We start from the raw sequence: 110,514 nt of genomic DNA, 5'->3' as shown, positions 1-110,514 counted from the left end.
GAAGGTGAACAGCGGCGTGGACAGGGGCTGTTCGGTGAGGTCCCAGTCGAAGTCGCCGGCCTTTCCGGTCAGCCGTCCCGCGGCCGCGTCGACACCGGCGGCCGAGAATCCGTGGACGGGCCCGTGCCAGGGCGCGGGTCCGAAGCGCACATGGCGGACCTCCCCCTCCTGCGGGAAGACGGCGGCCCAGCCGTGGGCCACGGGGGCGGATCCGTCGCTGGGCGTGACCAGTTCGTGGTGCAGCCAGATGCCGGTGCGGGTCGCGGGGTCGGTGAGGGTCGTGTACCAGACCTCGGTGCGCCCGGGGGTGCCGTCCCAGCGCGGCACGGCGTACGCGGCGGGGTCCTCGCGGCGCGGAAAGCGGAAGCTGAGCAGGAAGGGTGCCAGGCCGGTCGTGACGGGGAAGCGGAGGGTGCCCTGTCCGGCCCGCGCGCCGTTCTCGCACAGCGTGAACGGCAGCACGGTCATCGACGTCACCGGATGGCGCGGGGTCACCGACTTCCAGCCGTCCAGGGTGAGGTGACGGCCGCCGGCGGTGAAGGCCAGCCGGTAGCGGATACGGCGGCGGGCGAGCGGTGAGATCTCCAGCTCGCCCGTGGCGCCCTGGTCGTCGGCGAGTCCGAGGAGACGGACCCGGCCGTCGATCCGGGCCCGGGTGGTGCGATGCGGCCGCAGCACCTCGTCGGAGCGCGCCCGCAGGTCGAGGCGGATCCGGCGGACCCGGTCGTCGCCGTCGAGCCGGACCGTACCGAGCATGGTCTCCGTGAACGCCGTGCCCCTCATGCCGGTCCCGCCAGCATGATCTTCTCGGTGTCGCGCAGATAGGCGTCGGCGGCGGCGTGCGCCCGGCGGCCGTCGCCGGACGTCACGGCCTCCACGACCGGCGCGAGCCGCCGGTGGGCGGCCTCGGCATCGGTGAACGGGCCGCGCAGGGCGGCCCGCACGGGGAGATAGGCGTTGAAGAGCGTGTTGGTCAGCAGCACGTAGACACGGTTGCCGGTCGCCCGGGCGAGGGCGCGGTGCACCTCGACGTCGGCGAGCTGCACGGCGTCCGCGCCGTCCGCCTCCCGTACGGCCCGCAGGAGGCGGCCCAGCTCGGCATGGTGCCCGGGGGTGGCCCGCACCGCGGCCCGCTCGGCCATCAACGCGCCGATGGAGCGCCGCACTTCGAAGATCTCCCGGACCCATGTCGCGTCGTGCCGGACGAGCATCGGCAGGAGGTCGGCGCCGCCCAGCCGGGCGTAGTCGCGCACCTTGGTGCCGACGCCGTGCCGGGTCTCCAGGAGGCCGGCCTGGACGAGGCGGCCGAAGGCGTGCTTGAGGGTGGTGCGGGTGACGCCGTATCCGTCGGCCAGCCGGCGTTCCGGGGGCAGGTAACTGCCCGCCGGATGGCGTCCGTCGAGGATGTCGTCGCGCAGCCTGGCTTCGAGGACGTCCACGATCGTCTCGCGGGGCAGTGCCTCCACGGATGCCTCCTGAGGGAGTGGATGAGTGGCTGAGCCACTGAACCAGCGGACCTCGCCGGCCGTCAACCCCCGTGCGATGGCGGACTGTTGGCACGGCAACGCCGCGGGGGCGGCCGGTGCGGTGTCCCGGCCGCCCCCGCGGCGTGCCCGGCCTGTGGGTCAGGCGGTCTGCCGTGCCGCCGCCCGGCCGGCCGCCCGGCCCGAGAAGAGGCAGCCGCCGAGGAAGGAGCCCTCCAGCGCGTTGTAGCCGTGGACACCGCCGCCGCCGAAGCCGGCGACCTCGCCCGCCGCGTAGAGCCCGTCGATCGGGTCGCCGTCGCCGCCCAGGGCGCGGGAGTCGAGGTCGGTCTGGATGCCGCCGAGGGTCTTGCGGGTGAGGATGTTGAGCTTGACGCCGATGAGGGGGCCCGCCGCCGGGTCGAGGATGCGGTGCGGGGCGGCGACGCGGCCGAGGCGGTCGCCGATGTAGCGGCGCGCGTTGCGGATGCCCTGGATCTGGGAGTCCTTGGAGTACGGGTTGGCCATCTGCAGGTCGCGGGCCTCGATCTGGCGGCGCAGGACGGCCGCGTCGAGGAGCGGTTTGTCCGTCAGCTCGTTCATCCGCGTGACCAGTTGCTCCAGGGTGGGCGCGGTCACGAAGTCGGCGCCCTTGCGCAGGAAGGCGTCGACCGGGCCCGGGGCGCCCTTGCCGAGGCGGTTCTTCAGCACCGCGGCCTTGTCCTTGGCGGTGATGTCCGGGTTCTGCTCGGAGCCCGACAGCGCGAACTCCTTCTCGACGATCTTCTGGGTGAGGATGAACCAGGAGTGGTCGTAGCCGGCGATGTCCTCGGTGGTCCGCAGGTACTTGAGGGTGTTGAGGGTGTCGTAGCCCGGCAGGCAGGGGTCGGGCAGCCGGCGGCCCAGGGCGTCGAACCACAGCGAGGACGGGCCGGGCAGGATGCGGATGCCGTGGCCCGGCCAGATCGGGTCCCAGTTGCGCAGGCCCTCGGTGTAGTGCCACATGCGGTCGCGGTTGACCAGCCGTACGCCCGCCTCGGCGCTGATGTCGAGCATGCGGCCGTCGACGTACGCGGGGACGCCGGTGACCATCTCGGTGGGCGCGGCGCCCAGGCGCTCGGGCCAGTAGCGGCGGACGATGTCGTGGTTGGCGCCGATGCCGCCGGTGGTGACGACGACGGCCTGGGCGGTGAGCTCGAACTCCCCCACGGCGTCACGGTTGGAGGCGACACCTCGGGCGGAGGTGTCGTCGGCGAGGAGCGTGCCGCGCACCCCGCGCGCGGCACCGCCCTCGATGACGAGTTCGTCGACCTGGTGGCGGTGGTGGAAGGTCAGCAGCCCGTCGCGGGCGGCCTTCCTGGCGTGGTCCACGAACGGCTCGACGACTCCGGTGCCGGTGCCCCAGGCGACGTGGAAGCGGGGCACCGAATTGCCGTGCCCGCCGGCCCTGAGGTCGCCGCGCTCGGCCCAGCCGACCGTCGGCAGCAGCTTGATGCCGTGCCCGTCCAGCCAGGACCGCTTCTCCCCCGTCGCCCACTCGACGTAGGCGCGCGCCCAGCGCACCGCCCAGGAGTCCTCGTCGTCCGTGCGGTCGAAGCGGGCGCTGCCCTGCCAGTCGTTCCAGGCCAGGTCGAAGGAGTCCTTGATGCCCAGGCGCCGCTGCTCCGGGGTGTCGACGAGGAAGAGGCCGCCGAAGGACCAGAACGCCTGGCCGCCGAGGTTGGCGGCGTTCTCCTGGTCGACGAGCGCGACCCGCCGGCCCCGGCTGGTGATCTCGTGCGCGGCGACCAGGCCCGCGAGGCCGGCTCCGACGACGATGACGTCCGCATCCATGGCGACCGTTCCTTCTCTCAGTGAGGGTCTGGTGGGGAGGAGCTGCCGTCGGTCAGCAGCGCCGTGAGCAGTTGTTTGAGCCAGGCACGGGCGCCGTCGACGTCCTTGTCCAGCAGCAGTTGGGTGGTGACGCCGTCGTAGGCGGCGACCACGGCGTGGGCCGCGCCGTCGACGTCCCCGAGCACGGCGGGCAGCGCGCCGAACCCGCGCGCCCGGCCCAGCCGCCGGGCGATCGCCGCACGCAGCCGCGCCCGGTGCTCCAGCAGTGTCGCGGCGACCCGCTCGTCGCGGGCGGCGTGCACCAGGAAGTCGGTCTTCACCAGGAGCCAGTCCAGGTCGAGGAGCAGCACCTCGGTGACGCGGTCGACGGCGGCGGGCACGTCGAGGTCGGGACCGTCCTGGGCGAGGGCGCCCGCGACCTGCTCCGCGATCAGATCGGCGCGCTGCCGGTAGAGGGCGAAGAACAGCTCGTCGAGGCTGTCGAAGTTCGAGTAGAAGGCGCCCCTGCTGTAGCCGGCGGCGACGCAGACCTCCTCGATCGAGACCCGCCCGAAGCCCTTGGCGGCGAACACGGCGAAGGCGGCGTCGAGCAGGTTGCCCCGGGTGCGGACCCGGCGTCGCGTCACACGCCGTTCCGTTCCTTCCTCCACCGCCACGGCCGCTCCTTCGTTCGATACACGAATGTATCCGATACGGCGATGTATCGACAGTGCCCGACGAACCCGTCGCACAGATGGGAACAGATTTTCGAATAGGGGAGTACGCTGGTCCCATGACCACGCACCTCCAGGGCTCGCTCTTCGACCAGACCGACCGGCTGCGGCTCGCCTCCCTCGGCGGGATCCGCCGGACGCGGCTCGGCCTCGGTGCCTGGATCGACGTCCTGCCCGGGTGGCTCGGCGGCTCGGACGGCCTGTTCGAGCAGTTGGCGGCCGAGGTGCCGTGGCGTGCGGAGCGGCGCACGATGTACGACCAGGTCGTCGACGTGCCCCGGCTGCTGGCGTTCTACGGGGCGGGTGACGTCCTGCCGCACCCCGTACTGGACGAGGCCCGCTCCGCGCTCAGCGCGCACTACGCCCGCGAACTGGGCGAACCTTTCACCACCGCCGGGCTCTGCTACTACCGCGACGGACGCGACAGCGTCGCCTGGCACGGTGACCGGATCGGGCGGGGCGCCCGCGAGGACACGATGGTCGCGATCGTCTCCGTGGGCACACCCCGCGATCTGCTGCTGCGCCCGGTACGGGGCGGCGGGAGCGTGCGGCGCCCGCTGGGGCACGGCGACCTGATCGTGATGGGCGGCTCCTGCCAGCGGACCTGGGAGCACTGCGTACCGAAGACCACGCGCGCCGCGGGACCACGCATCAGCGTCCAGTTCCGCCCGCACGGCGTGCAGTGAGGCGGAGAGGCGGCCGCTTCGGCTGCGCGCAGGGGGCTGCCTCCGGCGGACGGTGCCGGAGGCAGCCCTTCCCGCTGCCCGCCGTGCCGCGCGCCGGCCTGCCGTCCGAACGGCGCTCCTGAGCCCGCACATTGGCCCGGACCCGCCGCTTCCGGCGCGGCCCGGGTCTGCTTTGCTGGTGCCGTCGGGCAGGGACCACATCACCACGCGGGGACAACATGCGGGCAAACGTGCGGCAAGTCGCCGACAGCATCCACCTGGTGCACGGCAGCAACACCAACTGGGTGATCCTCACCGAGGGGAACGAGATCACCCTCATCGACACCGGCTACCCCGGCGACCGCGAGCAACTGCTGGCCTCCCTGGAGGCGGTGGGCGGTGCGCCGGAAGCGGTCGCGGCGGTGCTGATCACGCACGCGCACAACGACCACCTCGGCTCGGCCGAGTTCCTGCGCTGCACCTACGGCACGCCCGTCTACCTCCACCAGGCCGAAGTACCGCACGCGCGGCGGGAGTTCCTGCACCAGGTGACCGTCGGGCAGGTGCTGAGGAACAGCTGGCGGCCCGGTGTGCTGCCCTGGTCGGTGCACGCCCTGCGCTCCGGCGGCACCGCCCATGTCCCGGTCGCCGCGCCGGAGCCCTTCCTCACCACGGGCCCGCTCGACCTGCCGGGCAGGCCCGTGCCGGTGCACACCCCCGGCCACACCGACGGGCACGCGGCCTTCCATCTGCCGGACGCCGGGGTGCTGGTCTCGGGCGACGCCCTGGTCAGCGGCCACCCCACCTCACGGATCGAGGGACCGCAGCTGCTGCCCGACATGTTCCATCACGCACGCGCCCGCGCCGTGGCCTCGCTGGACGTCCTGGCCGCGCTGGACGGTGATCTCCTGCTGCCCGGGCACGGCCCGGCGTACCGCGGTCCGGTCGGTGAGGCGGCACTTCAGGCCAAGGAGCGTGCCCTTTAGGGTGAGGTGACGATCACCGCGAGGGCAAGGACACACGGGCCATGGCACTGCAGATCAGCGCGACGAACCCGGAGCATCCCGCGCTCCTGCTGGCCCTGCCGTGGCAGCTGCCCCTGGAGCAGTGGCCGGAGGAGTACCTGGTCCCGCTCCCGCGCGGCATATCCCGGCACGTGGTGCGCTACGCCCGTGCCGGCGAGGAGGTGATCGCCGTCAAGGAACTCGCCGAACGGCCCGCCCTGCGCGAGTACGAGCTGCTGCGCGACCTGGACCGGCTCGGCATCCCCGCGGTGGACCCGCTCGCCGTGGTCACGGGCCGCACGGACACCGCGGACCGGCCGCTGGAACCGGTGCTGGTCACCCGGCATCTGCGCGGCTCGCAGCCCTACCGCTCGATGTTCGAGACGACGATGCGGCCGGCCACCATGCACCGCCTCATGGACGCGCTGGCCGTGCTGCTCGTGCGACTGCACCTGGCCGGTTTCGCCTGGGGCGACTGCTCCCTGTCCAACACCCTCTTCCGGCGCGACGCGGGTGCCTACGCCGCCTACCTGGTGGATGCCGAGACCGGCGACCTGCACACCCAACTCAGCACCGGGCAGCGGGAGTACGACCTCGACCTGGCCCGGGTGAACATCAGCGGGGAGCTGCTGGACCTGGAGGCGTCCGGCGCCCTGCACCCGTCCGTGGACCCGATCGAGTTCGGCAGGGAGATCTGCGACCGCTACCGCGGCCTGTGGGAGGAGCTGACCCGGACCTCGGTGTACCCGGCGGGCAAGTACCAGTACATCGAACGCCGCATCCGCCGCCTGAACGACCTCGGCTTCGACGTGGCCGAGATGCAGATCGGGCACTCCTCCACCGGCGACACCGTCACCTTCGTGCCCAAGGTCGTCGACGCCGGCCACCACCAGCGCCAGCTCCTGCGGCTGACCGGGCTGGACGCCGAGGAGAACCAGGCCCGGCGGCTGCTCAACGACCTGGAGAGCTGGATGGCCACCCAGGACGACCACGCGCCCGGCGACCCGCCGGCCGCCCGCCCCGAGGTGCTCGCGCACCGGTGGGTCCGGGACGTCTTCCGGCCCACCGTGCGCGCCGTGCCCGTGCAGCTGCGCGGGTCGATGGACCCGGCGGAGATCTACCACGAGCTCCTGGAGCACCGCTGGTACCTCTCCGAGCGCGCCCAGCACGACATCGGGCTGGACACGGCGGTCGAGGACTACATCACCAACATCCTGCCCAAGGTCCGCGAGACGCTGCAGCCCACCTCCGCCGAGTGACTCAGGTGTGCGGGACCACGGCGACCGGGCAGGGAGCGTGGTGCAGCACGCCGTGCGCGACCGATCCGATGCGCGCCCCCACGGCCGTACGGCGGGCACGCCGGCCGACGACCATCAGCTGGGCCCGCGCGGCCACCGACAGCAGCACCTGGCCCGCACTGCCGATCTCCACGTGCTCGACGACGGGCACGTCGGGGAACCGCTCCCGCCACGGCTGCAGCGCGGCGGTGAGCGCCTTCCTCTCGAACGGCTCCAGACCGCCGGCCTCGTCGAGCAGGGCCATCGACCCCGGGCTGTAGGCGAACACGGGCGGCAGCGACCAGGCCCGCACCGCCCGCAGGCCGGCGCCGCGGGCGGCAGCCGTCTCGAACGCGAACCGCAGGGTCTCGGCGCTGTCCTCCGGCTCGCCCTGCTGGCCGACGACGATCTCGCGCCCGCCCGCCTCGCCCGTCGGTTGGTCGCCGGCGCGTACGAGCACCACCGGCCGCGTCGTCCCGGCGATCACCTGCTGGCCCACGGAACCGAGCAGGAAGCCCACGACGGGCCCGTGCCCACGCGAGCCGAGGACCAGCATCTGTGCCTCTTCGGCCGCCGCGACCAGCGCCTCGGCCGCGTCCCCCGGCACGATCTCGGTGACGACGTCGAGGTGCGGATGGCGCGCGGTGACGCCCCGGACCGCCTCGTCGAGCCCGTCGCGCACCCATCCCGCCTGGGTGTCCTGGTCCGCCGCCTCGATCGCCTCGTACGGCTGGAACCGCCAGGCCTGCACCACGCGCAGCGCGCACCCCCGGCGCACCGCCTCCCGGGCGGCCCAGTCCAGGGCGGCGAGGCTCTCCTCGGTTCCGTCGACTCCCGCGGTGATCGGGCGCGTCATGGTGGGTGCCTCCCCGTGTCGTGGTCACGTCGCTCGGGATCAGTCTTCACTACGCTGCCGACATGGCCTTGGAATGGGAACAACTCAACGTGGACGCCGGCGACCCCGTCGCCCTCGGGCGCTGGTGGTCCGAGGCGCTCGGCTGGGTCGTGGTCAACGACGACGCCGAGGAGTTCGAGATCCGGCCCGCGAAGGACCGGCTGCCGGGACTTCTCTTCGCCCCGGTGCCGGAGGGCAAGACGATCAAGAACCGCCTGCATCTGGACCTCCGCCCCGACGACCAGGAGGCGGAGGTCGCCCGGCTCCTCGCGCTCGGCGCCCGGCACGTGGACGTCGGACAGGGCGACGAGGTGACATGGGTGGTGCTCGCGGATCCCGAGGGGAACGAGTTCTGCGTGCTCTCCTCCCGCCGCCCCTGACCCGGCGCCTGCCGCATGGCGGAGCGAAGCGGGACGATCGAACATACGATGGGCGGGAGCCGGCGCGGCGACCGCCTCAGCGAGCGGGCTCGTCGTGCCGTCGGTCCGACCACTCGGGGTGGGAGACGTATGGCACAGACGTCCGACGCAGCGCGGACCGTCATCATGACCGTGGACGACGACCCGGGAGTGTCCCGAGCCGTCGCCCGTGACCTGCGGCGCCGCTACGGCGAGTCGTACCGGATCGTCCGCGCGGAGTCCGGGGAGTCGGCGCTGGAGGCACTGCGGGAGCTGAAGCTGCGCGGTGATCTCGTGGCGGTGATCCTGGCCGACTACCGCATGCCGCAGATGAACGGCATCGAGTTCCTGGAGCAGGCCCTCGACGTCCACCCGGGCGCGCGGCGGGTTCTGCTGACCGCGTACGCGGACACCAGCGCGGCGATCGACGCGATCAACGTCGTCGATCTCGACCACTACCTGCTCAAGCCCTGGGACCCGCCCGAGGAGAAGCTCTACCCGGTCCTGGACGACCTGCTGGAGGCGTGGCGGTGCAGCGACTTCCGGCCGGTGCCCAGCACCAAGGTGGTCGGGCACCGCTGGTCGGCGCGCTCCTCGGACGTGCGCGAGTTCCTGGCCCGCAACCAGGTGCCCTACCGCTGGTACTCCGCCGAGGAGCCCGAGGGGCAGCGGCTGCTGGCCGCGGCCGGGCAGGACGGGCAGCGGCTGCCGCTGGTGATCACGCCGGACGGGTCGCCGCTGGTCGAGCCGGAGGCACCCGAACTCGCCGCGCACGTGGGACTGGCGACGACACCCGCCGCGGACTTCTACGACCTCGTCGTGATCGGCGGCGGTCCGGCCGGGCTCGGCGCCGCGGTGTACGGGGCGTCGGAGGGGCTGCGGACGGTGCTCGTGGAGCGGTCCGCGACCGGCGGCCAGGCGGGCCAGAGCTCGCGGATCGAGAACTACCTCGGCTTCCCGGACGGCGTGTCCGGGGCGCAGCTCACCGACCGGGCCCGCCGCCAGGCGGCGAAGTTCGGCGCCGAGGTCCTCACCGCGCGCGAGGTGACCGGGCTGGAGGTCAACGGAGCGGCCCGGACGGTGCGGTTCTCCGACGGCTCCGCGGTCGCCGCGCACAGCGTGATCCTCGCGACCGGCGTCTCCTACCGGCAGCTGGAGGCACCGGGCTGCAACGACCTGACCGGGTGCGGGGTGTTCTACGGCTCGGCACTCACGGAGGCGTCCTCCTGCCAGGGCCAGGACGTCTACATCGTGGGCGGCGCCAACTCCGCGGGGCAGGCCGCCATGTACCTGTCCCGGGGCGCGAAGTCGGTGACCCTGCTGGTGCGCGCCTCCGACCTGTCCGCGTCGATGTCGTACTACCTGATCCAGCAGATCGCCGAGGCGCCCAACATCTCGGTCCGCACGCGCACCGTCGTCGAGTCCGCGCACGGCTCCGACCATCTGGAGCAGCTCACCCTGCGCGACATGGACACCGGGGCGACCGAACTCGTCGACGCGCAGTGGATGTTCGTGTTCATCGGCGCCGCCCCGCTGACCCACTGGCTGGACGGCACCGTGCGGCGCGACGAGCGCGGATTCATCCTGGCCGGACCCGACCTCACCGCGGACGGGCGGCCGCCCGCGGAATGGGAGCTGGACCGGCCGCCTTATCACCTGGAGACCAACATTCCCGGCGTGTTCGTGGCGGGCGACGCACGCGCCGAGTCCGCCAAGCGCGTCGCGTCCGCCGTCGGAGAGGGAGCCATGGCCGTGATGCTCGTCCACCGGTATCTGGAGCAGTCGTGAGCGGGCAGTTGATGCCCTGCAGCACGCAGGAGATCAGTTCGCTGTTCCTGTTCGAGAAGCTCACGCCCGAGCAGCTCGGACGGCTGTGCAGCGAGGGGCGGGTGGAGCAGTTCGAACCCGGGCCGGTGTACACGGAGGGCGAACCGGCCACCTGCTTCTACGTGATGGTCGAGGGCACGGTGGTGCTCTCCCGCCGGGTCGGCGGTGACGACGTCGAGGTGAACCGTACCTCCCAGCCCGGGGTCTACGCCGGTGCCATGCAGGCCTACATCGGGGACCGGGTCCGGCAGGTCTACAACAACTCGATGCGCGTCACGGAGCCGACGCGGTTCTTCGTGCTGCCCGCGGACACGTTCGCGGGGATCATGCAGGAGTGGTTCCCGATGGCGGTGCATCTGCTGGAGGGGCTGTTCTTCGGTTCGAAGAGCACCCAGCGGGCCATCGGGCAGCGTGAACGGCTGCTGGCGCTCGGCTCGTTGTCCGCCGGCCTCACGCACGAGCTCAACAACCCGGCGGCCGCCGCCGTGCGCGCCACGGCCACGCTGCGCGAGCGGGTCGCGAAGATGCGGCACAAGCTCGGCGTCATCTCCTCCGGCGCGTTCTCCCGCGAGGCCATCACCAAGCTGATCGAGATCCAGGAGCGCACCGCCGAACTCGTCGCCAAGGCGCCGACGTTGAGCCCGCTGGAGGCCTCGGACCGCGAGGACGCGGTCACCGACTGGCTCGAGGACCACGACATCCCCGACGGCTGGCGGCTCGCGCCCACGTTCGTGCAGGCGGGCCTGGACCTCGACTGGCTGGACCAGGTGGCGGCGGACGTCGACCCGGAGATCCTTCCCGGGGCGATCGGCTGGCTCAACTACACGGTCGAGACCGAGCTGCTGATGGACGAGATCGAGGACTCCACCATCCGCATCTCCAACCTGGTCGACGCCGCCAAGCAGTACTCGCAGCTCGACCGCGCCCCCTATCAGAACGCCGACGTCCACGAACTCCTCGACAGCACGCTGCTGATGCTGTCCGGCAAGATCGGCTCGCGCATCCAGGTCGTCAAGGACTACGACCGCACACTGCCGAGGATCCCGGGCTACCCGGCGGAGCTCAACCAGGTGTGGACCAACCTCATCGACAACGCGGTCGCTGCCGTCAACAGCATCGGCGGGGAGGGCACGTTGACGGTGCGCACCGCGCTGGAGCACGACATGCTGCTCGTCGAGTTCCGCGACACCGGACCGGGCGTGCCGAAGGAGATCCGCGGCCGTATCTTCGACCCGTTCTTCACCACCAAGCCGGTGGGCGAGGGCACCGGGCTCGGGCTGGACATCTCCTGGCGGATCGTCGTCAACAAGCACCACGGCACCCTCCAGGTCGAGTCCGAACCGGGCGACACCCGCTTCCAGGTCCTGCTCCCGCTGACCGCCCCGGCCGACGAGACCCCCGAGGAGCCCGCATGACCAGCGCCAACGGAATCGATCCCAGCGTCCCGCCGAGCGGCGCCGGCTGCGTCGAGTGCGACGAGGCCGGCGGCTGGTGGTTCCATCTGCGGCGGTGCGCCCAGTGCGGCCACGTCGGCTGCTGCGACGACTCCCCCGCCAAGCACGCCACCGCGCACTACCACGACACCGGCCACCCCGTGATCCAGAGCTACGAGCCGGGCGAGGGCTGGTTCTGGGACTTCGACCGCTCGCAGCTCTACGAGTCCGGCCCCGGCCTCGCGCCGCCGCAGAGCCATCCGGCGGACCAGCCCGCACCCGGCCCGGCCGGGCGGGTACCGGCGGACTGGACGAGGACGCTGCGGTCCTGAACGGCTGACCGGCAGGGCACGCGTCACCGGGCGGTGCGGGTTCCGCACCGCCCGGTGACGCGTGCCCGCGGTGCTGTCAGTGCTCCGTGGAAGGATGAATGCGTGTCCGAAACCCTCTTCACCAGCCCTCTGGTCGGCCGTCGCGAAGACCTCGCCCGCCTCGCCGACGTCCTGGAGCGTGCCCGCGGCGGCGACGCGGGAGCCGTCCTGGTCGCGGGGGACGCCGGGGTGGGCAAGACACGGCTGCTGGACGAGGTGGCCGTGCGGGCCGCGGGCGCCGGCATGACCGTGCTGACCGGGCACTGCGTCGACCTCGGTGACGTGGGCCTGCCGTATCTGCCGTTCACCGAGATCCTCGGTCTGCTGGCGGGCGACGAGCGGTTCGCCCCGGTCCTGGCCGCCCATCCCGTCGTGGACCGGCTGCTCGGCTCGGGGTCGGACGCGGCGCGCGACCCGGGCGGGCGGCTGCGGCTCTTCGAGGGCATGGCCGGGCTGCTGGCCGACGTGGCCGACGCCGCGCCGCTGCTGCTGGTCCTGGAGGACCTGCACTGGGCCGACCAGTCGTCCCGGGACCTGCTGCGGTTCCTGCTCAGCCGGGGCGTGCTCCAGCGGCCGGCGGGCGGGGCCCCCACGCACCGCCTGGCCGTCCTCGCCTCCTACCGCGCCGATGACCTGCACCGCCGCCATCCGCTGCGCCCGCTGCTGGCCGAGCTGGTGCGGCTGCCCGCCGTGGAGCGGCTCGACCTGCGGCCGCTGCCCGATCCGGAGGTCACCCGGCTGGTGCGGGCCCTCCAGGACCGCCCGCTGCCGGACGTCACGGTCCGGCGCATCGTCGAGCGCGCCGAGGGCAACGCCTTCTACGCGGAGGAGCTGCTCGCCGCGACCGACCCGGCGGCCGGCGGCGTGCCCAGCGGGCTGGCCGACGTGCTCCTGCTCCGCGTGGAGCAGCTCTCCGAGACCGCGCAGCAGGTGCTGCGCACGGCGGCGGTGGCCGGGCGCCGCGTGGAGCACGACCTGCTGCGGGACGCGGTCGGCCTGCCCGAGGACGAGCTGGAGTCGGCACTGCGCGAGGCGATCGGCCGCCAGCTCCTGGTCCCCGGGGGCGGGGACACGTACGCCTTCCGGCACGCGCTGGCCCGCGAGGCGGTGTACGCGGACCTGCTGCCGGGCGAGCGGGCCCGGCTGCACGGCGCGTTCGCCCGGCTGCTCACCGGGCGGGGCCACGCCGCCGAGACCGCGGCCGAGCGCGCCCACCACTACCGCGAGAGCCACGACCTGCCCGAGGCGCTCGCCGCCTCCCTGGAGGCCGCCGACCACGCCCAGCGGGTGGGCGCGCCCGCCGAGGAGCTGCGGCACCTCGAAGCCGCCCTCGACCTGTGGGCGTCGGTGGAGCCGGCGGCGCGCCCCGCGGGCGAGGGCGTCGACCGGGTGACGCTGACGCTGCGCGCGTCGGCGGCGGCCGCCCATGCCGGCGAGTCGCACCGGGCGGTGTCCCTGACCCGCTCGGCGCTCGCGAGCACCGGCCAGGACACCGACTCCGAGCTCGCGGCCCGCGTCCGGTACACACTGGCCGGCAATCTGATGAGCGTCGACAGCCTGACGGCCGCGTTCGCCTACAGCAGCGAGGCGCTCGCCATGATCCCCGCCGAGCCGCCGACCCGGACCTGGGTGTGGGCGGCGGCCACGCACGTCCTCGCGGCGCGCCACATCGGGGAGAACGACACGGCACGCCGGGTCGCCCACCAGGCGCTGCGCGTCGCCGAGCAGTTGCGGGTCACGGACGCACAGGCCGACCTCCTGATCTCCCTGGCCGTCCTGGACAGCGGCGGCCGGCGCGGCGCACGGGGCCAGGAGCGGCTGAAGCAGGCCCGGGAGCTGGCCAGGCAGGCGGCGAACGCACCGGTGGAGATGCGCGCCCTGTTCAACCTCGCCGTCGGCTCCTTCGAGGCCGGCGACCTCGAAGGCTGCCTGCCCTGGGTGACCGAGGGACTGGACCGCGCCCGCCGCGCCGGGCTGCTGTCGTCGCCGTATCCGCTGGAGATGCGCTATCTGCATCTGCTGGTGCTGTACACGCTGGGCCGCTGGGACACCTGCGCGCAGGCCGCCGCGGCCGACGAGGCCGTGCTGCCCGCCGCGGGCGGATACACCGTGGGGCCCGCGCTGTACGTGGCGCTGGCCCGCGGCGACCTGGGCGCCGTCGAGCGGGCCCGGCGTCTGCTGGAGGGCCCCTTCGACTGGATGGCCACGCTGGTCGCGGGGATCGCCCTGACCGAGGCCGCCGTGCTGCGCGGGGAGCCGGAGGCGGCCGTCGAGCGGACGCGTGCCACGATCGGCGCCCTGACCGACGACGCGGGCCACCGTCCCGACCTCACGGTCCGGCTGGCGGCGCTCGCCCTGACGGCGGTCGCCGACGCGGCCGTGGAGCTGCGGGCGGCCGGCGGCGAGGCCCACCGCTGGAAGGACACCGCGGACGAACTCGTCGAGCTGGCCCGGCAGACGGCGCGGCGCGACGACGACGGCACCCCGCAGGGTCCCGAGGGACTTGCCTGGCTGGCGCGGGCCGAGGCGGAGTGGCTGCGCGCGGTGTCCGGGCCGGACGCGGCGGCCTGGGAGAAGGCGGTGGCCGCGTTCGGCTACGGCGATGTCTACGAGCACGTGCGCAGCCAGGTCCGGTTCGCGGAGGCGTTGCTGGTGGCCGAGCGGCGCGAGGAGGCGGCCGTCCAGGCGCGCGAGGCGCGGGCGGTGGCCGAGCGGCTCGGCGCGGCTCCCCTGCTGGAGCGGATCGACGGCCTGATACGCCGCGGCCGCCTCGCCGACGCCCCGGCGGACCGGGAGCGCCCCTCGCCGCTGACCGCCCGCGAGCAGGACGTGCTGCGGCTGCTCGCGCGTGGCCGCAGCAACCGCCAGATCGGCGAGGAGCTGTTCATCTCGGGCAAGACGGCCAGCGTCCACGTCTCCAACATCCTGGCCAAGCTGGGCGCCGCCAGCCGCACGGAGGCGGTCGCGATCGCCTACCGGCAGGGGCTGATCGCCCCCGAGCCGACGGCGTCGGGCTGATCTCAGCGGCCGGCGCAGTCGAGACTCTTCAGGTCGACGGCGTCGGCCATGGCCTGCATGCCCTTGTCGGCGGGGTGCAGATGGTCGCCGCTGTCCAGGGCCGGCAGCATGCGCTCGGGGTCGTAGGGGCTGCGCAGGATGTGGTCGAAGTCGGCGACGGCGTCGAAGTCGCCGCTGGTGCGGATGAATCGGTTCACGCCCTGGCGTACCTTCTCGCCGTCCGTGTCCCATTCCGACCAGCCCTTGTACGGGCCGACGGTGGCGGCGACGACGCACTTGCCCGCCGCGTGGACCCGCGCGGCGATCTGCCGGTAGCCGGCGATCAGGTCCTGCGCGGTGACCCCGGTGTGGGCCTTGATGTCGTTGACCCCCTCGAAAAGAAGGACGGTCCGCACGCCCGGCTGGGAGAGCACGTCCCGCTGGAGGCGCTTCAGCGCGCCGGGGCCGCCGCCGTCCGCCAGGACCTTGTTGCCGGAGATCCCCTCGTTCGCCACGCCCTGCACGTCGCTGCCGGCCGCGTGCAGGCGGCGGGCGAGGTAGTCGGGCCAGCGGCGGTCGAGGTCGCTGGAGGACGCCCAGCCGTCGGTGATGGAGTCTCCGAGGGCGGCGACGGCTCCGCCGCCCGCGGGCGTGCGCACGGAGACGGAGTCCAGGTAGAACCAGGAGCCGAGCACCTGTGTCCAGGGGCCGGCGCCCTCCTCGGCGGTGTGGTCGCCCTGGGCGGCGTAGGACGTCTGCAGGGCCATCCAGTGTCCGGTCGCGGAACCTGCGGCGTCCGGTGAGTGGATGCTGACGACGAGGTCGGTCGCGGCCGGGAGCCGGCCGGGCAGGGGGTCGCTCAGGGTGGCTCCGCCCGCGGGGACGGTGACGGAGCGGGCGCCGGCGAAGGTCAGGGGGCGGTTGCTGCCGTGGACCAGTTCGGCGCCCTGCTTCCGGACGCCCGCGTAGACGCTGTCGAAGGTCACCGGCCGGTCCCCGAAGGCGTTGGAGAGCCGGATGCGCAGGTCCCTGCCCGCCGCGCTGGTGCGGACGACGAGACGGTAGGCGCGGTCGGCGACCGCCTCGCCCATGCGGTCGGCGCTCGCGGCCCAGGTGACGACGTCACGCCGGTCCACGGGCGCGCCCGTGACCACGAACCTGGGCTGCTCGGCGGACGCGTGCACCGGGGTGGCCTGGACCGCGCCGGCCAGCAGCAGGAGGGCGCCGAGGCGGCCCGCACGGGCGATGCGGGCCGTCACCGGGCGAAGTCCCGCAGGGTGACGCAGCCGCCCGGTTCCAGGGTGACGGACCTGGTGGTGCCGCCGTGGGCCACGGTGGTGGTGCGGCCGCCCACGCTGCGCACCCGCGCCTCGGTCGGCTTCCCGTCCCGCCAGCTCAGGTCGACGACGAAGCCGCCGCGGGCACCGACGCCCCGCACCGAGCCCGCGGCCGCCCAGGCCGCGGGCAGCGCCGGCAGGAGTTCGAGGTGGCCCGGGCGGGAGTACAGCAGCATCTCGGTCACGGCCGCCGGGGTGCCGAAGTTGGCGTCGATCTGGAAGACACCGTCGCCCGGTCCCAGTTCGTAGATGTCGAACAGGTTGGAAGCGGTGCCGTTGCTCCCGCCGGAGGAGGGGCGCAGGTTGTTCACGATGAGCTGGTACGCCTTGTCGGCGTCCTTCAGCCGGGCCCAGCACAGGCTGCGCCAGGCGTTGGCCCAGCCGAAGCTGTTCATGCCGCGCGCGGTGAGCAGGGCGGTGGCGCCGGCCACGATGTCGTCCGGGGTGGAGCCGTCGGGGCGGATCCGGTCGCCGGGGAAGAGCCCTACCAGGGGCGAGAGGTGACGGTGGGTGGTCTCACCGAGGTTGTCGGGGCTCATCCACTCCTCCAGCCAGCCGGTCCTGGGGCTCACCTGCGGCAGGTACAGCCGCTTGCGGAGGCCGGAAACCGTCGCCGCGTACCCAGTGTCACATTTCAGCTCCGCCGCCGCAGTGCAGAAGTGCCCGAACAGCGCCCACACGAGTTCCTGGGCGTAGGCGATGCCCTTGGCGTCGAGCGGGCCCTGGTCCGGCGACCAGTCGCTGTCGGCGATCAGGACCTCGCGCGGGCTGCCCGGCGGGGTGGTGGTGAGCAGCCGCGCCTCCCAGAACTCGCAGGCGCCCTTGAGGAGGGGGTAGATCCGCTTCAGGTGGGCCCGTGACCGCGTGTACTCGTAGTGCTCCCACAAGGTGTTGCACAGCCAGGCGTTGCCCGCGGGGTGCCACCACCAGCCGCCTCCGCCGAAGGGGTTGGTGGAGATGGCGAGGGTCCAGCCGGCGGTGTGGCCGCTGGCGTTGCGGTAGCGGTTGCGGGGGTCGCCGAACAGACGGCGGGTCAGGTCGGTCCAGGACGGAAGCTGGGCGACGCAGTAGTCGGTGAGCGCGTCGAAGCAGGAGGACAGGCCCGCCCGGTCGGCCATCCAGTAGTTCATCTGGAGGTTGATGTCGGTGTGGTAGTCGCCCATCCAGGCCGGGTCGTTGCCGTCGAGCCAGAGTCCCTGGAGGCCGAGCGGCAGGCTGCCGCGCGAGCCGGAGATCATCAGGTAGCGGCCGAACTGCACGTAGGCGGCCTCGAGTTCGGGGTCGGGCTCGCCGGTCTCCGTGCGGGCCTTGATGCGCTCCCAGGTGTCCAGAGCGCGCTGCCCGGCCGACGACGTGCCGAGCGCGATGTCGAACTGGCCGAACAGGGCGCGGTGATCGGCGACATGTGTGCGCAGCAGGGTGTCCGCCGAGTGGGCGGCGGCGTCGCGGACCTTCGTGCGGGCCAGCCGCCGGGGGTCGAGGGAGGGGTCGCGGAAGCCCTGGGCGGCGTCCGGCGCGTAGTCGGTGCCGCCGCCGACCACCACGGTGAGGTCTCTGCAGCCGGTGAAGCTGATCTGCGAGCCGGCCACCGTGACGCGGCCGCCGGTGCCGTGCGCGGTGACGGCGGCGCCGTACCTCAGGCCGTTGGGCAGCGCGGCACCGAAGGCGGTCGAGGCGCCCTCGCCGTGCGTGCCCTCCAGGGTGACGGTGCCGGTGTAGTGGCCGCCGCCGCTCTGTGTGAAGTGCAGGACGATCACGTCGTCGGGGCGGCTGGCGAAGATCCGCCGCTCGTAGGTCACGCGCGAGCGGACGTACGACGTGCTCACCACGCCCCGCGCGAGATCGAGCGTACGGCGGTAGCCGGAGACGGCCGCGAGGTCGTGGTCGGGAAGGTCGACGGTCAGCCGTCCGAGCAGGGTGAACGAGCCGAAGTCGTCGCGCCCGTAGGGGAACTGGCCGTCCGCGTCGAGCGTGTCGTTGCGGCCGCCGGTCCACAGGGTGGCGTCGGTGACGAGGAGCCGCTCGCGGCCCGGGTCGTTGCTCGCGAGGGCACCGAGGCGGCCGTTGCCGACCGGCAGTCCCTGTTCGATCATGGATTTGTCGTCGGCGGGCGCCTGCCACCGCAGCGTGTCGCGTGAACTGCGGTGGTACGTGGGCGAGTCGTCCGGGCGCTCCGGCGCGGCGTGGGCCGTGAAGGCGGGCAGGCCGGCGAGGGCGAGCAGGTCGCGTCTGGGCAGCGGGCGGGACGGACCGGTGTTCATGGCGGCTCCTACGAAGGGGGGTCAGGAGGACGTGGGTACGTCGATCCGGTCGATGTCCGGTGCGTAGCCGTCGCCGCTGTCGAAGGTGATCGTGTGGGAGCCGGCCATGAGGGTCGGCGGGATGCTCACCGTCTCGACCGTCCCCCAGTCGCCGGTCGAGGGGAACGTGTGGCTCACCGCGCCGCCGTCGGTGGAGACGGCCACGGAACGGGCGTCACCGCTGACGTAGGCGATCTTCACCCGGTAGGTGCCCGACGCGGGGACGGTGATGCCAGGGCCTCGACGCGCCCTCCTGCGGCACCAAGGCCGTCGTGCCGCAGGAGTCGGCCGCCGCTCGGTCAGTGGTGCGCGGCCGGGGTGTTGGCCGCGGTCACGTCGACCGCGGACCAGGACCTGTCGACCGTCCTGTACTCGGTGCTGTTCTGCCCGTAGAGGTCCTTGGCCGCCTTCAGCGTCGCGACGCGCGCGCCGTGGAAGTCGGTCGTGGAGACCATGTAGCGGGTCAGGGCGCGGTAGAAGATGGCGGTGGCCTTGGTGCGGCCGATGCCCTTCACCGTCGAGCCGTCGAACGTCGGCGAGTCGTACGCGACCCCGCCGATCGTCTTGCGGCCGCTGCCCTCGGCGAGCAGGTAGTACGCGTGCGAGGAGACACCGGAGCCGGCGTGCACCTCGGCGTCGTAGACCTGGGGCGACCAGTAGTCGATCGTGCCCTCGAGCTTGTCCAGCGAGGGGTGGTCGAGACGGCGCAGGAACTTCTGCTTGAGGCCGAGCTTCTCGCCGATGAGGTAGTCCGGCCTGTCCTTCGCGTTGTTGGTGAAGAACTCGACGTCGGAGCCGAAGATGTCCGCCAGCGACTCGTTGAGGGCGCCCGGTTCGCCGTACTGGTTGCCCTCCGAGTCCACGCGCGTGGGCTCCAGCTTGGCGGTGGCGTCCACCACACCGTGGGTCAGTTCGTGGCCGGTGACGTCGAGGACGACGAGCGGCTTCTTGAACATGTCCCCGTCACCGTCGCCGTAGAGCATGCAGCCGCAGGTGGAGTCCCAGAACGCGTTGGCCACCTTCTTGCCGAAGTGGACCATGGCGTGGGCGCCCTTGCCGTTGTTCCGGATGCCCTTGCGCCCGAAGGTCTTCTTGTAGAAGTCGAGGGTCTTGGTGATGCCGTACTGGGCGTCGGCGGCGGCGCTGTTCCGGCTGGTGGTGGCGCCGTTGCCGAAGACGTCGTTGCGGGTGGTGATCTTCTTGCCCCGGCCGAAGTTCTCCAGCTCCCGCCCCTTGGCGTCCCGGGTCTCGGTGCCCCAGTGGGTGGGGTCCTTGAGGAGGTAACTGGTGCGCGCCGTGCGGGTGGTGGTCAGCGGGATCCGGCCGACGAAGAGGGACTTGCCGGTGCCGTGGGCCGTCGACGGGCGGCGGGCTGCGGCGGACACCGACGACGAGGCGGCTCCCACGGCATGCGCGCCGGCGCCGATGGCGGGGCCGGGCTTCTCCCCGGCCCGACGCAGCGTGTCGAGCAGGCCGGGCGAGACGAAGGCGTCGCTGTCCGGTGTGCTGCTGCGCACCTTGCCGGTGACGGCGTCGACGACGACCGTGCTGGAGCCGCCGCCCCCGGCGGTGCCGCTGCCGCTCACGTGCACCTGGTAGGCGAGGGCGGCCCCGCCGTTCCGTGCGTCCACGACGAGTTCGGCGACGCCGGCGTCCCCCTTGGCGGCCGTGGCCGCCTTCTGCCGGGCCTGTCCGGCCGACAGCCTGGCGGAGGTGGCGGCGGGCCGCACGGTGTGGCCGGCGGCGCGGGTGACGCCCGCGTACGCCAGCCTTCCGGTCAGGTGGACGACGAGGTCGCCCCCGAGGACCGGCATGCCCTGGTGGGTGCGGGTGAACCGGACGTGCCGGGCGCCCTCCGGGTCGATCATGACGTCCTCGGCCCGCAGTGCGTCGCCCGGGGCGACACCGGTGGCCGAGGCGTGGGCGACGGCGGCGGCCTTCGCGGCGGACACCACGGACGCGGTCGAGGCGTCGGCGGTGGCGGCATGTCCCGCCCCCGTGGCGGGGCTCGCGAAGGCGGTGCCCGCGAGGCTCGTGGCGGCCGTCGTCACGGCGACGGCGACCGCCACGTTGCGTATGTGGGGTCTACGCACGGATGAGGGTCCTTCCTTGCAGGGCGGCCGGGTCCACCAACCGCCCCGACGCACGGCGCCGTTGGACGCCATGGGGGCTGGTCGGGCCCCGGTCGGAACCCTTTCGGACGCATCATGTCCATGTAAAGACTAAAAAGCCAGATTCCGTGCGATACATGGCAATACTTCGCATATTCATGCCGCTCGGTGATCAGTGAGTGACCAACCGTGCGTCGACTGTGGAGATGTGACGGGACGGAAGAAAGTTGCCTCGTGTGAATGTGACCCATCTCGCATCCAAGAGCGCGCTCGTCGGAACGGCCGTGCTCTGTCTCCTGGCCGCCCCCGCGCACGCCGCGCCGGCCGGGGCGCTGCCGAAGCCCGACCCCGACGGCCTCGAAGACGTGCTGCGTACCGCGCTCGAGCAGGGCGCACCCGGCGCGATGGCCCGGATCGACGACCACGGCTCGGTCACCCGGGCCGCCGTGGGCGTCGCCGACCGCGGGAGCGGACGGACCATCAGCAACGCCGACCGGTTCCGCATCGGCAGCGTCACCAAGACCTTCTCCGCGGTCGTGCTGATGCAGCTGGCCGACGAGGGCAGGCTGCGGCTCGACGCCTCGGTCGACCACTATCTGCCGGGCCTGCTGCCCGACCGCACGATCACCGTGCGCCAGGTGCTGGGCCACCGCAGCGGCCTGTACGACTACACCAACGACATGTTCGCGAACGCGGTCCCCGGGTTCGAGGCGGTCCGCTCCAGGGTCTTCACCTACCGCGGGCTGGTGGAGCGTTCGCTGCGGCACCGGCGCACCAATGCCCCGGGCACGGCGTACGCGTACTCCAACACCAACTTCGTCGTCGCCGGGATGCTCATCGAGAAGCTGACCGGTCACTCCGTGAGGACGGAGTACCGGACCCGCATCATCAAGCCGCTGAAGCTGCGCGACACCTTCTACGTCCACCCGGACAAGAAGATCCCCGGCCGCCACGCCGACGGTTATCTCACTCCGGACAAGGCGGGCGCCGCCCTCGTCGACGCGACCGACCAGACGATGTCATGGGCGCAGAGCGCGGGCGCGGTCATCTCCAGCACACGGGACCTCAACACCTTCCTCTCCGCCCTGCTCGGCGGCCGGCTGATGTCGCCCGCGCAGCTCGGGCGGATGGAACGCATGATGCCCGTCAACAGCACCCAGTCCTACGGGCTCGGACTGCGCAGCCGCCATCTGTCCTGCGGCGTCTCGGTCTACGGGCACACCGGCGCCGTCCAGGGCTACTACACGTACGCGTTCGCCACGAAGGACGGCAGACGCAGCCTGACGGCGCTGGCCAACGTGTCCAACAACGGCCGGGTGCTCCGCACGATGCTGGGCACGCTGGAGTCGGCGTTCTGCGGCAGGAAGACGAAGGAGGTGCGGCCCACGGCGGTACCGGGCACACGCCGGTAGCCGTCGCTCCGGCATCCCCCGCACCCGCCCCGCACCGGCGGGCCGGGTTCCCGGCCGTCCCCGCCCGCCGGGAACCGCGCCACCCTGGCAGACGTTGTCCGGACGAGCCCTCCGAGGCGACCGGACGACGACACCAGGGCGGTGCGATGAGCGAGTTGGTCCCCGGGGGCAACATGCCCCTCCCGGGCGGTGCCGTGACCGTCCGGGTGCCCGGCCCCTTCGACGTGTCCGCGCTCATCACGGACGACGGCGGCACGGTCGGGAGCGACGCCGACTTCGTGTTCTACAACCAGCCGTCGGCCCCGGGCGCCCGGCTGGACGGCGACACGCTCACCGTCGACCCGCGAAGGCTCCGGCCCGGAGCCACCAGGGTCACGGTCGTGGTCAGCCCGGCCGACCCCGCCACCTCCCTGGACCGGCTTCCCTCCCCCACCCTTCAGGTCTCGGCCGCGGGCGGCCGAGACCTGGCCCGGTTCGCCCCGCCGCGCCCGCAGCAGGAGACGGTGCTGCTGCTCGTGGAGATCTACCGGCGCGGCGGCGCCTGGAAGCTGCGGGCGCTCGGGCAGGGGTACGCCGACGGACTCGCCGGTCTGGCCAGGGACTTCGGGGTGGACGTCGTCGACGACGCGGCCGTGGCGGCGCCGCACGCGCACCTGCCCGGTGCGCAGCCGGCCCGCGCGCCCGCCTCGCCCGCTCCCCCGGCGCCCACGGGCCGGCCCGTCGTCGTCCCGACGCCGACGCTCGTCGACCTCCACCCCTCCGGGCCGGCACCGGCCGCCGACCCCGACGGCTTCCTCACTCTCGTCAACTCCGTGCGTGCCGGGGCCGGTGTGCCGCCGGTGTTCCTCGACACACGTCTGGTGTCCGCGGCCCGTGCGCACGCCTCGGCCATGGCCGCCGCGGGACGGCTCGGGGTGGAGGGCGCGGACGGCGTCTCCGTCTACCAGCGCCTGACGGCCACCGGATACGCGTATCTCACCGTCGGCGAGCACCTGGTCTCCGGACCGCGCACGCCCGCCGACTTCATCGACTACTGCCTGGGCGACGAGCAGGCGAGCCGTACGCTCTGCGACCCGGCCTACACGCACGCGGGTCTGGCACACGTGGGTGACGGCCGCCGCGGCGACCTGTACTGGACCGCGCTGTGGGCCAGGCCGTTCACACCGGGCGACCTGGCCCGGACGGCGGCCGAGGTCGTCGACCTCACCAACCGGGAGCGCGCCAGGGCAGGTCTGCCCCCGCTGACCGCCGACGCCGTGCTCACCACCGCTGCCCAGGCGCACAGCGCCGACATGGTGGCGCGCGCCTTCTACGCACACACCTCGCCGGACGGCAGCGAGCCCTGGGACCGGGCCGCGGCCGCGGGCGCCCGCCGGCGCTCGATCGGCGAGAACATCGCCTGCGGCCAGCGCTCGCCCGCCGAGGTCGTCGAGGGCTGGATGAACAGTCCCGGTCACCGGGCCAACATCCTCAAGCCCGACTTCACCCACATAGGGATCGGTCTCGCGGGCGGCGGCGCGGCGGGCACGTACTGGACCCAGCTGTTCGGCGCCTGACCGCCCGCTGCCGCGCGGCGTTCCGTCCGGCCCGCGATCTTGGCGGAACGCAATCTTCCGGGACAGGATGCCCGCATGAAGGGTTCCCTCTTTTCCAGCGACCACATGGTCCAGCCGGCCACCGAGGCGGGCATGGCCGTCGAGAACGCCAAATGCATCAAGTACGCGGTGAACGGCGAGATGCTCGCCCGCCAGGGCGCGATGGTCGCCTACCGCGGCAACCTCCAGTTCGAGCGCAAGGGTCAGGGCGTGGGCGGCATGCTCAAGCGCGCGATGACCGGCGAGGGACTGCCGCTGATGGCGGTGCGCGGTACGGGCGAGGCCTGGTTCGCGCACGAGGCGCAAAATTGTTTCATCGTCGAGGTCGATCCCGGTGACGAGTTCACCGTCAACGGCCGCAACGTCCTGTGTTTCGACGCCTCGTTGTCGTACCGGATCTCGACGGTGAAGGGCGCGGGCATCGCCGGTGGCGGCCTGTTCAACAGCGTCTTCACCGGACACGGCAGGCTGGGCCTGGCGTGCGAGGGCAACCCGCTGGTCATCCCCGTCTCGGCGCAGTACCCGGTGTACGTCGACACGGACGCGGTGGTGGGCTGGACCGCCGGTCTGCACACCTCCCTGCACCGTTCGCAGTCCATCGGCTCGATGCTGCGCGGCGGCTCCGGCGAGGCCGTGCAGCTGATGCTCCAGGGCGAGGGCTACGTCGTCGTACGCCCGAGCGAGGCGACGCCGCAGCGGGTCCAGCAGCACTGACGGCCGGGAGGTGATCTGCGCCTCAGGAGCAACCTCTCCGGCGGCCGCGACGTCTTGATCCGCAACAGGTGATGCCCTGGCCCTCCGGGCCGGGGCCCATTTTCGACGCACTATACACTCTATGTATACACAGAACGTATAATGTTCACGTATACATCGCGTGTATACATGGCGTGCATACGGACCGAAAGGGACCCATGTACGGCAAGGCATTCGCCCCGGAGTACCAGGGCGCGCTCACCACACTCTCCGTGAATTCCTCGCTGACGGACGTACTGGCCGCCGGCACGCGGGAGTTGAGAGCGGCGGAGCGGTCCGGGCAGCACGGGGAGGCGGCCCGTTCCGGGCTCGCGGTCGCCGAGGCGCACCGCAGGCTGGGACAGGTCGGGGAGGCCGAGCGGGCATGGAAGGCGAGCTACCGCGCGGCCCGGGCGGCCGGGGACACGGCGGCGATGGCGTGGGCGCTGTGGAGCGGCGGCACCCTGGCCCGGCAGCGGGGCGCCTTCCCGCTGGCCTGGCGGCTGCTGGGGCTCGCGGCCGACCTCGGCGAGCGGGGCGGCGACGTCGTCGTGCGCGGCTACGCACTCGCGGGACTCGCCGAGACCGGCCGGATCCAGGGCGACTACGAGGCCGTCCGCAGGCTGCACGAGCAGCTGCTGGCCGAGGCGCGGCGGCGCGGCGAGGCGCGGCACACGGTGTGGGCGCTGGAGGGCATCGCGCAGATCCATCGCAACACCGGCGCGTACGACACGGCGTTCGCCCTGTTCGAGGAGGCGGCCGGGATAGCCGCGCGGGCCGAGGACCGGCGGGGCCGTGCCTGGGCGCTGCGCGGCCTCGCCGACATCGTGTCCGTGCGCGACGGGGACGTCGAGCGGGCACTCGCGCTGCTGTCCGAGGCGGAGACGAGCTGCCGGGCGATGAAGCTGTCCAGCGCGCTGGCCTACAACCACAAGATGCGCGGCAACGTCCTGTACCGGGCGGGGCGTTACGCCGAAGCCCGCGGCCTGTACGAGCGGGCGCTCGCGGAGTTCCGGGCGATGAGCGAGCCGCGCGGGGAGGCGCTGGCCCGGCTCGGGCTGGCCAAGTCGCTGGCCCGGCTGGGCCGCGACCGCGCCGAGACCGCGGCCGAGTTCGCCGTGCTGGCCGACGAGTTGGAGCGGATCGGGCTGCGGCACGCCCGGGAGATGGTGGCCCGTGCCCAGGAGGAGTTCGGCCTGGTCGCGGAGGTGGCACGGTGACGGCGCAGCCCTCGGCGCTGCGGGCGCCGGTCGACGCCGCGCACGTCCTCGGCCGGTGCCGCGCGTTGGTGCGTCCCGCGCTGACGGAGGCCGTCGGGCGGATGCATCCGTGGGTGGGCGAGATGGCCGCCTACTCGTTCGGCTGGTGCGAGGTGGGCGGTACGCCGTCCGTCGCGCCGGGCGGCAAGGGCGTACGGCAGGCGCTGGCCGTGCTCGGGGCGGAGGCGGCGGGCGCCCCCGGACGGGCCGGGGTGCCCGCGGCGGTGGCGGTGGAACTGGTGCACGCCTTCTCGCTCCTGCACGACGACATCATGGACGGGGACGCGGCACGGCGCCGCCGCCCCACCGTCTGGAAGGCCTACGGCACCGGGCCCGCGGTCCTCGCGGGCGACGCGCTGTTCGCCCTCGCCGTCGAGACCCTCGCCGCCCGGCCCGGCGGCCCGCGGGCCGTGCGGGTGCTGTCGGCGGCGCTGGGCGACCTGGTGCGCGGCCAGGCCGACGACCTGCTGTTCGCCGCTCGCCCGTGGACCGGACCGCGGCGGGTGCGGCCGGCGGAGTACCGGACGATGGCCGAGCACAAGACGGGCGCGCTGCTCGGCTCCGCCGCCGCGCTCGGCGCCCTCCTCGGCGGCGCGGCTCCCCCGGTCGTCGACGCCCTCGACCGTGCCGGGCGCCACCTCGGGATCGCCTTCCAGATCGTCGACGACGTCCTGGGCATCTGGGGCGACCCCGCGGTGACCGGCAAGCCCGTCCACGGCGATCTGCGCGAGCGGAAGAAGACGTACCCGGTGCTGGCCGCGCTCGACTCCGGCGGTCGCGCCGTGCGGCGGCTGGCCACGCTCCTGGAGACGGGCGAGGACCCCGAGGAGGCGGCCACGCTGATCGAGACCGCCGGCGGCCGGTCGGCGGCGACCGCCGAGGCACGCCGCCATCTCGGCGCCGTCGACACGGTTCTCGCCGACGCCGTCCTGGAGACGGGAGCGGCGGACGAGCTGCGGACACTGCTGGAGTACCTGGTGCGACGGGACGTGTGAAGCGGCGGGAGTGCGGTCCGGACCCGGTGGGCGCAGGCTCCGGACCGCACTCCCCGTCCCACCGCCCGAAACAGTTTGACCTGGGCCCTCTCCCGCGTAAGGGTGCGAAGCGGTGCGGACCGTCACCCGCGCCGAAAGGGTGAGTGTCTTGATCGGGATCTCTGAGGTCGAAGCCGCGTCCGAGCTCATCACCGGGCATGTCCTGCGGACGCCGACGCTGCCGAGCCCCGGCCTGACCACACTGCTCGGCGCCCCCGTCACCGTGAAGCTCGAACTCCTCCAGCGCACCGGCTCCTTCAAGGCGCGCGGTGCCACGGCGAAGCTGCTCTCGCTCACCGACGCCGAGCGGGCCGCCGGCGTCGTGGCGGTCAGCGGCGGCAACCACGGGATCGCCCTCGCGGTCATGGCCGCCGCCCTCCATGTGAAGGCCACGGTGGTCATGCCGCGCTCGGCGCCCGCGCGCGCCGTGGAGATCGCGGAGGCCGCCGGTGCGTCGGTGCGGGTGACGGACGACATGGCGGGGGCGTTCGCCCTCACGGCGCGGCTCCAGGACGAGGGGCTGACGCTGGTCCACCCCTTCGACGATCCGCTGGTGATCGCCGCGCAGGGCACCGTCGGGCTGGAGTTCGCCGCGGACGCGGGCGAACTCACCGACGTCCTCGTCAGCATCGGCGGCGGGGGCCTCGTCGCCGGCGCCGCGGCCGCGCTGCGGGCGCTGCGGCCGCAGGTGCGGATCTGGGGCGTGGAGACCGAGGGAGCCGAGGCCATGTCGCAGGCGCTGGCCGCGGGTGGCCCGGTGCAGGTCGGCCTGTCGTCCCTGGTGTCCACGCTCTGCGCGCCCGCCGCGTCACAGCTGACGTACGACCATGTGTCCGCACTGGTGCACGAGGTGCTCGTGGTGCCGGACCGGGCGGCGGTGCAGGGCACGCTCGACCTGGCCGACCACGCCAAGGTCTGGGCGGAGCCCGCGGCGGGCTGTCTGCTGCCCGCGGCCCGGCGGGTCCTGGAGCGGGTCGGCGGCGACGCGCGGCTCGGGCTGGTCGTGTGCGGGGGCAACGCGACCACCGGTGACGTCATGGGCTGGGCGGAGCGCTTCGGGTTGCGCTGATTCCGTACAGCCGTCCGGGAATTGTCTTATTTGAATTCCGGTCAGCAAAAGGCGACTTCACCGAATTGCCCCGACGACGCAGGAACAATTGGGCGCGGGCGCCATTGATTTGCGGGTCCTTTGAACGCATCCCGTCGTACTTTCCGTACCTCTGTGAAAGGCGGGACGCGGGGTTTCGACGAGGGATGACCATGGTCAAGGCGCATGTCTTCACGCACGAGTTGGTCGCCGGAAGATACCGGCTCGTCGACGTCGTCCACCAGGAGACCAACCGCATCTGCTGGCTCGGCAAGGACGTCGGCACCCAACGCCCCTGTCTCCTCACCCGGATCGCCCTGCCGTACGACGCGGACGGTGAGACCGCGCCGCGCGCCGCCGCCCGCGTCATCCGCATGTCCGAGACCCTGGGGCTGATGTGCCCCGACGCGGTCGCGACGGTCGCGGACGCCGTGGAGCAGGACGGTGCCCTGTGGATCGTCACCGAGTGGATCGACGGTACACCGATCGGTGAACTCGTCGCCCAGCGCGGCACGTTCAACTATGTGCGGGCGGCACGGATCGGCCTGGGGCTGCTCGACGTGCTGGAGGCGGCGCACAGCGAGGGCATCACCCACGGCGAGCTCAGCCCGGGCAATGTCTTCGTGCGGGACCGGGGCTCGGTCGTGGTCACCGGCTTCGGGCTGGCCGGCGCGACCCTGGCACCGCGGCTGACCGCACCGTCGTTCGCCTCCCCCGAACAGGCCCGCGACGAGCGCATCGGGCCCGCCGCTGACCTGTGGGCACTCGGCGCGATCCTCTACACGATGCTCGAGGGCCGCCCGCCCTTCAGGGACCGGGACCGGCCCGAGGCCACCCTGAAGGGCGTGGACCGGCTGCCGCTGCGCACACCGGTGCGGGCGGGCCCGCTCACCCAGACCGTGCAGGGACTGCTGCGCAAGAACTCCCGGGAGCGGCTGACCCGCCAGGTGGTCCGCGAGGCCCTCACCCGTGCCGTCACCGAGGACCCCGACGCGACGGTGGGCACCGTGCCCCGGCCGCGGCTGCGGGGCGTCTCCACGGCCGCCTGGCACTCCGCCCCTGCCTGGACCCGGCGCACCATGGCCGCCGGCACGGCTCTGGCCGTCGTCACCGTGGTGGTCGCCGCGCTCGCCGCCACCGGCCTGCTGCCCGGCACCGGCACCTCCGGGAGCGACGACGCGTCCTCCCGGCCGACGGTGTCCGCCACGCCGCCGAGCAGCCGGACCGACGGCCGCGGCGCGACCGCGTCCCCCTCGCCGACGCCCACCGCGTCCCCGCCGCCCTCCGCCTCAAGTACCCTGCTGCCGCAGGGTTTCCGGCGCTACACGGCGCCCGAGGGCTTCTCGGTGGCCCTGCCGAAGGGCTGGGGCCGGGTGGACACGCGGCGCGCCGGCGAGACGTCCTACCGCGTGACCTTCGGGGCGGACGGCGATCCCCGCGCGCTCGCCGTCACCTACAGCACCATCGCGGGTCCCGACCCCGTCGCCGTCTGGCGCGACGACGTGCAGCCCGTGCTGGAGAAGCAGGACGGCTTCCGGCGGATCGGCACGATCCGGGCGACGACGTACCAGGGCGACAAGGCCGCCGACATGCAGTGGCTCACCGAGGCCGGGGGGACCAGGATGCGCACCTTCGGGCGGGGCTTCCTGCTGGGTGGCGGCCGGAGCTTCTCGCTGCGCTGGGCGACTCCGGCCGCCGACTGGAACGACTCCGCGAACCGGCAGGCCCTGCAGACCGTCCTGCGCACCTTCCGCACCCCCTCAGGCTGAGGGGCGGGGCGCGCGCATCGCGCGCAGCGCGGGGCCGTGCAGCGGAGCGGTGGGCCACCGCGCGGTGAACGTCCCGTCCGCCAGCGAGCAGGTCACCCGCAGGCGGTGCGGTGTCTCCAGGAACCGGATGTCCACGGCGAGGGTGCCGGCGTCCGCCCAGCCGCCGCTCACCGCGACGGGCAGCGGCTCGTCGCCGACGGTCCAGCCCGCTCGCCCGAGGGGCACGTCGAGGTGGTGCCCGTCCTCGGTGAGCCTGAGCGTCCAGCCGTCGGCGCCGGACGTCACCCGGACCCCGGTCAGCTTGGGCTGAGCCGCGCAGACACCGCCGTCCGGGGTGAACTCGGCCGCGGACCAGTCGCGCGCCCGCTGCGGCGGCGCGGGCTCGCCCGGTGACGGGGGCAGGGTGAGGCCCGCCGTCCGCTCCCGCAGCGCCCGGTCCGCGTCCTGGCGGTCCGTCAGCGGCTCGGGGCCGAAGGCCGGCAGCAGATGCCGCCAGACGAGGTTCAGCAGCTCCTGCATCTGTTCGGTCGCCGCGGTCGTGGCGACCACGGCGTCGTGGTCGGGCAGCACCAGACAGAACTGGCCGTAGGCGCCGTCACCGCGGTAGCCGTGCCGGGAGTTCCAGAACTGGAAGCCGTAGCCCTGCTGCCAGTCCGACCGGGCGCCCTCCGGCGTACCGTCGCCGTTGTCGATGTGCGGGCGGGACGCCTCGGCCACCCAGCCCTCGGGCAGCAGCCGCTCCCCCTCCCACACGCCGTCCTGGAGGTAGAGCTGCCCGAGCCGCGCGACGGCGTCGGTGGCGGCGTGCAGCCCGCTGAAGCCGAGTTCGCGGCCGGCCCGGTCGCGCAGCCAGGCCACCGTGCCGATCCCGATCGGGTCCAGCAGGCGCGGGCGCAGATATTCCGTCAGCGACTGCCCCGTGACCCGCTGCACGATCGCGGCCAGGCTGTACGTCGCGGGCTGGTTGTAGGCGAAGACGGTGCCCGGATCCCGCTCGGGCGGCACCAGCAGAAAGCCGCGCACCATGTCCGCGCGGTCGGTGGCGAGCGCCCGCGGCAGGGTCTCGGCCTCGTGCCCGCTGGCCATGGACGCCACATGCCGTACCAGCATCGCGCGGCTGCGCGGATCGGTGATGTCGGCGTCGAACTCCGGGAAGTAGGAGATCACCGGGTCGTCGAGGCGGAGGAGCCCCTCACCCGCGGCGATCGCCGCGGCCGTCGCCGTGAAGCTCTTGCTGAGCGAGTAGAGCAGGTGCGGGCGTTCGGCGGTGTACGGCCCCCACCAGCCGGAGGCCACGAGACGGCCGTGCCGCAGGATCATCAGGCTGTGGGGCTCGATGTCCGGGGCCGCTTCGACGGCGTCGAGGAAGGCGTGGACGCCGGCGGCGTCGACACCCTGGGCTGCGGGGTCGCTGGAGGGCAGCGGGCGGGCACTCATGCAGGCATCCTGCCCCGGTGATCCGCCGGGCATGGGACGGTTTCCCGCCGCCCGCGCGGGTGGCCCGGTCGTTCCGGTGCACTTCGGGCAGCGGGCCGCGGCGGTGCGACCGCCCTGCGAGGGCGGCATCCGGCCCGGCCTCGGCTCGCGTGGGCGGGCAGGACTTCGGCCGACCGGTGTCGCCGCACATGGCGCACCCTCACGCACGAGCACACGCACACGCACACGCACACGCACACGCACCGGAAGCGGTAGCCCCAGGCGGCACCGAGACCCATGCGCCCACGACGGGCGTTGACCGGGCGAGACAGTGCGGCGCTACCGCGCTACGGCGACGAGACTTGCCCGCATGGCCACCTGAAGGTCCTCACGGGCCTGATGGAATCGATCCAGCCCTTCGCGGTACTCCGGCGACGTGAGCGAAAGACCTGGATGCGTTTCGAGCAAGTCACGCCATTGCCGGAGCAGGCCGTAGGCCTGGTCGGACTTCTCCCTCACCTCTGGTGGGGCCTGCAAGGCCATTCCATAGCGCTGTGTCAGTACTGAGGCGTCGCGGAAAGCGTCCAGAGCCGCCTGGTATCGCGCGGCGGCATCGCTCTCCTTGAGGATGATGACGCGCAGGGCCGTCGAGCTGTCGTTCAGGGCGGCGAGATATGTGCTGTAGAGATCTCGAAGGGCGTCGTATGCGCGGCTCGCCTGCTCGCGGCGGTATCGCGTGCGGTCGGCGATCAGGGTCGAGCCGATGCCCAGCATGGCGCCGACGACGGTGCCCACCAGTGTCCCCCAGTCCATGAGTGGCACCGTAGTTCCGCCGGTCCACCCTTGGAAATGGCACGGACTCAGGCGTTTTCCTTCGCGTTCGTCGGCCGGCCATGGCGCTGAAGTGGCCAGTTGATGGAGGCGCTGGTGGGCGACGGACTGCGGCTCGGTGTGGCCGCGACGCGGCTTGCCAGACGGTGGATCCGGTCCGGGGTCAGGGATGCGGGCAGTCCGGTGCCGCGGGCGGTGGGCGGGGTGGCGTGATCGACGACCATGGCGGAACTCCTTGTCACCGGTGTCCGCTGGGGACCGAGGTGGGGACGGGCATGTGCAGGACGGCTTGGCCCTCGGTCATGACGTCGAGCCGCACCGTTCTGGTCGGCTTGAGCAAGCGCAGGTCGTCGGCCATCCGGCCTTCTCCTAGCTGGAGATCGATACCGCGGGGGAAACGCGCGGTGCCCGCCGCGAGCGTGTTGGTCTGGTTGAGCGTGGAGTGCCAGGCGCCGTTGATCGACGTGTAGGAGGTGAGGCTCGAGACACGCTCACCGCTCGCATACACGCTCTGGGCGGGTGTGGGCACCGCGAGCGACAGGTCCGTCCCGCCGTCACCGTTGGCCACACGTGCCGTCGTCCGGTCGGCGTCGATGTCCACGTCGAGGTCGGTGACCCACTTGGGAAAGCCGTAGCCGTCGTGGCCGCGGACCTGCGCGATCTCGCTGCTGACCGGCAGACTGAGCACATAGGAGTCGAGGTGTCCGTTCTTGAGGGCGGTCACGAGGTCGAAGAACCCAAGACCGCCGTGCCGCGCCGGCTTCACGGCGATGCCGACGGCGGCTTCGGTGTAGAAGTCGATGTCGCACACGTCGTAGCGGAAGAACATCAGCGAGATCAGGCCGAGACCGGGTGCGACCTCCAGCGGGGCCAGTTCCGCGGGAAGGCGGGTTCGGATCGCGCGGGTGCGGGCGAGCATCGTGAGCCGAGCGGTCGAGATGCGGTAGTAGAAGTTCGGGGTGAGCGTGGCCCCGATCGGTGAGGCCACTTCGGTCTTGGGCAGCCGGCGGAAGAAGTCCACGTCACTGACGCGAGGGTCGTTGGCGATCTCGTCCAGATCGGTGTTCATGCGGTACCGGTCGTACAGGCCCCCCTTGGGGACCGTGACCGCGCGGCCACCCAGATCGACGTTCACCGTGTCCTGCAGAGTCGACGACACCGGTATCGCTCCCTCACTCCGTATGTTAGCAGTGCTTACATCACCGTAGACGGCAATGTAAGCACCGTCAACACCGAGGAGGGAGTGGAAGCGACTGGGGCCTCACGCGGTCCCACCCCATGGCCGTCGACGGCGAGATTGCGCGGGCGGCGCCGGTGCCGCGAATGTCGCGCACACAAAAGCGGCCAGGATCCCCTCACCGGTGCCGGCCGGGCGTCGCCGCGGCACCGGACCGGGAGCAATGCGCGGGCTCGCGCCTCGCGGCCGACGTTTCGGCGGGGGCACGCCGACCGGGTGGTGACCAGGCGGCATGGACCGGAGTGCACGCCGGTCCATGCCCCCGTGGAGCCGCCGCTCAGCCCGGCTGTCGCCCCCCGTGCAGCCGTCGCTCAGCCCGGCTCTCGCCCCCCCGTGCAGCCGTCGCTCAGCCCGGCTCTCGCCCCCATGGAGCCGTCGCTCAGCCCGGCCGCGCAGGGGTCACGCAGCCCGGCTCGTGGTCGCGCCCCGGTGTCGCGACGCGGTCAGCCAGGTGCGGTAGCGGCGCAGAGCCCGTCGCTGCCGGCCCTGCTCACAGAGCAGGGCGCGTACCGGGTGGGCGCCGGGCCTGGACATCCGGCCGCGGGCGAGACGGCGCATCTGATGGCGGACCTGGGCCATGGTGGCGGCAGAGGCGAGCGCCTTGTCCGACCAGGACACCGGCCGAAGGTGCCGGTCGGCCTCGCGGCCCTTGCGCCAGCGGTCGGGCAGGTCCGGGGTGACCGCCAGGGCGGTGCCCATGCCGACGAGTGCCACCCCGCTGTCGAGGACCTTCTCCGCGGTCTCGCGGCGGGTGATGCCGCCGGTGAGCATCAGGGGCAGTGGGCTCACCTTGACCAGGTCCTTTGCCAGGTCGAGGAAGTAGGCCTCGCGGGCCTGGGTGCGCTCATCGGCGGGGCGGCCGGTCATCGCCGGGCTCTCATAACTGCCACCGGACAGCTCGACCAGGTCGACGCCGAGCGGTGCCAGCATCTCGATCACCTGACGTGCGTCATCCGCGTCGAATCCGCCGCGCTGGAAGTCGGCGGAGTTGAGCTTCACCCCGACCCCGAAGGATGGCGAGACCGCGGCGCGCACGGCACGGACGATGTCCAGCAGCATGCGGGCCCGATTGGCCAGCGACCCGCCCCAGGCATCGGTCCGCTTGTTGACCAGCGGAGACAGGAACTGCGACAGCAGGTAGCCATGCGCGGCATGAATCTCCACACCGTCGAAGCCGGCCTCCTCGGCACGGCGGGCCGTCACCGCGAACCGGGTCACCGTGGCCTCGATCTGCTCGGGCGTCATGGCGTCGGGCCGGCCGAAGCGGCTGCTGTGGCGGCCGAGATCGACCCCCACGGCGGACGGGCCCCACACCACGCCGGGCATGCCGGCCTGCACCTGGCGGCCAGGGTGGTTGATCTGCATCCACATCGCCCCACCGCCGGACTTGCCCGCCTTGGCCCACTCGGCGAACGGCTCCAGCGGCGCGGCCTCGTCGAGCACGACACCCGCGGGGCCGGTCAGCGCCTCGGCGTGCACCATGACGTTGCCGGTGATCAGCAGTCCGGTGCCGCCCGCGGCCCAGCGCCGGTACAGCGCCAGCAGGTGGCGGCCGGGCAGTTGGCCCTCGTCGGCCAGGTTCTCCTCCATGGCCGCCTTCGCGATCCGGTTGCCCAGCGCCCGTCCGCAGGGCAGGGACAACGGCGAGAACAGTTCGCTGGTCATCCGACTCCCTCTCTCCACTGTCCGATCGATCCGACCGATCCGACCGATCCGACCGATCGCATAAAATGTGTACGCCGCTCACATTAAGCCGGGAATGTAAGCGGTGCATACATGAGAGGGTGTGACCTGTGCCACCAGCGACTGCGTACCACCACGGCGACCTGCGTGCCGCCTGCCTGCGCGCCGCGCGCGAGATGCTGGAGGAGGACGGCAGCGCCGCGCTGTCGATGCGGGCCGTCGCGCGGCGCGCGGGCGTGTCGCCGGCCGCCCCCTACCGGCACTTCCCGGAACGTGAGGCGCTCGTCTCTGCGGTCGCGGCCGAGGGCTACCGCGAACTCGCCGAGCAACTCGCCGCCGCCCACCCCTCACCCGAGACCCCCGAGGAGCTCGCAGCGGTCGCCGTCGCCTACGTCCGCTTCGCGCTCGACCACCCCGCGCTCTTCCGCGCGATGTTCGCCGAGCCCTGCGACCCCGACAGCGAGGACCGGGTCGCCGCGACCGCGGCCATCGCGGAGTACGTCCGTGACATCGTCCGCCGCACCTTCCCCGGCGCCGACCCGGACGCGCTGTGGGCCGCGATGTGGGCGCTCGCCCACGGTCTGGCGTTCCTGCACCTCGACGGCAAGTTCGACGCTGTCGCTCCCGAAGCGGTCGCCGCTCAGGTTCGCACCGCGGTCTTGGCGCTGTTCAGCGCCGCCCCGGCGCTCTCGCAGGCGACCGCCGCGCAGCCCTCCGGCGACGCGTGACCGGCAGCCGACGGCAGGACCGGCCGGCTCGTCTCGGTGTTGCGGCCGAGCCCCCGTCGGTGGAGGCCATGCACCTGCTGGTGAGGCGCCACGCCGAGCGGGTGCGGTGCCGTACGAAACACTGTGAATTCCCGCCGGTGAGGGCTGGACCAGGCTTCAGGCCACGAGACGTGCTCCAGGGTGGCGTTCCGCTCATGCCCCGGCGAGAGCGGCTCGCAGTTCGTCGGCCACCATGTCACCAGGCAGTCGGCGAAATCCGCATCTCCCTTGGCCTCCATCCAGCGCCGGAAGGCGCTGCGCAAGGCCATCGTGGCCAACTCGGCGACCAGTTCGGCCGTTTCGACGTTCACCTGACGTCGCTTCAGCGCGTCGCGGATCGCGCTGGTGATCGCGGCTGTCTTGGTGCGCTCGGGCTCCGGCCGGCGCACCCAGGCACACGGGAAGACGGGAAGAAGCGTCTTCACTCATGTCCTGGCCGCGGCGCGTGAACGCCGCACGCCGCCAAGCGACTTGTCTTCCACCTGGCAGCGGCGAGGTCCACCCACGCCGTGACGGCGTCGCCCTCACGGACAGGGTCGGCGCCCAGTGCGGCGAGAAGTCGGTGGACGGCGGTGTTGTCGGGTCTCGTACTCACGAACAGTGATTCGAATCCGTCCGTGCCCGCGAGGACCAGGAGATGCCTGAGCACCGCACCGCCCACGCCGCTGCCGCGGTGGGACCGTCCGATCCACACCCCTGCCTCGACCGCATGCTTCACGTCCTCCCTCGGACACAGCCGGGCGGCCCCCACCACCGCCTCCCCCACGACGACGGCAAAGGTGGTCTCCACCGACTCGGCCGAAAGGGACCTCGATCGATGGAACCGCAAGAACGCCGCCTGGCGCTCGGCGGTCCATCCATCGGGTCCGGCCACCGGAGGCATCACCTCGCAGGGATCGGCGTCAGCCACGGCTGCGTCCAGCAGGTCCTGCAGCAGAACCTCATCGAGCGGCCGCAGTGTGACGTCAGATCGCATGATCGCATCCTGTCACCGGGACCACGCTGTTCCCCATCGGCTTTCCACCCTTGCCGGCAGCGAGTCGCGCCACCGCAGCAGCAGAGTGGTGGCAGGGCGGACATGGCCCGTCCCGTCGCAGGGGCGATCCGCCCCGCCGGCCGTGCCACGCCGCCAACGCGGTCCGCTTTGGCCTGACGTTCCGTCAGGATGAGCTCGATCCGCTCGCCGTGGGGGCTCTTCGACGACTCCGCCAGCACCGAGCGTGCCGGTGACGTCGCCTGGAGGACCGCTCCTGCAGATGGAAGGCGGTGCCCTGCCCGTGTGCACCGGGGGCCGTCACCGCCACGCCCCGGGCGTGTATATCGAAAGTGGCTGGTTGTGACTCTGTGGCCTGTGTTTCCATGCCGGAGTGGACATCGACAGCTCCGGAGTGCGTGATGAGAGGCCGAGCCGCTTGATCCGGCGAAGGGCTGATGCCGACGTTGAGGAGTGCGTACGGGTCCTCGCGGAGGTCCATGCGGGTGACGGCTATCCGGTGAACTGGCCTGATCGGCCGGGCGAGTGGCTGTCACGCGGTCCCCTGCTGTGCTCCTGGGTTGCCGAACTCGAAGGCGACCTGGTGGGGCATGTCAGTTTGTCGCAAGGCGGCGAAGGCGATCTGGCCCCGCTGCTGTGGAGCGAGCGGAACGGAGCGACGCGGGGTACGACCGCCGTCCTCAGCAGGTTGTTCGTTGCCCCGCGGGCAAGAGGACATCGGATCGGCGCACTGCTGATCGGCCGAGCAGTGGAGGAAGCGCGGCGTCGTGGCCTGCATCCGGTGCTCGACGTCGTCGCATCCGACGCCGCGGCGGCAGCCCTGTACGAGCGGCTGGGCTGGACGCGGATGGCCACGGTGGAGCAGCAGTGGGGTCCGCACCAGACGGTGGCCGTCCACTGTTACGCAGCGCCATCGTGACGTGGCCGTTGATGGCCACTCGTTGATGGCCACTCGTTGATGGCCGCGACGAGGACGGTCGCCGCGTAGCGGACCGCGGCCTTGTCGCACCGCGTGGCCCGCCCGTCCTGTTCGACTGAGATACGGCTTCTGGACTTGGCTCTGAAGCCGATCGGGCCAGGCACGGTGCTCTCACGGTGGTCTGGGAGGCCTGGCCGGCGACGCCGGGGTCGTGGGAGCGCGCCGGATCGGGGGTGCGGCTCTTACCATCAAGCCATGCGTGACGTAACGGCTACGGAGGGTTCCTCTTGGGGACGGCGGCCCCGGGTGTTGTCTCCGCTCAGGCAGCATCTGCGCGACACCTTCTGGTTCGCCCCGATCGCCGCCATGGCAGCGGTGTTCGTCGTCTGGGCGGTGGCGCATGAGCTCGATGCGCTGATCGTCGAGGCGCTCAAGGAGCACGGCTCCTACCAGGAGCTCGAGGACCTGGCCCGCTTCGCCGACGACGCCAAGAGCGTGGTCGGGACCGTCAGCTCGGCGATGATGACCTTCATCGGCGTGGTCTTCAGCATCTCTCTGGTAGCGGTGCAGATGGCCAGTGGCCAGTTCACGCCGCGCGTGGTGCGGCTCTTCGTCCGCAGCCGGATCACCAAGGCGACCTTCGCCGTCTTCCTCGCCACCTTCGTCCTGACCCTCCTCGTCCTGACCTCGTACGACAGCACCTCCGACCCCGCCGCGCTGGTCTCGGTCCCCCTGGTGCAGTCGGTCCTCACCCTGGTCATGGTCGCGCTGAGCCTGCTGCTGTTCGTTCTCTACGTGAACGCCACACTCCGGCTGATGCGGATCAGCCATGTCATCGCACGGATCGCCGCCGAGTCCTTGCCGGCGGCCTCCTGGATGCCCGGACCGGAGAGCGGCGCGGCCCCTCCCGACTTCGGTGCGGTCACGGCCCGGGTGCTCCACGAGGGACAGGCCGGCGTCCTCCGGGACGTGCACGTCGCCCGGCTCGTCCGGGTGGCCCGGCGGCACGGGATCGTCCTGCGCCTGATCCCGCAGGTCGGCGACTTCGTGGTCACCGGCACGCCGGTCCTCGCCGTCCACGGCGGACCGGCACCCCCGCGCGCGGCGCTGCGCCGCGTTCTGTCGGTAGGCGTGGAGCGCACCTACCACCAGGACCTCGGGTTCGGGCTGCGCCAGCTCTCCGACATCGCACTGCGCGCCCTGTCGCCAGGCGTCAACGACCCCACCACCGCGGTCCAGGCCCTGGACCGGGTCATCCAACTGCTGGCGGCGCTCAGTCGCCGGCCCCTCGACGCCGCCCTCCACCTCGACCGGGCCAGAACCGTGCGCCTCGTCCAGCCCGTGCCGACCTGGACCGCGCTGGTGGACCTCGGCTTCGCCGAGGTGCGCGGGTACGCCGTCGGAAACCCGCAGGTCTCCCGCCGCTTGCTGGCCGGTCTCGACGACCTGCTGCTCCTGGTGCCGCCGGACCGCCGCGAGCCGCTCCTGCGCCACCGCGAGCTGCTCTGCCAGACCGTCAGCCGGGAAGCGGCAACCCCGACCGACCGCGCATTCGCTCTGTGGCCGGACCGGCAGGGCATCGGTTGAACGAACGTGACCCCGTTTTCAGGCATGCAGGAGCCGCTCCCCCGGCCGAGCATCATCCCGGCTTGACTCTGCCGCCGCTGGAGCCTTGACGATCGCGTGGTAGGCAGCACACGGATCGTCATCGGAGGCGCACGGCATGCGAGGCAAAGGCATCCACTACGACACCGGCACCTTCCCCAACGGCGACACCTCCCGCCCCGTGTTCGACGCCGACGTCGTCGCGCGGGACATGCGGGTCATCGCCGACGACCTTCACTGCACCGCGATCCGCGTCACCGGCGGCGACCCGGACCGGATCGAGACCACCGCGCGGCACGCGGCAGCCGCCGGGCTGGAGGTCTGGTTCTCGCCGTTCCCCTGCGAGATGACCGACGAAGAGATGCTCCCGTACTTCGCCGACTGCGCCGAGCGAGCCGAACGACTGCGCCGCGACGGCGCCGACATCGTTCTCGTCACCGGCTGCGAACTGAGCCTGTTCGCCCGCGGCTACCTGCCCGGCGACACCTTCAACGACCGCATCCCGGTCCTGGCCGGCCCCGACCGCGAAACCGCGCTCCGGCCGATCCCCGACCAGGTCAACGCCTTCCTCGGCGAGGCCGTCCGCACCGTCCGGCCCCTGTTCGCCGGCCCGGTCAGCTACGCCTCCTGCCCCCTGGACGGCGTGGACTGGAGCCCGTTCGACATCATCGGCCTGGACGCCTTCCGGGGCCTGCGCAACGCCGCCACCTACCGCGACGACCTGCGCAAGGAATCCACCCACAACAAGCCCGTCGCCATCACGGAGGTCGGCTGCTGCACCTTCCGAGGGGCCGGCGACTACGGCGGCTCGGGCTGGTACATGGCCATGGAACCGGACGGTGTCACCCCCAAACCCGACCTGGTACGCGACGAGGGCGAGCAGGTCCGCCATCTCGACGACCTCATGCCCGTCTTCGAGCAAGAGGGCATCGACTCGGTCTTCTGGTTCAGCTTCGCCGGGTACGGCACCCCGCACCGACGGTCCGGACCGGACCCCGACCTCGCCTCCTACGGCATCGTCAAGATCCTCGACGAGCACAGCGGCTACCCGGCCGACGCACGCACCTACCCCGACATGCCCTGGGAACCGAAAGAAGCCTTCCACGCCCTGGCAAACCACTACCAGGCCCTCAAGCACCATGACACCTCCCACCAGCACCCGGACATCCGGCAGGGCCGCTGAGCAGCGGACCGGGCCACGGCCGCGGACCGGAAGCCCAGGAGACGGGCCTTCCTTCCAAGCACCGCCGACGGCCGTGACCGGCCGGAGCTCGTGGAACGTGCCGTCCTGCAGCATGGCGAGGAGCACGCCGGCTCGACGTCTGGCGAGGACGGACGGGCCGACGTCCGGATGACGACTTCCGCATCGGCCGCGGAGCAGAACTCGTGGGCCCAGGAGCGGATCGGATCGGCACTCGGCCAGGCGCGGTGCGGCAGCGGTGCGTGGGCGAGCAGCCGACGCAGCTTCACCACGGCCCGACGCCAGGCCGGACAGCGAACGACTTCCGCAGACTGCCGGGGTGCCGGGCTTCGCCCGGAAGGTGGGCAACCACATCATGGTTGGCCATCCGTTCTGCCAGGGCCCGCGGACTCACACCACGAGCGTCGACACGGCCGGGGTCGGCACCGGCTTCCAGCAGCGGCTGGATCGCCGCCCCTTCGCCCCGCGAACAGAACACCGCCCTCAACAACGGCGTACGCCGTGACCATCCACGGCATCACCCGGCGCGCCCGCGGCCAGGAGGACCTCGACGGCGGATGCCGAGGGGGACTGAGCCGCACGGTGGAGCGCCGTCCAGCCCCCAGCGTCGGCCGCGTCAGGGGCGGCGCGCCCGGCCCCGTTGCCGACGCCGGGCCCCTCTTCCCTGCGGGCGGTGCCGGGCGTCCTGCCGGTCAGGCCTCGGGCCCGTAGGGGCGCAGCCGGAATTCGGCATCGGCACAGGGGAGTTGACACGGCGTCGACACTCGACCTACGTTCGTGGTGTGTAGCCGCTTGGCTGCATGTTTTTGGGGGGCGGGCTTCATCGCGCACGCGATGGGAGCCGGGGAATCAACCCCAGGAGACATGTGGCGTAAGCGGCTTGTCGCGTTTCCGGGATCGGATTCCTCGTCGGCCCGCCCTCCTTGAACGGGAAGGAGTGGCGGTGTCGTCGCAGGTTGAGCCATCGCAGGACCATTCCGGAGTGCCGGGTGCGGGCCCCGAACCCCCGGCGGAGCGTGATCACCGCACGATCGACCTGATCGCGCTGGTGTGCATCCTGGCCGCCTGCACGGCGATCTGCCTGGCCGCCGGTACGGGGGCGCTCCAGGCCGTGATCGGCGCGGCCGGTGTCCTGTTCGCCGCATGGCGTACACCACCGCGGACCAGGTGGGACCCTCGTTCGGTCCCGGCCCGACGCCGACCGCCGCGCCGCCCCGAAACGTGACGTTGACCGGGGGGGGGAGCTGCACGGTGATCACCGGTCCACGCGACGAACGCCCGGCGTGGCGTCACGTCGAGGCATCGCGAACGGCACCTATGGGCTGGCGTCCGCACCTGGGCGGCCGGCAGCTTCGGCGTCCGCCCGTCTGCGCATCCGCGCCTCCGCCCGTATGCACTCCACCAGCCCCTCCACAGGAGAGCCGCCCGTGGCCCCGGCGACCGTCCCGGCCGAGCCGTCCCCCGTCCCCATGTCCGACCTGGTCGCGCGGGACGCACGCGAGTTCGGGGTGCACGCGCGGACCGGAGGATGGGCCTTCGGCCTGATGGTGGCGCGCAGTGTGCGGCCCGGCGGCCAGGGCGCGGACGGGACGCCGAAGGTGTCCGCGAAGGAGTTCGCGGAGCTGGCCGGCTGCTCCGCCGAGCGTGTCCTGCGCTACTACAAGGCCTGGGACCGCGCCGCCGACGACGGTCTCGTCCCGCACTTCGAGGCGCTCGCGCCGGGCCAGGACGTGGCGCTGCCGGACGCCGACGTCTGGCTGAGCCACTACGTCTCCCGCAACAGCGCCACCTCCGAACGGGGCACCGCGATCGCCGAGGCCGCCGCGGCGGAGGGCGTCCGGCCGACGAAGGCGCTGGAGGTCGCCGAGAACCCCACCGCCCTGCGCGCCGCGATCCTCGCCGACCCCTCCACCGCCCGGGCGGCGCGCCGGGCGCTGCTGGACCGGGTCCGTGAAGACCCCGGACTCCAGGCCGAGTTGGCGCGCGACGTCGTGCGCACCGACGACCTCAAGAAGGCCGTCGCCACCGAGAGCCGCGCCGCCGACCGGATCGGATACGTGCGCCGGATCGCCGCGTCGGGTCAGGTCAAGACGCCCGCGGGGCAGACCATCGACGCGCCCGCCGACGTACGCCAGGAGGCCGAGCGGCATCTGTCGCTCATCGAGGAGCTCGACGAGGGCGAGGACGCGGGCGAGTGGGCCGGCGAGGCCTACGACACCGTGAAGGCGCTCGTCGCCGAGACGGTGGAGGCCGATCCCGCACTGCGCGTCCAGGAGCGCCGGACGAAGTTCTGCAGCAGCCTGCGACGGGCGACGAAGGCCTTCGAGGAGCTGACCTTCGACGACGTGCGGGACTTCGCCGAGGACGACATGGTGCAGCGTCTGGAGGAGCTCCAGCGGGCCGTCGCCGGCTGCCTGACCGCACTGCGCGGCGCGAAGGCCTGACCGTCGCGGTACCCGGGCGGGCTGAGTAGCCGTACTCATGCCGCGGCCCGCCCGCCCGGCCAGCATGGGGGCTCCCACCGGAAGGAGCTCCCATGACCGCAGTTGTGCATGCCGCCGCACCGCGACGGCATCTGCCCGCCCTGCTCGTCGCCGTCGTGGTCGCGGGCATGGCCGTGTCGGCCTGGGATGCCCGCGACCGCACGACCTGGTTGCTGGAGACCGTGTGGGTCCTGGCCGGACTGCCGCTGGTGGTGCTCACCCGGCGGCGCTTCCCGCTGACGAACCTGCTGTACTGCCTGCTGGCCGCGCACGCGCTCGTCCTGGCGGTGGGCGGCCACTACACCTACGCACGGGTACCGCTGGGCGACTGGGTGCGCGACACCTTCGGCCTGTCCCGCAACCCCTACGACCGCTTCGGCCACCTCATGCAGGGCTTCGTCCCGGCCGTGCTGGTGCGGGAGTTGCTCAGCCGTACCTCGCCGCTGCGCGGCAGCCGCTGGCTGGCCCCGCTGACCGTGTGCGCGTGTCTCGCCTTCAGCGCCGTCTTCGAGATGCTGGAGTGGCTGGCCGCGGTGGTCGGCGGGCATTCCGCGGACGCGTTCCTGGCCACGCAGGGCGATGTGTGGGACACCCAGTGGGACATGTTCTGCGCGCTGATCGGCGCCACGGTCTCGGTGCTCGTGCTCTCCCGCCCGCACGACCGGCAGCTCGACGCGCTGGGCGTCACCGCCTCGTACGACGGTGCCGGGCCCACAGCGGGACGGCGTACCAGCACAGGGCGTACCACACGACCACTGGCGTGACGATCCAGGGCACGACGGCGTTGTGGGCCGCCACCCGCAGGATCAGCACCAGTGAGGAGGTCATGGTGGCGAACAGCAGGGCCAGGCCGACGAAGGTCATCCGGGAGGCCCACTCGACGGCCTGCGCCTTGACCCGCCGCCCGGAGACCAGGCGGTGCAGGGAGACGGGCCCGATGAGCGCGCCGGTGGTCGCGGCGCCGAGGACGACCGTGACGATGTAGATGGTCTTGTCCGTCTGGGGCAGTGTGTCGTACTTCTGCTGGAACACGACGGTGAGCAGGAAGCCGAACAGGATCTGCACGCCGGTCTGGGCGACCCTGACCTCCTGGATCAGCTCGCCCCACTTCCGGTCGGCCCGCTCCTCCTCGGTCTCGTGCCGCCCCCACTCGTTGATCTCTCCACCGCTCTTCGTGGCCGGCACGGTTCCTCCCGGCTCTCCTCGGCCCGGACATCGTCCCTGACCGTGTTCCCCCTTCTCGCCGGATTGAGCGGGACGTGCCCGAACAGGCCGCTGTTTGGGCGACGAGCGGGGGGTTACACGGTGCGGCATGGTCTACGAAGACCGTCCGAGGAGTCGGACGGAGATGCCCGGCACCGAACTCACGGTCACGGTCGGCGGCGGCACCGTCGCCGACGCGCGTGCGGTCGTGCAGGTCCTGGAACCCGCCTTCGGCAGCCCTCTGGAGGACCTTCCGGCCACCGACGACGTCACGGTCCACACGGCACGTTTCGCCCGCGATCCGGCCCGCGGGCGGTCCGGGTCCGGGCCTTCCGTCGCCGGCCGTCTGTCCGGCGCGGTGACGCTGACCGTGCAGGGGTCCCCGCTTGCGGTGGCGACGGCGCGCGAGACGCTCAGGCATGCCTTCACCGCGCAGGACCGGGGCTCGGTCTCCGGCGACCAGGAGCAGGAGTGGCAGCTGCTCCTGGAGCCGTGAGCGGGCGGCGCGGAGTCGCCGCGCCCGTTACCAGCGGGTCTCGACCTGCTCCTTGACGCGGCGGTCGTAGAGGTCGCGGATCGCGGCGTGGGTGGCGGCGTCGAGCCCCGGGAGCCGGGCGGCGTCCGCGTTGGCGCGGGCCTGCTCGGGCGAGCGGGCGCCGGGGATCACGGTGGTCACGCCGGGCTGCTCGATGATCCAGCGCAGTGCGAGCTGGGCCGGGGTGAAGCCCGAGGGCGCTAGGGCGGCGAACTCCGCGGCGGCCTCGACGCCCGTCGCGTAGTCCACGCCGGAGAAGGTCTCGCCGACGTCGAAGGACTCGCCGTGCCGGTTGTAGGTGCGGTGGTCGTTGTCCGCGAAGACGGTGTCCTTGGTGTACTTGCCCGTGAGCAGGCCGGAGGCGAGCGGGACGCGGGCGATGACGCCGACGCCGGCCTCCCGCGCGGCCGGGAGCACCTCGCGCAGCGGCTTCATGCGGAACGGGTTGAGGATGATCTGCACGCTGGCCACGTTCGGGCGCGCGATCGCGGTCAGCGCCTCCGCGCAGGTCTCCACGCTCACGCCGTACGCCGCGATGCGCTCCTCCTCGACCAGGGTGTCCAGGGCGTCGAAGACCGCGTCCGAGGAGTAGACCGGGGTGGGCGGGCAGTGCAGCTGCACGAGGTCGATCCGGTCGACGCCGAGGTTGCGGCGCGAACGGTCGTTCCAGGCGCGGAAGTTGTCGAGGACGTAGTTCTCCGGGATCTGGTCCGCCCGGCGGCCCATCTTGGTGGCGACCAGCACGTGCAGGTCGGGGCGTCCGGCGAGGAAGGCGGCGATGGTCTGCTCGCTGCGCCCGTCGCCGTAGACGTCGGCGGTGTCGAAGAACGTGACCCCCGCCTCGGCCGCGGCCTCCAGGACCGACAGGGCTTCCTTGTCGTCGACGTCACCCCAGTCCGCGCCCAGCTGCCAGGTGCCGAGACCGATGACGGATGCGTGCTGATCAGACCTACCGAAAGTGCGCTCGTCCATGGCGTCAGTCTTTCATCCGCCCGCGGCCCTCGTCCGCCGGCGCCCGTCGTCCGCCGGCGGCCGGGGTGAGGTGGGCCTGCACCGTGGGCGCGTACCGGTCCACGACGTCCTCCGGCGCGGCGGCCCGCACCTGGCTGCCGCGGGCGATCCCGAACATCACCCCGAGGCCCAGCAGTCCCGCGACGGCCAGCTCCGCGCGCAGGCCCGCGTCCGGGCCGTCCAGGCGTGCGGTGAGGCGGTCGGTCACCTGGCTGCGGAAGTTGGCGCGCAGGATGTCGCCCTGCGCGCCGTGCAGGGGCGCGAACACGATCCGCAGGAGCGGGTCGGCGCCCTGCTGCGTCTGGCTGACCAGCACGTGCCGGACCATGTGCCGGCCGAGCTCGTCCAGCGGGGCGTCGAGCAGGGCCTCGGCGTCGGTCTCGAAGGACATGACGCGGGCGAACAGCGCGTCCTTGTTGCCGAAGTACTTCAGGATCAACGGCGCACTGACACCCGCGCGTTCGGCCACGGCCTTGAGTGTGATGTCGCCGTGCGCGTGGCGGGCCAGCAGGTGGCGGGCGGCCCTGAGGATGGCCGCCTTCGTCGCCTCGGCGTCACGGCGGGCGGGCGCGGGCGTGGCCGCGGTGGGAGGAGTGCTCACGGCCCTCATGCTCCCTCCAGCGCCTCGTCGTGGCGGTCGCGGGTACGGCCGCGGGCCCGGCGTGTCGCCCCCGTCCCGGGGTCGCCGGGGATGCTCAGGGCCGCGGCGCCGGCGACCAGGGCGACCGCGCAGGCCATCCCGAAGGCGAGCAGATAGCCGTGCAGGGTGGGCACGAGGGCACCGCCGACCGGGCCGGAGTGGTGGACGAGCACCGCGGCCACGGCGGCGCTGGAGGTGGCCTGCCCGATGGTGCGCATGAGGACGTTGACGCCGTTGGCGGAGGCGGTCTGCTCGGCCGGGACGGCGCGCAGGATCAGGGTGGGCAGCGCCGAGTAGGCGAGGGTGGTGCCGGTCGACACCACCGTCGCGCCCAGGATGATCATCCAGAGGTCGCGGCTGTCGGCGATGCGCACGACGTAGCCGCAGGCGATGACGGCGGCGCCGAGGGCGAGCGTGACACGGGGGCCGCGGGACGCCGAGATACGGGCCGACAGGGGCGAGAAGAGCAGCATGGTGACGCCGCCCGGCAGCAGGCACAGGCCGGTCTCCACGATCGACAGTCCCAGGCCGTACCCGGTGGCCTTCGGCGCCTGCACCAGCTGGGCGGTGACCAGGGAGTTGGCGTAGAAGGCGAATCCGGTCAGCAGCGCCGCCACGTGGGAGAGGCCGACCCGCGGCCGGGAGACCAGGCGCAGGTCGACCAGCGGCTTCTCGGCGCGCAGCTGCCACCACCACCAAAGGGCCAGGATCACGACGGTCGCGGCGAACAGGCCGAGGACCCGTGCGCTCCCCCAGCCCCACTGGCCGCCCTGGGACACGCCGAGCAGGAGGCAGACCAGTCCGGCGGCCAGACCCAGCGCGCCGGGGATGTCGAACCGGCCGGGCTCCCGCACCGGCGACTCCTTCACCGCCCACCACACCGCGCAGACGCCGAGCACGCCGAGGGCGGTGGTCAGCCAGAACATGGTGTGCCAGTCGTAGTACTGCACGACCAGCGCGGCCAGCGGCAGACCGAGCGCGGCGCCGATGCCGACGGTGGAGCTCATCAGCGCCACCGCGGAACCCCGGCGCTCGGGCGGGAGCTCGTCGCGCAGGATGCTGATCGACAGCGGCACCACGGAGGCGGCGGCGCCCTGCAGGGCACGGGCCGTGATGAGGACGGTGATGTCGGACGACAGCGCGCACATCACCGAGCCGACGGTCATCAGGGCGAGCGCGGAGGTCAGCACCCTGCGCTTGCCGTACATGTCGCCGGCCCGGCCGAGGACCGGCGTGAGGACGGCGCCGGAGAGCAGGGTCGCCGTCACCGTCCAGGAGACCGCCCCCGCGGAGGCGCCCGTCAGCCGCGGCAGGTCGGGCAGCAGCGGCACGACCACCGTCTGCATGACGGCCATGAGGATGCCGCCGAAGGCCAGCACCGGAATCGTGAGCCGGTCGCGCAGGGGCGCCGCCGCCCCGGTGGTGCGGGCTATCGGTCCCGGCTGATCCATCGGCGCTCCAGTCTCGGGGCGGAGAAGAGGTGAATGCCCATTCACCCTACTCAGTGAATGGGCATTCACCCAATTCCTTCTGCGGGAGCGTTGTACCGGCCGTGTGGTCCCGCGTACGGCATGGTCTCAGCCCGTGGGCTCCGCCGTACGGCACTCCGGGTGGCCCCAGCCCTGCGCGTTCTTGGCGATCGGCTCGCCCGCCCCGTAGGAGCGGCCGCACAGGCAGCGTCCGGGGAACTTCGCCTTGATGGTGCGGGACGAGGAGCCGCCGCCCTGCCGGGTCGCCCCGGACTTGCGGCGCGCGCCGCCCGGCTTCGCGCCGCCCGGCTTCGGGGTGTCCTCGGAGGCCGGCGGCTCGGCCGATCCGAGGGCGCTGCCCGCGGGCTCCTGGATCTTCGCCGCCTGGCTGGCGGCACGGTCGGCGAAGTCGTTGAGCCGGTCGCCGTCGACCTGGTGGGCGGGCACGTAGCGGAAGTCGACCGAGCGGCCGTCCAGCAGTGCGTCGATGCGCACGACCAGTTCCTGGTTGGCGACCGGCTTGCCGGCCGAGGTCTTCCAGCCGTTGCGCTTCCAGCCGGGCAGCCAGGTGGTGACGGCCTTCATGGCGTACTGCGAGTCCATCCGGACCTCGAGCGGGACGCTCGGGTCGGTCGCCGCCAGCAGCCGCTCCAGCGCGGTGAGTTCGGCGACGTTGTTGGTGGCCTTGCCGAGCGGCCCCGCCTCCCAGCGGGCCGGGGTCTCCGTCTCGTCGGCGACGACCCAGGCCCAGCCCGCAGGACCGGGATTTCCCTTCGAAGCCCCGTCGCACGCGGCCACAACACGTTCACGCATGCGCCCGATCATGCCATGGACCGGCGGGCCGCCCGGCCCGCGTTCACCGGACGTCGGTGGTCTGCGGCATCTCTCCGGCCGTCGTCGTGACGTCGATGACCGAGAAGTTGGCGCCCTGCGGGTCGCTGAGCGCCGCGAACCGGCCGAAGGGGCTGTCCATCGGCCCGAAGCGCAGCACACCGCCCAGCTTGGTCGCCCGGGCGACGGCGTCGTCGCAGTCGGGCACGGTGAAGTAGACGTTGATGTACGGCGGCACCTCGGGCGGGAAGTCCTCCGTCATCTGCATGCGGCCGAGGACGGTGTTCCCGCCCAGGTCGAACATGCGGAAGTTGATGGCGTCGTCCTGCAACTGCTTGGCCTCGTAGCCGAAGACCGAGGTGAAGAAGGCGTCCGACGTGCCCGGTTCGCGGGTGAAGACCTCCGCCCAGCAGTACGCCCCGGGCTGCTGCGGCGGTGCCTCGAACCCCTCGTGGGTGCCCGCCTGCCAGACGCCGAAGACGACGCCGCTCGGGTCGCGGCTCAGGCACATCGTGCCGAACTCGCCGACCTGCATCGGCTCCATCAGCACCTCGCCGCCGTTGTCGCGGATCCTGGCGGCGGTGGCGGCGGCGTCCGCGGAGGCGAAGTACAGGCACCACTGCGACTGGCCTTCCTGCCCGGGCATCGGCGGTACGACGGCGGCCACCGCCTTTCCGTCGGCGTACGCCTGGGTGTAGTTGCCGTACTCCGACGACGCCTCGCCGAAGGTCCAGCCCAGGACGTCGCCGTAGAACGTCTTGGCTCCCTCCAGGTCGCCGAACATCGCGTCGGCCCAGCAGGGGGTTCCCTCAGGTTGCACGGCCATGACTCGGCCCTCTCCCGACTAGGTGGAATCCGGTCCGTTTCCTCACGCTAGCCATCCCGCCGCCGAAACGCGCGCCGAGCGCCGGGGTCCGTTCCAGACTGGAGTGAAGGGCCTACCGAGCACGGGAGACGGCCCCCATGGCGCGGGGGAACGGACGGCGACGGGACGGGGTGCGTGATGACGGACGCAACCATGCGGGCGTGGACGGTCCAGACGTCCGGGCCGGTCGAGAAGGGCGGGCTCCGGTACGTGCGGAAACCGGTGCCGCGGCCCGCGGAGGACGAACTGCTGGTGCACGTGCGCGCGTGCGGGGTGTGCCGTACCGACCTGCATGTGGCCGAGGGCGACCTGCCGACCCACCGGGCGGGCGTGACACCGGGGCACGAGGTGGTGGGCGTGGTGGCCGGGTACGGGGCCCGGGTTGAGGGCTTCGGGACCGGTGACCGGGTGGGGGTCGCGTGGCTGCGGCACACGGACGGCACGTGCGCGTACTGCTCGCGCGGGGCCGAGAACCTGTGCCCGGCCTCGCGGTACACCGGCTGGGACGCCGACGGCGGCTACGCGGAGTACACGACCGTGCCGGCCGCCTTCGCCCACCGGCTGCCCGGCTCCCTCGACGACGTGGCGCTCGCGCCCCTGCTGTGCGCCGGGATCATCGGATACCGCGCGCTGCGGCGGGCGGCGCTGCCGCCGGGCGGACGGCTCGGTCTGTACGGATTCGGCGGCAGCGCACACCTGTGCGCCCAGGTGGCGCTGGCCGAGGGCGCCAGGGTGCACGTCCTCACCCGCGGGGCGGCGGCGCAGCGGCTGGCGCTCGACCTCGGCGCGGCCTCGGCGCGGGACGCGTACGCGATGCCGCCCGAGCCGCTGGACAGCGCGATCCTGTTCGCGCCGGTCGGCGATCTGGTGCCGGTCGCGCTGCGCGCCCTCGACCGCGGCGGCACGCTCGCGGTCGCCGGCATCCATCTCAGCGACACCCCGCCGCTGCACTACGAGACCGAACTCTTCTACGAGAAGCAGATCCGCAGCGTCACCTCCAACACCCGTGCGGACGCGCGGGAGTTCCTGACCCTGGCGGCCCGGCACGGGGTACGGGCCACCACGCACACCTATCCCCTGTCGCGGGCCGACGAGGCGCTGCGGGATCTCAAGGCGGGGCGTTTCGACGGGGCCGCGGTGCTGGTGGACGACGGGTCCTGAGCGCGCACAGCGCCGCGGGGGGAGCGCGCGGTGCGCGAGGCCCGTGGGGTGGCCGTGCGCCCTGTGCGCCGGAGCGGAGAGGGAAGATCACCGGCGCGTGATCACGTCGCCGGGGCTCCCCCGCCTCGGCTGCGGAGTTTGCGCCTCCGCTCCGTGAAGCCGCCCCCCTCACGCCGTACCGCGTGGCGATCACAGCTGTTTGGCTTCTACCTGCGGTTCGTACCCGTCGGCCGCCACGAAGTCGCCTTCCTCTCCGACCGCTCGTCCACCCCTGTACATCGCCCTGTGCATCCCCCGGGAGGGAATGTGTCCGCCCCAGAAAGCGCCTCCGGTCCCGCCACCGAGGAACCCGTCCCCGATCCCGACGGCCAGGCGCAGCTCACCAGTCTCAGCACCCAGGCGGCGCGCCAGCTCACCACGACGACCAAGTCCGAACCGCAGATGCAGGCCATCAGCTCGCGCTGGCTGCTGCGGTCCCTGCCCTGGGTGGACGTCAAGGGCGGTACCTACCGGGTCAACCGGCGGCTGCAACTGCGTGTCGGGCGCGGCCGTGTGCAGTTCGAGCAGAACGGCGCCGACGACATCCGGGTGATCCCGGAGACACTCACCGAACTGCCGGTGCTGCGCGGCTACGCCGAGACCGACGTCCTCCGGGAGGTGGCCACCCGCTTCCGGGCCCGCGAAGTGCGGTCCGGGCAGGTGCTGTTCGAGGCCGGGCAGCCGGTCACCGAGGCCTACCTCGTGGTGCACGGCAGGTTCACCCGCTACGCCGCCGGCAAGTACGGCGAGGAGGAGATCATCGGGGTCGTCACCGACGGCGACCAGATGGGCGACGAGGCCATCGGGCAGTCCGACCCGCTGTGGCTGAGCTCGGTGCGGGCGGAGACGGCGGGCGTGGTGCTGGTGCTGCCCTGGGACGTCGTCACCGAGCTCACCGAGCGGGTGCCCTCCCTCGCCGCGCATCTGGCGGCGTTCGCGGAGCGGCAGAAGCTGCCGATGAACCGCAAGGGTGAGGCCGACGTACCGGTACAGGCCGGCCATGTCGGCGAGCACACGCTCGACGGCGGCTTCGTGAACTACGAACTAGCCCCGCGCGAGTACGAGTTGTCGCTCACCCAGACCGTGCTGCGGGTGCACACCCGGGTCGCCGATCTCTACAACGACCCGATGAACCAGACCGAGCAGCAACTGCGTCTGACCATCGAGGAGATCCGCGAGCGCCAGGAGTGGGAGCTGGTCAACAACCGGGAGTTCGGGCTGCTGGCCAACGTCGACCACGGCCAGCGGGTCAGCACCTTCACCGGTCCGCCCACCCCGGACGACATGGACGAACTGCTCGCCATGCGCCGCAGGACCAAGGTCTTCCTCGCCCATCCGAAGGCGATCGCCGCGTTCTTCCGGCAGTGCAACCGGCGCGGTCTGGTGCCGGGCACGGCCACCGTCGAGGGACACGAGATCCCGGCCTGGCGCGGGGTACCGATCTTTCCCTGCAACAAGATCCCGATCAGCCCCCAGCACACCAGCAGCATCATCGCGCTGCGCACCGGGGAGAGCGACCAGGGAGTGATCGGCCTGTACCAGACGGGCATCCCGGAGGAGTACCAACCGGGCCTGAACGTGCGGTTCATGGGCATCGACACGGCCGCGATCATCCGCTACCTGGTGACCGCCTACTACTCACTGGCCATCCTCGTGCCGGACGCCGCGGGGATTCTGGAGAACGTCCAGCTCGGCCGGACGGCCGACTGAGGGTGGAGCACGCGATGAGTACGCCCGCTTCCCCGGCCGCCCTGCCGGGGCCGCCCGACCTGGCCCGCACCCTGAGGACACGCCGGACCGGGGCGATCCCCGGCCTGCGGTACCGGCCCGTGGCCCCCGCCGACCCGGCCAAGGCCGCGGAGGTCGACGCCAGGCTGGAGGCCTGGGCCCGCGGCCTCGACCTGTTCCCGAAGGCGTGGTCGGGGGACTTCTCGGGCTTCCAGTTCGGCCGGGCCGTCGTCCTGCAGCATCCCGCGGCGGCCGACATGGAGCGGCTGACCGCGGCGGGCAAGCTGCTGCTGGCCGAGAACCTGGTCGACAGCTGCTACTGCGAGGAGGACGAGGGCAGGGGTGGCGCCCGCCGCGGCCTCGGGGGCCGGCTGGTCCTGGCCCAGTCGGCGCTCGACCCCTTCCAGGGCCCGCCGGTGCTGCAGGAGCAGTGGGCGCAGGGCGTGCAGGCCGACGGCCCGCTGCGCTCGTACCACTGGGCGCTCAGGGACTACGCCGCCGTGGCCACCTCCAGCCAGACCGACCGCTTCGTGCACGACATCGCCCGGCTGCACCTCGGCTATCTCGCCGAGGCGGCGTGGGCGGAGGTCCGGTACGTGCCGCGGGTGTGGGAGTACCTGGTGATGCGGCAGTTCAACAACTTCCGCCCGTGTCTGTCGATCGTCGACGCCGTGGACGGCTACGAACTGCCCGAACCGGTCTACGCCCGCCCGGAGATCCAGCGGATCACCGCCCTCGCCTGCAACGCCACCACCATCGTCAACGACCTGTACTCCTTCACCAAGGAGCTGGCGAGCGACCCCACCCACCTCAACCTGCCGCAGGTCGTCGCCGCCAACGAGCGGTGCGGGCTGAAGGCCGCCTATCTCAAGGCCGTCGACATCCACAACGAGATCATGGAGGCGTTCGAGGAGGAGTCCGTCCTGCTCGCCGCCACCTCCCCGCTCGTGGAGCGCTATGCCCAGGGCCTGTCGGACTGGGTGGCCGGGAACCACGAGTGGCACGCCACCAACACCCACCGCTACTCCCTGCCCCACTACTGGTAGAAACAGCACCGCTGACGCTCTGTCAGACGCACCACGAGGAGTCATCTGTTGACCATCGCCCCCGACGCCGGCACCACGGCGGCACCGGTACCGACCCAGTCCAGGTACCAGAACCGCGTCGCCGACTACTGGAACGCCGAGGAGAATCCGGTCAACCTCGAGCTCGGCAAGCTCGACGACCTCTACCACCATCACTACGGCATCGGCGACGCCGACCGGTCCGTGCTCGACGAGAGCGACCCCGCGCGCAGGCGGGAGCGGATCACCGCCGAACTGCACCGCCTGGAGCACGCCCAGGCCGAGCTGCTCGCCGGCCGGCTCGGCGCGCTCTCCCCCGCCGACCGCGTCTTCGACGCCGGCTGCGGGCGCGGCGGCGGCAGCGTCGTGGCCCATCTGCGCCACGGCTGCCAGGCGGACGGCGTGACGATCTCGGCCAAGCAGGCCGCGTTCGCCAACGAGCAGGCCCGTAAGCGGGGCATCGACGGGCACGTGCGTTACCACCACCGCAACATGCTCGACACCGGCTTCGAGAGCGGCGCCTACGCCGCCTCGTGGAACAACGAGTCGACCATGTACGTCGAGCTGGACCTGCTGTTCGCCGAGCACGCCCGGCTGCTGCGCCGGGGCGGGCGCTACGCGGTGATCACCGGCTGCTACAACGACGCCTACGGCCGGGCGTCCCGCGAGGTGTCCCTCATCAACGCCCACTACATCTGCGACATCCATCCGCGCTCGGAGTACTTCCGGGCGATGGCCCGCAACCGCCTCGTCCCCGTCCACGTCCAGGACCTCACCGCCGAGGCCATCCCCTACTGGGAGTTGCGCCGGCAGGCCGACCATCTGGTCACGGGCATCGAGGACACGTTCCTCACGGCGTACAAGAACGGCAGCTTCCAGTACCTGCTGATCGTGGCCGACCGGATCTGATCGCGGCTGACCGGGTCTGATGGCCGCCGCCGCACCGGAGGGGCGTTCCCTCCGCGGTGGAGGGCGAACCGGCACGGGCGGGTGCGCGGTGCGTGGCAGCACCGCGTCGCACGAGCCCGTGCCGGAACTCCCCCGGCGGCTGGACCGTTCCCGAACTCACCTGCCTGCCTTCCGTGTTGGGCCCCTCTGTGCTTGCCTGGTGAGCCGTTCTCGGTCGCCGGTGCAGGAGTCGCCGTATGCGGAAGCCGTGGATCGTGGGATCGCTGCTGGCCGGAGTGCTGCTGCTGGGCGCGTGCAGCGATCCGGTGTCCGGGCCGCAGGAGGCGCCGCCCTCCCCCGCGCCGCCGCAGGTGTCCGCCACGACGACCCACCAGCGGGCGCCCGCCTCCCCGAAGGCGCCGGCCGTGGCGCCCCGGGTGCTCTATCTCGGGGACTCGCTGGCGATGGAGGCCCAGAACGTGCTCGGCGAGCAGCTCCGCACGGACCTGGCGGCGACGTACACGAGCGCCCCGTACTCGGGAACCACCCTGTGCGACTACCTCGAAGGCACCGGGAAGCGGTCGCTCGTACCGGCCGCGGACAAGGCGGCCGCACTGGTGCGCACCCGGCACCCGGACTACGTGGTGCTCCAGTTCTGGGGCAACGCCTGGCCCTACACCTGGTGCATGGACGGGATCACCTACGACGCCTCGCCGCAGCGGTACTTCGCGCGCTACCGCGCCGACCTGCGCCGGCTCACCGGGCAGATCGCCGACGCGGGCGGCAGCCGGCGCCCGAAGATCGTGTGGGTGCTCCAGGGACCGGACCCGATCACCCCCGACCGGGTCCGGCGCGTGAACGAGATGTACGAGCGCCGGGCCGCCGCCTCGCACGACGTCGTCTCCGACGCGGGCGCCGCGGTGAGCCCCGCCGGGGCCCGCTACACCTGGTCCCAGGACCTGCCGTGCACCGCCTACGAGCACCGGCACGCCGGCTACTGCACCGATCCGGGCCGCGACCGCACCGCGCTCCACCTCGGCAAGGACTACCTGCACTTCTGCCTCGCCCCGACGACATCGGCTCCGAGACCCTGCCCGGCGCGCTCCCCCGGCATCGTGCGGATCGCCCGCGCGATCACCCGCACGATCGCGGAACAAGTGCGCGCTCCATGAGCCGGTGGAGGCGACGCCGGCCCGTCGCCCGCCGGATGCACGTGGCGGTGGCCTGCGGTGGCGGAACGGCCGGCCTGTACGCCGCCGGCACCGAAGCCGGCCGCGACCGCGCGTGTCACCGGGGTGTCGCGGCACGTCGGCGGCCTGCGTCGCGCCGGGTACGTCGGCGGGTCGCGGCGGCCGGTCCGTGCCCCGGGCGGGCGGACACGGCCGGCCCGGCGCCGGGTGGCGGCGGGCCGGCCGTCGAGCCGGAGCGAGCGGACGCGGGGCGTCACCCGCCCGTGTAGGCCTTCTCCAGGGCGGCGATGTCGAGCTTGCCCATCGACAGCATCGCCTGCATCGCACGCGACGCCTTCGCCGTGTCGGGATCGCTGATCATCTCGTCCAGCCGCTCGGGAATGACCTGCCAGGACACGCCGTAGCGGTCCTTGAGCCAGCCGCAGGGGCCGGGCTCGCCGCCGCCCTCGGTGAGTTTGGCCCAGTAGTAGTCGATCTCCTCCTGGTTCTGGCAGAACATCTGGAAGGAGATCGCCTCGGTGAACTTGAACTGGGGGCCGCCGTTCAGGGCGACGAACCGGTGGCCGTTGACCGTGAACTCGACGGTCAGCACCGTGCCGGCCGGCTGCATGGCCCCCTCGGTGTAGTGCGACACCCGGCCGATGCTGGAGTTCTTGAAGACCGAGACGTAGTAGTGGGCGGCCTCCTCCGCCTGGCCGTCGAACCAGAGACACGTGGTGAATCCGTCGGTGGTCATGTGTTCTCCTCCTGGGGCGCGGAACGCGGTCACCTGTACCGACTGGTCCCCGCCGCGGAACTCATCGGTGGCCGGCCCGCTGAAATCCGGATGGCCGCGGCACCGGCCGCAACTACGCTCCGCACATGACGTCTTCGCCTGCCGGCACGGCAGAGAACGCAGAGCCCTCCGCCGGCATCCGGCCCTTCCGCCTCGACATCCCGCAGAGCACCCTCGACGACCTGCACCACCGCCTCGACCTCACCCGCTGGCCCGACGAGCTGCCCGGCACGGGGTGGTCGTACGGCGTGCCCGCCGACTACCTGCGTGAACTCGTCACGTACTGGCGTCACTCCTACGACTGGCGGGCCGCCGAGGCCGAGCTCAACCGGCTGCCGCAGTTCACCACCACCCTCGACGGCTCGACCGTCCACTTCGCCCACATCCGCTCCCCCGAGCCCGACGCGACCCCGCTGATCATCACGCACGGCTGGCCCGGCTCGATCGTGGAGTTCCTGGACGTGATCGGGCCGCTCACCCATCCCTCGGCGCACGGCGGCGACCCGGCCGACGCCTTCCACCTCGTCGTCCCGAGCATCCCCGGGTTCGGACTGTCCGGCCCGCCCGCGGACACCGGCTGGGAGGCGGGCAGGATCGCCGACGCCTGGGCCGAGCTGATGCGGCGGCTCGGCTACGAGCGGTTCGGGGCGCAGGGCGGCGACTGGGGCGCCGCGATCTCCCGCGAGCTGGGCCGGGCGCATCCCGACCGGGTGAGCGGCGTCCACCTCAATCTGCTGCCGGGCGGACAGCAGCTCACCGAGCCCACACCGGAGGAGCTGGACGAGCTGGGCACGGAGGAGCAGGAGCGGGCGCTGCTGAGCTGGCGCCGGTGGAGCGAGTGGTCGCGCGAGGGCACCGGCTACGCGATCCTGCAGTCCACCCGGCCGCAGACCGTTGCGTACGCCCTCACCGACTCGCCCGTCGGCCAACTCGCCTGGATCGTCGAGAAGTTCCAGGAGTGGACGGACTCGCCGCTGCTGCCCGAGGAGGCCGTCGACCGGGACCGGATGCTCACCAACGTGATGCTGTACTGGCTGACCGGCACGGCCGGTTCCGCCGCCCGCGTCTACTACGAGCGCGCGCACGCCACGGGCCGCCAGGCCCTGCCCACCGAGCCGTCGGCCGCGCCCACCGCGCTCGCGGTCTTCCCGGCCGAGCCCCAGCTCCCGCTGCGGCACAAGGCGGAGCGGACGGAGAACCTCGTGCGGTGGACGGAATTCGACCGCGGCGGGCACTTCGCGGCGATGGAGGAACCGGACCTGCTGGTCGGCGACGTACGGGCGTTCTTCCGGCAGCTGCGCGCGAAGGGCTGACACCGCATTCCGCGCGCGGAGGGCGTGCGCCCCGGCCGGGCGGAGCGAGCCGGCGGGGCTCTGCCCGTGGCGAATCTGCCGCGGGCAGAGAAACGGCGTCGGCGGGCGCGGGCGGGCCAAGAGTGGAGTCGACGGCAACACGGCCCGACGTTCTACAGGAGAGACCATGACTCCACTCACCGCCTTCTCGCCCCGCGCGGAGGAGGGCGACACCCCACCCAGCCGGTTCGACGACCACCTCGCGGCCCAGCTCCTCGGCCAGCGCATCGTGTTCCTCGGCACCCAGGTCGACGAGGTCTCCGCGAACCGGGTCTGCGCACAGCTGCTCCTGCTGTCCGCGGAGGACCCGCGCACCGACATCAGCCTCTACGTGAACAGCCCGGGCGGTTCGGTGCACGCGGGCCTGGCGATCTACGACACGATGCGCCTGATCCCGAACGACGTGTCGACCCTGGCGATGGGCTTCGCGGCGAGCATGGGGCAGTTCCTGCTGAGCGTCGGCGCGGCGGGCAAGCGGTACGCGCTGCCGAACGCGCGGATCATGATGCACCAGCCGTCGGCGGGGATCGGCGGCACCACCGCGGACATCGAGATCCAGGCGGAGAACCTGGAGCACACCAAGCGGACCATCGAGCGGATCACCGCCGAGCACACCGGCCAGAGCCCGGAGACCATCTCGCAAGACGGCGACCGCGACCGCTGGTTCACGGCCGAGGAGGCCAGGGAGTACGGGATGGTGGACCGGGTCCTGGATTCCCTCGCGGACGTCCGCCCGACCGCCTCGAAGCGACGGATGGGGCTGTGACATGGGGAACTACACGATTCCGTACGTCATCGAGCGGACCGCGCACGGAGAGCGCTCCTCGGACGTCTTCAGCCGGCTGCTGTCCGAGCGGATCATCTTCCTCGGCACCGAGATCGACGACGGCGTCGCCAACGTCGTCATCGCGCAACTCCTCCATCTGGAGTCGGCGGCGCCCGAGAACGAGATCGCGATCTACATCAACTCCCCCGGCGGATCGTTCACCTCACTGATGGCGATCTACGACACGATGTCCTTCGTGCAGGCGCCGATCTCGACGTTCTGCGTCGGCCAGGCGGCCTCCACGGCGGCGGTGCTGCTGGCCGGCGGCGATCCCGGGCGGCGGTTCGTCCTGGAGCACGCGCGCGTGCTGCTCGGCCAGCCGGCCTCCGGCGGCCGGCAGGGCACGGTCTCCGATCTCGCCCTGCAGGCCAAGGAGATGGTCCGGATCCGCTCCCAGGTCGAGGAGGTGCTCTCCCGTCACACCCGTCACGACATCGCGACCCTGCGCGCGGACATGGACCGCGACAAGGTCTTCACCGCGCAGGACGCGGTGGCCTACGGCCTGGCGGACGAGGTGGTGAGCCGCCGCCTGGTGACGGTCTGAGACGCCGGTCAGGCCGCCAGGCACAGTCCGTCGTTGCGTGAGGTGGAACCGGCCCGGCTGCGCCTGGGGCTGTGGCCGGTGATCCGGACGAGTTCGCCCTGGGCGCGGGACAGCAGGTCGCCCAGGCCGAGGCCCAGGGCATGGGCGGCGGCCGCGAGGACCTCGGAGGAGGCCTCCTTGCGGCCCCGTTCCACCTCGGAGAGGTACGGCATGGAGATCCGGGCCTCGTCCGCCACGTCCTTCAAGGTGCGCTCCTGGGCGAGGCGTTCGCGCCGCAGGACGTCGCCGACCAGGTCGCGCCAGAGGGGCTCCCTGGGCGGCCGCCGCGCGGGCGGAGGGGCGACGGGGCGCGCGCCCTGCGAGGGGCGCAGCTCGATGACGCGGGCTTCGTTCGGCACTTGGCTGCTCACCGTCCCAGCCTAATTTCCCTCGCCACGATGGGAAGGGACCGGCATTCTGCCCTGGGTGGAATCACGGAGGGACGAGGACGCGGTGACGGCGTTGCGGGAGACGTTCAACGAGGATGCCGAGCTCTACGACCGGGCGCGCCCGCGGTATCCCCGCGCCCTGGTCGGCGAACTGGCCCGCGCGGCCGGACTCGGTCCGGACAGCCGTGTCCTGGAGATCGGGCCGGGCACCGGCCAGCTCACCGTTCCGCTGGCGGAGACGGGCTGCCGCATCACCGCGGTGGAGCTGGGCGACGCGATGGCGGGCGTGGCCCGGCGACGCCTGGCCGCGTTCCCGCGCGTGGAGGTGGTGGTCGCCGAGTTCGAGAACTGGGACCTGCCCGCGCACCCGTTCGACCTGGTGGTGAGCGCCACCGCCTTCCACTGGATCGACCCGGCGGTGCGGCTGGTCAAGGCGGCACGGGCGCTGCGCCCCGGCGGGCGTCTCGCCCTCGTCCTCACGGAGCATGTGGCGGGCGGCAGTGTGGAGTTCTTCGCTCAGGCCCAGCGCTGCTACGAGCGCTGGGACCCGGACACCCCGCCGGGCCTGCGCCTGCTGCCGGCGTCCGAGATCCCGGCGGGCACCGGCGAGCCGGCGGACTCCCCGCTCTTCGAGCACGTCGTGGCGACCCGGCACACCCAGGACATCACCTACACCACCGACCAGTACATCGACGTGCTGCGCACCTACTCGGGCCACCGCGCGCTGGACGAGGGGGCGCGCCGCGGTCTGCTGACATGTCTGCGCCGGCTCATCGACACACGCCACGGCGGCAGTGTCACCAAGCGCTACCTCCATGAACTGATCGTGACGGAACGTGCCCTCACGTGACAGGGTCACTACCTTCCGTGACCGAGACTTCGCTCCGTCGTCCGGTCCGGGCCCCTCCTGGTGCCCGGAGGGCATGCTCCGGCGATTGCCGGGTAACCGCTCCCACGTAGAGGCCGATGCAGACCGGACAGACATCGATGTACACATACGTCGATCCGTGACTTCGTGGGAGAGGTAATGGACACCGCCGTGGAACGGTCGGACGCACAGGCGACCCTGGGGGCCGCCGGGACCAGCACGGGTGATGGGCCACTGCCGGGTATCGAGGAGCCGAGGGCGGTGGCGCCGCGTGACGCGCGGGCGCTGTCCCGGCAGTTCTTCCAGCGCCTGACGGAACTCGAAGAGGGCACGCACGAGTACCAGTACGCGCGCAACACGCTGATCGAGATGAACATGTCGCTGGTGCGGTTCGCCGCCGGACGCTTCCGGGGGCGCGGCGACGACATGGAGGACATCGTCCAGACCGGGATGATCGGCCTGATCAAGGCGATCGACCGGTTCGAGCTGTCCCGCGAGGTCGAGTTCACCTCGTTCGCGCTGCCGTACATCGTCGGCGAGATCAAGCGCTTCTTCCGTGACACCACCTGGGCCGTGCACGTGCCGCGCCGTCTGCAGGAGCTGCGGGTCGAGCTGGCCAAGGCGCGCGAGGAACTGGCCAGCCGACTGGACCGCGACCCCACGGTCGCGGAGCTCGCCACCTTGATGAACATCGCGGAGAACGAGGTCGTCGAGGCGCAGATCGCCTCCAACGGCTACAACTCCTCCTCGCTGGACGCCGCGCTCACCGGCGACGGGCCGGAGAGCGGCGAGGCGGTGCTGGCCGACTTCATCGGCGTGGAGGAGGACGGGCTGCGGCTCGTCGAGGACTTCCAGACGCTCGCCCCGCTCATGGCGGAACTCGGCGAACGGGACCGGGAGATCATCCACATGCGGTTCGTGGAGGAGGCCACGCAGGCGGAGATCGGTGAGCATCTCGGCTGTTCTCAGATGCACGTGTCCCGGCTGATCAAGCGGATCATCGCGCGACTGCGCGAGGGCATGCTGGGCGAACTCGGCTGCGCCTGAGGCAGGCACGCGCGGACGTGACCGCCGGGGCCGTGGCGCCGGCGCCTTCCGCCTTCGGCGGTCACTCGCGGACGAGTCTCATCACCGCGCACACCCGCTTGCCGACCGGGACGCGTTCCACGACGACCCGGTCGGCCAGGGCGTGGACGATCTCCAGTCCGTGCCGGCCGACCCGCTCGGGATCACGCGGGAAACGGCGCGGAAGCGCCGCGCTGCTGTCGTAGACCCAGACGCTCACCGACGTGTCCGTGCCTTCGAGTTCGAGGATGTACGGGCCGTTGCTGTGCCGGTCGGCGTTGGTGACCAGCTCGCTCACGACCAGAAGCACCTCCTCGACGGCACGGTCCTCGATCCTGGCGCACCACTCGGTCCTGAGCTGGTCCACGAAGTGCGCGGTGAAGGAGCGCGCCTCGGCGATGCACCCCTGCTCGCCGGTGTAGTGCGCCGCCCGCCGTAGCGGTTCCACGGGCACGTCGAAACCAGTCGGTATCACTGCCCCGCCCACGTGCTCGATCATGCATGTCTCTCTCGGAAGCCGGCCAGGCCGGACGCTGCTGCACCATGCTCGTACCCCGAGGCGCGTCCCGCAGTCCCCCTTCCGGCCGATGTGTCCCCCTGGAGTCAGGACGCGGGTGCTGCGGGAGAGGTTGCCGACGTGTCCGCGGGACTCGTCACGGGCGCGGAGGACGGCGGCTCGGAACTCGGGGCCGAGGAGGACTCGGAGGGGGCGGTCGACGTGGCAGGACAGGGAGTCGGGCCACCGGTCGCACCCGGCGAGGAGCCGCACGCGGAGGGGGACGAGGACGCCGTCGGGGTGGACTCGCTCACCGACGGGGAGGGCTTCGCGGGCGGCCGGGTCCGGTGGTCGTCGTGGCCCGTGTCACCCCGGTGCCGGGCGATCCACTCGCCGTGCTCGGAGTCGTAGAGGATGAAGATGTCGATGATCCGCGGGGCGGGGTCGACCACGACCACGTCCGAGGGGCGGTACGACGGCCAGGTGTCGCCGGTCGGCTTCGGCGTGCTCTGCAGGGCGACCGGCGGGGTCAGCGGGTTGCCGCAGGCGCAGCGCACACGGGGTACACCGCGGCCGTCGACGAGGACGGCCGTGCCCGCCTGCAGGACCGCCTGGTAGGCGGTCGCGGCGCCGTTGCGGTAGCCGTGGTTGGTGACGCGGGTGTCCATGCGCAGCTGGACGGGGGTGAGGGCGCGCAGGTAGGCGGGGACACCGGCCGGGGCGAGACCCTCCACCGAGGCGAACGCCTTGTTCTTGGCCGGATCCGCTCCCAGTGCCTTGATCTGCCGCTCGACGTCGCAGCTGGAGATGTTGCGGGTGCCGCCGTACAGGCCGGGCGCGCCGCCGTCGACCTGGCGCACCGCGTGCGCGGGCGCCGAACCGGTGGCCGGGGAGGCCGGGACGGGCGGGACGGAGCTCTTCTCGGCGGTGGACTGCGTGAACGGTTCGGGGCCGGTCCTGCCCGCGGCCTGGAGGAAGAGCTCCCCGCTCTGCCCGGAGCCGCCGGAGCGGGTGAACACCACGGCGAGGACCACGGCGGCGACCACGACGGTGGCGAGTACGGCGAGACGGGGTGCCGACCTCCACCACGGGCGGCGGGGCGGTGGCGAGGGCAGGCCGGCGCCGTCGCTGCCCGGTGGCTGCGAGGGCGGGCCCGACGGTGGTTCGGACGGACCCGAGAGCGGGCCGGACGGTGGTCCTGTGGGGCGGCCGGAGGACGGCGGTTCGACGCTCACGAGCTCTCTCCCGACACAGCTTCGGTGCGGCCACGGCTTCGGTACCGCTTGCCGAGATATGTGACGCTTTCTTACGTGCTGTCCTCATTGTGTGTCGCGGCCCCTTGCCGCCCGCAAGCCGACGCGGACGGACCTCCCGGCGGGCGGGGCGCGCGGGCGCTGCTTAGCGTGGCGAGCGTGAGCCCGCGAACCCCCTCCCCGGACGTCGCCCGTCATGGCTGGCCGCAGGCCCTCGCCGCCGTGCTGGCCGCGCTGATCGCCATGTGGGGCATCGCCGCCCTGGGGCTGCTGGCGGCCGGAGCGGGAGGGCTGCCGGACGGAGCGTTCCCCCGGGTCGTCACGGCGACCGTGGTCACGGCGGTCGGCGGCACGATCGAACTGTCCGGGAACGCGGGTGCGCTGGCCGAGTCCGCGGCCGGGATCACGGTGATGCCGCTGTCGGTCACGCTGACCGGGACGCTCGTCCTCGCGGCGGGCTTCCTGCGCCCGCTGCGGCACCGGGCGGTCGCGGGCGTCCCGGAGCTGGCCGGCTGGGCCGCGAGGATCGCGGTGCTGTGGGTGCTCTCGCTGCTCGGCATGGCCTTCGCCGCCCGTCAGACCTTCGCGGTGTCCCTGGGCTCCGGGGTCCTCGGCGACGTCGGCGACGTCTTCGGCCTGTCCCCGAAGGTGGGGTTCACCACGGACGTGCCGCTGACCGTGCTGTTCGGTGTCCTGTGGCTGGCCGGTGTGCTGGTGCTGGCCCTGCTGGTCTCCTCCGCCGCCCCGCTGCCGGGGCGGCTGCTGCGCTTCCAGGAGTCGGTGCGGCCGGCCGCGTACGCCATGGTCGCCCTGCTGCTCGCGTTCGTGGCCGTCGGTGTGGTGATCGCGCTGGTCGTCGCCGCGACCCGGGGGCATGTCCCGGAGACCTTCGCGGTGATCCTGCTGGGCCTGCCGAACGTGGCCTGGCTCGCGCTCACGCTCGGCCTCGGCGCCACCTGGACCGGCCGGGTGGACGGCCCGTTCGGGCTGCCCATGCCGCACGTGCTCGACGAGGTGCTGCGGACCAAGGACGTCTCCACGCTCAATGTGCACACCCTGGCCGGCTACGACGGCCGGGTGTGGTGGCTCGTGGCGGTGGACGCGGTCCTGCTGCTGGCCTCGGCCTTCTCGATGGCGGCCCGCTCCCCCGCCCGCGTACGGGCCTGGCAGCACGCCCTGCACATGGCGGTCGCCCTCGCGCTGACCGTCCTGACGATCTGCCTGGTGGGCCGGGTCTCCGCCCACTACGGCCTGTCGCTGCTCGGGATCGGCGACCTGGGCGGTGGCCTGTCCGGCGACGTGTTGCTCACGCCCCAGGTGTGGGGCGCGCTGGGCTTCGCCCTGCTGTGGGGCCTGGTGACCGGCTTCCTCGGCGCGCTGCTGGCGAGACCGGTACGGCGGCGGGGCCAGGCCGGCGAAGCGGCCGGCACGTGAACAACGCTACGGGCCGATACACCTAGATCCGGCTCCGGAAGACCGGTTCGGCCCAGCGCGGTGGCGGCTCGGGCCCCGCTCCGCCCGTGGACGGGAGGCGCAGGTCCACCTCGGTGCGGGGGTGGTCGCTCGGCGGGGTGCCCGTCAGGGCGGTGCGCAGGGCGGTGACGAAGGCGCGGCAGGACTCGTGGCGCTCGTCGGGGCTCTTGGCCAGAGCCCTGCCGAACACGGTGTCGGCCTCGGGGGCGAGGTCGGGCCGGAACTCCGTCAGCGCGGGCGGCCGGTCGTACTGGTGGGCCCAGAGCAGGGCCATGTCGTCGTCGCGCCGGAAGGGCGGCCGGCCGGCCAGGGACTCGTAGACGACGCAGCCGAAGCCGTAGACGTCGCAGCGTCCGTCGACGGGCCGCCCGGAGATCTGCTCCGGGGCCACGTAGTCGAGGGTGCCGACGAACTGGCCGACGGAGGTGAATCCGGTCAGGGACAGCGACTTCTTGGTCAGGCCGAAGTCCGTGAGGTAGGCGTGCTCGGGGTGCTCGCTGTCGGTGCCGCGGGCGACCAGGATGTTGCCGGGCTTCACGTCCCGGTGCACCAGCCCGTGCTCGTGCGCCGCGTCGAGCGCGGAGGCGACCTGCGCGGCGATGCGCAGCGCGACCTCGGGAGCGAGCGGGCCGCGCCGGTCGAGGAGATGGCGCAGGTCGCTGCCCTCGACGTAGCGCATGGCGATGTACAGCACTCCGTCCGTCTCGCCCGCCTCGAAGACCGGCACGATGTGCGGGTGGTCGATGGCGGCGGCCGCCCGGGACTCGTGGGTGAAGCGGAGCCGGAAGGTGTCGTTGCGGGCGAGTTCGGGGGCGAGCAGCTTGAGGGCGACCGTCCGCTCCAGGCGCAGGTCCCGGGCGCGGTAGACGACGGCCATGCCGCCGCGCCCGATCTCCCGCTCGATGCGGTAGCCCGCCACCTGCCGGCCGATCAGGTCGGAGGGGCGTCCCGCGAAGACGCTCGCGTCACGGGCCATCGGGTGTCACGACCTGGGTGGGAGGGTGGCCCTCCGCCGGGGCGGCCGCGCCCGGAGCGTCGTCGTCCGTGGCGTAGGTGCTCACGCGCGTCCCGTCGCCGTAGACCCATCGGCCCTGCTCGGTGTCGTACAGCCACACGTTCTCACCGTCGACCACGATGCCGACGCGCAGTCCTCGCGTACGGCCGCGGAAGGACTCGCCGTCGAGGCCGCCGCGTGCGCGTTCCTCGACGGCGGCCCGGTAGCGGGCGAGGTTCTGTTCGGTGCGGGCGAGCAGGGGGCGCGGGTCGGCGGTGCGAGCCTGGGGACCGCCGGCGGCGGGCGGGTCCTGGGGCACGGCGACCAGATGGCGGCCGTCCACCCAGGCCGACCAGCCGTTGGAGCACACCACGTGCGCCCAGTCGCCGCGCCGCTCGGCGAGCTGCACGGGCAACAGCGGATCGAGGGGGACCGTGGGGCGGCCGGGGTCGGGGGCCTCCCAGGCGGGCATGCCGTGCTGGGGGACGACGTGGGTGGGCCGGAAGCCGGGGTTCGTCATCGCCGGGCCTACTTCCGCATCACGACGGGTTCGTGCCGGCGCAGCAGCCGGGAGACCAGGAAGCCGAAGAGCGCCGAGAGCACCACCAGCATGGCGATGTTCAGCAGCCACACCCCGGCCGAGTGCTTGAACAGCGGGTCGCCGGTCAGCTCGCCCGGCACGATCCGCGCCAGGCCGACGGTGCCCGCCATCGCGCCGAGCGCCCAGCGCGAGGGCACCAGCCACGACAGCTGCTCCAGACCCGGTACCCCGTGCAGCTTGAGCAGGGCGCCGCAGAAGACGACTTGGACGATGGCCAGCAGCACGAGCAGCGGCATCGTCACCTCTTCCTTGCGCACCAGAGCGGAGACGAGCAGGCCGAGCATCATCGCCGTGAAGGCCAGCAGGGCCACCGCGACGGTGATTTCGGCCAGGGGCGGCATCAACACGCCCTCGCCGCCGGGGGCGTTGAGGTCGACGCCCAGAAGGGCGACCAGGGTGAGCACCACGGCCTGGAGGACGGTGATCGTGCCCAGGACGACGACCTTCGACATCAGGTACGCCGATCTGGACAGGCCCACGGCACGTTCGCGCTGGTAGATGGTGCGTTCCTTGACGAGCTCGCGCACGGCGTTGGCGGCGCCGGTCAGGACTCCGCCGACGCACAGGATGAGCAGGGCGTTCATCGCGGTGGCCTGGGTCAGTCTGCTGCCGGCCAGGGCGCGGGCCATCGCGCCCATCACGAACGGCAGCGCGATCATGATGACGAGGAAGGTGCGGTCGGCGCCGAGCGCGGCGGTGTAGCGGCGTACGAGGGTGCCGAGTTGGGCGCCACGGCTGCGCGGGCGGGGCGGCGGGGTGACGGCGACCGGGCCGGGGTCGGGCACCCGGGGCTGCGCCGTGGCGTCGGCGACGTAGCGACGGTGGGCGGGCGAGTGGCGGAAGTCGCCCGCCCAGTCGCGGCCGCGGTCGCGTTCGAAGGACTCGAAGGCCTCCGGCCACTGCTCGAAGCCGAAGAAGGCGAGGGCCTCGTCGGGCGGGCCGTAGTAGGCGATGGTGCCGCCCGGGGCGAGCACCAGGAGCCGGTCGCACACGTCGAGGCTCAGGACACTGTGGGTGACCACGACGACGGTACGGCCGTCGTCGGCCAGGCCGCGCAGCATGTGCATCACCGAGCGGTCCATCCCGGGGTCGAGGCCCGAGGTCGGCTCGTCGAGGAAGAGCAGCGAGGGCTTGGTCAGCAGCTCCAGGGCCACGCTGACCCGCTTGCGCTGCCCGCCGGAGAGGCTGTGCACCGGCTGGCCGGCCCGCTGTTCCAGGCCCAGTTCGCGGATGACTTCCTCGACCCGGGCCCGGCGCTCGGCCTTGGCGGTGTCCTGCGGGAAGCGCAGTTCGGCGGCGTAGGACAGGGCGCTGCGGACGGTGAGCTGGGCGTGCAGGATGTCGTCCTGCGGGACGAGGCCGATGCGCTGGCGCAGCTCGGCGTAGTCGCGGTAGAGGTCGCGGCCGTCGTAGAGCACCGTGCCGTGGTCGGCGGGCCGCTGGCCGGTGAGCGCGTTCAGCAGGGTGGACTTGCCGGCGCCGCTCGGCCCGACGACGGCGAGCAGGCACTTCTCCCCCACCGGGAACGACACGTGGTCGAGCAGGGTCTTGCGGCCGCGGTCGACGGCGACCGTGAGGTCCTGCACGTCGAGGGAGACCTCGCCGGTGTCGACGTACTCCTGGAGCTGGTCGCCGACGAGGCAGAACGCCGAGTGGCCGATGCCGACGATGTCGCCGGGGCGTACGGGCGCGGTGGTGACGGGTGAGCCGTTGAGGAACGTGCCGTTGTGGCTGCCCAGGTCGGCGATCTCGTACGTCCCGTCGGGCAGGGCGCGCAGTTCGGCGTGCCGGCGCGAGACGATCAGGTCGTCGATGACGAGGTCGTTGTCGGCGGCGCGGCCGATGCGGACGGTGCGGGCGGGCAGCGGGCGCACGGTGGTGGGCCGGCGGTAGGTGGCGGTCAGGCCGGGCATGGAGACCGCCGAGGGGCGCTCCGGAGGTGCGATCGGAGGGCTGCTCAGCACGGCGCAGGGGCCGTCGGCGGGATTGCCGAAGCGGATCACGCTGCCGGGGCCCACGCCCCAGGCGTGGATGCGGCGGCCGTCGGCGAACGTGCCGTTGGTGCTGTTCTCGTCCTCGATGGTCCAGTGGTCGGCGTCGGGGCGCAGCACCGCGTGGTGCCACGAGACCCGGACGTCGTCGATGACGATGTCACTCAGGGGATCGCGCCCGACGTGGTAGTCGCGGGCCGGGCTCATCACGGTGGAGCCCGCCTCGGTCTCCAGGACGAGTTCGGGCGCAGTCGGCGCGACGGGCCGCTCTGCCATGAGGAGGATTCTACCGATTCGCCCCCGTCTGCGCCCGGCGCGGCGGACACCCCCCGGCGGTCAGCCGACCGGCAGCACGAGCGCCGGGATGGTGCGCTGCATCCGGAGGGCGTCGACGGACTCCGCGAGCAGTTCGTACTCGGTGGTGTCGTCGTTCGTGGCGATCCGCACCAGCCGCCCGGCGGCCAACTGTTCGGCCACTACCTCCTGTTGGACGTCGTCGCCGCACCACGACCGCAGTAGGGCCGGCACGCCGGGGACACCGCCCGCGACGGGGACGAGCGAGCTCGGCGGGAAGTGCCCGGCCTCGGGCCGGGGGTCGAGGCGGTCGGCGATCCAGTTCGCGCGGTCGCGCAGCCACCACAGGGCGAGGGCGAGGGTGGGGGCACGGTAGGACCCGAGCGGCACACCGATCCGCTGCCCTCCGCAGGTGCCGTACGCCGTCACGTGGCATAAGAACTCGTCGTGCACGTCCGCTCCCCCGTTGCTGGTTCGACTGTCGGCCGTCCTCGCTTTCGGTGCGACTCATGTGCAGTTTTCGCGCGATCATGCGCGGTGCGTGATCGCGTCTTCGCTCGCCGTGAAGTCCCTTGACTGTTGAGTATGTTCACTGCTGAAACAGAGTCACCACGACTTTCCGGCCACTCTCCTGGCATATTCACAGGGGCAGTTGGCCGAAATGCTGTGCGCGCCTCCATTACCCGAGGAGTAATCGACGGTGCGCCGCGCCGCGGGCATGGTTGCCCTACCGGGTCGCCGGAGCGCGTATCCGGCTTCTGACCAGCAACGACCGTCTCGATGGAGGCTGATTCGCCATGTCCGTGAACACCGATCGTTACGAGAACGCCGTCGCCCGTTACTTCGAGGCCTGGAACGCGGCCGGGCCCGAGGAGCTCGAGAAGGCGGTGGCCGCCGCCTGGAGCGCCGACGGCAGCTACACCGATCCGCTCGCCGACGTCGCCGGGCACGAGCAGATCGCGGCCGTGATCACCGCGGCCCACGAGCAGTTCCCCGGTTTCACCTTCCGGCCGGGCGGGGCCGTCGACGGCCACCACGACACGGCGCGCTTCTCCTGGGAGCTGGTCGCCGGGGACGGCTCGGCGCCCGTGGCGGGCTTCGACGTGATCACCCTCGGCGAGGACGGCCGCATCCGGACCGTGCTCGGCTTTCTCGACCGGGTGCCCGCCGGCGCCTGAGGCGTGCGATGAGTTTCGCCGCTCGCGGTGGTCTTCCCCTTACCCGGCCACCGCGAGCGGAGGAGCCCGCCATGACCACGACCGCCCACCTCGACGTGGAGTTCACGGCCGTCCTGACCAAGAGCCCGGACGAGGGCGGCTGGACCTATCTCGTCTGGCCGCGGAGCGTCGCGTTCTTCGGCACCCGCGGACTGGTCAAGGTCCGCGGCACGATCGACGGACACCCCTTCCGCAGCTCCTTCATGGCGCTGGGCGACGGCACGCACAAGCTGCCGGTCAAGGCCGCCCTCCGCAAAGCCGTCGGCAAGGACGCGGGCGACACGGTGACCGTGCGCCTGACGGAGCGCCTCAACCCCTGACCGCCTCGCGGTAGCGCCGGGGCGCGACGCCGACCGCCCGCTTGAAGGCGTTGCTGAAGGCACTCTCGGAGGTGTAGCCGACGGAGCGGGCGAGCGTCGCGACCGGGACCGTCCCCTGCCGCAGAGCACGGGCCGCCAGGCTCATGCGCCAGTTCAGCAGGTACGTCAGCGGCGGCACCCCGGCCGCCTCCTTGAACCGTACGGCGAAGGTGGTGCGGGACATCGCGGCGGCCCGGGCCAGCTCCGCCAGCTGCCAGGGGTGCCCCGGGTCGCCGTGCATCAGGCGCAGGGCCGGGGCGAGCCGCTCGTCGGCCAGGGCGCGCAGCCAGCCGGACGGCAGCCCGTCCGCCTCGGCGAGGCAGACCCGCAGGACGTGGACGAACATCAGCTGCGCGAGCTGGTCCGCGGCGAACTCCCCGCCGGCCCCGCGTGTGCGCACCTCGTCGGCCAGCCGGCCCGTCAGCCAGCGCAGCACCGGCGCCTCGGCCGCTTCGGCCCCCACGTGGACCAGTTCGGGCAGCGCCCGGCGCAGCAGTTCGCCGCTGTCCCGGCTGAGGTCGATGTGCCCGGAGACGCAGACGACGTCCTCGCCCTCACCCAGCCGTGCCATCCGCGTCACGGGGTCGACCGCGATCTCGCGGGAGCTCAGCGGCTCGACGCCGGCCTCGCTGCACAGCACGTACGGCTGCCGCCCGTCGGAGACGACCACGTCGCCCTCGGAGAGCTTCAGCTGGTCCCCGCCGTCCTCGCGGACGAGCAGGCAGCCGCCCCGCACCACGGCGTTGACCTTGAGCCTGTCGCGCCCGTACAGCCGGATCGCCCACGCGCCGCCGGCCGTGAAACCGCCGGAGAACACGCTGCGGGCGTCGGAGACGGCGAGGGCGTCGGAGAGCGGATCCGCGGACATGCTCGAACTATCACGCAAGTAATGCGGATTCTCAAGTATTCGTCGTACGGAAACGGCGCCTTACGGTGGCATGGACCGCTTGTTCAGAGGAGTGACGCACATGACCACCGCACAGCAGCCCCTGCCCTCCGGATTCGGCGCCGACGCCACCGCCGAGGAGGTGATCAAGGGCGTCGGCCTGACCGGCAGGACCGCGATCGTGACCGGCGGCCACTCCGGCATCGGCCTGGAGACGGCCCGCGTCCTGAGCTCCGCCGGCGCCGAGGTCGTCGTACCGGCACGCGACGCGGAGCGGGCACGGGCCGCGCTGCGGGACGTGCCCGGGGCCGAGGTCGCGCGGCTGGACCTGCTGGACCCTGCCTCGATCGACGCGTTCGCGAAGGAGTTCCTGGCCTCCGGACGTCCGCTGCACATCCTGGTGGGCAGCGCCGGGGTGATGGCGACGCCCCTGACCCGGGACGCGCGCGGCTACGAGGTGCAGTTCGCGACCAACCACCTCGGCCACTTCCAGCTGGTGACGCGCCTGTGGCCGGCGCTGGTCGCGGCCGACGGCGCCCGTGTCGTGTCCGTGTCGTCGCGGGGCATCCGCTTCGCCGGCGTCGACTTCGACGATCTGCACTTCGAGCACCGGCCCTACGAGCCGTTCGTCGCCTACGGACAGTCGAAGACGGCCAACGCGCTCTTCGCCGTGGAGCTGGACCGGCGCGGACGCGGCGAGGGCGTACGGGCCTTCGCGGTGCACCCGGGCACCATCGTCGACACCGGCCTCGCCAGGCACCTTCCGGCCGGGGCGCTGCGCGCGGCCGGTGCCGTGGACGCCGGGGGCCACCCGGTCCGCGATGCGTCCCGCCAGCTCAAGACCGTGCCGCAGGGGGCGGCCACCAGCGTCTGGTGCGCGACGAGCCCCCAGCTGGCCGGGCTGGGCGGGGTCTACTGCGAGAACAGCGACATCAGCCCGCTGGTGCCCCCCGCCGGCGAGGCCGCCTGGCGGGCCGGCGCCGGGACTCCCGGCGTCCTGCCCTACGCCGTGGACCCGGAGGCGGCGGCCCGCCTCTGGGACGTCAGCGAGCGGCTGATCGGCGCCTGAGGGTCAGTGCCTGACCGGACGGCGGTTCACGGCCGGACGATCGCGTCGATGCGCGCCAGCTCCTCGGCGTCGAAGTCGAGGTTGCGGGCGGCCGCGACGCTGTCCTCGATCTGCCGGGGGCTGCTCGCGCCGACCAGCGCTGAGGTCACCCGGCCGCCGCGCAGCACCCAGGCCAGGGCCAGCTGCGCCAGGGTCTGGCCGCGGCCCTTGGCGATCTCGTCGAGGGACCGCAGCCGTCCCACGAGCTCCTCGGTGACCGCGTCCGAGTTCAGGAACGGGCTGTCGCTCGCCGCCCGCGAGCCCTCCGGGATGCCGTCCAGGTAGCGGGCGGTGAGCAGGCCCTGCTCCAGCGGGGAGAAGACGATGGAGCCGACCTGGAGCTCGTCCAGGGCGTCCAGCAGGCCCTCGTCCTCGGGGCGGCGGTCCAGCATCGAGTAGCGCGGCTGGTGGATCAGCAGCGGGGTGCCGAGGTCGCCGAGGATCCGGGCGGCCTCGCGGGTCTGCTCGGCCGAGTAGTTCGAGATGCCCACGTAGAGCGCCTTGCCCTGCTGGACCGCCGAGTGCAGGGCGCCCATCGTCTCCTCCAGCGGAGTCTCCGGGTCCGGGCGGTGCGAGTAGAAGATGTCGACGTGGTCCAGGCCCATCCGGCGCAGGCTCTGGTCCAGCGAGGACAGCAGGTACTTGCGGGAGCCGAACTCGCCGTACGGGCCGGGCCACATCAGGTAGCCGGCCTTGGTGGAGATGATCAGCTCGTCGCGATGGGCGCCGAAGTCCGCCGCGAGTGCCTCGCCGAGGGCGGACTCGGCGGACCCGGGCGGCGGGCCGTAGTTGTTGGCCAGGTCGAAGTGGGTGACGCCGAGGTCGAAGGCCCGGCGCAGGATCGCCCGCTGGGTCTCCACCGGGCGGTCGGGCCCGAAGTTGTGCCAGAGGCCGAGCGAGATCGCGGGGAGCTTCAGGCCGCTGCGTCCGGTGCGCCGGTAGGGCATGTCCGCGTAGCGGTCGGGGTGTGCGGTGTACAACGCGACTCCAGAGGGGTGGGCACACGAATAGCCGGTTCATGGGACGACCAGAACCCGCCACCCACTCTGTCGCGACCTGCGGCCAGTGGTCCAACAGGAGAATGCGATGGAACTCAGCGGCTAGGCTTCTCAATCATGGAACTCCGCCATCTCCAGCACTTCGTCGCGGTCGCCGAGGACCAGCACTTCACCCGGGCCGCGGAACGGCTGATGGTGTCCCAGTCGGGCCTGTCGGCCTCGATCCGGGCACTGGAGCGGGAGTTGCAGACCCCGCTGTTCGTCCGCACCACCCGCCGGGTCACGCTGACCGAGGCGGGGCGGGCACTGCTGAGCGAGGCGGAGCGGATCCTGGCGCAGGTGCGCTCCGCGCACGAGGCGGTCGCCGCCGTGCAGGGCGTGCTGCGCGGCACGCTCTCGCTGGGCACCGAGCAGTGCATCGCGGGCGTGCACGTGGCGGGGCTGCTCGCCGCGTTCCGCCGGCGCCACCCGGATGTGGAGATACGACTGCGGCAGGCGGGCTCGGGCGAACTGGCCGAGGAGGTCGCGGCCGGGCGCCTGGACCTGGCCTTCGCCTACCGCACCCAGGCGGACACCGACCAGCTGCGCTCGGTGTCGCTGACCGGCGAGCCGATGACCGTGCTGTGCCACCCCAGCCATCCGCTGGCGACCGGCGGCGCGGCCGTCACACCCGACGACCTCGGCGGGGAGGTGTTCGTCGACTTCCATCCCGACTGGGGACCGCGCCGCACCACGGACGCGGCCTTCTCCGCGGCGGGCGTGCGGCGCACCGTCGCGCTGGAGGTCAACGACGTGCACAGCCTGCTGGACCTGGTGGACGAGAACCTCGGCATCGCGGTCGTGCCGCGGCACTTCCGGCACAAGCGCGAGGCGCTCACCGCCCTGCCCGTGAAGGGCACCGGGGAGACGGTCTACGAGACGGTGGCCCTGCTGCCGCCGCCGCAGGCGACCAGCCCGGCGGCGCGGGCGCTGATGACCCTTCTGGAACAGGGCACGCACGAGGAGCCGTAATGCGCGATGGTGGAGGCATGCATGCCAAGGACATCCTCATCGACGCGTACGGCCGCATCCAGGAAGAAGTCCACGCCGCCGTCGGGGGACTCGGCCCGGACGTCCTCAACGCCCGGCCCTCCCACGACGCCAACTCCATCGCCTGGCTGGTCTGGCACCTCACCCGCGTCCAGGACGACCACGTCGCCCACGCCTTCGGGCTGGACCAGGTGTGGCTCACGCAGGAGTGGGAGAAGCGCTTCGGCCTCGACCTGCCGCGCCAGGACACCGGCTACGGGCACAGCTCCACCCAGGTCGCCAAGGTGCGGGTCGACTCCGGCGACCTGCTGACCGGCTACCACGACGCCGTGCACGAGCAGACCCTCGGCGCCCTGCGGGGGCTTGCCGCCGCGGATCTGGAGCGCGTCGTCGACGAGCGCTGGGATCCACCGGTCACCCTGGGCGTCCGGCTGACCAGCGTCCTGTCCGACGATCTCCAGCACGTCGGACAGGCCGCCTACGTCCGCGGACTGGTTCAGAGCACCGCCGCGTAGCCCGGCAGGACGACGTCCCGCAGGAGCGCCGTGCGCTCGTCGAACGGGAGGAACGCGCTCTTGACGGCGTTCACCGTGACGGTGCGCAGGTCCTCCACGGTCCAGCCCGCCTGTTCCACCAGCAGGGACATCTCACGGGTCATCGTGGTGCCCGACACGAGACGGTTGTCGGTGTTGAGGGTGACCCGGAAGCCGAGGTCCTTCAGCTCCGTGATCGGGTGCCCGGCGATCGAAGTCGCCGCCCCCGTCTGGAGGTTGGAGGTCGGGCACATCTCCAGCGCGACCCGGCGGTCGCGCACCCAGGCCGCGAGCCGCCCGAGCTTGCCGTCGACGATGTCCTCGGTGATCCGCACACCGTGGCCGATGCGCTGGGCACCGCAGACCTGAAGGGCCTGGTGGATGCTGGGCAGCCCGTGCGCCTCGCCGGCGTGGATGGTGAACGGCACGCTCTCGTCGCGCAGATGCCGGAAGGCGTCCAGGTGGTCGGCGGGCGGGAAGCCGTCCTCGGCGCCGGCGATGTCGAAGCCGACGACGCCGGCGTCACGGAAGGCGACGGCCAGGTCGGCCGTCTCCCGTGTGCGGTCGAACATCCGCATCCCGCACAGCAGCGTGCCGACGCGGACCGGCGTGCCCGCGGCCGACGCCTTCGCCATGCCCGCCGCGAGCCCCTCCTGGACGGTCCCGACGACCTCCGGCAGGGTGAGGCCGCCCTTGAGCATCAGCTCGGGCGCGTACCGCACCTCGCCGTACACCACGCCGTCCGCGGCCAGGTCGAGCACGTACTCCTCGGCGGTGCGCAGCAGTCCCTCGCGGGTCTGCATCACGGCGAGGGTGTGCTCGAAGGTGCCTATGTAGCGCACCAGGTCGCCGGAGTCGGCGGCCTCGACGTACCAGGCGGCCAGCTCGTCCGGATCCGTCGTCGGCAGGGTGTGGCCGACCGCGGCCGCGAGCTCCACCAGGGTGGCGGGGCGCAGGCCACCGTCGAGGTGGTCGTGCAGGACGGCCTTGGGGAGGCGGCGGAGCACATCGGCGTCTACGCGCGTAGCAGTCATGGTGTGGTCTTTCGTCGGACGGGGTGGTTCGAAGCGGTGGGAGGGAGCCGGGGCGGAGCGCCCGGAGGAACCCGGCCCGCGGCGGGCGGCAGGTCAGCCGGCCGGCTGGAGCAGGTCCCAGCGGTTGCCGTACAGGTCCTGGAAGACGGCGACGGACCCGTACGGCTCGTGGCGCGGCTCCTCCAGGAAGGTCACGCCCGCGGCGAGCATCCGGGCGTGGTCGCGGGCGAAGTCGTCGGTGTGCAGGAAGAACCCGACGCGCCCGCCGGTCTGGTCGCCGACCCGCGCGCGCTGCTCGTCGCCCTTGGCGCGGGCGAGCAGCAGCGCCGTGCCCTGGCCACCGGGCGCGACGACGACCCAGCGGGAGCCGTCGGGGCGGGCGGTGTCCTCGGCCAGCCGGAAGCCGAGGGCTTCGGTGTAGAAGCCGATCGCCTCGTCGTAGTCGTCGACGACGAGGGTGACCAGGGCGACGTGTCTCATCGGGGCCTTCCGGGAGAAGCGATTGAGGGGAGAGGTTATACGTAAAACCTCCGGGACGCCAGTCGCCACCCGGACCTGCGGCGTGCCGCGCACGTGACGTCGTCCGCTCGCGGGACGGGCAAGCGGGCGGGCGGGCAAGCGGGCGGGACTTTCGCAACACGTCTTAGGACCCGCGCCCGAGCCGGAGCGGGACCCTGGTCCGACGCGCGGCCCGGCGGTGACTGGCTAGCGTTCCTGGCATGAAGATCGACATCTCGCCGCGCGAACCGCGCCGGCGCAGGCAGGACGTCCTGCGGCGGCTGGACCAGGAGATCGACGTCTGGGTCGCCTCGGCCGACGCGGACGGGCTGCCGTGCCTGGTGCCGCTCTGGTTCGTGTGGCACGAGGAGGCCGTGTGGCTGGCGACCCGCACGACGAACCCGACCGGCCGCAACCTGAGCGCGAGCCGCCGGGCCCGGCTCGCGCTCGGGGACACCCAAGACGTGGTGCTCCTCGACGGTGACGTCGAGACCTACGCCCTGCCCGACGTGCCGGCCGCGGCGGCCGAGGCGTTCCTCGCCAGGACGGGCTGGGATCCGCGCCGGGACAGCCCGTCGTACGCCTTCTTCCGGGTGCGCCCGCGCGCGGTGCGGGCGTGGCACGGGCAGCACGAGCTGGCCGGACGGCACCTGATGAAGGACGGCACCTGGCTGACCTGAGCCGACCCCGCGCGCGGACACCCGCGCTCCCTCCCACCCTCCGTCCAGACGCACCCCACCCCCGACGCACGCCCACCACGAACCAGCCAGGCGACACCCGACGAAGCACCGCCACCGGCCCACGTACACCGACCGCGACCGGGCTCCCGGGGCGCGCCCGCACACGACGCCCGCACAGCACGAACAGCGCGCATCGGCGGGACGGCAGTCGACGAAGCACCGCCGTCGGCCCGCGTACACCGACCGCGACCGGCCCCCGGGGTGCGCCCACCGGGGTGCGCTCGGTACGAGCCCTGCGACGGGGCCGGGCGGCGCCTCGGGAAGGGCGGTCAGCGGCCGACGGGACGCGGCCGCGTACGGAGGGCGGTCAGGAGTTGGTGAGCGCCATCCGGAATCGGGCCGCGCCGGAGAGCATCTTCCGGTAGGCCGCGTCGACCTGGTCCAGCGGCACCGTCTCCGTCATGGGCCGGATGCCGTGCAGGGCGCTGAAGGCCATGGTGTCCTGGACGTCCTGCGCCGTGCCCGACGGGTGGCCGCGCAGGACCCTGCCGCTCATCAGCAGCTGGTTGGGGTTGACCCCCAGGGGCTGGGCGTCGGCCCCGATGACCACCAGCTCGCCGCGGGGTGCCAGGCCGTCGACGGTGGCGGTGATGGCCTCGGAGTTGCTGGCGGTGGCGAGGACGACCTTGGCACCGCCGAGGGACTGCAGCGCCTGCGCGACCGGTGTGCCGGCCGTGCTGTCGACGTAGTGGTGCGCTCCGAGCTGCTTGGCGAAGTCCGCCTTGTCGGCTCCGCGGGCGATCCCGACGGTCTCGAATCCCATGGCGGCGGCGTACTGCACGCCCAGGTGGCCCAGTCCGCCGAGGCCGAGGACGGCGACCAGGTCGCCGGGCCGGGCGGAACTGCGCCGCAGCCCGTTGAAGACGGTGACGCCCGCACAGGCCATGGGTCCCGCGTCGGAGGCGGAGAGGGCGTCGGGGATACGGGCGAGCGCGTCGACCGGCGCGATCATCGACTCCGCGTAACCGCCGTCGTAGGCCCATCCGGGCACCTTCAGGTTGGCGCAGACGATGAAGTCGCCCTGCCGGCACTGCCTGCAGTGGCCGCAGCTGCCGCCGAACCAGCCGACGGCCACCCGGTCGCCCACCTGCCAGCCCATGTCTCCCGCGCCGTCGCCGAGTTCCTCGATCCGGCCGGCGTTCTCGTGCCCGGGGACGACCGGGAAGCGGACTCCCGGCACGAGGGCGTTCACGAAGATGGTGTCGCTGTGGCAGATCCCGCACGCGTCCACGGCGATCCGCACATGGCGCGGACCGGGCCGGGGTACTTCACGCTCGGCGATCTGGAAGGGTTCGCCGGCGGCGGCGACCTGGGCAACGCGATAGGTACTCATCTGCCTTCTCTCGGAAAGATTGCGAGATGCTCCTCCTCCAGCAGAACAGTTCCGGACCCGCCGCGCGCGCCGAACGGTGGAACGAGCGGCACGGCCCGCCGACGTGCGCCTTCCCCAGCCCCGACTCACCCGTGAGGTGCGGTCATGACCGACACGATCAGCCCTGAACGCCGGCCCTGCGCCGTCTCGGTGCTCGGAGGGCCCACCACGGTCCTCGACGTCGGCGGCCTCCGGCTGGTGTGCGATCCGACGTTCGACGGCGCCGGGAACCACGGCTACCTGACGAAGACCGCCGGTCCCGCGGCGTCGGAGGCCGACGTCGGGGACGTCGACGCCGTACTGGTCAGCCACGACCTCCACCCCGACAACCTCGACACCCGCGGCCGGTCGTTCGCCCTGAACGCTCCGTTGGTGCTCACCGGACCCGTCACGGCGCAGCGGCTGGGCGGTCCGGCGCGCGGGCTCCCGGCGTGGGAGACCACCCGGATCGACCGTCCCGGTGGAGGGGTCCTGGAGGTGTGTGCCGTGCCGGCCCAGCACGGGCCGGACGACGGGGACCGCGACCAGGACGGCAACGTCAACTGCGAGGTCACCGGTTTCGTGCTGAGCGGGGACGGCCTGCCGACCGTGTACGTCAGCGGCGACAACGCCTCCGTCGGCATCGTCGCCGAGATCTCCCGCCGGGTACCGAGGATCGACGTCGCCGTCCTGTTCGCCGGGGCGGCGCGGGTGCAGGCCAAGGAGCGCGGACGGCCGCTGACCCTGACGGCACAGCGGGCGAGTGCGGCCGCCTCCGTGCTGCGTGCGCCCGTCGTGGTAGCGGCCCACTGCGACAGCTGGGCCCATTTCAGCGAGGACCTGAGCGACGTCCGGCACGCCTTCGACGAGGCCGGGCTGGCTCCGTGCCTGCGGACGGCCGAGAACGGGCGGTGCATCGACCTTCCGTTCTGACCGCCGCCGCGTGAAGGAGCCTCCACCCTGTGAGAGGGCGGGCCTCCGCCCTGTGAAGGGCCTCCGCCCTCTGAGGGGCCTCAGTCCTCCGCCCGGTGCAGTCCGTCCAGGCGTCGCAGGTCCTCGTCCGTCAGCCGCAGCGCGCCCGCCGCGACGTTCTCGGCGAGGTGGTCGGGGTTGCCGGTGCCCGGGATGGCGAGGACGTGCGGGCCGCGGTGGAGGGTCCAGGCGATGCGGACCTGGGTGGGGCTCGCGCCGTGGGCGCGGGCGACGGCGCGCACGGCCTCGTCGTGGTCACCGGTGGCGGCCCGCGGCCCGCGCGGGCCGGCGACGGCGTAGAACGGGGCGAAGGCGATGCCCTGTTCGCCGCAGACGCGCAGGAGTTCCTCGGTGGCGGGGGCGCGGGAGTCCAGTCCGTATCGGTTCTCCACGGACACCACGGGAGCGATCGCCCGGGCCTCGGCGAGGTGGCGGGGTTCGACGTCGGAGAGGCCGAGGTGCCGCACCAGGCCGGCCTCGCGCAGGTCGGCCAGTGCGCCGAAGTGCTCGGCCACGGACTCCTGGCGCATGCGGCGCAGATAGACCAGGTCCAGGTGGTCCCGGCCGAGCTGGCGCAGGTTCTCCTCGACGTGCCCGCGCAGCTGGTCGGGACGGGCCGAGGTGCCCCACTCGCCGTGCTGGTCGCGGTAGGGGCCCACCTTGGTGGCGATGAGGAGGTCGTCCGGGTAGGGAGCCAGGGCGCTGTTGATGAGTTCGTTGGCCGACCGGGTCTGCGAGAAGTAGAACGCGGCGGTGTCGATGTGGTTCACGCCGAGCTCGATCGCCCTGCGCAGCACGGCGATCGAGCGGTGCCGGTCGCTCGGGGTGCCGAGGTGGAAGGCGGCGGTGCCCGTCAGCCGCATCGCCCCGAAGCCGATGCGGCCGACGGTGAAGTCGCCGACGTTCCAGGTGCCCGCGGCGTCCGCGGTGATCGTTTCGGTGGTCATCGGCGGAGTCTCGCACACGTCCCGGCCTCCGCCGCGCCCGCTACGGGTAGGCGTACGTGTTCAGGCTGTTCGAGCGCCGCGGTCGTGGCGAGCAGGACGTGGGGGGGGTGCGCATGGTGATGCCCTTCCGCGTACGGTCGGAGTGATCAGGCGCATGACACCGTGACGCGGAAAGCGGCCTCAGCAGTAGAGCGTGCCGCCGCAGGTCGGCCGCCGCGCCTTCGAGGCGGGCGAGGCGCGCGTCGTGACCGTGAGCAGGTCCTACGACGCCCCGCTCGACGACGTACACCAGGCCGCCGGTCTGGTGGCCGACGCCGGCGAGGAAGGCGGCGGCCTCCTGCGGAGCACGGCCGCACCCGGCGAGGGGCACGGCCGTGGTGGGGGGTGTGAGGCCACACTCAACCGTGCTGGTCTGTACCGGTCAAGGGTGTAGACCAGTCAATCGCTCCTCCCGACCCGAAAGACGCACACGGACCGTGCCGTGTCAGCCGGCGTCGCCGGGCGCCGCCGTGTAGGCGGCCGTGGTCCGGTCGGCGGACGCGCGCGCCGTCTCCTCGTCCTCGCCGCCCGCGACGTTCGCCGCGTACCAGGCTTCACTGCTGTCCGTCATGAACCGGCGGCCCTCCTCGGACCCCATCCAGGCCATGAACTCCTTCGGGTCGACGGCGGCGCCGTCGCTTCCGAGGTGCAGGGACAGGCCCCTGATCATCAGGTCCCAGCCGACCCCGACCGCGCCGGGACCGAACTCCGCCCACTTGGTGTCGTCGACGTGGGCGATGTGGTCCAGTTCGAAGCGCGTCCCGCCCTCCGCCGCGGCCAGCCGGAGTTCGATCCAGCTGACCTCGCCGCCGTACTCCCAGGTCGCGGCGAAGCTCCTGGGCGGGTCGCAGCGCTCGACCACGCCCCCGGCGTTGCCCTCCAGCTGGTAGCGCCCGCCCAGCCGCAACTCGCCCGACACCGGCAGCAGCCAGCGCGGGATGCGCTCGGGGTTGGTGCACGCGTCCCACACGTCGTCGAGCGGGGCGTCGTAGGACCTGCTCACGGTCACGACGCGCGCCTCGCCCGCCTCGAAGGCGCGGCGGCCGACCTGCCGGCGTACGTCGTTGATGTCATGGGTCACGTCGGTCATGGGGTCCTCCTCGGGGGGTCGTCCGCGCCGCCGAGCCGGCGTGCGCGTCTGCCACGGGCCAACTCGGTGGCCAGCGCGTCCAGGTGCGGGGTCCAGAAACGCCGGAAGCGGTCGAGCCAGGCGTCGATGTCCTGCAGCGGCTCGGCGTTGACCGCGTAGAGCCGCCGGGTCCCTTCGGGGCGTACGGTGGCGAATCCGTTCTCCCGGAGCACCTTGAGGTGCTGCGAGACCCCGGGCTGCGAGATCCCGAACTCCTCGCCTATGACGTCGCAGACCGCACCCGAGGTCATCTCCCCGTCGGCCAGCAGCTCCAGGATCCGCCGGCGCACCGGATCACCGAGCACATCGAAAGCGTGCATGCGACCCAATGTATCAGCTACTGCTTATATAAGCAGTAGCTGATACTGCGACCGGGAAGGAGGCGGCTTCAGCGCAGCGGCTTGTCCAGAACCGCCTTGCGGTGGCTGAACGTCTCGATGGACCAGCGGCCGTGGTAGCTGCCCGTGCCGCTCTCCCCCACACCGCCGAACGGCAGGTCGGAGACGGTGAGATGGGCCAGCGGAAGGCCGTTGCCGAGGCCGCCCGAGGAGGTCTCGGCGGCGATCCGGGCGCGCGTGCGGCCGGACTCGGAGAAGACGTAGAGCGCGAGAGGCTTGTCGCGGTCGCCGATGAACGCGATCGCGGCGTCCAGGTCGGGCACGGTGACGATCGGCAGGATCGGGCCGAAGATCTCCTCCCGCATGACGGGTGAGTCGGGGTCGACGTCCGCCAGGACGGTCGGCGCGATGTACTTCGCCCTACGGTCGCTGCCGCCGCCGACGACCACGCGTCCCGAGCCGAGCAGACCGGACAGCCGGTCGAAGTGCCGCTCGTTGACGATCCGGCCGTACTCGCCGCAGGCCGACGGGTCGGTGCCGAACAGGTCCTCGACGGCGCGGGTGAGCGCGGGTTCGAGGGCGGCGGCCGTCTCCGGGTCCGTCAGGACGTAGTCGGGGGCGACACAGGTCTGCCCCGCGTTGAGGAACTTGCCGCGGACCAGCCGATCGGCGACGACTTCGAGGTCGGTGTCACGGTCGACGAACGCCGGTGACTTGCCGCCCAGTTCGAGGGTGACCGGGGTGAGGTGCTCGGCGGCGGCACGCATGACGACACGGCCGACGGTGCCGTTGCCGGTGTAGAAGATGTGGTCGAACCGCTCGGCCAGCAGGGCCGTGGTCTCCGGGACGCCGCCCTCGACGACGGCGACGGCGTCGGTGTCGAGATACGCCGGCAGCAGCCGGGCGAGCGCGGCGGAGGTGGCGGGGGCCAGCTCGCTGGGCTTGGCGACGACGGCGTTGCCCGCGGCGAGCGCGCCGGCCAGCGGGGCGAGCAGGAGCTGCGCCGGATAGTTCCAGGGAGCGATGACGAGGACGACGCCGAGCGGGTCGTACTGGGTCCAGGCGGTGGCGTCGGCCCCCAGGTGGGCCGGTACCGGCACGGGTTCGGGGCGCAGCCAGCCGTCGAGGTGGTCGAGGGTGTGGTCGATCTCGCGGACCGTGAAGTCGATCTCGGTGCGCCGGGCCTCGGCGGCGCTCTTGCCCAGGTCCGCGTGGAGGGCCGCGGCCAGCTCGGGGCCGCGCTCGGTGAGCATGGCGCGCAGCCGGCGCAGCTGTCCGGTGCGCCAGGCGACCGGCTTGGTACGGCCGGTGCGGAAGGTGTGGCGCAGCCGGGCCGCGACGTCGGCGGGCTGCTCGGGGGCGGGGTGGTTCACGGTGCCTCGCGATGGGGTGTCGAACGGCTGGAGTCGATATCAGATGTATATGCCAACCTTTCATACACCAAAATAAATTCCGGTGCCTTCACCCCGACGTCACCGGCGGACGAGTTCCCGCCTTCGGCGTTCCAGATAGCCGCGCTCGGCCGCGCTGTCGCTGTGCGCGATGGCGTCGTCGTACGCCCGCACCGCCTCGGTGCCGCGGCCCAGGCGGCGCAGCAGGTCCGCGCGGACGGCGTGGAAGACGTGGTAGCCACCCAGGTCCAGCGCGTCGACGAGGTCCAGGGCCGCCCGGGGACCTTCGGTCTCGGCCACCGCGACCGCCCGGTTGAGCGCCACCACCGGGCTCGGGGCGACGGCCATGAGCTGGTCGTACAACCGCCTGATCTGGCCCCAGTCGGTGGCGGCGGCGGTGGGCGAGTCGCTGTGGACGGCCTGGACGGCGGCCTGGATCTGGTAGGGGCCGGGCCGGTTGCGGCGCAGGCAGCGGCGGACCAGCGCCTGGCCCTCGGCGATCAGGTCGCCGTCCCAGCGGGTGCGGTCCTGCTCGGGCAGCGGCACCAGCGCGCCGTGTTCGTCCTGGCGGGCGCCCGTGCGCGCGTCGACGAGGAGCATGAGCGCGAGCAGCCCGGCGGCCTCGGGCTCGTCGGGCATCAGTTCGCTCAGCAGCCGGCCGAGCCGCACGGCCTCCGCGCACAGCCCGGGCGTACCGGCGTATCCCTGGTTGAAGATCAGGTAGACGACCGCCAGGACGCCGCCGAGCCGGTCCGGGAGGTCGGCGTCGCGGGGCACCCGGTACGGGATGCGGGCGTCGCGGATCTTCGCCTTGGCGCGGACGAGCCGCTGGGCCATCGTCGGCTCGGGCACCAGGAACGCACGGGCGATCTGCGGGGTGGTGAGTCCGCCGAGCAGCCGCAGGGTGAGGGCGACCTGCGCCTGCGGCGCGAGGGCCGGGTGGCAGCAGGTGAAGATCAGGCGGAGGCGATCGTCGCGCACGGGGCCCTCCTCGGCCGGTGCCTCGGGGCTGTGCAGCACGGCGGCCTCGGCGTGGCGCGTCTCGCGGGAGGACTCGCGGCGCAGCCGGTCGATCGCGCGGTTGCGCGCGGTGGTGATGATCCAGCCGGCCGGGCTCGGCGGTACGCCGCCGGCCGGCCAGGTCCGCAGGGCCGCGGCGAAGGCGTCCTGCACCGCCTCCTCGGCGAGGTCGATGTCGCCGAGGAAGCGGACGAGGACCGAGACCGCGCGCCCGTACTCGGCGCGGAAGACGGCCTCGACGTCGGGGGTGTCCGGCATCAGTGCCGGTCCACGAAGGGCCGTACCTCGATGGGCAGTGTGGTGGCCCGCACGGCCTTGCGGCCCCACTCCAGTGCCGCGTCCAGGTCGTCGGCCTCGATCAGGCAGATCCCGCCGAGGTACTCCTTGCCCTCGGCGTACGGGCCGTCGGTGATGAGCACGTCGGCGCCGGAGGGGCGGAGCATGGTCGCCGTCTCCGGGCCGTGCAGCCCTCCGGCGAAGACCCACACGCCGGCGTCGCGCAGTTCCTGGTTGAAGGCCTCCACGTTGCGCATGATCTCGCCGAGCTCCGCCTCGGACGGCGGCTGTCCGTCGGCCGGGGTGACCACGCTGAGCAGGTAGTGCGTCATGACGTCCTCCTGTGTGTCCGGATGGTGTCCCACCTCCTACACGAACGGTGCACCCCCGGATCGACAGCGCGCACGGCCGGATCGCGGGAATCTTCTTCGGAACATCGGGAGAATCTCTTCCATGACCGCCGCAGCGCACCCGCTCGTCTCCGCCGCCCGCGCCCTCGCCGACGACCTCGCCCCGCAGGCGGCGCGGGTCGACCAGGAAGGCGTGCCCACGAGCCACCTCGAGGCGGTCAGACGCTCGGGGCTGCTGGGAGTGGGCGCGCCGCAGGAGTACGGAGGTGCGCGAGGCGCACCTCGCCGCGCTCGCGCACGGTTGAGGAGAGCGGCGCCGCAGGAAGTCCGGGTGGCGCGACGAAAGACGCCGCAGCCATGTGCGCGGTGGACGTGGGGCGCCGCGTGCGGTCCGGTCGCACCAGGGGGTGTCGACAATTCCCGTCGTCCGCCCGGAGGGCGGGCACCGCGGCGCGGGCGGGAATGGTCAGACACCCCTAGGTCACGAGCGGGCGGATCACGCCGTCACGAGCGGCCGGCGGGAAACCCGCCGGCCGCTCGTCGCGTCGACCGCGCTCTCAGTCGTCGTCGGCCGCCGGTACCACCACGAGGAACGCGTCCGACTTCAGATCCATGACGACGGTCGCGGACTGGCCCTCGGCGCGGCGCCTCGCGGCGTACTCCTCCGCCGGCCACGATCCGCGAGGAGCTCCGGCAGGGAACCGCTCCAACACCTTCGCGCCCATAGCGGCCGACACCTCCAGTTTTCGTTTTCCGTGCCTCACCCGGCTGTCCGCTCACAGTTCGCCTGCCCGCGATCCGCGCGGTCATGTGCGGCGACCTGGGCGCGGGCGCGCCACAGCCGTCCGGGCCACCACGCCACCTCGCCCAGGTCGCGTACGAGAGCGGGCACCAGCAGCGACCGCACCACGAGGGTGTCGAGGAGTACGCCGAAGGCGACGATGAAGGCGATCTGGGCCAGGAAGGCGAGCGGGATCACACCGAGGGCGGCGAAGGTCGCGGCGAGCACCACACCGGCCGAGGTGATCACCCCGCCGGTGCCGACCAGTCCGCGCAGCACGCCCTGGCGCACGCCGTGCCGCAGGGACTCCTCCCGTACCCGGGACATCAGGAAGATGTTGTAGTCCACGCCCAGTGCCACCAGGAAGACGAAGCCGTACAGCGGCACCGAGGGGTCACTGCCGGTGAAGCCGAGGACGTGCTGGAAGACCAGGGACGAGACACCCAGTGTGGCAAGGAAGTTCAGGCCCACCGTCGCCACCAGCAGCGCCGGTGTCAGCAGGGAGCGCAGCAGCACGGTCAGGATGACGAAGATGATCGCGAGGACCACGGGGACGATCAGCGTGCGGTCCCGCTCGGCGGTCCGCAGGGTGTCGTACTGCTGGGCGGTGTAGCCGCCGACGAGGGCGTTCGCGTCCGGCACGGCGTGCAGGGCGGTCCGCAGCCGGGCGACCGTGCTCTTGGCGGCGTCGCTGTCGGCGGCCGCGCTCAGGGTGACGTCCACCCGCACCCGCCCGTCCACGACGAGGGGTGTGCCGCCGGGACGCCCTGACGCGGTGACACCCGCGGCCGAGGCGACGCCCTTGGTGGTACGGGCCGTGGCGACCACACGCTCCAGCCGCGCGGCGTCGGCGATGACGACGGTGGGGTTGCCGGAGCCGCCCGGGAAGTGCTCGGCGAGGGTGCGCTGGGCGGCGACCGACGGCGCGTCGTCGACGAAGGTCTCGTCGAGCGGGACACCCTTGGCGACCAGGGTGGGCGCGAAGGCGGCGCAGGCCAGCAGGACGGCCAGGGACACTGCCCAGACCTTGCGCGGCGCCCGGTCGACCAGCGTGGCGACGCGCCGCCACACGCCGTGGCCGTCGCGGGCGGTGCGCGGGGTGGCCGGCCAGTAGGCGGCGCGGCCCAGCAGGACGAGCACGGCCGGCAGGAACGTCAGCGAGCTGATGACGGCGCAGACGATGCCGATGGCGCCGACCGGCCCGAGCGCCCGGTTGTTCGTCAGGTCGCTGAGCAGCAGGGCGAGCAGCCCCAGGGCGACGGTCGCCGCGCTGGCGACGACGGCGCCCCACGACTGCCGCAGCGCGGCCCGCGCGGCCGCGAACCGGTCGGCGTGCCCGGCCAGCTCCTCGCGGTAGCGGGCGGTGATCAGCAGCGCGTAGTCGGTGGCGGCGCCGATGACGAGGATGGACAGGATGCCCTGCACCTGCCCGTCGACCCGGACGAGACCGTGGTCGGCGAGGGCGTAGACGACCGCGCAGGCGAGCCCCAGGGCGAACACGGCGCCCAGGATGATCACCAGCGGCAGCAGCACGCTGCGGTAGACCAGCAGCAGGATCACCAGGACCGCCGCCAGGGCGACGGCCAGCAGCAGCCCGTCGATCCCCGAGAAGGCGTCGGACAGGTCGGCCTGGGCGGCGGCCGGCCCGGCCAGCTGGACGGTGGCACCGGGGACCCGTTCCGCGGCGGTGCGGATCCGGTCGAGGCTGTCGCCCAGCCCCTTGCCCAGATCCGGCCGCAGCTGCACGACCCCTTCGAGCGCCCTGCCGTCCCGGGACAGGAGCGCGGGAGACACGTCGCCGACCACGCCCGGCACGTCCGTCACGGAGGCGAGCGCGCGGCCCGCCGCCGCCTGCCGGCCCTTCATCGAACCGTCGCCGTCGTCGGTCCACACGACGACGGCGGGCAGCGTCTCGTCCTGCCGGAAGGCCCGCTGCGCGGCGACCACCTGCGTGGATTCGGCGCTGCGCGGCAGGAAGGCGGCCTGGTCGTTGGTCGCGACCTCGCCGAGCCGGCCCGCGAACGGGCCGAGGACCCCGCCGATGCCGAGCCAGACGACGAGCAGGAGCAGGGGGACGAGGATGCGGCCCCGGCGCGGGGTGAGGGACATGGCTCTCCAGGCTTGACGGTCAGGTAGCTCAATCAAAAACAATCTCAATGATTGAGCTATATGGATGCCGATCGTAGGCGACACGGGATCTTCCGCCGTCCGGCCCCCTTCGGATGCGGCCGGTTCGCAGCCGGCCGCACGCGGCGGCGTCCCGCGGCTCAGGCGCCGGGAGACCGCAGCGGGGCGAGCTCGCCGTTCATGGCCGCCAGGAAGCGCAGCACGACCGACAGCTCCTCCCTGGTGAACTGCGCGCAGGCCGCGTCCGCCGCCTTCGCGAGCGGCCGGAAGTACGTGCGGGCCGCGGCCCTGGCGTCGGCCGCGTAGTAGAGGTGCACCACCCGGCGATCGGCGTTCTCCCGGACCCGGCGGATGTGCCCGGCGCGTTCCAGCCGGTCGACGCAGGCGGTGACGGCGCCCGAGGTCAGCCCCAGATGCTCGCGCAGCCGCTTCGGGGTCATCGGCTGCTCGGCGTCCAGGATCGCCGCGAGGGCCTGGACGTCCGTGGCGTGCAGCCCCTGCTCACCCGCGAAACCATGGACCAGACGGTTGATCTCGCCGTTCATCCGGCGCAGCTGCACGGCGAGGGAGTGCAGGTCGGCTCCCTCGGCGGGCTGTCGGTCCGATTCCGGCGAGGCGGCTCGCGGCTGCTCCCGGTCGTCTGCTGTGGCCACGCGATCAGCCTATAGAAGGGCCCGCATCCGATGCGGCGGTGCCCAGCGAAGTGATCACTGGAGCCCATCGACACGAAGGACACCGAGCTGATGAACGCTGACGACGACGGACCGGGCCTGCGCTGCCTGGTGACCGGGGCGACGGGATACATCGGCGGCAGGCTGGTGCCGGAGCTCCTCGACGCGGGGCACCGCGTCCGCTGCCTCGCCCGCTCCCCCGGCAAGCTGCGCGACCACCCCTGGTCCGGGCGGGCCGAGGTGGTCAAGGGCGACGTCACGGACGCCGGCTCGGTCGCCGGGGCGATGCGCGGCATCGACGTCGCCTACTACCTGGTGCACGCGCTGGGCACGGGCGACGACTTCGAGGAGACCGACCGCAGGGCGGCGCGGATCTTCGGCGAGGCGGCCCGGGCGGCGGGAGTGCGGCGCATCGTCTACCTCGGCGGCCTGACGCCCGCGCGCGTGCCGGAGCGCGAACTGTCGCCGCACCTGCGCTCACGCGCCGAGGTGGGCCGGATCCTGCTGGCCTCGGGGGTGCCCACCACCGTCCTGCGCGCGGCCGTCGTCATCGGCTCGGGCTCGGCCTCCTTCGAGATGCTGCGCTACCTGACCGAGCGTCTGCCGGTGATGGTCACCCCGAGCTGGGTGCGCACCCGGCTGCAGCCCGTGGCGGTGCGGGACGTGCTGCGCTACCTCGTCGGCAGCGCCACGATGCCGGCCGACGTCAGCCGCACCTTCGACATCGGCGGTCCGGACGTGCTCACGTACCGGGACATGATGCTGCGCTACGCCGCGATCGCGGGCCTGCCCCGGCGTGTCATCGTCCCGGTGCCCGTGCTCACTCCCCGCCTGTCCAGTCACTGGGTCGGCCTGGTCACGCCGGTGCCCGCCTCGATCGCGCGGCCGCTGGCGGAGTCGCTGCGCCACGAGGTCGTCTGCCACGAGCACGACATCGCGCGCCATGTGCCCGACACCGGCCGGCAGCCGATCGGCTTCGACGAGGCGGTACGGCTGGCTCTGCAGCGCGTCCGCGAGGCCAAGGTCACCACCCGCTGGTCGTCGGCCTCGGTGCCCGGCGCACCCAGCGATCCGCTGCCCACCGACCCCGACTGGACCGGCGGCAGCCTCTACACCGACGAGCGGGAACTGCCGGTCCATGCCTCGCGCGGGGCGCTGTGGCGGGTGATCGAGGGGATCGGCGGGGAGAACGGCTGGTACTCCTTCCCGCTGGCCTGGGCGGTGCGGGGCCGGCTGGACCGGCTGGTGGGCGGCGTGGGGCTGCGCCGTGGTCGGCGGGACGCCTCGCACCTGCGGGCGGGCGACTCGCTGGACTTCTGGCGGGTCGAGGAGATCGAGCCCGGCCGGCTGCTGCGGCTGCGGGCCGAGATGCGGCTGCCCGGCCTGGCCTGGCTGGAGATGTACGCGGAGGACGACGCGGGCGGCCGTACCCGCTACCGCCAGCGGGCCCTGTTCCACCCGCACGGACTGCTGGGCCACGCCTACTGGTGGAGCATCTCCCCCTTCCACGCCGTCGTGTTCGGCGGCATGGCCCGCAACATCGCGCTCGCCGCGGTCCGCAACCAGGCCGCGCCGGAGAGCCGGCCCACCACCGGCGGCTGACGGCCGCATCCGCCGCGGGCTCCGGACCCGAAGCACCTCGAAGGCCGCCCTCACCCGCTCCCCCGGAGAATCACCATGAACGTCTCGGTCGTCCTGTTCACCGCGGACCTGCGTCTGCACGACCATCCCCCGCTGCGGGCCGCGAACGAGGCCGACGAGGTGGTGCCCCTGTTCGTCCGCGACCAGGGCGTCGCGGACGCCGGGTTCGCCGCGCCCAACCGGCTCGCCTTCCTGGCCGACTGCCTGGGCGACCTCGACGGCGGGCTGCGGGAGCGGGGCGGCCGGCTGATCGTGCGCTCGGGCGACGTGGTCGACGAGGTGTGCAAGGTGGTCGCCGAGACGGACGCCGACGAGGTGCACATGGCCGGTGACGTCAGCGCCTACGCGCAGCTGCGCGAGCAACGGCTGCGCCGCGCCCTGGAGTCGGAGGGGCGGCGGCTGCACGTCCACGACACGGTGACCACGGCCGTGACGCCCGGCGAGGTCACCCCCGCCTCCTCGGACCACTTCGCGGTCTTCACCCCCTACTTCCGGCAGTGGTCCCAGGTGCACCTGCGCGACACGCTCGCCGCGCCGCGCACGGTGCGCGTCCCGCGGGGCGTCGGCTCGGAGGAACTCCCCTCCCGCTCCGGCGTCCCGGGACTGTCCGAGGGCCTGGCGGCCGGCGGTGAGGCCGAGGGCCGCAGGCGCCTGTCCTCCTGGCTGCGGAGCGGCATCTCCGCCTACGAGGACCGCCACGACGACCTGGCCGGCGACGCCACCTCGCGCTTCTCGCCGCATCTGCACTTCGGCACGCTCTCCCCCGTCGAGCTCGTCCACCGGGCGCGCGCCGCGGGCGGTTCCGGCGCCGAGGCGTTCGTACGGCAGGTCGCCTGGCGTGACTTCCACCGCCAGGTCCTCGCCGCCCGGCCCGCGGCAGCGGGCCGCGACTACCGCACCAAGCACGACCGCTGGCGCTCCGGGCACGAGGCCCAGGAGGACGTCCGGGCCTGGAAGGAGGGCCGGACGGGCTACCCGATCGTCGACGCGGCGATGCGCCAGCTCGGCCACGAGGGCTGGATGCACAACCGCGGCCGCCTGCTGACCGCCAGCTTCCTCACCAAGACGCTCTACGTCGACTGGCGTGTGGGCGCCCGCCACTTCCTGGAGCTGCTGGTCGACGGCGACGTCGCCAACAACCAGCTGAACTGGCAGTGGATGGCCGGCACCGGGACCGACACCCGCCCCAACCGGGTCCTCAACCCCGTGACCCAGGCCAGGCGTTACGACCCGGACGGCGCGTACGTCCGCCGCTGGGTGCCCGAACTGGCCGCCGTCGACGGCCCGTCGGTCCACGAGCCGTGGAAGCTGCGGGGACTGGAGCGCGCCGCGCTCGACGACTACCCCGACCCGATCATCGGACTCTCCGAGGGCCTGGCCCGGTTCAAGCACGCCCGCGGCCGCGACTGAGGAGGTCCGCATGGCCACCCCCCACTGGCTCTTCGGCGACCAGCTCGGCCCGCACTTCCTCGCTCCGGGCGAGGGCGGACCGGGCCGCGGCGCACCGGTCGTGATGATCGAGGCCCGGTCCGTCTTCCGCCGTCGGCGCTTCCACCGGGCCAAGGCCCATCTCGTCCTGTCCGCGATGCGCCACCGCGCGGCCGAACTCGGCGACCGGGTGCGGTACGTGCAGGCCGAGACGTACCGCGAAGGGCTCCGCAAGGCGGTGGACGGCGGACCCCTGACGGTGCATCACCCCACCTCACGCGCGGCGCTCCGGCTGGTGTCGTCGCTCCCCGGCCTCACGGTCCTGCCCGCGCGCGGGTTCCTCGTGCCGCAGGAGGACTTCCGCGCCTGGGCGGACGGGCACGGCGGGCAGCGGCTGCGCCAGGAGGACTTCTACCGCTGGGTGCGGCGCGGGCACGGGCTGCTGATGGACGGCGGCGAGCCCGCGGGCGACCGCTGGAACCACGACCACGACAACCGCGAGCCCCCGCCGAAGGGGGCCCGGACGCTGGGGGCGCCGGACCCCTACCGGCCGCGCGAGGACGACGTGGACGAGCAGGTCCGCCACGACCTCGACCGCTGGGAGCGGGAGGAGGGCATCCGGTTCGTGGGACGGGACGGTCCGCGGCTCTTCCCGGCCACGCGCCGGGAGGCGCTCGCCGCCCTGAACAGGTTCGTCGAGCACCGGCTGGCGGGCTTCGGCGCGCACGAGGACGCCGTGCTCGCCGCCGACCCGGTCATGAGCCACAGCCTGCTGTCGTCCTCCCTCAACCTCGGGCTGCTGGATCCGCTGGAGTGCGCCGAACGGGCCGAGGACGCCTGGCGCACCGGGGCGGCGCCGGTCAACAGCGTCGAGGGCTTCGTACGGCAGATCGCCGGATGGCGCGAGTACGTGTGGCAGCTGTACTGGTACTTCGGCGAGGACTACCGCCGGCGCAACGCGCTGCGGCACCACGCGCGGCTGCCCCGGTGGTTCCTGGAGCTGGACGCCGAGGCGGTCACCGCGAACTGCCTGGCGACCGTCCTGGCGCAGGTGCGCGACACCGGCTGGACCCACCACATCCCGCGCCTGATGCTGCTCGGCAGCCACGCCCTGCAGCGGGGCTGGGACCCGCAAGAGGTGACCGACTGGTTCCACCGCTGCTTCGTCGACGGCTACGACTGGGTGATGCTGCCGAACGTCGTCGGCATGTCCCAGTACGCCGACGGCGGCCGCATGACCACCAAGCCGTACACCTCGGGCGGCGCGTACGTGCACCGCATGAGCGACCTGTGCGGCCCCTGCGCCTACCGCCCCACCGACCGTGTCGGCGACCGCGCCTGCCCCTTCACCGCGGGCTACTGGTCCTTCCTGCACCGCCACCGCACCCGTCTGGAGGGCAACCCCCGCATGGCCCGGGCGGTCCGTGGCCTCGACCGCCTCCGCGACCTCGACGCACTGCTCGACGAGGAGAAGCACCGCCGCGCCGCGCCGCCGTGATCCGCCGGCCGGCCAGGCCCTACGACCGCAGATCCCGCAGCACCTCCCGGGCGGCGCGTGCGCCGGAGGCCAGCGCCCCCTGGACCGAGCCGGTGGCCCGGTGGTCGCCGCAGACGTAACGGCCCGGGGTCACCCGGGTGGTGCGGGTCAGCGGCTGCGGGGGCGGCATGGCCGGGAGGGCGTCCGGGACGGTGCGCGTGGTCAGCAGGTGCCAGCCGGACGTGTCGGTGCCGTACGCCTCCGCCATCGCCTCGCGAACGGCCGGCTCCCGGTGCCCGGCGTCGGCGCCGAGCACCGAGGTCGCGACCAGTGCCGAGCCGAGGGGGGCGTACTGCGGGACCACGTCGCTGACGACGCAGGTGTTGAGGAAGCGGCGGCGCTCGTCGACGAGGAGGGTGGGCTCGCCGAGCGGGGAGCGCGGGGCGACGTGGTAGTACGTCGTCACCGTCCGGCGGTCGGGCAGACGCAGGGTGGGCAGCAGGCCGGCGGCCGGAGCCGGCCCGGTGGCCACCACCACCGCGCGCGCGGGCAGTTCGGTGCCGGCGGCCGTGACCGCCCCGTCGTCGGTCAGCCCGGTCACGGCCGTCTCCAGGCGGACGGTCCCGGTCGGCAGGGCGGCCGCCAGCGCGCCGGGCACCGCCCCGATGCCGGCGGTCGGCAGGCACAGGGTGCCGCGCAGCATGCTGCGCCAGACGAGGTGGAAGAAGCGGCTGGAGGTCTCCAGTTCGTCCTCCAGGAACACGCCGGACAGGAACGGCCGGAAGAAGCGTTCGACGAAGGCCTCGGAGAACCCGGACTCCGCCAGCGCGGTGCGGGTGGTGCGCTCCTGCGTCCGCTTCACCATGCCCGCGGGCGCCAGCATGTCCCGGGCCGAGAGCAGGCCCAGGGCGGTGAGGTCGCGGGGGCCGGCGAGCCGTCCGGGGAGGAGGTCGGGCAGGCTGCGCGGGCGGCGCGTGGGGTCACTGAAGCGCAGCCTGCCCTCGCCGGTGTGGGCGAGGAATCCCGGGGTGAACGGCCGCAGTCCCAGGCCGCGCAGCGACAGCCTGCGCCTGACCTGCGGATAGGACGTGTTGAAGACCTGGAAGCCGCGGTCGACGACGAACCCGTCGACCCGGTCGGACCGCATCCGCCCGCCGACTCCGTCGGAGACCTCCGCGACATGGACGTCGAGTCCCGCCCCGAGGAGGTCGTGCGCGCAGGCGAGTCCGGCGACGCCTGCTCCGATCACCAGGACGTCGGGAGTGCGGGCGGGCGCGGCCATGGGAGCCCCTCCGGTCTCGGGCCGCCGGGTGGCGTCCCGGGCGGCGGCGGCCGTGCGCGGTGGCGCACGCGTCTGTGGATCACTTCCCGCGCCGCGCGCCGGTCGGATGCGCCGGCCGGTGCCGCGTCCACCCACCGGGCGAACGCTCAGGGCCGTTCGACGGACGCCTCGTCCCCGTGCGGAGCGGCCTGTACGTCGCACAGGACGTCGACGGCGTCCTTCAGGGTCGGCGGCCGGTGCAGTCCGCGCGCCTGCGGGCCGGACCAGCCCGGCCCGCCCAGCAGGACCAGGGGGCGCCGCCGCGCGCCCTTCACCCCCCACTGCGTGCCCGCGACGTGCCGCGCCAGCGCCAGGCTCGCCGTGGAGCGTGCCTGCGCCCACAGCACCACGGCCGAGGGGCCCAGCCGCTGCACCGCGGCCGCGAGCGCCTCCGCCGGTACGGCGGCCCCGAACATCCTTGTGGGCAGCCGGAGTTCGCCCAGGGCGGCGTTGAGCGCCTCGATCGGCAGCGTGTGCTGCTCACCGGGTACGCAGGCCAGGACGACCGGTCCGGCCGCCGAGGCGTCGCCGGCCGGGGCGGGATACGGGGTGCCGCGGCGCAGGGCGCTGGACACGTGCCAGGACAGCAGGTGCTCGACCTCGACGTAGCGGTCGCCGGAGGAGGCCCACTTGCGGCCCACCGCGTGCAGGGTCGGCACCATCACCTCCTGCCAGGCGACGGTGATGCCGTACTGCCCTACGGCGGCGGCCAGTTGCTCGTCGACGGCCGCGGAGTCCAGGCGCACGGCGGCCCGGGCCAGTCCCCGGCACTCCTGGCGCACGTCCCCGAGCGGCAGCGTGGCGGAGGCCCTCGAACGGCTCTGCGGCGGCGGCTCGTCGGGAACGTCGCCCGCCGCGGGCGCCACACCCGCCGTCTCCTTCGCGGCGCGGGCCGCCTCCGCGGGCGGAACGCCCGACGAGGTCAGCCGGCACATCGCCTCGAGCATCGCCACGTCCCGCGGTGTCCAGCGGCGGTGGCGACCGTCGGCGCGGACGGCGGGCCCGATGCCGTAGCGGCGGTCCCAGGAGCGCAGCGTGGTGGGCGAGACCCCCAGCCGGCGGGCGAGGGCCCCGGTGGTCAGCGGCACGCCCGTCGGGTGGTCCTCGGGCGCGGTCGGGCGATTCATGCAAGGGACTATACGACGCGGAGACGACGCAGAAACGACGCAAGTTGATGACCTTCCTCCCGGGCTCGGACGATGTCCGCACCGGGGACGCGCCCCGGCAGCCGTCACGAACCGCCCTGCCGGCCGTCGCCCCACGGGCACCGGTCACGGGGCGTGGACGCCGTCGACGTGAGGAGTCGTCGTCATGAGCCCGCAGCGCAGTGCCATCGCCTCGAACCCCGCGGTGCCACGACCCGAACGGGCGCCGCACGTACCGAGGTCGGCTCCGGTGGAGGAGTCGCTGGCCGACGAGGATCTCGCCCGGGGCCTGGTGGCCGGTGACGAGGAGTGCCTGGAGGCGGCCTATCACCGCTGGTCGGCCCTGGTGCACACGCTGGCCTGGCGTTCCCTGGGCGACTCCCGGGAGGCGGAGGACGTCACGCAGCAGGTGTTCCTCGGGGTGTGGCGCGGGCGCGGGGCCTTCCGTGCCGACCGTGGCACGCTGGGCGGCTGGATCGTCGGCATCACCAAGCGGAAGATCGCCGACGCGCTCTCCGCCCGCACCCGCCGCATGGCCGTGGTGGCCTCGGCGGGCTCCTCCCTGGCGCTGTCCGACCCGTCCGCGCTGCAGCCAGACTCCGCCGCTCTCGACCGCGTTCTCGTCCTGCACGAACTGGCCAAGCTGCCCGCCGCCCAGCAGCGGGTGCTGCGCCTGGCGTTCTACGAGGACCTCACGCAGCCGCAGATCGCGCAGCGCACCGGCTGGCCGCTCGGCACGGTCAAGAGCCACGCCCGTCGTGGCCTGCACCGTTTGCGGCGCTGTCTCGAACCGGAGGAGTGCGCCTGAGACCGCCGCCCCGCATTCGCACCTTCATTCGACGCAGAAACGGTGCGCATAGTGTCGCGCACCACCTACGGCAGAAAAGGGTGGCGTATGTCCGGACCGCACGCGTACGGCCATGTACCGCCGGACGTCCTCGCGGCCATCGCGCTCGACGGCTTCCGGCTGCCCCGGTCCCGGGAGATCGTCGCGGCCGAGGAGCACATGGTGGCCTGCGTCCAGTGCAGTACCGCGCTGGCCGATCTGCTGCGGGCGGTGGCGGCGGGCCGCGGCACGCGGCCGGACGACACCGTGGCCGGGCCGCCCGCCCGGGTGTGGAGGGCGGTCGCCGAGCGGACGCGCGAGCAGACGGCTCTCGCCCCGCGGGCCGGCGCGGCCCAGCGGCCCGCCGTCCCGCTCGCCGCGGGCCTGCTGACCGCCGTGGCCGGTGCCCTCGTCCTCGCGCGGCTGTGGCGGAGATACGGGTGCGGACGCGCATCCGCGCCCGCGGTCCTACCGGAAGAAGAGGTGCGTCGCTCGGTCGGCTGACGGACCACACCCGGTCGGGGAACCCCCTCACCCCGACAGCCTCCGGAGAGCGTCGGTGCTCCCCGGAGGCCGCGGACGGCGCGCGTTTCCTGCCGCCTCGCCCGGCTTCCGACGCGTACCCGTTCCCCGGCTGCGCGGGAGCAGCCGTGCCGCCCGACGGTCCGGCGCACCCTCGCACCCGACCTCCGCCCTCCGACCTCCCGAAGGACTCCCCGTGAAAGAAGCCGTGTACATCGGCAGGAACCCGTCGTCGGAGCCGGACCTCGAGGAGCTGCTCGGCGAGGTGGCCCTGGGCGGCCACGAGGCCTTCGCCGCGCTCTACGACGCCGTGGCCGGTCCCGTGCTCGGAGTCGTGCGGGCCGTGGTGCGTGACCCGGCGCAGTCGGAGGAGGTCGCGCAGGACGTGCTGGTGGAGGTGTGGCGGACGGCACCCCGGTACCGGCGGGAGCGGGGCTCGGCGGTCAACTGGATCCTCACCCTGGCCCATCAGCGTGCCGTGGACCGCGTCCGATGGGCACAGGCGTCCTCGGCACGGGAGCAGCGGGCGGCCCTGCTGGACCGGTCGCCCGACTACGACCACGTGACCGAGCAGGTGGAGGCCCGGCTGGAGCGCGAGCAGGTGCGCCGGTGCCTGCGCACGCTGACGGACGTGCAGCGCCAGTCCGTGACCCTGGCGTACTACGGCGGGCTGACGTACCGCCAGGTCGCGGAACACCTGGAGCTGCCGCTGGGCACCGTCAAGACTCGGCTGCGGGACGGCCTGATCCGGCTGCGCGACTGCCTGGGAGCGAGCGGGTGAACGCCGTCGCCGTGCACACCCTCACCGGTGCCCCCGCCCGGCCGCCGTTCACGGGCGCCTGCGCGGGGGCCTGGGGAGGAAGCCGCTCGTGCGGGCGGCGTACTCGGTGAAGCCGGGCCGCTCGCTCATGTGCCGCTCCAGCAGCGCCTTGCCGCTGCCCCGGGTCAGCAGCAGGGTCATCACCACCGGGGACACGACGGAGACCGTGGCCGCCGCGGCCGAGTCGCAGGCGATCAGGAACAGACCCCACCACACGCAGAAGTCCCCGAAGTAGTTGGGGTGCCGGGTCCAGCTCCACAGCCCGCGCGTCATGAGCCGGCCCTTGTTCGCGGGATCGGCCTTGAAGCGGGCCAGCTGGGCGTCCCCGCCCGCCTCGAAGACGAGTCCCACGGTCCACAGCACCGCGCCCGCCACCGCGAGACCCGTCATCGGGGCGGGGATGTACTGCGCGGCCTGCACCGGAAGCGACACCAGCCAGACGAGCGCGGCCTGCAGGAGGTAGACCATGCGCAGGGCGTACAGGTTGGCGCTGCCCGGTGCCTTGGCGAGCATCTTCGCGTAGCGCGGGTCCTCGCCGTGGCCCCGGCCGCGCCGTCCGATGTGCACGGCCAGCCGCAGGCCCCACAGCGCCGTCAGGACCGTGACCAGCACGCGTCGCCCGGTGTCGCCGTCGCCGGCCGACGCCGCGCAGGTCACGACGGCGACGGCGGCGAAGGCGATCCCCCAGGCGACGTCCACGATCCGGTGCACGCCCCCGCGGACGGCCACGGCGAAGGTGACGAGCATGACCGCCAGTGACGTCGCGGCCGCCCAGGCGAGGTTGAGGGCGAATCCGCCCCAGGCGAAGCCGTTCACGACTGTTCCATGGCGCGGTACCACGTGGTGGGTGTCGCGGGCAGGCCGGCGGCACCGGGCGCGGTGGGCCGTACGCTCAGGATCTGGTCGACGCCCATGCGCGCCTCCTCGAAGGCCAGGGCGCCGCCGATCAGATACAGCCGCCACACCCGTGCCGTCTCCACGCCGACGAGCTTCACCACGTCGTCCCAGCGGTCCTCCAGGGTGCGGTGCCAGGCGGACACGGTGCGCACGTAGTGCTCGCGCAGCGCCTCCACCGACCGGACCTCCAGACCGGCCTCCTCCAGCAGCGACACGGTCGCGCCGAGCGGCCGCATGTGCATGTCCGGCGCGATGTACGCCTCGATGAAGGCACCGCCGCCGGGTGCCCGGCGCCCCCGGGACATCTGCTGCACCAGCACGCGCCCCTGCGGGCGCACGAGCCGGTGCAGGGCGGCGGCGAAGGCGGGGTACTCCGCGTCTCCCACATGCTCGCCCATCTCGACGGTGGCGACGGCGTCGTAGGCCCCGCCGTCGATGTCGCGGTAGTCCTGGCAGACGACGTCGACCCGGTGCGCCAGTCCGCGTTCGCGCACCTGCTCGCGCACGTACGCCGCCTGCTCGGCGGCCAGCGTGACGGCGGTGACCTGCGCCTTGTGCCGTTCGGCCGCGTACAGGGTGAGCGAGCCCCAGCCGCAGCCGATGTCCAGCAGCCGGGCGCCGGGTTCGAGGGCCAGCTTCCGGCAGATCAGCTCCAGTTTGGCGCGCTGGGCGTCGGCCGCGGTGAAGGCGGGGTCGTCGCTCGCCCAGTAGCCGCACGAGTAGGCCATCGTCTCGTCGAGCAGCAGGGCGTAGAACTCGTTGGACAGGTCGTAGTGGTGGCTGATGGCCGCCCGGTCGCGGGCCTTGCTGTGCAGGCCGCCGCGCAGCCTGGCCTGGGAGGCGGGGGCGGGCGGGCGAGGGCCGAGGGCGCCGAGCCGTGCGGCCGTGCCGAGGGCGCGGGCCCGGTCGGCGAGGGCGGTGCGCGGCGGGTGGAGGCCGCGCTCGCGGGCGGCGGCCCACATGGCGCGCAGCCCCTGCGCCAGGTCGCCCTCGAAGTCGAGCTCGCCGGTGACGTACGCCTGGGCGAGCCCCAGCTCCCCCGGCTCCCACAGCAGTCGGCGCAGGGCTCTGCGGGACCGCACGACGAGCACGGGGCCGGCGGCCGGTCCGGCCTCGCTGCCGTCCCATGCGCGCAGCCGTACGGGCAGAGCGCCGCCGAGGGCCTCCTCGGCGAGTGCGGCGAGCCGGTGGGCGGTGCCTGGCCTGGTGGGGCGGGCCGTGGTCATCGTGCGGTGTCCTCCTTGGTGAACAGGTACTGCTGGACGTCGAGGTACCCGGAGCGGAAGCCGGCCTCGGAGTAGGCGAGGTAGAAGGTCCACATCCGGCGGAAGGTCTCGTCGAAGCCGAGCGCGGCCACCTCGTCGGCCCGCTCGGTGAACCGCTCCCGCCACAGGCGCAGCGTCTCGGCGTAGTGCGGTCCGAAGGCGTCCCGGCGGGTCACGGTCAGCCGGGTGTGCTCGCTCACCGTCTGGTCCACGGCCTCGACGGACGGCAGCAGGCCGCCGGGGAAGATGTACTTCTGGATCCAGGTGTACGTGTGCCGGCTGGCCAGCATCCGCTCGTGCGGCATGGTGATGGCCTGCAGGGCGACCTTGCCGCCGGGCACGAGGCGGTCGTCGAGGGTGCGGAAGTAGACCGGCCAGAACTCCTCTCCCACCGCCTCGATCATCTCGACGCTGACGACGGCGTCGTAGCGTCCGCGGGCCTCGCGGTAGTCGCGCAGCTCGATGCTCACCCGGTCGGCCAGGCCCGCCTGCCGGACGCGGGCGCGGGCCAGGTCGCGCTGTTCGGCGGAGAGGGTGAGCGAGGTGACGTGGGCGCCCCGGGCCGCCGCCCGGACGGCGAGTTCGCCCCAGCCGGTGCCGATCTCCAGCAGCCGGGTGCCCTCGTGCACGCCGGCCAGGTCCAGCAGGCGGTCGATCTTGCGGTGCTGGGCCGCGGCGAGCAGGTCCCAGGTGGCGGGGAAGCCCCGGAACACGGCCGACGAGTAGGTGAGGGTGTCGTCGAGGAAGAGGGCGAAGAGATCGTTGGAAAGGTCGTAGTGACGGCTGATGTTGCCGCGGGCGCCGTCGGGGGTGTTGCGCTGCTGGGCGGGCTGCCGCAGGGCCCACAGGCCGCGCAGGCGCTGCAGCGGGGCGGGGACCAGCTCCGCCGCGTGGGCGGCGAGCACCGTCAGGACGCCGACCGGGTCGGGGGCGTCCCACTCACCGGCCATGTAGGACTCACCGAAGCCGATCAGGCCCTGGGAGCCGATGCGGGCGTGGAAGGCGCGCGGGTCGCGGACCTCCAGCAGCGGGCCGCCCTGTCCGGCCGAGTCGCCTCCGGCGAAACGAACCCGCACGGGCAGCCGGTCGAGGGCCCGGCGCACCACCGCCCGGGTGACGGCGGTCCGCGGCCAGGAGGCGCGCGGCCGGGCGGACAGGTCGGGCCAGGGCCCGGCACCGGTGTCCGCGGGTACGGCGCCGTCGTTCCGTCGCACGTCGGCGGGGGTGTTGGTGGTACTCACTTCATACGCTCCGGGATCCGGTGGTCGGGACGGGGCTGGACGGGCAGGCCCCGCAGGTACAGGCGGATGCCGTGCATACGGATCGCCGCGGACACCCGGGCCGTGGACCACGGGTGACGCAGCGCCAGCCGCAGCAGCCGTCCCACGGTCATTTCCGTACGGGTGCCCTGGACGGTTGCGGTGAACGGCCTGCCGTTCTCACGCTCCAGGTGCACGGTGAGGCCGAGCCGCTCCGCCGGCTCGGGCAGGCGCATGCGGTAGCGCCCGTCGACGGGGAAGAACGGCGAGACGTAGAACTCCTTGTCGGCCCCGGCCATCCCGGTGGCGTCCGGGTGCAGCAGGTAGCAGTGCCGTCCGCCGTAGGTGTTGTGGACCTCGGCGACCACGCAGCGCGGGGTGCCGTCGCGGTCGTGGCACCAGTAGAGGGTGAGCGGGTTGAAGACGTGTCCGAGGACGCGCGCGTGGGTGAGCATCAGCACGGGCCCGCCGTCCAGGTGCACGCCGTGGTCGGCGAGGAAGGACTCCAGGCCGGCGCGGACGGAGGACCCGTCGCCGGTGAAGTGGTCGCGGGCGTCGAAGCGTGCCAACGCCCGCAGGGCGCGCGGGAGTCGGGGCGGCCGGTCGGGGTCGATCAGCCACATGTAGGTGCGGTGGCGCAGCGTGTACCGCAGGGGTGCCGTGCGCACGTGGGTGATCGTGCACGGGTAGAGGGCGGGGACGGGCGTCACCAGCGTGCTCCCAGCGCCGCGGCGGCCAGCACGCCGGAGAGGCAGCCGTCCTCGTGGAACCCCCAGCCGTGATAGGCGCCCGCGAAGGCGGTGACGGACGTGTTCAGGTCGGGCAGCCGCTGCTGCGCGGCGACCGACTCGGGGGTGTAGACGGGGTGTTCGTACACCATCCGCGCGCGTACGCGGGCGGGGTCGACGCGGTCCTCGCCCCCGAGGGTGACCACGAACGTCTCGGGGGCGTCGAGGCGCTGGAGCCGGTTCATGTCGTAGCTGACGCGCACCCGGTCGGCACCGGCGGTGCAGGACGGCATGAGGTAGTTCCAGGAGGCGCGGGCCCCCCGGGCGCGGGGCAGCAGGCTCGTGTCCGTGTGCAGGAGGGTGTGGTTGCGCGAGTAGCGGAACGCCCCGAGCACGTCCTTCTCGTCCGGGGTGGCGTCGGCCAGCAGCCGCAGCGCCTGGTCGGGGTGGACGGCGACGACCACCGCGTCGTAGGAGTCCGTGCGGCCGTCCTGTGCCGTGACGACGGCTCCGTCCGCGTGCCGGGTGAGGGCGCGCACGGGGGTCGCGGTGCGCACGGTGGCGACTTCACCGGCGACGCGGTCGACGTAGCTGCGCGAGCCGCCGGTCACGGTGCGCCAGGTGGGCGAGCCGCCGACCGAGAGCATGCCGTGGTGCTCCATGAACCGGAACAGGTAGGCGGCGGGGTGGAGCTGGGCGGTGGTGGTGTCGCAGGACCAGACGGCCGACACCAGCGGGGTGATGAAGTGGGTGCGGAAGTACGGCGAGAAGCCCTCGCGCTCCAGGAACCCGCCGAGGGTGAGGGTGACGTCGGCCGGCCGGGCGAGCAGGCGCCGGGCGGCCCGGTGGAAGGCGGGGACCTCGGTGAGCATCCGCAGGTAGGCGCCGCGTACGGCGTTGCGGGGCCGGGCCAGGAGTCCGGCGGGGCCGCGGGCTCCGGCGTACTCGAGTCCGCAGCCCTCGCACCGCACCGACATGCTCATCTCCGACTCCTGCGTGCCGACGCCGAGTTCGTCGAAGAGCCGGAGCAGGTTCGGGTAGGTGCGGCGGTTGTGCACGATGAAGCCGGAGTCCACCCGGTGGGTCTGCCCGTCGGACGAGGTCAGCTCATGGGTGTGGGCGTGCCCGCCGAGCCGGTCGTCGGCCTCGTACAGCGTGACGTGATGCGTGCGGCTCAGGATGTGCGCGGCGGTCAGCCCCGCCACCCCGCTGCCGACGACGGCGGCACGCCGCCGTGCTCCGGCGCCTGCCTCCGCCGGATCTCCCGGACTGCTCGATGCCGTTCCGGCCGCCATCGCCTCTCCTCCCGCGACGTCGATCACTCCTGTCGCGGGTAATCCGAAGCTGGGGCGGTCGCGGATTGGCCGAGGGGGGCACCAATGATCGGGCGGTGACCCGCCTGGTCAGCGGGCGGGCACCGACCACGGCTCCTGGGGCAGGGGACTGCCGGTCTCCAGGAGCGACTTGAGGTTCGACAGGACGGCCGCCCAGCCGCCGGAGGCGTCGGAGAGCTCGCCCTCGTCCTCGAGGTCCTCGTGGGTCACGGTGAGGCGGACGATGTCCCGGTGCGGCCGGATGTCGAAGGTGACGCGCGAGTGCCGGTCCTCCCGGCCCTCGTTCTCGGGCGCGGCCCAGGTGGTGACCAGCCGGGTCGGGCGCTCGCTCTCGACGACCTTCCCGACCACGTCGGCGACGCCGGAGCCGTCCGTTCGGACGTGTTCCCAGCGGGAGCCCGGGTGCCAGTCCGAGACGTTGCTGTGGCCCCAGTAGGCGGCGGTCAGGCCGGCGTCGGTGAGGGCGTCCCAGACCTTCTCGGGTGTGCTGCGGATGTAGGTGACGTAGACGAATGCGGGCTTGTCGGCCATGGCTTCCTCGGCTTGTCGTTTCACGGCGCTCAGCGCGCTCAGGCGCGGGCGCTCGAACTTGTCGATCCACCGCTCCTGGATCTCGTGGAGCGGGACCGGATTGAGGTAGTGCAGCTTCTCCCGCCCCCGCCGCACCGTGCTGACCAGATGGGCGGCCTCCAGGACGGCCAGGTGCTGGGTCACCGACTGACGGGTCATGCCGATGCGCTCGCACAACTCTCCGAGGGTCTGGCCGTTGCTCTCGTGCAGACGGTCCAGGAGCCGTCTGCGCGTGTTGTCGGCCAGCGCCTTGAAGACGGCGTCCATCGCGGAGTCGTTCTCTGATCGCACACTCACAGTTATGCAGGCAATTCCTTGCATGTCAAGAGGCCCTCGGCCCGGCGGACGTCGCCGGCGGGGATCCACCAGGTCACACCCCGCCACCACGAGGCCGACGTGCACGCCTGCGACGTGCGGGCCGTCGTCCCGCACCCGGCCGCCCGTGGGCGCGTCCGCGGGCGGGCGCTCAGTACACGAACGAGATCCACGCGTCCGGAGCGAGGTCGGGCCGGTCCGGCACCGGCCGCGTCTCCTCCGACCAGGCACCGGGGGCGAGTTGGGCGGCGACCGAGCGCCAGAAGCGGACGGCCGGGGCGTTGGCGTACTGGAAGGCGACCTCCCACGGACCGGGATGCCGAACGACGACGTCGTGCACCGCCCTCGTGCCGATGCCCTCGCGGCGTGCGCCGCGTACCACGAAGAAGCTGTTCAGCACGCGGGCCGGCCCGTCGAGACCGCGGACGAAGGCGAAGCCGAGGGGCCGGTCCGCGCGCAGGAAGAGGTACGGCGCCCAACCGGCCTGCGTGAACGCCGAGTCGACCCGATCGCTGCGGAACGTGCCGTCGGGGCCCGGCAGAACGCCCGCGTGATCCGAGAGGTCGTGGCGGAACATCAGCCACAACCGCTCGACGACGGGGCGGTCCTGGGCGGTCGCGGGGCGTACGGACAGGTCGGACATGGGGCTCCTCTGCGAGCGAGTCGATCGGCTCCCGGGCGGTCTCCGGGCATGAGAAAAGCCTCTCCGGGCGGAAACGGGTCCGCCCGGAGAGGCTTCACGGATGACCGCACCCTATCGCGGGTGGGGCAGTTGTGGCGGGCGGATCACGCCTCCGCAGGCGACGCGGCCGGCTCCACGGGCGTCCGGTACTCCTCCGGGATCCCCTTCGGCCCGGACGGCCACACCTGCTCGAAGCACGCCCACGGGACGAACGCCGATGGCGGCCCGGCGAGTTCTCGTCCGCGTAGCCGTAGATCACGCACCACGGGTGTCAACTGACGTTCAGAGCCGTGTCGTCGACGACGAACGACGTCTGGAGGATGGAGCCCTCGGTCCCGGTGAACTTCAGTGTGACGGTCTGCCCGGCGTAGCCGGCCAGGCTGAAGCTGCGCCGGGTGTAGCCGGCGGCCGCGTCGAGGTTGGAGTAGGTGGCCAAGGTGCTCAGCACCGTGCCGGAGCTGTTGAGAACCTGGACCTTGAGGGTGTCGTAGGCCGTGCTGGTGGTGGTCTCCGCCGTGTCGACGTGCAGGTAGAAGCTCAGGGCGGCGGTGGTGCAGCCGGACGGGATGGTCACCGACTGGGAGAGGGTGTCGGTGGTGGCCGTTCCGTAGCCGTCGAGCCAGGCGTAGTACGAGCCCGAACGGGCCGACTCACCCGTGGAGTCGGTGATGACACCGCTGGAGGCGCTCCAGGTGGTGTTGCCCGACTCGAAGCCGCTGTTGCCGAGCAGCTGGGCGGCCGTGCAGGTGCCACCGCCGCCTCCGCCCCCACCCCCGCCGGTGCCGTCGCCGGCGAGCCAGGCGGTGGCGTTGAGGGCGAGCGCGGCGTTCGTGGCGCCGGTGTCGTTCCAGCCGTCGTAGAGCTTGTTGCCGGACTGGCCCGTGCCGTCGTCGATGGGCGAGCTGTCGCCCCAGAAGGCGACGCGGCCGCTGCCGAAGGTGCTGGTGAGGAAGAACGCGCCGGTGTTCCCGGAGTAGCCGCTGCGGTAGACCAGGCCCTTGACGGAGGAGTTGTCGGCCGGCTTGAGCGTGGCCGTCGTGCCGTCGGCGATCAGACTCTTGGTGACGGTCCCGAAGGAGCCGTGCAGGACGGGATCGCTGCTGTCGCTGATCGCGGCCGGGTAGCCGGAGTTGACGTCCAGCGTGTCGATGGAGAAGCCGAACGGGTCGGTGGAGTCGACGCTGTTGTTGCTCATCAGGTCGTTGAGGATCTCGACCGCGTCCTCACCGTCGTTGTTGCGGTCGGCGCCGGTGTGGTCGGAGATCATGAACAGTCCGCCGCCGTTCTTGACGAAGTTCATGATCGCCGTCTTCTCGGCGGTGGTGAACAGAGTGTTGGGTTCCGGGAGCACCAGCGTGTCGAAGTTCGACAGGTCGGTGGCCGAGGAACCGCCGTACGTCAGCGCGCTGGTGGCGGTCTTGAGGCTGTAGTCGCCCGTCCTCTGCAGGGCGACGCCCCAGGAGGACAGGGCGCCGGTCCAGTCCGTCTCGGCGGACGGCGAGGAGTCCTGCCCGAGCGGGTCGGGCTTGCTGGTGGAGATGATCCAGTCGGCGTTGCCCGCCTCCTCGGCGTGGCCGTCGTCGAACAGGATCCGGTGGGGGGTGGCCGCGTGGGCCGGGGCCGCCGTGACGGCGAACTGCGCGGCGACACCCCCGGCGAGCAGGGCCGACGCGGCCAGCGCGGTGGTGAGTCTGTGGCGGGATCTGGCGGGTCCGAGCATCCGGCGTACCTCCGTGTGGGGTTGGGGAAGAGCGGGGGCCGTGCGGTGCGAAGCCGGACCTACGCGCGTAGAAACAGCACGTCTGCGCGCGTAGACATTCGGCCGCACATGTGCGGTGCGGCGGAACGGTTGAACGGTACATGGCATGAGTGGGCCTGAACAGGCGCCACCGGCCCCACGGGCCGGAGATTGACCCGGCGTTGACCCCTGGTTGAACCCGTCGACCCCTGATTGAACCCTGAGGTGGAAACCGGACGGAGTGTCCGCGCCCCCAGCGGGCATCCGGATAGTGCGGGGGCCTTGACAAAGAGGGGCGGAGATGGAGATCTCAGGCATCATCAGTGCGATCGTGATCGGCATCGTCATCGGCGTGCTGGGCCGGCTGGTCGTCCCGGGACGGCAGCACATCGGCATTCTGCTGACGATTCTCGTCGGTATCGTGGCCGCGCTGATCGGCTCGGCGCTGGCCAACGCGTTCGGCGTGGCCGACACCAGCGGTATCGACTGGATCGAGTGGCTCATCCAGATCGGCCTCGCCGCACTCGGTGTCGCCGCGCTCGACCGCTCAAGGGCACATCGCTGACGCGACGATCCTCGATCCTGTCGGCACATCAGCCGTGGGGGCCGGGGCGGGGCGCGCGAGCACCCGCCCCGGCCCCCGTCTCGGCGCCCTGCGCACGGGAGCCGGACCCGGCAGCCCGTCCCGCTGCGCACGGGTCCACGGTGGCGTCAGGCGGGAGAGCCCCACGGCGGCCCCGCCGACCCGGTCCGCCGGCGGTCGGCGGATCCGCCGTGCCGGGCCGGACTCCCGGCCGGGGCCGCCCCCGTCGCGCCGTCAACGGCGGGCCGCCAGCGCGGCGAGACCGTCCCGGCCGGAGGCGTAGCGCGGCGTCCAGCCCAGTTCCCGCTCGGCCTTCGCCGCCGAGACCCGCATGCGCGACGTCAGGATCGTGTGCACGTACGGCATCGGACGGGTCGTCCACAGGGGCACGGTCATGGGCTTGGGCACCCCGAACTCCCGTGCGACACACAGGACATGCTCCCGGAATCCGTACGGCGTCCGGTCCACGACGTTGTACGCCTGGCCGGGACGGCCGCGTTCCACCGCGGCGGCCGTCGCCCGCGCCGCGTCGGTGAGTTCGACCCAGGGCAGGACCCGGCCGTGGTCGCCGGGCAGGGGCAGCTGCCGCTTGCGCAGCATCGGCAGGATCGCCTCGGTGCCGCCGGGGCCGTAGAACAGGCCGAAGCGGAGCGCGATGCCCTCCAGGCCGGCCGCCTCGAAGGTCAGCTGCTCCTTGATGCGCATGCCCTCGACATGGCGCTCCAGCTCCGGCGTGGTGCCGCGCGGCCCGAAGGCGTCCTCCTCGGTGAGCACGTGGTCGCCGAAGTCTCCGTAGCCGTAGCCGAAGACCATGGACTCCGACACGAAGCGGCGGGCGCCGGTGGCCCGGGCGGCTTCGACGAGGTGGGCGGTGCCCTCGGTGCGCAGCGCGTCGGTGGCGTACATGTCGCGGTGGCGCATGGGCGGCTTGCGCAGGGCGGTCGCGGCGTGGATGACGGTGTCGAAGTGCTGCCCGTCGACGGCCCTCAGCAGGGCGTCACGGTCCATCAGGTCGGCCCGGACGGCGTTGGCCGCGCCCCGGCCGAGGCCGGTGACCTTGTGGCCGGCTTCGGTCAGGGCGCGGGTGAGGTGACCCCCGAGGACGCCGCCGGCGCCGGCGAGGAGGATGCTCTGGCTGCTCTGGTTCGTCGTCATGACCCTGCGACGGATCGGGCGGCCCCGGATGTGACATCCGGGCGCGGGTGACCCCGGTCACTTCTGCGCGAGCCACTCTCCGTACCAGGCCAGGGTGGCGTCCAGGGTCCGGCCGAGCGGCGTCGGCGCCACACCGAAGGCCTGCTCGAAGGCCGAGGAGTCCATGATCTGGGGCTCGGTGTGCTGGTAGAACATCTCCGCGTACTCGGCCATGAACTGCTCGTCGAACGGACCCACGGGCCGGGGCTCCGCAAGGACGGTGACGTCCAGCGGCCTGCCGACCCGCTCCTCGATCATCCGGTGGATCTCACGGGTGCTGACGGTCGGGGCCGTCGGCAGGTGCCAGACGCGGCCGTCGCCCTCCGGGCGCTCGCCGAGCGTGGCGAGTCCGGCGGCCACGTCCTGGATCCCGGTGTAGCTGTGCGGCAGGTCGATGTCGCCGAAGCCCAGCACCGCGCCGCCGGTGAGCGCACCGGGGAACACGGTCGCCCCGAGGGTGGAGTTGAGGACGCCGGGGCCGACGAAGTCGGCGGAGCGGCCGAGCGCGACCCGGACGCGGCCCTCACGGTGGGCCGCGAGGTACTTCTCGTCGAGTTCGGCCCGCATCCGGCCCTTGCGGCTGGTCGCCTGCCACGGGCTGTCCTCGGTCATCACCGCTCCCCCGGTCTCGCCGTACGGGTAGAGCGTGTCGAGCACCACCAGGCGGGCGCCGACGGCCTCGGCCGCGCCGAGCACCGCCTCCTGGATCCGGGGCATCACCTCGACCTGCAGGTGATAGCCGACGTTGACGCAGTGGTGGACGACCCCGGCCCCGGCGACGGCGGCACGGGCGCCGTCCGCGGTGCTGACGTCGGCGGCGAACCGCTCGACGCCGGGCAGGCCGGGCCCGTCGGCCTTGCGGTCGACCAGGCGCACGGAGTGGCCCCTGCGGACCAGTTCCCCGGCGAGGGCGGTGCCGGCGGGCCCCGAGCCGAGGACGGTGTGCCGGGCGGAGGTGGGGTCGGTGGATGCGGTCACGGCGAGCTCCTCAGATAGTTACTGCCTCTTGCTTCTGTTAGAGACTGTAACTCTTTCGATGGTGGCTAGCAATAGCTGGACCTCCGGTCCATCGTTAAGGTCTGTCACCTGGACCGGAAAGGAGGCCGTCCGTGACCGGCACCGCACAGAGCCCCAGGGCGCGCTACCGCGAGCAGACCCGCGCGGAGATCAAGGAGATCGCGCTGCGGCAGCTCGCCGAGGGCGGTACGGCGGCCGTGGCGCTGACCCGGATCGCCAAGGAGGTCGGCCTGTCCGGGCCGGCGCTCTACCGCTACTTCGACAGCCGCGACGCCCTGCTCACGGATCTGATCCGCGACGCCTACGCCGACCTGGCGACGGCCGTCACCGCCGCCGGGGACGCGCTGGCGCAGGACACCTCAGCGAGGGCCAGGGCGCAGGCACTCGCGGGCGCCTGCCGGGCGTGGGCCGTCGCCCAGCCGCACCGCTACCTGCTCATCGAGGGCACACCGGTGCCGGGGTACACGGCACCCCCCGACACGCTGGACAGCGCGCGGGCGGTGCTCGGGCCGTTCCTCGCGGTGTTCGAGGGTGCGGAGCCGTCGGCGGCGGTGCGGCCCGTGGTCGACCAGATGACGGCCTGGGCGAGGACGGACGCGGCCGTGGCGCGGTGGGCGCAGGCGACCGGCGGATCGGCGGGTGCGGCCCTGGCCGGCGCCGTGCTCGCCTGGTCCCACATGCACGGGGCGATCGGCCTGGAGGTCTCGGGCCAGTTCGAGGGCATGGGCCATGACGGCGGAACGCTGCTCAGGGCGCAGATCGACATGCTGGCGGATGCCTTCGGCCTGGACTGAGCCGCCCCAGAGGCGGGAGGCCGTCGGCCAGGGCGTGTCCCGGAAGGAGCGCCGTCCGCCCGCCGGGCAGGCGGGACGTGCGAGCCACGCCGTGGACCCTAGACCCCGTACCTGTACGGGGTCGTCGTACTCAGCGCCTCGAAGCCCAGGCGCTCCAGGATCGGGCGACTCAGGTCGGAGGCGTCGACCTGGAGATAGCGGTAGCCGCGGTCGCGGGCCGCGCGGGCGCGGTGGGCGACCAGGGCGCGGTAGATGCCGCGCCCGCGCCAGGGCTCGACGGTACCGCCGCCCCAGAGGCCGGCGAAGCGGGTGCCGGGGACCAGTTCCAGCCGGGCCGCGCTCACGGGCAGGTCACCGGCGAGGGCGACCGTGGCGAGGACGGTGTCCGGCGCCTGGGTGAGCCGGGCGAGCAGCCGCTCGCGCAGCCGGGAGCCGTCGGTGCCGAACGCCTTCTCGTGCGCCTGGGCCACCAGGCCCACGCCCGCCGCGTCGGTGACCGGCGCGAGGCGGATGCCCTCGGGCGGCTCGGCGCCGAGGTCGAGGGCCGCGACCTCGGCGACCATCAGCGTCTCCTCGGGCTCGGGCACGAAGCCGGCGGCCCGCAGCCGCCGTCCCAGGTCCTCCGGGCGGTCGTGCCCGTACAGTTTCCACTCGAACGCGCGGCCGAGGCCCGAGAAGCAGGCGATCTGTTCGGCGATCGCGGCGTCCGCGTCGGTCTCGTCCAGGCCGGACCAGACGACGCCGTTCCAGCCGTGCGCGGTGGAGAGCTGACGGACCACGTTCCCGGAGCGCTCGACGCGCGCGCCGGGGCCGTCGGGCCGCGCGCCTTCGCGCATGTCCCGGTCGAAGAGGGCGAGCACCGAGGCATGATCCATGGCCTCACTCCAGCATCCGGGCGGTGACCGGGGCAAAAGGTTTTACGCGCCACCCTG

General features: G+C 72.8%; 106 protein-coding genes and 3 pseudogenes (1 of these 109 running past the window's edge). 51 read left to right on the top strand and 58 right to left on the bottom strand.

Translation table 11 applies throughout. From position 1 onward, the window contains the following. The 4 genes from ACIRPX_RS02625 to ACIRPX_RS02610 all read right to left on the bottom strand — a co-directional run. Positions 1 to 783 carry the 5' portion of a hypothetical protein gene (locus tag ACIRPX_RS02625; protein ID WP_404187443.1) on the bottom strand. It extends 600 nt beyond the left edge of the window, so the window shows 783 of its 1,383 coding nt (coding positions 1–783); its start codon is at positions 781 to 783; its stop codon lies beyond the left edge, outside the window. After that, positions 780 to 1,466: a FadR/GntR family transcriptional regulator gene (locus tag ACIRPX_RS02620; protein WP_404187442.1), complete on the bottom strand. Its 687-nt coding sequence runs from the start codon at positions 1,464 to 1,466 to the stop codon at positions 780 to 782. The genes ACIRPX_RS02625 and ACIRPX_RS02620 overlap by 4 nt, the downstream gene beginning before the upstream one ends. A gap of 159 nt (positions 1,467 to 1,625) precedes the next feature. Continuing rightward, positions 1,626 to 3,296, bottom strand: a complete 1,671-nt coding sequence (locus tag ACIRPX_RS02615; RefSeq protein ID WP_404187441.1) for an FAD-binding dehydrogenase — start codon at positions 3,294 to 3,296, stop codon at positions 1,626 to 1,628. A gap of 17 nt (positions 3,297 to 3,313) precedes the next feature. After that, entirely contained in the window at positions 3,314 to 3,952 is a 639-nt protein-coding gene (locus ACIRPX_RS02610) for a TetR/AcrR family transcriptional regulator (RefSeq protein ID WP_404187440.1), read from the bottom strand. A gap of 116 nt (positions 3,953 to 4,068) precedes the next feature. Here ACIRPX_RS02610 and ACIRPX_RS02605 point away from each other — a divergent pair, with 116 nt between their 5' ends. From ACIRPX_RS02605 to ACIRPX_RS02595, 3 genes are all read left to right on the top strand, one after another. Next, positions 4,069 to 4,695, top strand: coding sequence for an alpha-ketoglutarate-dependent dioxygenase AlkB (locus ACIRPX_RS02605; RefSeq protein ID WP_404187439.1), 627 nt, complete (start codon positions 4,069 to 4,071; stop codon positions 4,693 to 4,695). 218 nt (positions 4,696 to 4,913) lie between these two features. Next, positions 4,914 to 5,660 carry an MBL fold metallo-hydrolase gene (locus tag ACIRPX_RS02600; RefSeq protein ID WP_404187438.1) on the top strand — a complete coding sequence of 249 codons (747 nt, stop codon included), beginning with the start codon at positions 4,914 to 4,916 and terminating at the stop codon, positions 5,658 to 5,660. 41 nt (positions 5,661 to 5,701) lie between these two features. Beyond that, the gene (locus ACIRPX_RS02595) at positions 5,702 to 6,937 is read left to right on the top strand and encodes a DUF4032 domain-containing protein (protein WP_404187437.1); all 1,236 of its coding nucleotides are present in this window, start codon (positions 5,702 to 5,704) and stop codon (positions 6,935 to 6,937) included. Between the two features lies 1 nt (position 6,938). Here ACIRPX_RS02595 and ACIRPX_RS02590 read toward each other — a convergent pair whose 3' ends face one another. Continuing rightward, complete coding sequence (locus tag ACIRPX_RS02590) at positions 6,939 to 7,811, bottom strand: universal stress protein (RefSeq protein ID WP_404187436.1); 873 nt, start codon at positions 7,809 to 7,811, stop codon at positions 6,939 to 6,941. Positions 7,812 to 7,873: 62 nt separating this feature from the next. On the opposite strand from ACIRPX_RS02590, the gene ACIRPX_RS02585 reads away from it, so the two are divergent. The 5 genes from ACIRPX_RS02585 (at position 7,874) to ACIRPX_RS02565 (ending at position 14,897) form a co-directional block, all read left to right on the top strand. Then, positions 7,874 to 8,230, top strand: a complete 357-nt coding sequence (locus tag ACIRPX_RS02585) for a VOC family protein (protein ID WP_384264931.1) — start codon at positions 7,874 to 7,876, stop codon at positions 8,228 to 8,230. A 129-nt stretch (positions 8,231 to 8,359) separates the two neighbouring features. Beyond that, entirely contained in the window at positions 8,360 to 10,036 is a 1,677-nt protein-coding gene (locus ACIRPX_RS02580) for an FAD-dependent oxidoreductase (RefSeq protein WP_404187435.1), read from the top strand. Then, on the top strand, positions 10,033 to 11,490 hold the full coding sequence (locus ACIRPX_RS02575; protein WP_404187434.1) for an ATP-binding protein: 1,458 nt from the start codon (positions 10,033 to 10,035) through the stop codon (positions 11,488 to 11,490). The genes ACIRPX_RS02580 and ACIRPX_RS02575 overlap by 4 nt, the downstream gene beginning before the upstream one ends. After that, entirely contained in the window at positions 11,487 to 11,840 is a 354-nt protein-coding gene (locus ACIRPX_RS02570; RefSeq protein WP_404187433.1) for a UBP-type zinc finger domain-containing protein, read from the top strand. The genes ACIRPX_RS02575 and ACIRPX_RS02570 overlap by 4 nt, the downstream gene beginning before the upstream one ends. A gap of 102 nt (positions 11,841 to 11,942) precedes the next feature. Then, the gene (locus ACIRPX_RS02565; RefSeq protein ID WP_404187432.1) at positions 11,943 to 14,897 is read left to right on the top strand and encodes an AAA family ATPase; all 2,955 of its coding nucleotides are present in this window, start codon (positions 11,943 to 11,945) and stop codon (positions 14,895 to 14,897) included. A gap of 2 nt (positions 14,898 to 14,899) precedes the next feature. Here ACIRPX_RS02565 and ACIRPX_RS02560 read toward each other — a convergent pair whose 3' ends face one another. From ACIRPX_RS02560 to ACIRPX_RS02545, 4 genes and pseudogenes are all read right to left on the bottom strand, one after another. Beyond that, entirely contained in the window at positions 14,900 to 16,135 is a 1,236-nt protein-coding gene (locus ACIRPX_RS02560; RefSeq protein ID WP_404187431.1) for an SGNH/GDSL hydrolase family protein, read from the bottom strand. Further along, positions 16,132 to 18,474, bottom strand: coding sequence for a glycosyl hydrolase family 95 catalytic domain-containing protein (locus ACIRPX_RS02555; RefSeq protein WP_404187430.1), 2,343 nt, complete (start codon positions 18,472 to 18,474; stop codon positions 16,132 to 16,134). The genes ACIRPX_RS02560 and ACIRPX_RS02555 overlap by 4 nt, the downstream gene beginning before the upstream one ends. Positions 18,475 to 18,495: 21 nt before the next feature. Beyond that, positions 18,496 to 18,732 (bottom strand): annotated as a pseudogene (locus tag ACIRPX_RS02550) (carbohydrate-binding protein); the annotation flags it as partial. Positions 18,733 to 18,812: 80 nt separating this feature from the next. Next, positions 18,813 to 20,606, bottom strand: coding sequence for a M4 family metallopeptidase (locus ACIRPX_RS02545; protein WP_404187429.1), 1,794 nt, complete (start codon positions 20,604 to 20,606; stop codon positions 18,813 to 18,815). A gap of 260 nt (positions 20,607 to 20,866) precedes the next feature. Between ACIRPX_RS02545 and ACIRPX_RS02540 the strand changes: the two genes are divergently transcribed. The 7 genes from ACIRPX_RS02540 (at position 20,867) to ACIRPX_RS02510 (ending at position 29,512) form a co-directional block, all read left to right on the top strand. Beyond that, entirely contained in the window at positions 20,867 to 22,036 is a 1,170-nt protein-coding gene (locus ACIRPX_RS02540) for a serine hydrolase domain-containing protein (RefSeq protein ID WP_404187428.1), read from the top strand. 146 nt (positions 22,037 to 22,182) lie between these two features. Then, positions 22,183 to 23,592 (top strand): CAP domain-containing protein, encoded by a 1,410-nt coding sequence (locus ACIRPX_RS02535; protein ID WP_404187427.1) that lies wholly within the window; start codon positions 22,183 to 22,185, stop codon positions 23,590 to 23,592. Between the two features lie 75 nt (positions 23,593 to 23,667). Further along, positions 23,668 to 24,345 (top strand): AIM24 family protein, encoded by a 678-nt coding sequence (locus ACIRPX_RS02530; RefSeq protein WP_404187426.1) that lies wholly within the window; start codon positions 23,668 to 23,670, stop codon positions 24,343 to 24,345. A 197-nt stretch (positions 24,346 to 24,542) separates the two neighbouring features. After that, positions 24,543 to 25,583: a tetratricopeptide repeat protein gene (locus ACIRPX_RS02525; RefSeq protein WP_404187425.1), complete on the top strand. Its 1,041-nt coding sequence runs from the start codon at positions 24,543 to 24,545 to the stop codon at positions 25,581 to 25,583. Continuing rightward, positions 25,580 to 26,617 carry a polyprenyl synthetase family protein gene (locus ACIRPX_RS02520; RefSeq protein ID WP_404187424.1) on the top strand — a complete coding sequence of 346 codons (1,038 nt, stop codon included), beginning with the start codon at positions 25,580 to 25,582 and terminating at the stop codon, positions 26,615 to 26,617. The genes ACIRPX_RS02525 and ACIRPX_RS02520 overlap by 4 nt, the downstream gene beginning before the upstream one ends. A 148-nt stretch (positions 26,618 to 26,765) precedes the next feature. After that, a complete protein-coding gene (locus ACIRPX_RS02515) occupies positions 26,766 to 27,725 on the top strand; it encodes a pyridoxal-phosphate dependent enzyme (protein ID WP_404187423.1) in 960 nt (319 codons plus the stop codon). A 191-nt stretch (positions 27,726 to 27,916) separates the two neighbouring features. Next, positions 27,917 to 29,512, top strand: coding sequence for a serine/threonine protein kinase (locus tag ACIRPX_RS02510; RefSeq protein ID WP_404187422.1), 1,596 nt, complete (start codon positions 27,917 to 27,919; stop codon positions 29,510 to 29,512). On the opposite strand, the gene ACIRPX_RS02505 is transcribed toward ACIRPX_RS02510, so the two are convergent. The 5 genes from ACIRPX_RS02505 to ACIRPX_RS02485 form a co-directional block, all read right to left on the bottom strand. Next, positions 29,504 to 30,949, bottom strand: coding sequence for a serine hydrolase domain-containing protein (locus ACIRPX_RS02505; protein WP_404187421.1), 1,446 nt, complete (start codon positions 30,947 to 30,949; stop codon positions 29,504 to 29,506). The genes ACIRPX_RS02510 and ACIRPX_RS02505 overlap by 9 nt on opposite strands. A gap of 318 nt (positions 30,950 to 31,267) precedes the next feature. Then, positions 31,268 to 31,741: a hypothetical protein gene (locus ACIRPX_RS02500; protein WP_404187420.1), complete on the bottom strand. Its 474-nt coding sequence runs from the start codon at positions 31,739 to 31,741 to the stop codon at positions 31,268 to 31,270. 47 nt (positions 31,742 to 31,788) lie between these two features. Then, on the bottom strand, positions 31,789 to 31,983 hold the full coding sequence (locus ACIRPX_RS02495) for a hypothetical protein (RefSeq protein ID WP_404187419.1): 195 nt from the start codon (positions 31,981 to 31,983) through the stop codon (positions 31,789 to 31,791). 14 nt (positions 31,984 to 31,997) lie between these two features. After that, positions 31,998 to 32,918 (bottom strand): acetoacetate decarboxylase family protein, encoded by a 921-nt coding sequence (locus ACIRPX_RS02490; RefSeq protein WP_404187418.1) that lies wholly within the window; start codon positions 32,916 to 32,918, stop codon positions 31,998 to 32,000. A 477-nt stretch (positions 32,919 to 33,395) separates the two neighbouring features. Then, positions 33,396 to 34,661 (bottom strand): NADH:flavin oxidoreductase/NADH oxidase family protein, encoded by a 1,266-nt coding sequence (locus tag ACIRPX_RS02485; RefSeq protein ID WP_404187417.1) that lies wholly within the window; start codon positions 34,659 to 34,661, stop codon positions 33,396 to 33,398. Positions 34,662 to 34,789: 128 nt separating this feature from the next. Here ACIRPX_RS02485 and ACIRPX_RS02480 point away from each other — a divergent pair, with 128 nt between their 5' ends. After that, the gene (locus ACIRPX_RS02480) at positions 34,790 to 35,407 is read left to right on the top strand and encodes a TetR/AcrR family transcriptional regulator (RefSeq protein WP_404187416.1); all 618 of its coding nucleotides are present in this window, start codon (positions 34,790 to 34,792) and stop codon (positions 35,405 to 35,407) included. On the opposite strand, the gene ACIRPX_RS02475 is transcribed toward ACIRPX_RS02480, so the two are convergent. Beyond that, positions 35,320 to 35,871, bottom strand: coding sequence for a hypothetical protein (locus tag ACIRPX_RS02475; protein WP_404187415.1), 552 nt, complete (start codon positions 35,869 to 35,871; stop codon positions 35,320 to 35,322). The two genes, ACIRPX_RS02480 and ACIRPX_RS02475, sit on opposite strands and share 88 nt — an antisense overlap. Next, the gene (locus tag ACIRPX_RS02470; RefSeq protein WP_404187414.1) at positions 35,868 to 36,422 is read right to left on the bottom strand and encodes a GNAT family N-acetyltransferase; all 555 of its coding nucleotides are present in this window, start codon (positions 36,420 to 36,422) and stop codon (positions 35,868 to 35,870) included. Before ACIRPX_RS02470 ends, ACIRPX_RS02475 begins: the two co-directional genes overlap by 4 nt. Positions 36,423 to 36,813: 391 nt before the next feature. On the opposite strand from ACIRPX_RS02470, the gene ACIRPX_RS02465 reads away from it, so the two are divergent. The 6 genes from ACIRPX_RS02465 to ACIRPX_RS02440 all read left to right on the top strand — a co-directional run bounded on the left by ACIRPX_RS02465 (position 36,814) and on the right by ACIRPX_RS02440 (position 43,412). Then, positions 36,814 to 37,359 (top strand): GNAT family N-acetyltransferase, encoded by a 546-nt coding sequence (locus tag ACIRPX_RS02465; RefSeq protein WP_404187413.1) that lies wholly within the window; start codon positions 36,814 to 36,816, stop codon positions 37,357 to 37,359. Between the two features lie 255 nt (positions 37,360 to 37,614). Further along, a complete protein-coding gene (locus tag ACIRPX_RS02460; protein WP_404187412.1) occupies positions 37,615 to 38,946 on the top strand; it encodes a DUF2254 domain-containing protein in 1,332 nt (443 codons plus the stop codon). Positions 38,947 to 39,082: 136 nt separating this feature from the next. After that, complete coding sequence (locus tag ACIRPX_RS02455) at positions 39,083 to 40,147, top strand: hypothetical protein (protein ID WP_404187411.1); 1,065 nt, start codon at positions 39,083 to 39,085, stop codon at positions 40,145 to 40,147. Between the two features lie 961 nt (positions 40,148 to 41,108). Continuing rightward, a complete protein-coding gene (locus ACIRPX_RS02450; RefSeq protein ID WP_404187410.1) occupies positions 41,109 to 41,390 on the top strand; it encodes a hypothetical protein in 282 nt (93 codons plus the stop codon). Between the two features lie 244 nt (positions 41,391 to 41,634). Continuing rightward, complete coding sequence (locus ACIRPX_RS02445) at positions 41,635 to 42,609, top strand: hypothetical protein (RefSeq protein ID WP_404187501.1); 975 nt, start codon at positions 41,635 to 41,637, stop codon at positions 42,607 to 42,609. A gap of 92 nt (positions 42,610 to 42,701) precedes the next feature. Beyond that, positions 42,702 to 43,412, top strand: coding sequence for a DUF2238 domain-containing protein (locus ACIRPX_RS02440; protein WP_404187409.1), 711 nt, complete (start codon positions 42,702 to 42,704; stop codon positions 43,410 to 43,412). Here the strand turns inward: ACIRPX_RS02440 and ACIRPX_RS02435 are convergent. Beyond that, positions 43,333 to 43,833 (bottom strand): DUF6328 family protein, encoded by a 501-nt coding sequence (locus ACIRPX_RS02435; RefSeq protein ID WP_404187408.1) that lies wholly within the window; start codon positions 43,831 to 43,833, stop codon positions 43,333 to 43,335. The genes ACIRPX_RS02440 and ACIRPX_RS02435 overlap by 80 nt on opposite strands. Before the next feature lie 163 nt (positions 43,834 to 43,996). On the opposite strand from ACIRPX_RS02435, the gene ACIRPX_RS02430 reads away from it, so the two are divergent. Continuing rightward, positions 43,997 to 44,347 (top strand): hypothetical protein, encoded by a 351-nt coding sequence (locus ACIRPX_RS02430; RefSeq protein WP_404187407.1) that lies wholly within the window; start codon positions 43,997 to 43,999, stop codon positions 44,345 to 44,347. A 27-nt stretch (positions 44,348 to 44,374) separates the two neighbouring features. Here ACIRPX_RS02430 and ACIRPX_RS02425 read toward each other — a convergent pair whose 3' ends face one another. The 5 genes from ACIRPX_RS02425 to ACIRPX_RS02405 form a co-directional block, all read right to left on the bottom strand. Beyond that, positions 44,375 to 45,358, bottom strand: coding sequence for an aldo/keto reductase (locus ACIRPX_RS02425; RefSeq protein ID WP_404187406.1), 984 nt, complete (start codon positions 45,356 to 45,358; stop codon positions 44,375 to 44,377). Positions 45,359 to 45,362: 4 nt separating this feature from the next. Continuing rightward, entirely contained in the window at positions 45,363 to 46,007 is a 645-nt protein-coding gene (locus tag ACIRPX_RS02420; protein WP_404187405.1) for a TetR family transcriptional regulator, read from the bottom strand. Further along, positions 46,004 to 47,488 (bottom strand): MFS transporter, encoded by a 1,485-nt coding sequence (locus tag ACIRPX_RS02415; protein ID WP_404187404.1) that lies wholly within the window; start codon positions 47,486 to 47,488, stop codon positions 46,004 to 46,006. The genes ACIRPX_RS02420 and ACIRPX_RS02415 overlap by 4 nt, the downstream gene beginning before the upstream one ends. Positions 47,489 to 47,614: 126 nt before the next feature. Continuing rightward, the gene (locus tag ACIRPX_RS02410; RefSeq protein ID WP_404187403.1) at positions 47,615 to 48,331 is read right to left on the bottom strand and encodes a ribonuclease H; all 717 of its coding nucleotides are present in this window, start codon (positions 48,329 to 48,331) and stop codon (positions 47,615 to 47,617) included. 31 nt (positions 48,332 to 48,362) lie between these two features. Beyond that, positions 48,363 to 49,163, bottom strand: coding sequence for a VOC family protein (locus tag ACIRPX_RS02405; protein ID WP_404187402.1), 801 nt, complete (start codon positions 49,161 to 49,163; stop codon positions 48,363 to 48,365). Positions 49,164 to 49,355: 192 nt separating this feature from the next. On the opposite strand from ACIRPX_RS02405, the gene ACIRPX_RS02400 reads away from it, so the two are divergent. From ACIRPX_RS02400 to ACIRPX_RS02380, 5 genes are all read left to right on the top strand, one after another. Further along, positions 49,356 to 50,363 (top strand): zinc-binding alcohol dehydrogenase family protein, encoded by a 1,008-nt coding sequence (locus ACIRPX_RS02400; RefSeq protein WP_404187500.1) that lies wholly within the window; start codon positions 49,356 to 49,358, stop codon positions 50,361 to 50,363. Positions 50,364 to 50,669: 306 nt separating this feature from the next. Then, positions 50,670 to 52,112, top strand: coding sequence for a family 2B encapsulin nanocompartment shell protein (locus ACIRPX_RS02395; protein WP_404187401.1), 1,443 nt, complete (start codon positions 50,670 to 50,672; stop codon positions 52,110 to 52,112). Positions 52,113 to 52,126: 14 nt separating this feature from the next. Further along, positions 52,127 to 53,176 (top strand): family 2 encapsulin nanocompartment cargo protein terpene cyclase, encoded by a 1,050-nt coding sequence (locus ACIRPX_RS02390; RefSeq protein WP_404187400.1) that lies wholly within the window; start codon positions 52,127 to 52,129, stop codon positions 53,174 to 53,176. Positions 53,177 to 53,224: 48 nt separating this feature from the next. Next, positions 53,225 to 54,103 carry a geranyl diphosphate 2-C-methyltransferase gene (locus tag ACIRPX_RS02385; protein WP_404187399.1) on the top strand — a complete coding sequence of 293 codons (879 nt, stop codon included), beginning with the start codon at positions 53,225 to 53,227 and terminating at the stop codon, positions 54,101 to 54,103. Between the two features lie 236 nt (positions 54,104 to 54,339). Further along, on the top strand, positions 54,340 to 55,254 hold the full coding sequence (locus tag ACIRPX_RS02380; protein ID WP_404187398.1) for an SGNH/GDSL hydrolase family protein: 915 nt from the start codon (positions 54,340 to 54,342) through the stop codon (positions 55,252 to 55,254). Between the two features lie 271 nt (positions 55,255 to 55,525). Here ACIRPX_RS02380 and ACIRPX_RS02375 read toward each other — a convergent pair whose 3' ends face one another. Continuing rightward, a complete protein-coding gene (locus tag ACIRPX_RS02375) occupies positions 55,526 to 56,008 on the bottom strand; it encodes a VOC family protein (RefSeq protein ID WP_404187397.1) in 483 nt (160 codons plus the stop codon). Between the two features lie 125 nt (positions 56,009 to 56,133). Here ACIRPX_RS02375 and ACIRPX_RS02370 point away from each other — a divergent pair, with 125 nt between their 5' ends. The 3 genes from ACIRPX_RS02370 (at position 56,134) to ACIRPX_RS02360 (ending at position 58,769) form a co-directional block, all read left to right on the top strand. Beyond that, complete coding sequence (locus ACIRPX_RS02370) at positions 56,134 to 57,360, top strand: epoxide hydrolase family protein (protein ID WP_404187396.1); 1,227 nt, start codon at positions 56,134 to 56,136, stop codon at positions 57,358 to 57,360. 166 nt (positions 57,361 to 57,526) lie between these two features. Then, a complete protein-coding gene (locus ACIRPX_RS02365) occupies positions 57,527 to 58,165 on the top strand; it encodes an ATP-dependent Clp protease proteolytic subunit (protein WP_404187395.1) in 639 nt (212 codons plus the stop codon). A gap of 1 nt (position 58,166) precedes the next feature. Then, complete coding sequence (locus ACIRPX_RS02360) at positions 58,167 to 58,769, top strand: ClpP family protease (protein WP_404187394.1); 603 nt, start codon at positions 58,167 to 58,169, stop codon at positions 58,767 to 58,769. 8 nt (positions 58,770 to 58,777) lie between these two features. Here ACIRPX_RS02360 and ACIRPX_RS02355 read toward each other — a convergent pair whose 3' ends face one another. Further along, complete coding sequence (locus ACIRPX_RS02355; protein WP_404187393.1) at positions 58,778 to 59,179, bottom strand: helix-turn-helix domain-containing protein; 402 nt, start codon at positions 59,177 to 59,179, stop codon at positions 58,778 to 58,780. Positions 59,180 to 59,225: 46 nt separating this feature from the next. On the opposite strand from ACIRPX_RS02355, the gene ACIRPX_RS02350 reads away from it, so the two are divergent. Both ACIRPX_RS02350 and ACIRPX_RS02345 read left to right on the top strand, forming a co-directional pair. Continuing rightward, positions 59,226 to 60,047: a class I SAM-dependent methyltransferase gene (locus ACIRPX_RS02350; protein ID WP_404187499.1), complete on the top strand. Its 822-nt coding sequence runs from the start codon at positions 59,226 to 59,228 to the stop codon at positions 60,045 to 60,047. 177 nt (positions 60,048 to 60,224) lie between these two features. Next, the gene (locus ACIRPX_RS02345) at positions 60,225 to 61,112 is read left to right on the top strand and encodes an RNA polymerase sigma factor SigF (RefSeq protein ID WP_404187392.1); all 888 of its coding nucleotides are present in this window, start codon (positions 60,225 to 60,227) and stop codon (positions 61,110 to 61,112) included. Between the two features lie 61 nt (positions 61,113 to 61,173). Here ACIRPX_RS02345 and ACIRPX_RS02340 read toward each other — a convergent pair whose 3' ends face one another. Beyond that, entirely contained in the window at positions 61,174 to 61,629 is a 456-nt protein-coding gene (locus tag ACIRPX_RS02340) for an ATP-binding protein (protein WP_404187391.1), read from the bottom strand. 104 nt (positions 61,630 to 61,733) lie between these two features. After that, complete coding sequence (locus ACIRPX_RS02335) at positions 61,734 to 62,861, bottom strand: DUF6777 domain-containing protein (RefSeq protein ID WP_404187390.1); 1,128 nt, start codon at positions 62,859 to 62,861, stop codon at positions 61,734 to 61,736. 177 nt (positions 62,862 to 63,038) lie between these two features. On the opposite strand from ACIRPX_RS02335, the gene ACIRPX_RS02330 reads away from it, so the two are divergent. Then, positions 63,039 to 64,313 (top strand): streptophobe family protein, encoded by a 1,275-nt coding sequence (locus ACIRPX_RS02330; protein WP_404187389.1) that lies wholly within the window; start codon positions 63,039 to 63,041, stop codon positions 64,311 to 64,313. 22 nt (positions 64,314 to 64,335) lie between these two features. Here ACIRPX_RS02330 and ACIRPX_RS02325 read toward each other — a convergent pair whose 3' ends face one another. From ACIRPX_RS02325 to ACIRPX_RS02310, 4 genes are read right to left on the bottom strand one after another with little or no spacing between them, the layout of a single operon-like run. Then, on the bottom strand, positions 64,336 to 65,328 hold the full coding sequence (locus tag ACIRPX_RS02325) for a serine/threonine-protein kinase (RefSeq protein ID WP_404187388.1): 993 nt from the start codon (positions 65,326 to 65,328) through the stop codon (positions 64,336 to 64,338). Further along, positions 65,318 to 65,866 (bottom strand): hypothetical protein, encoded by a 549-nt coding sequence (locus ACIRPX_RS02320; protein WP_404187387.1) that lies wholly within the window; start codon positions 65,864 to 65,866, stop codon positions 65,318 to 65,320. The genes ACIRPX_RS02325 and ACIRPX_RS02320 overlap by 11 nt, the downstream gene beginning before the upstream one ends. A gap of 8 nt (positions 65,867 to 65,874) precedes the next feature. Then, positions 65,875 to 68,214: an FHA domain-containing protein gene (locus ACIRPX_RS02315; protein WP_404187386.1), complete on the bottom strand. Its 2,340-nt coding sequence runs from the start codon at positions 68,212 to 68,214 to the stop codon at positions 65,875 to 65,877. A gap of 60 nt (positions 68,215 to 68,274) precedes the next feature. Continuing rightward, positions 68,275 to 68,685: a hypothetical protein gene (locus tag ACIRPX_RS02310; RefSeq protein ID WP_404187385.1), complete on the bottom strand. Its 411-nt coding sequence runs from the start codon at positions 68,683 to 68,685 to the stop codon at positions 68,275 to 68,277. Between the two features lie 344 nt (positions 68,686 to 69,029). On the opposite strand from ACIRPX_RS02310, the gene ACIRPX_RS02305 reads away from it, so the two are divergent. Continuing rightward, positions 69,030 to 69,410: a nuclear transport factor 2 family protein gene (locus tag ACIRPX_RS02305; protein ID WP_404187384.1), complete on the top strand. Its 381-nt coding sequence runs from the start codon at positions 69,030 to 69,032 to the stop codon at positions 69,408 to 69,410. A gap of 71 nt (positions 69,411 to 69,481) precedes the next feature. Next, positions 69,482 to 69,769 carry a DUF1905 domain-containing protein gene (locus tag ACIRPX_RS02300; protein ID WP_404187383.1) on the top strand — a complete coding sequence of 96 codons (288 nt, stop codon included), beginning with the start codon at positions 69,482 to 69,484 and terminating at the stop codon, positions 69,767 to 69,769. Here the strand turns inward: ACIRPX_RS02300 and ACIRPX_RS02295 are convergent. Next, positions 69,759 to 70,676, bottom strand: a complete 918-nt coding sequence (locus ACIRPX_RS02295; RefSeq protein WP_404187382.1) for an AraC family transcriptional regulator — start codon at positions 70,674 to 70,676, stop codon at positions 69,759 to 69,761. The genes ACIRPX_RS02300 and ACIRPX_RS02295 overlap by 11 nt on opposite strands. 100 nt (positions 70,677 to 70,776) lie before the next feature. On the opposite strand from ACIRPX_RS02295, the gene ACIRPX_RS02290 reads away from it, so the two are divergent. After that, complete coding sequence (locus tag ACIRPX_RS02290) at positions 70,777 to 71,763, top strand: oxidoreductase (RefSeq protein WP_404187381.1); 987 nt, start codon at positions 70,777 to 70,779, stop codon at positions 71,761 to 71,763. Positions 71,764 to 71,789: 26 nt separating this feature from the next. Here ACIRPX_RS02290 and mgrA read toward each other — a convergent pair whose 3' ends face one another. Then, complete coding sequence (mgrA, locus tag ACIRPX_RS02285; RefSeq protein ID WP_404187380.1) at positions 71,790 to 72,782, bottom strand: L-glyceraldehyde 3-phosphate reductase; 993 nt, start codon at positions 72,780 to 72,782, stop codon at positions 71,790 to 71,792. A 135-nt stretch (positions 72,783 to 72,917) separates the two neighbouring features. Between mgrA and ACIRPX_RS02280 the strand changes: the two genes are divergently transcribed. Continuing rightward, complete coding sequence (locus ACIRPX_RS02280) at positions 72,918 to 73,811, top strand: LysR substrate-binding domain-containing protein (RefSeq protein WP_404187379.1); 894 nt, start codon at positions 72,918 to 72,920, stop codon at positions 73,809 to 73,811. A gap of 17 nt (positions 73,812 to 73,828) precedes the next feature. Continuing rightward, positions 73,829 to 74,344 carry a DinB family protein gene (locus ACIRPX_RS02275; protein WP_404187498.1) on the top strand — a complete coding sequence of 172 codons (516 nt, stop codon included), beginning with the start codon at positions 73,829 to 73,831 and terminating at the stop codon, positions 74,342 to 74,344. Here ACIRPX_RS02275 and ACIRPX_RS02270 read toward each other — a convergent pair. Beyond that, positions 74,326 to 75,396, bottom strand: a complete 1,071-nt coding sequence (locus tag ACIRPX_RS02270; RefSeq protein WP_404187378.1) for an adenosine deaminase — start codon at positions 75,394 to 75,396, stop codon at positions 74,326 to 74,328. The genes ACIRPX_RS02275 and ACIRPX_RS02270 overlap by 19 nt on opposite strands. Positions 75,397 to 75,489: 93 nt before the next feature. Then, positions 75,490 to 75,876 carry a VOC family protein gene (locus ACIRPX_RS02265; RefSeq protein ID WP_404187377.1) on the bottom strand — a complete coding sequence of 129 codons (387 nt, stop codon included), beginning with the start codon at positions 75,874 to 75,876 and terminating at the stop codon, positions 75,490 to 75,492. Between the two features lie 239 nt (positions 75,877 to 76,115). Between ACIRPX_RS02265 and ACIRPX_RS02260 the strand changes: the two genes are divergently transcribed. Further along, the gene (locus ACIRPX_RS02260) at positions 76,116 to 76,574 is read left to right on the top strand and encodes a pyridoxamine 5'-phosphate oxidase family protein (RefSeq protein ID WP_404187376.1); all 459 of its coding nucleotides are present in this window, start codon (positions 76,116 to 76,118) and stop codon (positions 76,572 to 76,574) included. Between the two features lie 367 nt (positions 76,575 to 76,941). On the opposite strand, the gene ACIRPX_RS02255 is transcribed toward ACIRPX_RS02260, so the two are convergent. After that, positions 76,942 to 77,967, bottom strand: coding sequence for an alcohol dehydrogenase (locus ACIRPX_RS02255; protein ID WP_404187375.1), 1,026 nt, complete (start codon positions 77,965 to 77,967; stop codon positions 76,942 to 76,944). A 144-nt stretch (positions 77,968 to 78,111) separates the two neighbouring features. Here ACIRPX_RS02255 and ACIRPX_RS02250 point away from each other — a divergent pair, with 144 nt between their 5' ends. After that, a complete protein-coding gene (locus ACIRPX_RS02250; protein WP_404187374.1) occupies positions 78,112 to 78,918 on the top strand; it encodes an MBL fold metallo-hydrolase in 807 nt (268 codons plus the stop codon). An 80-nt stretch (positions 78,919 to 78,998) separates the two neighbouring features. Here ACIRPX_RS02250 and ACIRPX_RS02245 read toward each other — a convergent pair whose 3' ends face one another. Next, positions 78,999 to 79,904: an aldo/keto reductase gene (locus tag ACIRPX_RS02245; RefSeq protein ID WP_404187373.1), complete on the bottom strand. Its 906-nt coding sequence runs from the start codon at positions 79,902 to 79,904 to the stop codon at positions 78,999 to 79,001. Positions 79,905 to 80,097: 193 nt separating this feature from the next. Between ACIRPX_RS02245 and ACIRPX_RS02240 the strand changes: the two genes are divergently transcribed. Next, the gene (locus tag ACIRPX_RS02240; RefSeq protein WP_404187372.1) at positions 80,098 to 80,337 is read left to right on the top strand and encodes a hypothetical protein; all 240 of its coding nucleotides are present in this window, start codon (positions 80,098 to 80,100) and stop codon (positions 80,335 to 80,337) included. 51 nt (positions 80,338 to 80,388) lie between these two features. On the opposite strand, the gene ACIRPX_RS02235 is transcribed toward ACIRPX_RS02240, so the two are convergent. From ACIRPX_RS02235 to ACIRPX_RS02215, 5 genes are all read right to left on the bottom strand, one after another. Next, positions 80,389 to 81,033 (bottom strand): SRPBCC family protein, encoded by a 645-nt coding sequence (locus ACIRPX_RS02235; RefSeq protein ID WP_404187371.1) that lies wholly within the window; start codon positions 81,031 to 81,033, stop codon positions 80,389 to 80,391. Then, positions 81,030 to 81,392 carry an ArsR/SmtB family transcription factor gene (locus ACIRPX_RS02230; protein ID WP_404187370.1) on the bottom strand — a complete coding sequence of 121 codons (363 nt, stop codon included), beginning with the start codon at positions 81,390 to 81,392 and terminating at the stop codon, positions 81,030 to 81,032. Before ACIRPX_RS02230 ends, ACIRPX_RS02235 begins: the two co-directional genes overlap by 4 nt. Before the next feature lie 68 nt (positions 81,393 to 81,460). Next, entirely contained in the window at positions 81,461 to 82,783 is a 1,323-nt protein-coding gene (locus ACIRPX_RS02225; RefSeq protein WP_404187369.1) for an aldehyde dehydrogenase family protein, read from the bottom strand. A 99-nt stretch (positions 82,784 to 82,882) separates the two neighbouring features. Next, positions 82,883 to 84,079, bottom strand: coding sequence for an RNA polymerase sigma factor (locus tag ACIRPX_RS02220; protein ID WP_404187368.1), 1,197 nt, complete (start codon positions 84,077 to 84,079; stop codon positions 82,883 to 82,885). Continuing rightward, positions 84,079 to 84,429, bottom strand: a complete 351-nt coding sequence (locus ACIRPX_RS02215) for a YciI family protein (protein WP_404187367.1) — start codon at positions 84,427 to 84,429, stop codon at positions 84,079 to 84,081. The genes ACIRPX_RS02220 and ACIRPX_RS02215 overlap by 1 nt, the downstream gene beginning before the upstream one ends. 121 nt (positions 84,430 to 84,550) lie before the next feature. On the opposite strand from ACIRPX_RS02215, the pseudogene ACIRPX_RS02210 reads away from it, so the two are divergent. Then, a pseudogene (locus ACIRPX_RS02210) lies at positions 84,551 to 84,730 on the top strand (acyl-CoA dehydrogenase family protein); the annotation flags it as partial. A 274-nt stretch (positions 84,731 to 85,004) separates the two neighbouring features. On the opposite strand, the gene ACIRPX_RS02205 reads toward ACIRPX_RS02210, so the two are convergent. The 3 genes from ACIRPX_RS02205 to ACIRPX_RS02195 form a co-directional block, all read right to left on the bottom strand. Further along, positions 85,005 to 85,172, bottom strand: a complete 168-nt coding sequence (locus ACIRPX_RS02205) for a hypothetical protein (protein WP_404187366.1) — start codon at positions 85,170 to 85,172, stop codon at positions 85,005 to 85,007. A 35-nt stretch (positions 85,173 to 85,207) separates the two neighbouring features. After that, complete coding sequence (locus ACIRPX_RS02200; protein WP_404187365.1) at positions 85,208 to 87,337, bottom strand: MMPL family transporter; 2,130 nt, start codon at positions 87,335 to 87,337, stop codon at positions 85,208 to 85,210. A gap of 158 nt (positions 87,338 to 87,495) precedes the next feature. Next, complete coding sequence (locus tag ACIRPX_RS02195; protein ID WP_404187364.1) at positions 87,496 to 88,008, bottom strand: MarR family winged helix-turn-helix transcriptional regulator; 513 nt, start codon at positions 88,006 to 88,008, stop codon at positions 87,496 to 87,498. Positions 88,009 to 88,098: 90 nt separating this feature from the next. On the opposite strand from ACIRPX_RS02195, the gene ACIRPX_RS02190 reads away from it, so the two are divergent. The 3 genes from ACIRPX_RS02190 (at position 88,099) to ACIRPX_RS02180 (ending at position 92,593) form a co-directional block, all read left to right on the top strand. After that, a complete protein-coding gene (locus tag ACIRPX_RS02190) occupies positions 88,099 to 89,628 on the top strand; it encodes an SDR family oxidoreductase (protein WP_404187363.1) in 1,530 nt (509 codons plus the stop codon). A 75-nt stretch (positions 89,629 to 89,703) separates the two neighbouring features. Next, on the top strand, positions 89,704 to 91,077 hold the full coding sequence (locus ACIRPX_RS02185) for a cryptochrome/photolyase family protein (RefSeq protein ID WP_404187362.1): 1,374 nt from the start codon (positions 89,704 to 89,706) through the stop codon (positions 91,075 to 91,077). Positions 91,078 to 91,087: 10 nt separating this feature from the next. Next, complete coding sequence (locus tag ACIRPX_RS02180) at positions 91,088 to 92,593, top strand: cryptochrome/photolyase family protein (protein WP_404187361.1); 1,506 nt, start codon at positions 91,088 to 91,090, stop codon at positions 92,591 to 92,593. A gap of 19 nt (positions 92,594 to 92,612) precedes the next feature. Here the strand turns inward: ACIRPX_RS02180 and ACIRPX_RS02175 are convergent, their stop codons facing one another. Then, a complete protein-coding gene (locus ACIRPX_RS02175; RefSeq protein ID WP_404187360.1) occupies positions 92,613 to 93,854 on the bottom strand; it encodes an NAD(P)/FAD-dependent oxidoreductase in 1,242 nt (413 codons plus the stop codon). Between the two features lie 146 nt (positions 93,855 to 94,000). Further along, positions 94,001 to 95,020: a MerR family transcriptional regulator gene (locus ACIRPX_RS02170; RefSeq protein ID WP_404187359.1), complete on the bottom strand. Its 1,020-nt coding sequence runs from the start codon at positions 95,018 to 95,020 to the stop codon at positions 94,001 to 94,003. Between the two features lie 184 nt (positions 95,021 to 95,204). Between ACIRPX_RS02170 and ACIRPX_RS02165 the strand changes: the two genes are divergently transcribed. From ACIRPX_RS02165 to ACIRPX_RS02155, 3 genes are all read left to right on the top strand, one after another. Further along, entirely contained in the window at positions 95,205 to 95,846 is a 642-nt protein-coding gene (locus ACIRPX_RS02165; RefSeq protein WP_404187358.1) for an RNA polymerase sigma factor, read from the top strand. Positions 95,847 to 95,933: 87 nt separating this feature from the next. Then, positions 95,934 to 96,368: a hypothetical protein gene (locus ACIRPX_RS02160; protein ID WP_404187357.1), complete on the top strand. Its 435-nt coding sequence runs from the start codon at positions 95,934 to 95,936 to the stop codon at positions 96,366 to 96,368. 214 nt (positions 96,369 to 96,582) lie between these two features. Further along, a complete protein-coding gene (locus tag ACIRPX_RS02155) occupies positions 96,583 to 97,167 on the top strand; it encodes a sigma-70 family RNA polymerase sigma factor (protein ID WP_404187356.1) in 585 nt (194 codons plus the stop codon). A gap of 48 nt (positions 97,168 to 97,215) precedes the next feature. Here the strand turns inward: ACIRPX_RS02155 and ACIRPX_RS02150 are convergent, their stop codons facing one another. The 9 genes and pseudogenes from ACIRPX_RS02150 to ACIRPX_RS02110 form a co-directional block, all read right to left on the bottom strand. Then, complete coding sequence (locus ACIRPX_RS02150) at positions 97,216 to 98,022, bottom strand: DUF1295 domain-containing protein (RefSeq protein ID WP_404187355.1); 807 nt, start codon at positions 98,020 to 98,022, stop codon at positions 97,216 to 97,218. Beyond that, positions 98,019 to 99,329 carry a class I SAM-dependent methyltransferase gene (locus tag ACIRPX_RS02145; RefSeq protein ID WP_404187354.1) on the bottom strand — a complete coding sequence of 437 codons (1,311 nt, stop codon included), beginning with the start codon at positions 99,327 to 99,329 and terminating at the stop codon, positions 98,019 to 98,021. The genes ACIRPX_RS02150 and ACIRPX_RS02145 overlap by 4 nt, the downstream gene beginning before the upstream one ends. Beyond that, a complete protein-coding gene (locus tag ACIRPX_RS02140; RefSeq protein WP_404187353.1) occupies positions 99,326 to 100,609 on the bottom strand; it encodes a class I SAM-dependent methyltransferase in 1,284 nt (427 codons plus the stop codon). The genes ACIRPX_RS02145 and ACIRPX_RS02140 overlap by 4 nt, the downstream gene beginning before the upstream one ends. Beyond that, complete coding sequence (locus tag ACIRPX_RS02135; RefSeq protein ID WP_404187352.1) at positions 100,606 to 101,337, bottom strand: DUF1365 domain-containing protein; 732 nt, start codon at positions 101,335 to 101,337, stop codon at positions 100,606 to 100,608. Before ACIRPX_RS02135 ends, ACIRPX_RS02140 begins: the two co-directional genes overlap by 4 nt. Next, positions 101,334 to 102,650 carry an NAD(P)/FAD-dependent oxidoreductase gene (locus ACIRPX_RS02130; protein WP_404187351.1) on the bottom strand — a complete coding sequence of 439 codons (1,317 nt, stop codon included), beginning with the start codon at positions 102,648 to 102,650 and terminating at the stop codon, positions 101,334 to 101,336. Before ACIRPX_RS02130 ends, ACIRPX_RS02135 begins: the two co-directional genes overlap by 4 nt. A gap of 108 nt (positions 102,651 to 102,758) precedes the next feature. After that, positions 102,759 to 103,526: an ArsR/SmtB family transcription factor gene (locus ACIRPX_RS02125; protein WP_404187497.1), complete on the bottom strand. Its 768-nt coding sequence runs from the start codon at positions 103,524 to 103,526 to the stop codon at positions 102,759 to 102,761. Positions 103,527 to 103,725: 199 nt separating this feature from the next. After that, entirely contained in the window at positions 103,726 to 104,217 is a 492-nt protein-coding gene (locus ACIRPX_RS02120; protein WP_404187350.1) for a GNAT family N-acetyltransferase, read from the bottom strand. Between the two features lie 143 nt (positions 104,218 to 104,360). Beyond that, positions 104,361 to 104,521 (bottom strand): annotated as a pseudogene (locus tag ACIRPX_RS02115) (amino acid permease); the annotation flags it as partial. A gap of 6 nt (positions 104,522 to 104,527) precedes the next feature. After that, a complete protein-coding gene (locus ACIRPX_RS02110; protein WP_404187349.1) occupies positions 104,528 to 105,976 on the bottom strand; it encodes a hydrolase in 1,449 nt (482 codons plus the stop codon). Between the two features lie 319 nt (positions 105,977 to 106,295). On the opposite strand from ACIRPX_RS02110, the gene ACIRPX_RS02105 reads away from it, so the two are divergent. Beyond that, entirely contained in the window at positions 106,296 to 106,559 is a 264-nt protein-coding gene (locus ACIRPX_RS02105) for a GlsB/YeaQ/YmgE family stress response membrane protein (RefSeq protein WP_404187348.1), read from the top strand. Positions 106,560 to 106,811: 252 nt separating this feature from the next. Here the strand turns inward: ACIRPX_RS02105 and ACIRPX_RS02100 are convergent, their stop codons facing one another. Both ACIRPX_RS02100 and ACIRPX_RS02095 read right to left on the bottom strand, forming a co-directional pair. Continuing rightward, complete coding sequence (locus ACIRPX_RS02100; RefSeq protein WP_404187347.1) at positions 106,812 to 107,732, bottom strand: NAD-dependent epimerase/dehydratase family protein; 921 nt, start codon at positions 107,730 to 107,732, stop codon at positions 106,812 to 106,814. 57 nt (positions 107,733 to 107,789) lie between these two features. After that, the gene (locus tag ACIRPX_RS02095; RefSeq protein ID WP_404187346.1) at positions 107,790 to 108,749 is read right to left on the bottom strand and encodes an NAD-dependent epimerase/dehydratase family protein; all 960 of its coding nucleotides are present in this window, start codon (positions 108,747 to 108,749) and stop codon (positions 107,790 to 107,792) included. A gap of 131 nt (positions 108,750 to 108,880) precedes the next feature. Here ACIRPX_RS02095 and ACIRPX_RS02090 point away from each other — a divergent pair, with 131 nt between their 5' ends. Continuing rightward, the gene (locus ACIRPX_RS02090) at positions 108,881 to 109,582 is read left to right on the top strand and encodes a TetR/AcrR family transcriptional regulator (protein ID WP_404187345.1); all 702 of its coding nucleotides are present in this window, start codon (positions 108,881 to 108,883) and stop codon (positions 109,580 to 109,582) included. A 98-nt stretch (positions 109,583 to 109,680) separates the two neighbouring features. On the opposite strand, the gene ACIRPX_RS02085 is transcribed toward ACIRPX_RS02090, so the two are convergent. Beyond that, the gene (locus ACIRPX_RS02085) at positions 109,681 to 110,457 is read right to left on the bottom strand and encodes a GNAT family N-acetyltransferase (RefSeq protein ID WP_404187344.1); all 777 of its coding nucleotides are present in this window, start codon (positions 110,455 to 110,457) and stop codon (positions 109,681 to 109,683) included. Positions 110,458 to 110,514: the final 57 nt, after the last annotated feature.

The sequence above is a fragment of the Streptomyces sp. NPDC101225 genome (genome assembly GCF_044767585.1).
Lineage (GTDB): Bacteria > Actinomycetota > Actinomycetes > Streptomycetales > Streptomycetaceae > Streptomyces.
Note: the sequence above shows the minus strand (reverse complement) of the source record. Positions and strands in the feature narration are given on the sequence as shown.

Excerpts from the sequence above, each read along its gene's own strand:
- ACIRPX_RS02165 (WP_404187358.1), top strand. The coding sequence starts at position 95,205 with ATGAGCCCGCAGCGCAGTGCCATCGCCTCGAACCCCGCGGTGCCACGA.
- ACIRPX_RS02585 (WP_384264931.1), top strand. The coding sequence starts at position 7,874 with ATGGCCTTGGAATGGGAACAACTCAACGTGGACGCCGGCGACCCCGTC.
- ACIRPX_RS02085 (WP_404187344.1), bottom strand. The coding sequence starts at position 110,457 with ATGGATCATGCCTCGGTGCTCGCCCTCTTCGACCGGGACATGCGCGAA.
- ACIRPX_RS02495 (WP_404187419.1), bottom strand. The coding sequence starts at position 31,983 with ATGGTCGTCGATCACGCCACCCCGCCCACCGCCCGCGGCACCGGACTG.
- ACIRPX_RS02410 (WP_404187403.1), bottom strand. The coding sequence starts at position 48,331 with ATGATCGGGCGCATGCGTGAACGTGTTGTGGCCGCGTGCGACGGGGCT.
- ACIRPX_RS02470 (WP_404187414.1), bottom strand. The coding sequence starts at position 36,422 with ATGCGATCTGACGTCACACTGCGGCCGCTCGATGAGGTTCTGCTGCAG.
- ACIRPX_RS02415 (WP_404187404.1), bottom strand. The coding sequence starts at position 47,488 with ATGGATCAGCCGGGACCGATAGCCCGCACCACCGGGGCGGCGGCGCCC.
- ACIRPX_RS02120 (WP_404187350.1), bottom strand. The coding sequence starts at position 104,217 with ATGTCCGACCTGTCCGTACGCCCCGCGACCGCCCAGGACCGCCCCGTC.
- ACIRPX_RS02345 (WP_404187392.1), top strand. The coding sequence starts at position 60,225 with ATGGACACCGCCGTGGAACGGTCGGACGCACAGGCGACCCTGGGGGCC.
- ACIRPX_RS02460 (WP_404187412.1), top strand. The coding sequence starts at position 37,615 with ATGCGTGACGTAACGGCTACGGAGGGTTCCTCTTGGGGACGGCGGCCC.
- ACIRPX_RS02255 (WP_404187375.1), bottom strand. The coding sequence starts at position 77,967 with ATGAGTACCTATCGCGTTGCCCAGGTCGCCGCCGCCGGCGAACCCTTC.
- ACIRPX_RS02405 (WP_404187402.1), bottom strand. The coding sequence starts at position 49,163 with ATGGCCGTGCAACCTGAGGGAACCCCCTGCTGGGCCGACGCGATGTTC.
- ACIRPX_RS02305 (WP_404187384.1), top strand. The coding sequence starts at position 69,030 with ATGTCCGTGAACACCGATCGTTACGAGAACGCCGTCGCCCGTTACTTC.
- ACIRPX_RS02580 (WP_404187435.1), top strand. The coding sequence starts at position 8,360 with ATGGCACAGACGTCCGACGCAGCGCGGACCGTCATCATGACCGTGGAC.
- ACIRPX_RS02100 (WP_404187347.1), bottom strand. The coding sequence starts at position 107,732 with ATGACGACGAACCAGAGCAGCCAGAGCATCCTCCTCGCCGGCGCCGGC.
- ACIRPX_RS02340 (WP_404187391.1), bottom strand. The coding sequence starts at position 61,629 with ATGATCGAGCACGTGGGCGGGGCAGTGATACCGACTGGTTTCGACGTG.
- ACIRPX_RS02205 (WP_404187366.1), bottom strand. The coding sequence starts at position 85,172 with ATGGGCGCGAAGGTGTTGGAGCGGTTCCCTGCCGGAGCTCCTCGCGGA.
- ACIRPX_RS02485 (WP_404187417.1), bottom strand. The coding sequence starts at position 34,661 with ATGACCAGCGAACTGTTCTCGCCGTTGTCCCTGCCCTGCGGACGGGCG.
- ACIRPX_RS02420 (WP_404187405.1), bottom strand. The coding sequence starts at position 46,007 with ATGAGGGCCGTGAGCACTCCTCCCACCGCGGCCACGCCCGCGCCCGCC.
- ACIRPX_RS02360 (WP_404187394.1), top strand. The coding sequence starts at position 58,167 with ATGGGGAACTACACGATTCCGTACGTCATCGAGCGGACCGCGCACGGA.
- ACIRPX_RS02110 (WP_404187349.1), bottom strand. The coding sequence starts at position 105,976 with ATGCTCGGACCCGCCAGATCCCGCCACAGACTCACCACCGCGCTGGCC.
- ACIRPX_RS02175 (WP_404187360.1), bottom strand. The coding sequence starts at position 93,854 with ATGGCCGCGCCCGCCCGCACTCCCGACGTCCTGGTGATCGGAGCAGGC.
- ACIRPX_RS02430 (WP_404187407.1), top strand. The coding sequence starts at position 43,997 with ATGCCCGGCACCGAACTCACGGTCACGGTCGGCGGCGGCACCGTCGCC.
- ACIRPX_RS02455 (WP_404187411.1), top strand. The coding sequence starts at position 39,083 with ATGCGAGGCAAAGGCATCCACTACGACACCGGCACCTTCCCCAACGGC.
- ACIRPX_RS02235 (WP_404187371.1), bottom strand. The coding sequence starts at position 81,033 with ATGACCGACGTGACCCATGACATCAACGACGTACGCCGGCAGGTCGGC.
- ACIRPX_RS02260 (WP_404187376.1), top strand. The coding sequence starts at position 76,116 with ATGAAGATCGACATCTCGCCGCGCGAACCGCGCCGGCGCAGGCAGGAC.
- ACIRPX_RS02170 (WP_404187359.1), bottom strand. The coding sequence starts at position 95,020 with ATGAATCGCCCGACCGCGCCCGAGGACCACCCGACGGGCGTGCCGCTG.
- ACIRPX_RS02605 (WP_404187439.1), top strand. The coding sequence starts at position 4,069 with ATGACCACGCACCTCCAGGGCTCGCTCTTCGACCAGACCGACCGGCTG.
- ACIRPX_RS02295 (WP_404187382.1), bottom strand. The coding sequence starts at position 70,676 with ATGTCCGCGGATCCGCTCTCCGACGCCCTCGCCGTCTCCGACGCCCGC.
- ACIRPX_RS02265 (WP_404187377.1), bottom strand. The coding sequence starts at position 75,876 with ATGAGACACGTCGCCCTGGTCACCCTCGTCGTCGACGACTACGACGAG.
- ACIRPX_RS02595 (WP_404187437.1), top strand. The coding sequence starts at position 5,702 with ATGGCACTGCAGATCAGCGCGACGAACCCGGAGCATCCCGCGCTCCTG.
- ACIRPX_RS02325 (WP_404187388.1), bottom strand. The coding sequence starts at position 65,328 with ATGGCCCGTGACGCGAGCGTCTTCGCGGGACGCCCCTCCGACCTGATC.
- ACIRPX_RS02145 (WP_404187354.1), bottom strand. The coding sequence starts at position 99,329 with ATGACCACGGCCCGCCCCACCAGGCCAGGCACCGCCCACCGGCTCGCC.
- ACIRPX_RS02555 (WP_404187430.1), bottom strand. The coding sequence starts at position 18,474 with ATGAACACCGGTCCGTCCCGCCCGCTGCCCAGACGCGACCTGCTCGCC.
- ACIRPX_RS02320 (WP_404187387.1), bottom strand. The coding sequence starts at position 65,866 with ATGACGAACCCCGGCTTCCGGCCCACCCACGTCGTCCCCCAGCACGGC.
- ACIRPX_RS02445 (WP_404187501.1), top strand. The coding sequence starts at position 41,635 with ATGTCCGACCTGGTCGCGCGGGACGCACGCGAGTTCGGGGTGCACGCG.
- ACIRPX_RS02525 (WP_404187425.1), top strand. The coding sequence starts at position 24,543 with ATGTACGGCAAGGCATTCGCCCCGGAGTACCAGGGCGCGCTCACCACA.
- ACIRPX_RS02530 (WP_404187426.1), top strand. The coding sequence starts at position 23,668 with ATGAAGGGTTCCCTCTTTTCCAGCGACCACATGGTCCAGCCGGCCACC.
- ACIRPX_RS02215 (WP_404187367.1), bottom strand. The coding sequence starts at position 84,429 with ATGACGCACTACCTGCTCAGCGTGGTCACCCCGGCCGACGGACAGCCG.
- ACIRPX_RS02220 (WP_404187368.1), bottom strand. The coding sequence starts at position 84,079 with ATGCCGGACACCCCCGACGTCGAGGCCGTCTTCCGCGCCGAGTACGGG.
- ACIRPX_RS02440 (WP_404187409.1), top strand. The coding sequence starts at position 42,702 with ATGACCGCAGTTGTGCATGCCGCCGCACCGCGACGGCATCTGCCCGCC.
- ACIRPX_RS02600 (WP_404187438.1), top strand. The coding sequence starts at position 4,914 with ATGCGGGCAAACGTGCGGCAAGTCGCCGACAGCATCCACCTGGTGCAC.
- ACIRPX_RS02185 (WP_404187362.1), top strand. The coding sequence starts at position 89,704 with ATGAACGTCTCGGTCGTCCTGTTCACCGCGGACCTGCGTCTGCACGAC.
- ACIRPX_RS02290 (WP_404187381.1), top strand. The coding sequence starts at position 70,777 with ATGACCACCGCACAGCAGCCCCTGCCCTCCGGATTCGGCGCCGACGCC.
- ACIRPX_RS02390 (WP_404187400.1), top strand. The coding sequence starts at position 52,127 with ATGAGTACGCCCGCTTCCCCGGCCGCCCTGCCGGGGCCGCCCGACCTG.
- ACIRPX_RS02245 (WP_404187373.1), bottom strand. The coding sequence starts at position 79,904 with ATGACCACCGAAACGATCACCGCGGACGCCGCGGGCACCTGGAACGTC.
- ACIRPX_RS02535 (WP_404187427.1), top strand. The coding sequence starts at position 22,183 with ATGAGCGAGTTGGTCCCCGGGGGCAACATGCCCCTCCCGGGCGGTGCC.
- ACIRPX_RS02500 (WP_404187420.1), bottom strand. The coding sequence starts at position 31,741 with ATGGACTGGGGGACACTGGTGGGCACCGTCGTCGGCGCCATGCTGGGC.
- ACIRPX_RS02230 (WP_404187370.1), bottom strand. The coding sequence starts at position 81,392 with ATGCACGCTTTCGATGTGCTCGGTGATCCGGTGCGCCGGCGGATCCTG.
- ACIRPX_RS02315 (WP_404187386.1), bottom strand. The coding sequence starts at position 68,214 with ATGGCAGAGCGGCCCGTCGCGCCGACTGCGCCCGAACTCGTCCTGGAG.
- ACIRPX_RS02375 (WP_404187397.1), bottom strand. The coding sequence starts at position 56,008 with ATGACCACCGACGGATTCACCACGTGTCTCTGGTTCGACGGCCAGGCG.
- ACIRPX_RS02570 (WP_404187433.1), top strand. The coding sequence starts at position 11,487 with ATGACCAGCGCCAACGGAATCGATCCCAGCGTCCCGCCGAGCGGCGCC.
- ACIRPX_RS02250 (WP_404187374.1), top strand. The coding sequence starts at position 78,112 with ATGACCGACACGATCAGCCCTGAACGCCGGCCCTGCGCCGTCTCGGTG.
- ACIRPX_RS02105 (WP_404187348.1), top strand. The coding sequence starts at position 106,296 with ATGGAGATCTCAGGCATCATCAGTGCGATCGTGATCGGCATCGTCATC.
- ACIRPX_RS02370 (WP_404187396.1), top strand. The coding sequence starts at position 56,134 with ATGACGTCTTCGCCTGCCGGCACGGCAGAGAACGCAGAGCCCTCCGCC.
- ACIRPX_RS02425 (WP_404187406.1), bottom strand. The coding sequence starts at position 45,358 with ATGGACGAGCGCACTTTCGGTAGGTCTGATCAGCACGCATCCGTCATC.
- ACIRPX_RS02300 (WP_404187383.1), top strand. The coding sequence starts at position 69,482 with ATGACCACGACCGCCCACCTCGACGTGGAGTTCACGGCCGTCCTGACC.
- ACIRPX_RS02365 (WP_404187395.1), top strand. The coding sequence starts at position 57,527 with ATGACTCCACTCACCGCCTTCTCGCCCCGCGCGGAGGAGGGCGACACC.
- ACIRPX_RS02160 (WP_404187357.1), top strand. The coding sequence starts at position 95,934 with ATGTCCGGACCGCACGCGTACGGCCATGTACCGCCGGACGTCCTCGCG.
- ACIRPX_RS02125 (WP_404187497.1), bottom strand. The coding sequence starts at position 103,526 with ATGGACGCCGTCTTCAAGGCGCTGGCCGACAACACGCGCAGACGGCTC.
- ACIRPX_RS02510 (WP_404187422.1), top strand. The coding sequence starts at position 27,917 with ATGGTCAAGGCGCATGTCTTCACGCACGAGTTGGTCGCCGGAAGATAC.
- ACIRPX_RS02180 (WP_404187361.1), top strand. The coding sequence starts at position 91,088 with ATGGCCACCCCCCACTGGCTCTTCGGCGACCAGCTCGGCCCGCACTTC.
- ACIRPX_RS02200 (WP_404187365.1), bottom strand. The coding sequence starts at position 87,337 with ATGTCCCTCACCCCGCGCCGGGGCCGCATCCTCGTCCCCCTGCTCCTG.
- ACIRPX_RS02190 (WP_404187363.1), top strand. The coding sequence starts at position 88,099 with ATGAACGCTGACGACGACGGACCGGGCCTGCGCTGCCTGGTGACCGGG.
- ACIRPX_RS02270 (WP_404187378.1), bottom strand. The coding sequence starts at position 75,396 with ATGACTGCTACGCGCGTAGACGCCGATGTGCTCCGCCGCCTCCCCAAG.
- ACIRPX_RS02380 (WP_404187398.1), top strand. The coding sequence starts at position 54,340 with ATGCGGAAGCCGTGGATCGTGGGATCGCTGCTGGCCGGAGTGCTGCTG.
- ACIRPX_RS02400 (WP_404187500.1), top strand. The coding sequence starts at position 49,356 with ATGCGGGCGTGGACGGTCCAGACGTCCGGGCCGGTCGAGAAGGGCGGG.
- ACIRPX_RS02275 (WP_404187498.1), top strand. The coding sequence starts at position 73,829 with ATGCATGCCAAGGACATCCTCATCGACGCGTACGGCCGCATCCAGGAA.
- ACIRPX_RS02505 (WP_404187421.1), bottom strand. The coding sequence starts at position 30,949 with ATGAGTGCCCGCCCGCTGCCCTCCAGCGACCCCGCAGCCCAGGGTGTC.
- ACIRPX_RS02130 (WP_404187351.1), bottom strand. The coding sequence starts at position 102,650 with ATGGCGGCCGGAACGGCATCGAGCAGTCCGGGAGATCCGGCGGAGGCA.
- ACIRPX_RS02280 (WP_404187379.1), top strand. The coding sequence starts at position 72,918 with ATGGAACTCCGCCATCTCCAGCACTTCGTCGCGGTCGCCGAGGACCAG.
- ACIRPX_RS02615 (WP_404187441.1), bottom strand. The coding sequence starts at position 3,296 with ATGGATGCGGACGTCATCGTCGTCGGAGCCGGCCTCGCGGGCCTGGTC.
- ACIRPX_RS02590 (WP_404187436.1), bottom strand. The coding sequence starts at position 7,811 with ATGACGCGCCCGATCACCGCGGGAGTCGACGGAACCGAGGAGAGCCTC.